Source organism: Parasutterella sp. St.1A3 (assembly GCF_059728705.1).
In genome coordinates this window covers 978,650-1,093,992 of the sequence record NZ_BAAGFK010000001.1, presented here as the reverse complement: position 1 = coordinate 1,093,992, position 115,343 = coordinate 978,650, and the positions used below count along the sequence as shown (strand labels likewise).

The following is a 115,343-nucleotide window of genomic DNA, read 5'->3' as shown; positions in this document are numbered from 1 at the left end:
AGAAATTTGACAACGGTTCAACCCCGCTTGCGCGGGGAACTCTCCCGTCCGATGCCGGTTTACTCTGTACCCGGGCGGTTCAACCCCGCTTGCGCGGGGAACTCTTATTCAGGTCTGAGAACTCAGGCTGATGTTGCGGTTCAACCCCGCTTGCGCGGGGAACTCTGAATCGAGCCCCGTCTCGTTAAAACGGTCTCCGGTTCAACCCCGCTTGCGCGGGGAACTCGTCGGTCCCTGTTTGATTTCTATTGGCCCACGCGGTTCAACCCCGCTTGCGCGGGGAACTCTGACACCTCAGATTTTTTTCGGTGAAGAATCCCGGTTCAACCCCGCTTGCGCGGGGAACTCGGACACTAGAAGCGGTGATTAACCGAATTATTCGGTTCAACCCCGCTTGCGCGGGGAACTCTCACCAGGGTTAGACATAATCATCTGGTTATTCGGTTCAACCCCGCTTGCGCGGGGAACTCTTGTAAACTTCAGAATTGACTAATCGTTTACCCGGTTCAACCCCGCTTGCGCGGGGAACTCATGCGTTCACCTGGGCGGCGCTTTCGGAGGCGCGGTTCAACCCCGCTTGCGCGGGGAACTCATGGATAATGTTTATATGGACTCGTTCTTTTTCGGTTCAACCCCGCTTGCGCGGGGAACTCAACAAGTTAGGGAGCTTAAAGCCGCCAAGCTCCGGTTCAACCCCGCTTGCGCGGGGAACTCTTCATGGATAATGTTTACATGGATAGCTTTTTCGGTTCAACCCCGCTTGCGCGGGGAACTCCGATTCCACATCTCCTCAGTCTAATCTCAGTGCGGTTCAACCCCGCTTGCGCGGGGAACTCCCTGCTTATCAAAGGGCGCATTAAAGCTGAATCGGTTCAACCCCGCTTGCGCGGGGAACTCATCATCCTGGGCGTTGCCCTGCGTGAAAATCTCGGTTCAACCCCGCTTGCGCGGGGAACTCAAAAAGCCGGCGCCGGCACAGAAAGAAAATACCGGTTCAACCCCGCTTGCGCGGGGAACTCTAATTCTGCGAAACAGCAACGGGAAATGATGGCGGTTCAACCCCGCTTGCGCGGGGAACTCTAAATGAGCGGTTCAATAAGTGCCTGATAAGCTCGGTTCAACCCCGCTTGCGCGGGGAACTCCCTCAGCTCAGAAAGCTGGTTACGCCAATCCTCGGTTCAACCCCGCTTGCGCGGGGAACTCAGATCTCAAACATTCCGGAATGATTTTTCCTCCGGTTCAACCCCGCTTGCGCGGGGAACTCGTAAAACGCTCATGCAGTGCGAATGGGCGCGGCGGTTCAACCCCGCTTGCGCGGGGAACTCCCATTGAGAATTTTCCTTATCGTTCATGACAACGGTTCAACCCCGCTTGCGCGGGGAACTCGAAATCGAACTCTCAATCACTCGGCTTGCCGCCGGTTCAACCCCGCTTGCGCGGGGAACTCCGAAGATGTCCAAATAAATCGCATTATTGAAGCGGTTCAACCCCGCTTGCGCGGGGAACTCCTTTTCGATCTGCGGATTGATTTTTCCGTTTTCGGTTCAACCCCGCTTGCGCGGGGAACTCGATCGTAACGATGAGAATCTTATAACTCCGCGCGGTTCAACCCCGCTTGCGCGGGGAACTCACTTAAGTATGGTATCAGATTTTAAGACTAATTTTTAAAGAACTTTTTTAAATTTTGGGTTTAAAACTTACTAGCCGAATCCCATCCATCTCTATGGGCTGCCTGGAATTCTCTCCAAAAGTCTTAAACTCAAAGCCGGATTCATGATTTGTTTGCCATGCCATTACAACATTTCCATCACCGCACAACTGCTGCGACTGCTTCCAAATCATATCTCTAACTTTCTGAGATACACTGCCTACATACACGCCGGCTCTTACTTCCAACAGCCAAATTGCTAATCTCCCCCTTAATCTTGGGGGTACATTTTCTGTAACCACGACAACCATCGTCATTAAAGTTTTCCCCTGTGACCGGGATCACCTAATGATTTAGGAAGTGCAATCGCGGGCTGCCGCATATTGTCGTCTGCAACAGGAAGTGGAACACCGCCCGCTGATAATACCTCCTCAATCAATGGAATTAATCTTTCTGTTAATTTTCTTTGTCTAAATATGTCCCGACACGCTAAGCGGACTACCCTATCCGGTTCAGAGGGATTTTGAGACGCTATCTCAAATGCTTTAGGTACAATCTCATTAAACTTAACAATATCGGCTATATCGTAGACAAAGGAAAGAGGCTTCCCGGTGTGGATAAAACCGATGGCGGGCGCATATCCCGCTGCAAGAACAGCCGCTTCTGTTACTCCATAAAGACATGAAGTGGCCGCACTTAAACATCGGTTTACCAAATCTCCTTTATTCCAATCCTTGGGGTCATAACGTCTGCCATGCCACGCTATATTATATTTTCTAGCAAGACTTCGGTAAATTTCTTTAACCCGAAAACCTTCTATTCCCATTAACTGCGTTATTGATAATTTGTTATCCAATGGTTCCTGAAAACGCATTTCATACATCTTTCTGGCAACCTTCAATCGCAGATCACTATCCAGAGCTAACTTCGCTTGATATAAGAGCTTATCAGCTCGCGCTCCGCCTGGTTGACCGGAAGAATAAAGTCGAACTCCTGCCTCGCCTACCCAAATCAGCAATGTACCCACTAAAGCAGCCAACTTAATCGCTGCGTGAGAAACCCTCGTACCGGGTTCCAGCATAATGCAGGCAATCGAACCCACAGGTATATGGGTTCGTACGCCGTTTTGATCAACCAATACAAATGCCCCGTCAATTACGTCTAATTGTCCGTATCTCAAAAAAATCATAGAAACACGGTCCTTCAACATAATTGGAGAAAGCGGAGGGACTTCCATATCAGCTCCGTCTGATCAGCATTAAACCACATCCAAATGCTTTTTCTCTTCCAAAACCTTTTCTTAGTTTTGCAAGAAATAGACCCGGATCCGTCACAACCAAAGTACCGCTATAGTCTATTGTTGAGAACTGGATTAGCTGCTGCTTTCCAATCACCTTTTTTTGACAGTATCGATCAACACTGACTGCAGACAACTTAAATCCGGAATTCTGTGCCTGCCTTTTAAGCCAGTCTTTAGCAGCCTCTTCACGATCGGCATGATAATTAGACATGCCCTCTTGCCTCATTCTGTGTTTAGTATCCATGAAAACATCGCACCGTTTTCCCTGACGGGAAACCGTTGGATTTGCTCTTAATGAAAAAGACAGTTTTGTACCTGTCTTCATGTTCAGCGAAAATTCCTTTGTCTGAACAATGAAGACATTAGATTCTTTCGGGCATGTCTCGGAAAGAACATACAGAAAAATCTGCCCGTTGCGATCTTCTCTGCGATACAAAAAAGATCTAGCGGGAGCATCTTGGAAGACATCCCACAACGCCTGATGAAAAAAATAATCTCCTCTTTCAACCAGATTCGTAATGATATTTGAATCGGTATCCCGAAGATCCAATGTCATTTTAGAGAAATACATTACATTTTCTCCTCAGGAAAAACTTCTCCGCAATTGATACTCCGCTCCCTAAAAAGCCATTGTTTTCTGCTCACAGGTACGTCTCGTCTTTTCATAACCCTTTTTGAAGTCAGCCCTTCCACATCCCCCTCCCAATAACCGATTCTCTGAAGCGCAGGAATGCGCAGACCTAATTTTTCAAAGTCTTTACGGCACTCGTTTACATACAAACTGAACTGCGACTTAATATCGCCCTCAGCTATCGTCGGTTTGAGATAAAGTCCTGTTGGATTTGCTTTTCGCCCAAGATAAGGGATAAATTTCGGACACTCCATGGCTGTTTTCAAATCCTGCAGCTTATACGGAGCTTCGGAAAGTGCATGCACAGCCACTACATACCATACATCACTATAAAAATCCCTTTGTGACAAAATTGTCTCTAACTGATCATTTTCGAGTTCGGCTTTTCGAGTTAAATGTTGCTTTTTCTTATCAAACCTAGGAACCTGAATGGTATGGTAATCAGATGACCATACAGGGTTTTCACTTCCGCAGACGATAAAGTTATAACTGCTCCAAAATTTTTCGATGTTGTCTGTTTGCTCACGGGGAATTCCTAAACACGACTGTATAAAACCCAAAAGTGCGGATTTTGTCGGTATGTTTAGCGAATGCCGATCTCCTCCCGGAGCCGCTTCTCCCCATGAGACCATCGGTCCAGTCAACTGAAAAAACAAAAATTTTTTCATAGATATCACTCAGTAATGAAGTTAAGAACAGACTCCATACTTCCTGAATTCGTGAGAACGTTGAAACTCTTTGATGGGATCGTTTGACCATAAACGGAATTCATATTGTCGCGGAAAGTTTCAACCCTCTCGATTGCGTCCGACAGCATGTTTTCGCCATAAACAGGGCGGCAAAATGCCGTGGCCAGAGATCGCGGCTGAGCTTCTCCCTTTTCTGCCAGAACCCATGATGCGTAGGCTCGAGTAGCAAAACTATTCTGTTTTCCTGTCGGAGGAACTTCCATCGCCGCTTGAGCAAATGCACGAACTGCCTTTTTGGCGAGTTCTTCGTCTCCGTTCAGATTGTTTAATAACAGATCATAATCAATGCATATATAAGAATAGAAAATTGCAGAGCCAAAAGCTGTTTCGCCCAGATGTCCCGCACCTGCATCATCATTCGATAATTGCTTGAGATCGTCTACAGCTGTGAAAAAATCATCTTCCACAACGCTGGCAGAAACGCCAATAGCATGAGCAACCTGACATGCTGCATCGACATTTTCCCTCGGGCTGCTCGCTAACATTCGACCAAACATTGCAATATCTACAGCCATATTCTCCGAGGTAAATATGGCGGCCAGGTCTTTGTCTGTTACTTCCTGCCCCGAAGCTTTGCGCTTTGCAAGTTCTGCGATATTATCCAACTCCTTAGGGCTGAGATGAACAAGTTGCTCAGTCTCTGTCCTAATGAAGGAAGGTCCCTTTTCTTTAGTTTTATTTTCTTTTTTAGCCTTTCCTAATTGGTTGGCCACCTGTTCACCAAATTTTATTGCCGAATCCTGATCCGCCCCGTTTTGAATCATAACGTTAGCAGCTTCTGTGCCGGCTCGCACGGTCCTGGTTCCAAGAAAATCACCAACTTCTTTCTCGACAATATCCGACGTTCTCCAAGCACGCTTCAAACTCTGAGAAGAGATGCGAAGCCGTGTTGCTCCACCAAACACGACTGTTTTAGGCGCTCCAACGTCATCGCGATTTAAATTTCCCGCAGGAAAAGCTGTTAATAAGTGCAGTTGAATAAATTTTGTCATTTCATTTCTCCTCTGATGCATTTGTTTCATTCGGCGCAATAGCGTCATAATATTCGATGCTCCATCGAACAGGTAAAGTCGATTTCACTCCGGTAGGTGGAACCCGTCCTAATCGTTTGAAATTCTGTTCCTTAAACCACTGCATCACGTCCTTCGCCAAAGAATTAAGATTAATCGATCCATCTGCAAGCTTGATTGCCCGCCTAAGCTCTCTGTAAAGCGCTTCCGGTGTTTCTATCGACATCAATCGGCGAAAACGCAATTCACTCATTATCGGGCGCTGACCTTGTTTTGCCTGTCCCATCTGCGAGGCAAACGACTGGCTTTCATCGTTATTCTTTACATATGAAGCAAGCCCTGCTATCACGGCCAAAGACTGAAACACCGACTCGGAATTCCTCGCATCCATGTATTTAACAGTTTTCAGTAAATCTCTAAATCCTACCGACATATACACATCGACAAGAGAAGAGCTTCGTCTCAGGCTAGCCCTAAGCTCTCTCTGATTGTCTAATTTTTTATGCCAACTTCGCAAATCGTCATAAAACCGGCTGCCTTCCTTATATTCCTTCATTTATTTTCCCTTCTTTTTCGAGTTTGCTTTTTTATAAAGCAAAGACACTAAGAATTTACGACCATCCATCGAACTCTTATATTCCGCAGGATTCATTTGCAGAGTAAAAGCCTTCTGATCAAAATAATTTAAAGTAAATTGCTTAATTGATGCGTTGAATCTTTCGATCGCTTGTTTTTGCTCAGAACTATTCTCAAGCTCCTTGATCAAAGAAACAAATTGATTTTCCGTGCCGCTCCAAAATTCTGAATCCAGGTAATTACACTGGCGATTAATCATTGAAAGAGATTTCTTCAGCGCTGAAAGGGCCAGCATCGCTTGCTCAATAACCAAACGAATTGGAACAACCAATTCTTGCTTCAATAGCATAGGCAAGTGATGTTCATACCAGCCTCGGACCTTCATGTTATCGAAATCATAGCCAAATGCCCAAACTCCAACATGATTAACAACTGAACTTACTACCGATATGCGAATTACTGCAGCGGGTATTTTTGTTCGATCTTTTTCAGAATTTGTTACGCTAAGTCCCAGCCAATCCTTCCATACCAAACCACCGCGCTGCGGCTTGACTGAGTTGCTGACATCTTGAGTTTTAGTGTTGTGTCTATACGGCGTTAAGGGATGTATCCAACCGACATAATTAGTCCCATAGTTTTGGACAATCATTTGATTGAGAAGCTCTGAGCTATCTTGTCCGCAAATATCGCAGCAGCCGCTCTCACAATGATTAAAATCAACTTTAATACGACGAGGCATACCCCAATAACTTTGAAGAGGATTACATTGCTCTGGAGTCGTCACGGCTGATACAGATTTACTTATTCTAGTTTTCGCTAACCAGGGGAAAACTTTTTCGTCAAACTCCTCCGGAATTGAAAGACCTGATGAATCCTGAGGTATGACATTTGCCCATAACTTACGCCAAAGCGGAATTCTTGAACTCCCATTAACTTCATGAAGTTCAATCAAAGTTGTCAACGGCCCGCCTCCGCGAAGCCCCGTTCTATGTCCCTGACCACCGGAAGGCGCATTCAGTTGCAGAGAAAAAAGCGAAAGCGCCGCACAATGAGGGCAAAAATTTTTATAACTTCCGTCCTTAATAAAAAAATCTTTATTAAGCTTTACCGTGTTCTCCCCTGGAGTTTCCGGTAAAAGGGACGCAAGAGGAATAAAGTTTCCTTCCAGATCATCAAAATCCTGCATAAAGGAAGGCGACTGTTCTCTAAAAATAAAATAAGGAGAAACTTTCTCAAATTCTTTAAGCCGGGTTTCGGTTATGCCTTCATCCCACACATCCAGCCATTCGTCATCGTCTTCCGGTGCAATGGTGCTCTGCATCAATCCTATTAAAAACTGCCAAGCCGCACCCTGCAAATCGGCTCGAGTACAGTCGATATTCTCGATTCGTTCGTCGCATAGTTCCAACGGGGAAATCTTTCCCCTGCTGCCATCCATATACACTACCGGCAGCCATTTATCTGTAATCAATGAAAATCCGATCACTGCAATCTCCTCGCTATTTGTTATTCTTCCCGATTAAGCCTTCTTTAGGGCTGTAAAACACGCATGAATCACTAATGAGAAGAATCTGACTGGTCTGTTTTCTCTGTTTATTTTTCTGACACCATTGCTCAAGTAATTCATCCGAAACAAAATCTTCATGATTAATGTTGTTTTTAAGCCATCCTTCTCTGACTGTCAGGCGACTTGCCTCCCAATCCTGAGGGCTAACACCTCCAGCATAAGAAACAATTTCTCCGTCATCTATCCTGGCCAACCACAGATTTATAGATCTTTCCGAGTTGCGTGTGGAAACATGACCTGAAAAATAATTATCATCCGACGCAACTAAATCCGTTGAATCGTCCATTCCGATATTCTGTTTGGCTTTATAACCCGCTCCAAAGCAAATTAAATTCAGAGCGGCAAATGCCCTATCTCCGAAAAATTTGCCAAGCTCCTTTTCTTCAGATGCTCTAAGACCTTCCGGATATTGAACGTCACATCCATACACCGATTCAATTAACTCTCTCGCCTGTTCCGGAAGTTTGACCACGCTATTTTCTCTCAGAATTTTTTGTGACAGCCACAGCTTTCCATGATTAGGATAGACATATGACGCCCCCCTGAACGTAGAAGAGTACCAATCTTCACACGGATTTTCATTCCATCTCGGCGCGAATATATGCAGAATGGGAGAACTTCTTGTATCCGCTCCTGTTGATACGACTCTCCCTTCTCTATCTCTAATATGCCTATGGAGTCGACCTGAGCGCTGAATCAGTAAATCGATGGGAGCCAAGTCGGAAATCATTTCATCTGCATCAATATCCAATGACTGCTCAATGACCTGTGTCGAGATAATAATTTTTCCGCTCCTCTGTTCTGAACAACTCCTCTTCCCCAGTGACTCAAGGGCCTGGTTCTCTATCCGCTGACGATCAACGAAGGCAAAGCGACTATGAAACAGAAGAACGTCTTCGGCGTTGATTTCAGGATCGTGAATTAATTCTCGATATGCATTTAGAGCATCGTCAATAGTATTTCGTATCCATACAATACACTTTCCCGCCCGAACTGTTTCATGAATAAAACGAATACACTGAGACAACTCGTACAGCCAAGAAATTTCGAATCGTAGCGAACGCGCTGAAGCAATAGGAAGCGATTTTTCTGTATTCGAAGAAATGTATGTTAGCCAGGGATAGTGAGGAGTTAATTGGTTAGAGCCGTACTTCGTATCTTTTGGAAAAGCTGATTTAAATGCTTTTATATAGCCAGCCCTCTGCTGAATTGAAAGCGTGGCTGACAACAGAATAATGTGACTGCCAAGAAAAGCTAAAACCTTTATTAATTCCTCCAACACCTTTGCCATGTACGCGTCATACGCATGCAGCTCATCGACAATAACTACTTTATTTCTAAGTCCTAATAATCTGAGATTGTTATGCCTAAATTGCAAAACCGACATTAAAATCTGATCAACCGTTCCAACCCCTATATCCGCCAATAAACTCTTTTTTTTGCTGTCAGTAAACCACGCAGAACACCCTGCATGATTATCGATCTCTCCGTTGCACTCATCTGATTTAGCAAATTGATCTGTAAAAACTGAGGATGTAAACGTGTTCATAAGCTTATTTCGACTATGAGCCAAAATGAGACTCGGAACTTCACCCCTTTCATACAATTTAGGAACAACATCGATCAAACGAGAATACATAGCATTCGCTGTAGCCATAGTTGGCAATCCGTAAAAGATTCCCTGAGCCTCTCCTGCACTTATCAATCGATTTGCTAAGATAAGAGCTGCCTCTGTCTTTCCTGAGCCTGTCAAGTCTTCTAAAATAAATAGTTTTGGGCCTTCGACATCATTAATTTCAATTTTCTCTACAGCCTGCTGTAAAGGAGAAGGGCGACAAATAAACGGGAACAAGAAGTTAACACCTTGGTATTTTTCTGGCTGTGGAGCTGTTGGAATTTTCTGAACTGCTTGTTCCGCTTCCTGTAGAGCTATCTGCCAGTAGTCCTCAAGCGGCATCGGCTCACTACTCCAAGAAAAGTATCGACTGTTTGACCCGATCCAATCGCAAAGTACAACCACCCCGGAAATGATCCAGGAAAAACGTTTAATTTTTTCTTTATTTTCTCTGCTGCCAAATGAAAGCGGTATGAGACAATGTGGAAAAATTTTCAAGCTTTGCTTCAGAAAATCAAGTGCTGCCTGTTTATTGTCCGAAGTAAAATTCGTTAAATAAGGATCAAAATTCGGAGGAACTCCGTGATGTCCTGTCGTTATGGCCATCCAAGGCTCAAGTACCCTTAAAGTCTTGCAAACATCCAAGTCCGAGGGAGGAAGAATTTGCTTTAGATCATCGGGTAGATTGACTAATTGTTTCCATAAACAAAATCCTAATGTGTCGTGCCGGTGAGACTGGAACACAATTTTCTCCCAGTCCTTAGGCTGATCCTCAAAATGAACCAACTGTTGAAAGGAAAATGCAAATTTTCCCAAATCATGACAACTCAAAAGCCAGCCAAAAAAATCTGCCGCGCTCTCCCCTTGAAGACCAAGCTCTCTCAAGTTATCTGCTATGTTGAAAAGATTTCGCTGAACGATCGTGTGACCTACCGCTGCGACATCTAGGGAGTGATAAGCCAATAAATGAACTGAACCGGAATGCCCTTCTTTCTTATATTTAGCCCAGTACTTCAATGCAATTTTCTCCAATATTTTTATAATAATTCTGCTTCTTATAGATTCATTTTGCGAGAGTACTACATTTCATAACTTTCTGAAAGTAATTTATGAACTTCAAACTATGCCGTGCGGGCGCATTAAAAACCCTTTTTTGCTCAGTTCGGACTATGGATAGGTCACAGAGCAATGGAACGGAATGTGGCCTGTGTATATTTGCAAAGAACTTCTTCTTTAAACGCCTATAGCGAAGATCGCAATTCAAAATTCTTTTTTATACAAAGCATCTTTGGCGAAGACCATAAAGTTTTTGCAAGCGATTTAATTGTCGAGGTATATATTCTCAACACCCAAAACTTTCCACTTACCAAAGCCTTGAGTTCGGAGAGGCGGTAATTGATCAATAGAATGTTAAAGTTTTGTAAGTCGGCCTTCGTAGATATTTAGCTCGACAACCCTCGCGAGATACGAATACTCACGCAATCTGTCTACAGAAAGTTAGAGTCGATGACGATCTTTGAACTTAATTGCGGTGCTAAGCTCAAACCTGCGTTTTGAGTATCCTGTGGATTTCGTAGGTTCTTGAGCTCGTCCAATAGTTACTAAAGGCACGATAACCCCTTTCATATGTAATTCGTACTCATCCTCTCTGCCCGCCTAAGGCACTTCATGTATGACAGTCCGAATGTTTGCTATCTACTTCTTTCAGCGTACGCATCGCTGCATAGACATTGCTTCTCGCCTAAATTTTTACCACTGCACGCGGAGTCTGGTTTTAAGAGCCAACCCCAAGCACAAGATATCAACCCCGTCTTGTAATTTTGAGGCGAGTTTTCTTTTTGTTAAAGAAACAGTAGAAAATTTGTTAATCTGAAGTTCTCTCCTCCAGGGTAATTCGTTACAATTAGATCAGATTAAAGCCTCTACACCGTTAGCCCCGATCATCGTTTTACTTTCAGTAAATGGTGAAAGCTAAGCCTTTTTAAATCAGCCTTCACAACATTACCCAGCGCTTCGTTAAACAATTGACTGACAATTCCGAAGCCATGGTACCTCGTTTCCAAATTAAACCCGGGCCCACGGCGCTTGTGAGGAAAACTCTTTTTTCTCGATACGTGCGTCTCAATAGCACACGGTTTAACCCCGCTTGCGCGGGGAACTAGATTAGCTTTCGGTGACCGAAGATCAGCTCACGGTTCAACCCCGCTCGCGCGGGGAACTCCCCTCTTCGATCAGGTTGTAGCCCTTAATCGCCGGTTCAACCCCGCTCGCGCGGGGAACTCGAAATTTTAATTCTCTTCTATTAACTATAAGTTCGGTTCAACCCCGCTCGCGCGGGGAACTCTAAATCCCAAAGCACATATTTTTCTTCGTCAACGGTTCAACCCCGCTCGCGCGGGGAACTCGTAAAATCCCCGACAGTATATCCCAGCGCTATCGGTTCAACCCCGCTCGCGCGGGGAACTCTGTCTCGTAACGCTATGGCTCGTCAAAATGCGCGGTTCAACCCCGCTCGCGCGGGGAACTCTTCAGTATTCCTGTCATAGAATCCGTAGATTACGGTTCAACCCCGCTCGCGCGGGGAACTCTTCTGCGTCTGGTCTGAAGGATTCCATCGAGAAGGTTCAACCCCGCTCGCGCGGGGAACTCCCGTTGAAATTTTATTCTGAAAAAATCGTTAACGGTTCAACCCCGCTCGCGCGGGGAACTCGCCCCGATGCTCGTTTGCAACGTCCTGAGTACCGGTTCAACCCCGCTCGCGCGGGGAACTCAGGCCAATCACGTAGCCATGCTCGACAAAGGACGGTTCAACCCCGCTCGCGCGGGGAACTCAGGATTAAGTCCAGCATTGCGCAAATCTCCAACGGTTCAACCCCGCTCGCGCGGGGAACTCCCCTATTCCTCGTTACTATGACAAATTATTGGCGGTTCAACCCCGCTCGCGCGGGGAACTCAGAAAATTAGCATCAGCGTTTTTCAAAGCAGCCGGTTCAACCCCGCTCGCGCGGGGAACTCTAGCACACTGATCTCTAAACTGCTGCTGAACCCGGTTCAACCCCGCTCGCGCGGGGAACTCAACCGTTTAAAAATTTTTTAAGCGGCTCCGGTCGGTTCAACCCCGCTCGCGCGGGGAACTCTCCTGATTCCGATTTTGAACAACCCTGGTACTCGGTTCAACCCCGCTCGCGCGGGGAACTCAGTGTGGGTGCGTTACCCGCAACGTCAGAATACGGTTCAACCCCGCTCGCGCGGGGAACTCCGAAATAGAACCATTCCCCTGTGCTCTTTTATCGGTTCAACCCCGCTCGCGCGGGGAACTCACGCTGTAACTGAGACTGATACGCCATCAAGCCGGTTCAACCCCGCTCGCGCGGGGAACTCGGATCGGTCGAGCGCAGTTTACCGGTAATGAAACGGTTCAACCCCGCTCGCGCGGGGAACTCGAACAGGTTAAAGAGTTGAAAGCCGCTCAACTCGGTTCAACCCCGCTCGCGCGGGGAACTCGCACGTCAGAACCAAAACCTAACACATCACCGAGGTTCAACCCCGCTCGCGCGGGGAACTCATATCTCTCCTGATAGCCAAATACCTCATCATCGGTTCAACCCCGCTCGCGCGGGGAACTCTGGCGTTAGAACATCCTGAGGAATTTGCAATCCGGTTCAACCCCGCTCGCGCGGGGAACTCGCCTCTCCGGAGCGTCGTCGTCGTTATGAGGTCGGTTCAACCCCGCTCGCGCGGGGAACTCGTTGGTAAAATTTAGCCGAGGTTAATCCTCGGCGGTTCAACCCCGCTCGCGCGGGGAACTCCTTTCCGTTATAGACTGTTTAAATATGCCAACCGGTTCAACCCCGCTCGCGCGGGGAACTCGTCCGGATATGGAATGACAGGAAGTTCAGATCACGGTTCAACCCCGCTCGCGCGGGGAACTCGCAGGGTCTAAACCGCATGTGGTCTCGTCGGTCCGGTTCAACCCCGCTCGCGCGGGGAACTCAGAAAATTAGCGTCAGCATTTTTTAGGGCCGCCGGTTCAACCCCGCTCGCGCGGGGAACTCCTCCTCAGTCCAATCTTAGTGCTTTTGGCGTTCGGTTCAACCCCGCTCGCGCGGGGAACTCGCCATATAGCGGATGCGTTCACCTGGGCGTCTCGGTTCAACCCCGCTCGCGCGGGGAACTCGCAGAAAATTAGCCTCAGCATTTTTTAAAACCGCGGTTCAACCCCGCTCGCGCGGGGAACTCTACGTTTCTGCTGAATTGCGCGATCTCTGGCGCGGTTCAACCCCGCTCGCGCGGGGAACTCGGAACTCTCCAGAACGGGACTATTTTCGATTACGGTTCAACCCCGCTCGCGCGGGGAACTCTATTCACTCACTAAGAGCTCCAAGAAAGGAGCCGGTTCAACCCCGCTCGCGCGGGGAACTCAAAAATAAAAGCCGTCCTTCTGGCATTCCTGACGGTTCAACCCCGCTCGCGCGGGGAACTCGCCATACTGATGACACTCCGAGTGTCTTAGCTACGGTTCAACCCCGCTCGCGCGGGGAACTCAGATAGGGACGATTAGAACGCGAGTCTCGAACCGGTTCAACCCCGCTCGCGCGGGGAACTCTATAAACAAATTTCTAAAGTACAACGCTCCTTCGGTTCAACCCCGCTCGCGCGGGGAACTCTGTCAGCAAACCCCCATAAGATACATTGAGGCCGGTTCAACCCCGCTCGCGCGGGGAACTCACAGACAAAAAGCCGGCACAGAAAGAAAATACCGGTTCAACCCCGCTCGCGCGGGGAACTCAGCCTAGATAACACTACCAAAACGCGAGCAATCGGTTCAACCCCGCTCGCGCGGGGAACTCCTCTCATACGGCGCTCCATATTCAGCTGCCGCCGGTTCAACCCCGCTCGCGCGGGGAACTCGACGCTGCTTCTCCCTGATCTCTGATCTGTGGCGGTTCAACCCCGCTCGCGCGGGGAACTCGGTCTCAAACTGATGGCGATTACTCATCTGATACGGTTCAACCCCGCTCGCGCGGGGAACTCCATACGCAGGGAGAACGTATCACCAGGAAGAACGGTTCAACCCCGCTCGCGCGGGGAACTCATACTCAGCATATCTCTCCTGATAGCCAAAAACGGTTCAACCCCGCTCGCGCGGGGAACTCATGCAAAATTCAAAATTCACACCATTTATTTTCGGTTCAACCCCGCTCGCGCGGGGAACTCAAAACTAAGCCTGCTAAAGTGATTTAACGTTACGGTTCAACCCCGCTCGCGCGGGGAACTCTTTTCATCCATATCTAATCAAAAATAGGCTTGCGGTTCAACCCCGCTCGCGCGGGGAACTCGTTATCAAGGACCGAACAATGAAAACCTTCATCGGTTCAACCCCGCTCGCGCGGGGAACTCACAAGCCTATCCCGTTTTGCGTCAGGTGTCAACGGTTCAACCCCGCTCGCGCGGGGAACTCTCCTTCATACTTTCATAATCCGGTTTACCATCCGGTTCAACCCCGCTCGCGCGGGGAACTCTAAATACAGTACCTCAATACAGTGCTCTTGTTGGGTTCAACCCCGCTCGCGCGGGGAACTCTCCGCCCATTTGAAGATCAGCGTTCCGTTTGGCGGTTCAACCCCGCTCGCGCGGGGAACTCACTAGATTAAAAGGAGAAATTCAATTGACAAACGGTTCAACCCCGCTCGCGCGGGGAACTCATGCTCAGTTAATTTGCCTTTTCAAACTAAGGCGGTTCAACCCCGCTCGCGCGGGGAACTCTTCAGAAATATTTCTGAATTAATTGATGGGCGGCGGTTCAACCCCGCTCGCGCGGGGAACTCTGCCAACAAACGAACAACAAAGCTTTAACAAACGGTTCAACCCCGCTCGCGCGGGGAACTCGACAGGGCTAGATTTTTAAACGAAAAAAAATCTCGGTTCAACCCCGCTCGCGCGGGGAACTCACTTAAGTATGGTATCAGATATCTAGACTAATTTTTAAAGAACTTTTTTAATTTTTGGATCTAAAACTTACCTGTCGAATCCCTTCTTCTCCATAGCTTGTCTGGAATTCTCTCCAAAAGTCTTAAATTCAAATCAGAATTCTTGATTTGTTCGCTATACGTTAGATATATTACCATCCCCCCACAACTGATGTGACTGCTTCCAGGGCCTGTCTCTTACTTTCTATTCCCATACAACCATCGTCATTAAAGTCTGCCTTTTCGCATTAGAAACTACAATCGCGGACTCCTGCAAAATAACAGCTTCCACAGGAATTTAGACCCCGCCCGCAGCTAACATCTCTTCAATCCAAGGAATTAATCTTTATGTTATTTTTCATTGTCTAAAGATATCCCGACTGACTGAGTATCCCATTAGGTCTGGTTTTGAGAAATTGTTAGATGCAATCTCAAATACTTTGGACGGTATCTCATTCTTAAAGATTTTTTTCGAAAATAAGCTCTTTCAGCGCGCGATCTTCCAGAGTAAACGGCTTCTCTTCGATCAGATTAAAACCTCTGCGGCGATAGAGCCCGATCGCAGTTTCACTTTCAGTAAATGTCGAGAGCCACGCTTTTTTGAATCCTGCTTCACGGCAGTACTGCATCGCATCGTTAAACAGTCGTCCGCCAATTCCGCGGCCTCGGTATTTCGGATCAAGGTTGAACCATCTGAGCTGTGCGGTTTCTCCACGGTCAACAACGCCAACTGATCCGACAAAAGAGCCTCCTTCGTCTTCAGCGATCCAAATTCGATTGCGCGGCTGGGGATCTATCAGAAACTCAGCAAATGTCTTAGCGACATATCCCTCAAACGACAGCGGATAACCAAAATCCGCACTGCCGTAGATTCCGGCGTATTCGATTAGGCGTCCGATATCTCCCGGCCGCAGTTCAGTTCTGACGGTAATTTGAGATTCCATATTTATACTGTTACTTCTCAGGCTGTTTAAATTTTACGACCAAAACATGAAGTTACTCTTCTTGGGAGTCTAAAACCTCACCCGGGACTCCTTCTTGTTAAAGCCTTAATGCCAGAGTGCTTTCCGAAACCGCACCATAAGCCGGAAACGCAAAACGCCGCAAATTGCGGCGTCTTGCTCAATCAGACTATTACTTAGCCGGTTTTTCGATCTTGCGGATCGTGAAGTTGTGGCACTGGTTGCACATCAGCACGGGTTTGGCAAGATTCGGTTTGTGACAGTCTTCGCAGTTCACCTGACCCAGATGGGATTTATGCGGATTCGGAGACAGATCCGAAGTCATCTGACCGAGTTTTTCATAGTCGCCGTGACATTTCATGCACTGATATTTAGTGACATAGCCGTCAACGCTTTTCGGCCACATTGCGCCGTGGACCTGTTCAAGAGTCTTGGGCTGCGCCGCAGCGGGAGCTGCCGGAGCGTCAGCCGCGTAAACGGACAGACTGAACGCAGAAGTAATTGCTAAAGAAGCAAGCGCTAAAAGTGTTTTTTTCATGTCAATCTCCTCTTACTTGGCCTGTTGTGCGCGGTCAGCCATTTCTTTACCCGCGATACGTCCGAACACAGTCGCTGCGCCTAACTGAGCGCCACCCGCATAGTTGTGGAAGAAAATACCACCGGCGGAGTTGCCGACTGCGTAGAGACCCGGGATGGTCTTGCCGTCCAGGCTCTGGATTTCAGCCTTGGTGTTGATGAGCGGGCCGCCGAAGGTGGCAGTCATACCGCCCTGAAGCGGAACTGCGTAGAACGGAGCCTTTTCAATCGGATGCGGCTTCTTATAGGTGCACGGAGGATTCATATCGGCAAGCTTGCCGTCTTTGAGCGCCTGATTGTACTGAGCAACCACTTTGGCAATCTTTTCAGCCGGAAGACCGACCTGTTTTGCCGCTTCTTCAATAGTGTTGCCCTTGCCGTACGGGCTGTTCAGACGATCAAACTTCGGAATAACTTTGTCAAGAACCGGGCAGGTAGAGTCAACAATCACATAACCGGTGTTGTCAAGAGTCTGCTGCGCAGTTGTGCGGGCCTTGATCACGTATGTGTTGTTTTCGTCCATGTAGCGGTTGCCGGCGGTGTTCACCTGAACGCCGTAGCCGGAGTTCAGAACGTCGGCCGGGTTAACGTGTGTGGCGCCGATGATCGGACCGGAGTGGAACTGGTCCATGTTGACGCATTTCGCATAAAGCGGAAGCGTCAGAGAAATGTTTTCACCGGTTGTGGACTTAGAGCCGCGAAGCACCATACGGGTTGCCCAGCCGCCGATGTATTTGTCAACCATTTCAGGATTGGCAGAGAAGCCGCCTGTCGCGATCGCGACACCGCCTTTGGAGAAGTATTCTTCCTGGCCGTTCGGTGTCTGGATCTTGACGCCGGTCACTTCCATCTTGTCATTGTGCAGAAGCTCAATACCTTTGTGCTCGAATTTAACTTCAACACCGTTTTTCTCAGCGGCAGCAAGCAGTTTCTTAACGAGCTGAGCACCGCCGGTGAGGCCTTCGCCGTCAACACGGCAAGTACGGCCTAAGCGCGGATAAGGCATCGGACGAATCTTTCCGAACTTAACTCCAATATCCTGTTCGAGCCAGTCAATAGCAGCCGGAATGTTGTCGGTGTATGTGCGGTTCAGAGCCTTGTCGCCCATCTGCTTGGAGACGTCCATCATCATGGCGTAGAAGTCTTCAGCAGTATCCTTAATGCCCTGCTCTTTCTGATGGCGGGAACCCCAGCCGCAGACAGAACCTAAAGCAAAAATAGCGTTGCCGTCAGGACGGTCGCGTTTTTCAAAAACGACAACTTTCTTAGCACCGGCCTGTTTGGCGGCAATTGCTGTGACAAGTCCGGCAGGACCGGCGCCCAGCACGATTACGTCATAAACATTGTTCTTGCCTGCAGGCTGAGCGTCTTTCTTCTCGGCTGCCGAGACAGTTGAAACCGCTGCCAGACCGGCTGCAAATGTACCGGCGAAACTGCCTTTTAAAATACTGCGTCTGTTTAGCATTTCTGAGGTCTCCAAAAAACGGACTATCCTGAGTCCTATAAAGGGGTTTATTCAGATTAGAAAATTCGCATTTATATGAATAGCGCAAGTAAGTGATCCTGTGAGAAACTTACTGCTAATGAATTTTCATGAGATAAATTTTATTGATGATCGTTTAGGATAAATATCCTAATTCGCTTAAGAAATGCCTAAGGTTTTCTTCTTACTGCCGCTCATGGCTATCTGTCTAATCAGTTCAGCATCCGAACTGCCGGTGATTCGCATCGGCTGTCAGATGGTTACGGATACGCCTAGGTATCAAAACTTTATCAGTGACTCTTTGAAGGATATCGAAGAGCAGCTGAAGGGAAAATATCGAGTTGAAATCGAAAATCTGACCAGTAATCAATTGAGAAAAAAAATCGAATCCCACGAGATTGATTACTTTATCTCTGACAGCATGTTCTATCTCGGCGTATCCGCCTCCTCCGGTCCGAATTCCGCTTCGCGCCTGGCTGTGCTTTGGCATCCGAGAGCGGTGAACCCGACCGAATCCGAAGGCGGAACGATCATTTCCCTCAAAAGCGAAGAAAATAAAACGCTTCTGCAGCTCGAAGGTCAGACTCTCGCCGCAAAATCCGAACGGGATTACGTCTCCTACGGAGCTCTCAGGCGGGAAATCTTCGAATTGCATCAGAACCCGAAACATTTCTTTGATTCCGTTTCTTTCCTCGGTTCTTACGACGATGTCATCGATTCGGTTATCTCCGGAAAATCCGCACTCGGCATTATTCCCGCCTGTTACATAGAAGAGCATAATTTTGACCCCAGGATGAAGGAAATTAAACCTCAGGCAGTTAAAAATCAGAAAGCGCTTTCCTGTGTCAGCAGCACGCGGCTTTATTTGGGACCGGTATTTGCGGCTTCCTATGACGCCGATCCTTATTTAAATCGACTAATTCTCGCAGAGCTCCTCGACACTCCCGCCCACGACGGTTTCGTCTGGACCGTCGGCGGAGATATTTCCCAGGGACACGAGCTCTTCAAGGCGCTTAACGAGGAACAATACGAAAAACTCTCACGATCGGCGCTTATGCGTCATCTCGAAGAGAAGTCTCCTTACATATTAGCCGCGCTCGGCGCTTTGATTCTTTTCTTCATCCATTGGTTCAGCGTCAATCGCCTCGTTGAAAAACGCACCCGACAGCTGATCAAAGTCCAAAAAGAATCCGACAAAATTAAAGAACAGTTTGCCGCTATGCAGCGAGTGGGTGTCATCGGTTTAATGTCGAGCACACTTTCTCATGAACTTAAACAGCCGATTTCTGTCATCGGCAATTATCTTCAGGGGATGCGCCTGCTGCGCAAGAGCGGTAGGATGACCGATAAGGCGCTCGACGAGTCGATTGAAAACATCGGCGCACAAATCGAACGAGCGAACAGCATCATTAAAAAGGTTCGTTCTTATGCCGGGAAAAAATCCTCGGAGAGAAAGCCGACGGATTTAAAAGAGATTATTGAGCGTTCAATTTCCGATCTGCTCAAAACCCGAACAAAACGTACGGAAATTTCATTTGAACCCTGTCCTGAAGAAGTGTTCGTTGACGCAGATGAGACTGAGCTCCACCTGGCAGTACACAACATTATTAAAAACGCTGTCGAAGCCTGCGAAGAGCAGCCCTCGCCTCTGGTGCGCATCTGCTTATCGATAGAAAACGGTAAAGCGGTGTTTGCCGCCACGGACAACGGCCCGATCCTTGCGCCTGACGCAATTGAAAACATTAAAAAACCGCTCTGGACCTCTAAGAAAAACGGTATGGGCCTTGGCATTCCGATCGTCAGCCGCATCGCCGAAGCTCATCGCGGATCGTTAACTTTTGATACGGACGATAAAGGTTCTTTAATTGTTACACTGCGTCTGCCTTTAACAAAGGAAAGTAAAAATGCCTGATTCACTCGCTCGTGTTCGAATTGTCGATGACGATCCGGATATGCTGAAGTCATGGGAGTTTCTCCTGAGCAGCGCCGGTTATCTCGTCTCAGCATACGGCTCTGCCAAAGAGTTTCTTGATAATGATGATCCGAGCATCCCCGGCTGTCTTGTGCTGGATATTAGGATGCCGGAAATCAGCGGGCTGGAACTTCAGGAAATACTGAATGAAGAGCGCAATCCTCTGCCGATTATTTTCTGCTCGGCACACGCTTCAATTGATATGTGTGTATCCGCACTCAAGCACGGTGCGATTGATTTCATGGAAAAGCCGGTCGACGCCGACCGACTGATTCTGGCGATTGAGAATGCCTGCGCGCTCAACCGAAAAAAATTCGGACAAGGTGCGGGACAGACGCAAAATACTGGAGAAATTCAACACCCTGACTACACGCGAACAAGAAGTTGCATTCGCGCTCGCTGACGGAATCTCCAATCGGGAGGCCGGGCAAAAACTCGGCATTACAGAAAAAACGGTACAAATTCACCGCGGCTCTCTGTGCCGCAAAATGTCTATCCGCTCCCAGGTGGAGATCGCCAATCTCGTCAAGATTGTTCTTGAGGAACGTTAGAAATAAAGCGAACACCTGCGTCTACTCGGTACTCCTGCTGAAGCTTGCCGCCGAATGAACGCTTCACATGTGCAAATCCGCTCACGTTCTTATCAAATCGGTAAGTCGCGCGGGCTGAGAGCTCGCCCAAGTATCTTTCAAATCAACCTTGCTTTTGTTCCGCGCGTTCTTCACGGAATAACCCGCCTTATAGTCGGCGGTAAATTCACGCAGAGCGTCAGCTCTAATAAACGCACTGCCTTGCTTTGCCTTATAACCGGCGCCGACGCCTGCTCTTCCGATCAGACTGTTCATGCTCTTCACATGAGCGGTCACACCGGTATCGGTTTTAAAAGAGGTATGGCGAATATTGCCGTACAGGTTCTGAACCTGCGGATCCACGAACCAATTTTCTTCCACGCCGAATGTGAAACTCTTTCCTGCCTCTATTCCGGTTTGGACCGCATACGTATTAAAGCATCCTTTTGAGACGTAATGGTTCATATCGGAGACAGCGGTAAATTTATTGTGCATTCGGCTCGCTTTCAGCGTGATGTCTGCATACATTCCATTGTTTCCAATGTGTGTACCGTACAACGTAACGCCGGCAGAATGATTTTTAGAGCTGCCGCCGTTTGCGTAATCTCCGTACCGCCGCAAATAGCTTACCTCGGCTCCGACGAGCATACGGCCTGCATCATAAGAGGCTGCCTCATGATCAAAACCGATCTGTACACCCCCAAAATAGTTTTTGAAATAGTCTCCGCTTTTGAATGCCTAAGGCTTTAATATGGGCTTTAACTATAATTAAAATACCTCGCCCGATTTAATAAACTTATCGACACTAGTAAAAAATGAAAAACCCTCTCATCTTATTGCCTCTGTTCGCTTTCCTTATTGGCTGCACCACTTCTAACCTAACCGCTGACAAGGCAATATTTGTTCAACCATCCGCACAGGCAACCCCAACTAAAGAAAGACCTATTAAAGTCACTCTGATGAGTGACTACGGAGCGTTGACCTCTTCCGGAGCAACATTCTACATTTACGACAACAATAAGAAGGTTGCTCAACTCGAATCAAGAGAAATGACAGTCTATTATGCAGAACCCGGAAATCATTCAATTCTCCTAGGAAACTCACGCGGTCACGGAACGATCAACTCATTCTCCGAATTTAGAGTTGGTGAAAATCCGGAATTTCATTTCGGAGTGGACGCAAGCTATTTTTATGTCAAAAGAGTGAAATAAAAGCGATCGCCGTTCACTCAGCTGCTAAAGAAAACAACTCTGCTTCACTTGCGTGAGTAAAACCTTGGGTGAAACAAATTCGACTTGAGGACCGAGTTGCTGCCGATACCAAACGGCAGCAGCGGTCGGTTCGAAGCTGCCGATCAGCCTGGTGCCCATAAATAAAAATCGTCTTTCAAAACTCCGCACATGAAAAAACCGCCTCAAATCCTGAGGCGGTCGTGCTTAGCTGAGATTCAGTTTTAGTTCATTGCTCTCTGCGGCTGGTAGTCGAATTCTTTCTTCAGAATTTCAAACTTGTATAAGCGCTTGAGAGCGTCGTAATAAGCCTGCTCCTCCGCCATGGACTGCGCGTGCAGAGCCGACTGATGAATCTGGCCTGCCTGGGAGTCGTCATTCTTGGGCATCTTGCTCGATTCAACATAGCTGATTACGTAAGAACCGTCGGGAACCTGAACACCGGTAAATGCAGGAAGCACTTTCGCAGGAACACTCAGCTCGGCCTGCACCAGTGTTTCAGACTGAGACTGAGGATTGACGCGGGAAACGACCTGTGTATGGCCGAAACCTTCGAGATCCTTCTTCGCGCGAAGCTGAGCAAGCTTTTCTTCGCCGGCCTTCTTCGCAAGCTCAGACGCTTTCTGATGCTCAAGCTCGCTCTTGATCTCTTCCTTCACCTCAGCAAAGGTCTTCAGGTGAGCGGGGCTGTGCTGCACAACACGGGCTGAGACCAGAGTGTTGGCAGCGACTTCAACCGCCTGAGTATTGCGTTTTTCCTGAAGCGAATCCGGTGAGAAAAGATCCTCAACCACACGTTTGGTAATGTAGGCCGCATCCTCTGAGGACGGCGGAAGACCGTTTGCGGTCAGATCATTCAGCTTATGGATCTTTAATCCGAATTTCTCAACAACCGGTTCCAGGCTGTCGCTCTGCTCGTAAACCATGTTGGTGAAGTTGTCGGCGTTTTCCGCAAACAGCTGCTGGCGCTGCTGATTCTGCCAAAGAGTTACGAGTTCCGGACGAACTTCAGCAAAACTCTTTATCGCTGCCGGAATCACGTCGGTCACGTGAATGATGTGATAGCCGAATTCCGTTTTAACCGGAGGAAGAATGTCTCCCTTCTTAGCTTCAAAAACGGCTTTTTCAAATTCAGGAACCATCTGATCCTTACCGAAGTAGTCCAGATCGCCGCCGTTCTGAGCGGAACCGACGTCTGAAGAGTTCGTGCGCGCAAGCTCGGCGAACTTAGAGGGATCGGCTTTGGCTTCTTTATAGATTTCTTCTGCTTTAGCCTTGGCATCCGCATCCGCTTTTGCAGCGTCCTTTTCAGCGCTGTCCGAAGAAATCAGAATGTGAGAAGCTCTGCGGCTTTCAGGAACGCCGAAACGAGCTTTGTTCTGTTCGTAGTAGGCCTTGAGTTCATCTTCAGAAGGCTGCGCTGTGACTTTGATTGTCTGCGGCGACATCACAACAAATTCAATGTTCAGCATCTCAAGTGCATGGAACTGATCTTTGTGACTGTCGTAGTACTTCTGCATTTCTTCGTCTGTGATCTTGACCTGGCTCATATAGGAAGCCGGGTCAAATGAAATGGTACGGACTGTGCGTTCTTCTCTCAGAATATCGTTGAGGATAGCTGCGGACTTCTTAGGAACAAACACGGTCTGAGCAACAGAATTGGTCAGCATGTCCATAACCAGATCTCTGCGCAGCTCCTGCACAAACTGCTGGTCACTCTTGCCGCGGGCTGCGAGGTAATTCTCGTACAGTTCAGGAGAGAACTGGCCGTCCTTTTTGAACGCGTCGGCGTTCTTGATCACATTGATCGCGTCAGCGTCGCTTACCTGCATGTAATGATGAGACATCTGAGCAAGCAGAGCTCGTCTGGAAGCAATCTGCTGAAGGATTGCCGAGTTAGCCTCCGCGGTATCAAAGAGGCTGGTATCAATCTGACCGCCCTGACGGTTGCGCTCGCGTTCGATAAACTCTCGTTTCTGACCGTCGAATTCTTCAGGCTGAATTCCTTTTCCGTCAACCTTGGCAATTGCGTTTGCATCTGGGTTCAGACGGCTGTAGCCGTTAATGCCGATAAACACAAATGCCGGAATGATCAGAATCATAGCTAGGAGCATCAGCCATCGTTTCTGGTTTCTAAATGATTGGAACATTGGGATCCTCGAACTCTAAACAGAGCCTTTTAGTGTTTCAAACTCAAACTATGGATTATCCTACATTTCGGTTAATCGTTGCTGAAAAATCGAAATTCTCCGCAGAGAGAATCCTTCATTTGTAGAGCCGAGGGTCATGCCAAAAACATCTGCGCCTAAAAGAGAACGCTGAGGCCCTTTCCTGAAACTCTTTTCCGCTTGGTTTGTGCCCTAGGTTGGGAGCGATTTAAACGTGATACATTGCCCTCCCTCATTTAATGAAAATCATATCAAATCGCGGAACGGAATTTGCGAATAGAAGGGCCGCATCAGCCAATCTCCTAGTGATTTCTTCGATTGTTTAAAACAGAGTAGTCGCTGCCGGTAAAGAATTCTCGCCGGGGATTTCTTTTTTTAACCTGAATTCCCAAAATTCTAGGAGCTATTTTTACAAATAGTCTCATCTTCAATTTAACTAATTGATTTTATACCCCTTTTGAGCAATGCATGGATGGACTTCTTCAACTTCATAGGCGATAATTATAACCTATGAAAGAAACCAATCACCCTACAAATATGGATAGCAAAACTCAGGAACAGTGCTTCTTAGAAACAGGTTTCATACATCCCGTGTTCGTGAAGAACAATCATGGGATTCGTTATGCGATTTTCTACAAGAACCGCTGGAACAACAATAAATGTGAAAAGGTTTTCCAAAAGACTGTTGGAAGACTTTTGGAAGATGATTCAATTGAGTTGGGAAGGAGGTTTCTCGCTGAATATCCGGCTTTAAAAGACTGCAAGGCAAAACTTGTTGGAAGGAAGGTTCGATTGTTTGGGGGCGTCGCATGTCCTTTGCCGCCTTTGGTTCCAAATGCAGAGCAGAGGAAAGCTTTTCTTGATGAACTTGATCAAGATACACGTTTGTCGGCCGGTGCCTCATATGTTTTATGGGAAATTGCTAAGCAAAACCATTTACAAGCTGATTTGGAAGCGGTTTTCGGTAAAGACAGGACTGCTTATCTTCTTTCTTTGGCTATATTTTTTGCAGCAGACCCGGGTGCAGTTGCTTCTGAGTTTGAAATTTACAGCGCCCAAACATGGCTTCCCTGTACGCCGACCGACTCTCAGCATGTTTCTGATCTCTTTGAGCAAGTCTCTAACCCGGAGATAATGTCTTTTCTGAGGAAACGGCTGCTGTACTCGCAGCTGGAGACTAAAGGAGACGTCTATTGGAGCTTTGATACGACATCAATATCGTCTTATTCCGAAACGATCCGCAAAGTCGCTTACGGCTATAGCAAAGAAAACTCGGAATTGCCTCAATTAAATTTAGGGTTGATTGTCTCGGAATATTCCGGAGAACCTCTCTACTACAAAGTGCTGGAGGGTTCTCTGAGTGATCCATTAGCCTTAAGACAAATGCTTGCGGACGCCGCCGATTTAGGAAGCTCTCAGGTGAACTTAGTGATGGATAGAGCTTTCAGTTCTCCTACTTTGCTCGACCGGCTCTACGAACAGAATTTAGGATTTATTTGTGGCTCTAAGACTAATCTGAATTACTGCAAATCTGTTCTGAGCAGCTTCGAACCCCAGCTCCGATTCGGAGGCGTTGATACATTCTTAGAGGAATTTGGCGTCCAGGCTAAAACTTCGTCAACAACGTGGTCTTACAGAGACCCTGCAACCGGATATTTGGAAACGCGGCCTCTTTACATTCATGTCTATTTGGATCCGGCGCGAGCCGCCACTGAAAATGAGTCTCTTCTCAGGCAAATTAAGGAAGTTCAAGACAAACTTGCAGAGAAAATCGCCCTCAAGGACTCAGATAAGGATTTAATTAAACGTTTCTTCATAAAGAGCTCTCAGGGATGGAGTTACAGTCCGAAGAAATGGGAAAACAAGGCGCACAGCCTCGGGCTGTTCGTTCTTGTCTCGAACACCGTAGGCTCAGCAAATGAAGCTCTCAGAATATATCGACAGAGAGATATCATCGAAAAAAACTTCAACAATCTCAAAGAACGGTGCTCAGGCCGTCGAATGCGCTGCCGGGAAAGAGCTCTTGAAGGAAAAGTCTTCGTTTTATTTTTAAGCCTGATCCTTCTAATGAATCTGAAGATGAGATTTACCTTAGCAAAGAGAACCGAAGCGAAGCAGGACCCATCGTCAAAGTACTTGCCGAACGATACACCGGACTTCCTGAGAATGATGGGGGCTGTTGACGTAACCAGCAGGAAATCTGACGAAGAAAACTCTTTTTACTGGGACCTAATCCCCAAGAAACTAAGAGCGACGATAGAAGCTCTGAAGATAGCCGTGCCTCCAAGATTTATCACCTAGAGGGCACGGAATTCAGGTTTTAAAAAAAAGGATGAAAGGCGGTACGGGTGTCCGTTTTGGCCCCGTAAAACGACAACGGCTCAACTGATGCAACAATCGAGCCGTAGTCATACTTAGGAGAGAAAGCGATGCGACGTCGAAAATCCTCGCAATCCTCCGTAGAATATTAACACAAATAAGCCGAGAAGGATTCACCTTCAAGGTTAAAGCGGCAGTGCCTCTTGCACTGCTGGTGTTAATTATTTCGGTGGTCGCTGACAATTGGTTCCGCTAGTTGTCAGCTGCGTCTTAAATGACGTAGGAGGCCCCATAACGGGGCTTCCGGCTGTTTTCTTAGAAGGCAGTGAAAGATATCGATGACTCGGGAAATGTCGGTCTGATCTTTTGGTATAGGTTTTGCCGGATACCTTAAACGGCACGATTTCAGCTGCATGAAGACGATCAAACTCGAAATACTGTCGTCTGTTTCAGCTTTTCTTCAGGGCTTCCGGACTGACCCGCTCTGCTTGGCGATTAGACCGAAAATGGAAAAGCCCGGATAAATCCGGGCTCAGGAATTTTGGCGGAGTGGACGGGACTCGAACCCGCGACCCCCGGCGTGACAGGCCGGTATTCTAACCAACTGAACTACCACTCCATTTGTCTTCTCAACGACTCACGTCATCGAGAAAACGAGATTCTACCTTATCGAAAAATTTTCGCAACTTGAAGACGAAAAGCACTTGTAAAATTTTATTTCTTCAGTTTCAAAATTCCTGTTACCGCCCTATTCGTTATGCATTCGGAAGCCAGGAATCTCTCTGACGCGTATGCCTCGGCGCCATTCTCTGGATCGCTTTAATGCGGCAGAGTTCGTCCGGATGAGAGATATAAAAAATACTATACAGCGGATCGGCCGCAATTGACCCGGCCTTATCGGCAAACGCTTTGACTATCGCGCTGATCATAGAGTTCCAATCCAAAAGCTTGACGGAAAAACGCTCCGCATTCTCTTCCACACTCCGCATGAAGAGATTCTTGATCGGAATCAGCGGAAACATGAAGACAAATACTGCCATGCTGTATAAGACAAACGCTTCTCCATGTCCGATTCCTTCAGACGGATTTACGCCGAGCCCCTGATAGAACCAGGGCTGCTGCACCGCAAGCTCAAGAAAGAGGAAAAAGAAGAAGGAAAGGAACATAAAGATCACTGAAGCTTTGACGGCAGAGCAGTACTTGGTTCGGCCGATCTCAATGGCAATCAGCGCCTCTGTCTCTAAAGGAGTCAGCTGATCAATCAGCCGTGACTCGAAAATAATTTTTCGTGCGCTACCTAAACCCACAATCCGCACGGGCCGCGAAGCGGCAGAGCGGTCCGAAAGAAAAACACTGCCGGAAACAAATCCGGCTTTAGTGAGAAATTCATTAAGACGATCCTTCAGCGGACTCTCCGGCATTGGCCTGCCTCTAAAAGCAAGCACTTCATATAGCCAAACGGAAGCCGGTACTAAAAACGCAGATATCAGCCACGACCAAAGCCACCAGCCCTTCGTTTCTGAGTCCCACAGCGCAAATGTCACTGTTAATAAAATAAGTCCGCTCACTAAACCAATTAGGAGCGCAAGCGGCCGATTACTCAGGGCCGAGAAATACAGCCCTCCGGTTCCGCTTTGCGAAGAAACCGCAAACAGAGCGTCCACAATCAGAAAGAGCGCAGCCACTTCGAGCACAACCGCTGTCTGAGCAAAAACGCCGTCACCGAAAAATTCTGTCGTCACCGAGGCCTGCCATGGCAAAAGACCGCAGAACGAAAGAATAAAGACAAGAAGCAGAAACACGATATGCCTGATTTCATAAAGCTGATCAATCCGCAGACATTTATCCGCAGCCGATTGGTGCGCCTCAATGGAAACCTGACCGGCGAAAACGTGAGGGATCCGTCCTCTCTCCTGATTGATGAGCCGGACTTGTCTTAAATAAAGAAAAAAACTCAAGACGATATTTCCAAGAAGGAAGATCAGGAAAATCGTCTCAAAGGTAAGACCACTGTTCATTTTGACTTCCTTGAATTACTACGATTACTGAAGTCAGAAGATAGTCTTGTAAGGCGGGATCGGGCGACTTATTCACCCATTAGGAGCAATGAAAAAGCCCGGAAACCCGGGCTCTTGAATTCTGGCGGAGTGGACGGGACTCGAACCCGCGACCCCCGGCGTGACAGGCCGGTATTCTAACCAACTGAACTACCACTCCTCGCTCTAACTCTCGTTTCGAGGTGAAGCGAATTCTACAGAGATTCAAAAATCGTGCAAGTCGAAATACCCTTTTTTGAGACCCTCTGAAAGCCAAAAGCTTTTAACTTATTGAGTCATCGCTACTTTAATTCAGGTAAAAAAATGTAAACACCGTGTCAGCAAAACGATTTCTTTGCTGAACAAATGAATTGCCTGAGAATTATTCGGGATTACCCTTTGTAGAGTGTTGAAATACCAAGAGTAGGAATACAATCAGCCTTGTTACGATTTGTTAATAAACCTTAACAAATGTAATAACACTAAATCCTTATAACAACCAACAGGTAGATACAAAATGAGCAAATCCCTAAGAAGCTGGATCATCGTTTTGGCTATCGGCTTTGTGATTTGGTTTATACCGACTCCTCAAGGCCTAACGCCTAACGCATGGCATCTGTTCGCGGTCTTTGCGGCCACTATCGCCGGCTTTATTCTTCAGCCGATTTCAATGGGTGCCGTCGCTTTCATCGCATTAACTTTCTGCGCGATCACCGGCGTCCTCAAAACCGGTCAGGCCCTGATGGGCTTCGGCAACGGCACAATTTGGCTGATCGTCTGCGCCTTCTTCCTCTCCCGAGCCTTTATTAAAACCGGCTTTGGCAGAAGAATCGCGTTCCTGATCATCAAATACATCGGCCGTTCTTCCCTCTCTCTCGGCTACTCGATCGCGCTCTCCGAGCTGATCGTTTCTCCGGCGATGCCTTCGGCAACCGCACGAGGAGGCGGCGTTTTCTATCCGATCGTTCAGTCTCTTGCCAGCGCGTTCGGTTCCGAACCCGGACCCACAGCCGGCAAGATCGGTAAATACCTGATGCAGGTCGGTTATCACACTGACGCGGTCACCTGCATGATGTTCCTGACATCCATGGCCGGAAACCCGCTCTGCGTCGGCTTAGCCGCGTCTGCTGTCGGTGTTGAAATCACCTGGATGGGCTGGGCCATCGCTGCTATCGTCCCGGGTCTGATCTCCCTGTTCCTCGTCCCGCTTCTGATGCTCAAGCTTTCTCCTCCTGAAATCAAGGCAATCCCCGGTGCGCACGACCTCGCTGTCAGCGAACTGCAGAAGATGGGCCCGATGAACCTTCAGGAAAAAGTACTTGCCTTCGTCTTCGTCATGTGTCTCATCCTCTGGGCAACCGGAAGCTGGACAAAACTCGGCGCGACACCGGTCGCCATGCTTGCTGTCGCAATCATGCTGATCTGCAAAGTGCTTGACTGGAAAGACATCCTCTCCGAAAAAGGCGCTTGGGATGCTATGTTCTGGATGGGAGGCCTCGTCGCTCTGGCAACCGCCTTGGCAAAATCTGGCTTTATCGCCTGGCTCGCCAAGATGATCGGCGGCGCAATCGCTGCCGCCAACCTCGGCTGGATCACATCCTTCGTGGTCATCTCGCTGATTTACATCTACTCGCACTACTGCTTCGCTTCCGTTACAGCGCGTATTTCCGCGATGTACGCTGCATTCGTTGCAGTTGCGGCCGCCTGCGGCGTTCCGGCTCTCCTGGTCGCGATCACCTTCGGCTGCTTTGCCAACCTCCCGATCTCTCTGACCCACTACGGTAACGGCTGCGGCCCGGTCTACTTCGGCGCCGGCTACGTTTCTCAGGGTGAATGGTGGAGAAACGGCTTTATCATCACAACGGTTAACGTGGTGATTTGGCTCACCGTCGGTATGGCTTGGTGGAAGATCATCGGTCTGTACTAATCGGCTTGGCAATGCCGTGCATTGCGTAAGTCTCTGATCAAAGGGCGTCCTCGGACGCCCTTTCCTTTATTTGCGAAAGTACTCATTGGAAATTCCAATGATACGTATATACTAGAGCCTCTCATCCACAACGAGTCGACGAGAAATAACTATGAGAAAGCTTGCCGCCGCTGCCGTCTGCTGCCTGATGCTTCAGGGCTGCTCTCTACTCGGACTGGCTTCGACCGGAATCTCTGTCGCCACCCCGAAATACGGCTGGTTTGACGTCAATTCTCAGCTAACCGAACCCGATCAAATCAAAAGGCCGGAAGTTCCGCTTAACCTCTCACTTAAAACCCGTATCATCATTCAGGGACTCGATCTCGATTCCGCGGGGGTTTTAGAAAACTCCGTCGAATGGCTCTATCGGGAAGATTTAAATAAACTGCTGTCAAAACTCTTTGAATCCTCAGGGTTGGCCGTAATCAATGACAGAGGGCTCGACGGCACCGTCTTTGTAGAAATTTCCGATTCCGCGGAAGACCCGGGAACCCGCTACATTCCAATCCTTCCGACACTGCGCTGGACGGAGCGCAAGGTCGGAAAGATGAGAATCACATTTATCAATTCCTCGGATAAAAAAGTGACTTCCGGCATTCAGGAGGAAAGCGTCTTTGTCCAAAGCGGCGTGATTGCCGACGAACCCAACGCCCCCTACAAACAAAAGTCGTTTGAAATCTCACGGGCCGCCTACACCTTCCAGGGTGAATTTGTTGGTCTCGATAAGCTTGATGAACAGCTCTTTTACCGGTGTATTAAAGTTATTCAGGATAAGATTTCGCTTGATAAGTTCTTTGCCGAGCCGGACAATGTACCCAATGAGAGTCAGGCGCCCGATCCGAAGGGCGGGTGGTACAATAATTTGGGTGGAGAGGTAGCTGGAGGCGTCACGCAATAGCGGTTCATCAAAAGCCGCCGTGTCATGGACGCTCAGTCTGCCGCGTTTTTTTATATCTGCTCCGGAAGTTATGAACACCGCTCAAAAAATCGGTACCGGCGTCGTCGCCGCTGCCCTAGTCTGCTCTGCAGCATACGGATTTCTTATCCATACCCAGGCTTCGCACTTTGATCAATTCGCTGAAAATCCTTCTCGCTACCTCGGCGAGAACTTTAAAGATGTCTCAGTTGAGATCTCGAATTCTTCGATCTTCGGCCGCGAATTCATCTTAAATAAGGGTGATGTGCATTTTGGCGGCAGCGTTAGTTTCGGTCTTAAGCCGCACGCGAATATGAAGATGCTTGCGACAAGCTCTCAGCCGCTTTTTAACGAAGCAATCAAGAGCGCCGACCCGACACTCACTGTCGATTTAAATTATCGTTTCATCCCTAAAGTGCTGGAATTTGCGTCCAAACCTTTCTCGGCCAGAGACGAATCTGCAGGCACCGCGCTTGATATCGGTAAAGTCAGTCTAAAAGCTTTGCCGGATATGGCCAGCAGTTCTGATGGAAATCTAAAATTCAATTCTGCCAATGCGGTCTTTGATATTCAAAATTTCGCGCTGCGTCTCTCGCCGACAGAGGTGATTCAGTCCGGCTCAATCACAGGCAGGCTGACTTCTCAAGGTTCCGAATCTTCAAATTTCTCAGCTGCTCTCAACGGGCTCTCTACGGTTAACGGAAAAGACACAATCAAGATTGAATCTGTCTCTTTTGACATTGCACTCACTAAAAAGCCTTCAGAAATTACGCAGATCTCTAAAATTGATCTGCAGAATCTGTCCGCACGCATCAGCGGTTTGAAATCCACAATTGAAAGCGCTAATCCTCAGATTGAGACTCATATTCCCAATGATCCGGAAATGTACGATGCGGTCACGAATCTACTTATAGGAGATGAAGCCGCAGTTTCAAGAGATGCGCTTGAACGTTTAGGTAATTCGTTCCTCAGCGGCGACGTCTGGCTGAAGCTGAATCCAACCGTCATAAAGACTAAGGCATACCAACTGAATATGTCGGGTGATCTGCGCTGGCTTCCGGATAAACCGCAGTTTGCGTCTTTGAATCTGAACCTCTTGGGCAAAGAGCCTCAGATCGGCGCGCTCGTTCAGATGTTTGTGCCGAGAAAGGCTTATACGCGTGTTGATAAGGACAAATTTGAGGCCCAGATCGTCGCCAATAAATCGCCGGATAAGATAACCGTGCTCTCAAACGGCATGCAAATCTACACCGCGCACAATCCTTTCTAAATTCTGAAATCGGCTGCCCAAGGCAGCCGATTCTTTATCTCGCTAGAGACTGTCCTGCCACTCCGCGGCGGGAGATGCCGTGTAAACAGGCAGCAGAGGCGCGGCTCCTCCGTCAATACCGATCAGTGTCAGCGCGGTCAGCAGGCAAAGCTGAGGACCTTCAAAGGAACGAACCGGCTCATACCATTCGGAGAGCGAGTGGTTGAACCCTTCCCGGCCGCCTGCGCCAAGTGTTGTTGAGGGAATTCCGATGGACATCGGCACATTTTGATCGGTTGAAGCGCTCATATAGGCGGTCATTTCGATTCCAAGCTCCTCCTGAGCGGCGCGAGCGGCCTGAAGCACAGGGCTCGTGGGCTTTTGACTGCCGGCAGGACGATAACCGATAGGCGTCACTTTGCACGTAATCTGCAGGAAAGGATCCGTGACTTTCCAGCGCGCGTTTTCCAATTGTGCGCCGAGTTCAAAGAGCGGCAGCGCCTCCTTAACCAAACGATCGAGCACCTGAGCGTCTTCGCTTCTCAAATCCACCTCGCATTCAGCATGCTCGGCGATTGCGTTAACGGAAGATCCGCCTTTCATTGTGGCAAGCGCAAAAGTGGTTCTCGACTCCTGCGGCACCTCCAGATCCGAAAGCATCGTCCCTGCCCGACAAAGCGCCTGTGTCGCGCTCGGATACTGACCGAAATTCAGGAAGCTGTGACCGCCGGGACCGGTGTATTCAATCTTATAGCGTTTAGATCCGGTGGATCCGTAAAGGATTCGTCCGGGATCAGCCCCGTCAATGACCAATACTCCGTCGATATGAATGCCGGAGCTGTAGAAAATACGCTTGACGCCGCGCAGATCGCCTTCCGCTTCCTGCCCGACCGTTCCGATAAAGAGGATGTCTCCTTCCTTTCGTTTGGACACCGGAGTTCACCAGCATACGGATCACCTGCAGCATGCAGGCGAGTCCTCGGGACGCATCCGAAATACCGGGCGCAAAAAGTTTTCCGCTCTGGCGGCGCACCGAGGTGTTCGTGCCCTCAGGGAAGCTGTTGTCCATATGCGCTGTCACGGCGCAAACCGGACCGTCAGGCTCAACGCCTTTGAAACGGGCGATAACATTCCCAACAGGATCAATCTCCGCCTCAAGACCGTAGCGTCGAATTTTCTGCGTGATTAATTCCGCTCTTTTTTGTTCCCGCATCGGAGGCGCGGGAACTTCGCAGATCTCAATCTGCTCCTCAATCGTAAAGATTTCCTTGGAGACGGCCTGCTCCAGCACTTTCTTTACTTTCGGATCATTAAGAACCGCTTGGACGGCTGCCGCAGATTCAGGAAGAAGCGGAATACGGTCGGTTAAGTGAGACATATGATTTCTCCTCTCTTATGAGAATCAGCTTTCCGATTTTCTCTGCATGAGAATTTCGTAAATCCCGTCGTTTTCACAGGAAGAAAGCATTTTATTTCCGGTCTGATCGGCAAACTGACTTAGGTCGCGGACCGCATGCGGATCGGTGGCAAGCACAAGCAGCGTCTGCCCCGGCTCCATCTTCGCCAGCGCCTTTTTAGTTTTCAGCATCGGCTTCGGACATTTCTGTCCTTTAACATCAAGCGTTTGATCAAAAGTGTTCTCAGACACAATCCGCCTCATTAATTAATGTGTATATGGAAAATTTTAGCTTTAAACGTCTTCTAAAAGCGATTTGACGGACGCTATATTACTTTTGGGCGGCAGCGGATGTCGGCAACAAGGTCAAAAAAAACCTGCTCAGCTTGTGAGCAGGGTTTCCAACCAGGATAAACGGTTGTTTTTACACAACCACCTCAAACCACGTGCTCATAGTAAACCATACGCATCCTTAAATCAATAGAAATACTGACATTTTTTGCTGTTTTTATTGCCGAATCATTTTTATTCTTAGAGCATTATCCTGCCAATGATTAGTACAACTACTTATTCCATTTGAGATAAGCGACATATCACTACCTATGTACGTGATCAGAGCCGCAGTTACTGTTTTTCTGCTGTCTCTAATTTTCTAATTGCCCACGATAAAAGTATTTTTTCCTCATTTTGCGGCAATTACAGCAATTAGTAGCGGTTTTAGCGAATTTAATCCGTGTTTTCATCCATAATCGAAGATGTTTTTCACCAAAAGAAGAAATTAGGAGTAGTTAATGTCTGATGCTCGCTCCAATTGGAGCTCCAAAATAGGCTTTGTTTTAGCTGCGACCGGCTCGGCTGTCGGCCTCGGTGCTATTTGGAAATTCCCCTACATGGCAGGTGCCAACGGCGGTTCAGCTTTTATTCTGCCGTTCATCGCCATGGTACTGTTCTTCGGCGTCATTTTGATCATGGCAGAAATGATTATCGGCAGAGCCGGACGCGGCAGCGTGGTCACCAGTTTTAAACGAATCGCGGGCAAAGCCTGGATTCCGCTGGGATTTATCGGTGTGCTGACCGCCTTTGTCATTATGACCTACTACAGTACCGTAGGCGGCTGGTGTCTGACCTACCTCTTTGAAGCGATCCGCGGAAACGCCGCCTCAAGCGACCTTGCACTGCTTGAAAAAACATTCAAACTTACCGTCAGTTCTCCTGTTTCCGCAATTGTTTATCAGACAGGTTTCCTTGCCATCACTGCCGGTGTTCTGATCTTCGGTGTCAATAAGGGAATTGAAAGAATCTCCAAGATTCTTATGCCGCTTCTTTTTGTGCTGATGGTTGTCCTGATTATCCGCGGTCTTACACTGCCCGGCGCCATGGAAGGACTGAAGTTCCTCTTCTCGCCGAGATGGGACGAAGTGACGGCAAACTCTCTGCTGAATGCGATGGGCTTTACTTTCTTCTCCCTATCCGTCGGCATGGGTATTATGATTACTTACGGCTCATACATTCACCACTCGGAAGACATTCCCTCTTCAGCGATTTGGGTTGCCGTTCTGGCGTTCATCTCTTGCATTCTTGCCGGACTGATGGTTATTCCTCCCGTTATCGCCTTCGGTCTTAATCCGTCTGCGGGTCCCGGACTCACCTTTATTACAATGCCCGCAGTGTTCTCTCACATTCCTTTAGGCAATGTGTTTGCAGTCTGTTTTTACGGCTGCCTTCTTGTCGCGGCTCTGACCTCGATGATTTCCCTCTTTGAAGTTCCGCTCGCTTATCTGATGGATGAATGGAAGTTCAGCCGCAAAGGCGCTTCCTTCGCGCTTTTCGTTGCGCTGACTATCTGTTCGATCCCGGCCGCGCTGTCGATGGGACCTTGGTCTGACTATACGATCCTCGGAAAGAACATCTTTGACGCGACCGATTATCTTGCCTGCAACATTCTCATGCCGCTCAGCGCCATCTTTGTTATTGCGCTCACCGGCTGGTTCTTCTTCGACAAAACCAGTTATGAACTGAACGTCAACAAAAAGCGCTCTCCGGGCTACATGAAATTTGTACGGTTCATGCTTGCGTTTGTTGCTCCCTGCTTTATCGCAGTTGTTGCGATTTCCAACTTCCTTTAACGCTTAAATATACAAATAATAAAAATGGCACGTCCCAAAGAAAAAACGTTTACAGGAAAAGCTGGATTTATTCTTGCGAGCGTCGGAGCCGCGATTGGCCTCGGAGCGATTTGGAAATTTCCATACATGGCGGGCGCAGAAGGCGGCGCCGCTTTCCTGATTCCATATATTTTCTTTTCTTTCACGCTGGCTTTCGGCCTGCTGCTTGCCGAAATCACACTCGGCAAAGCGGGAAAAGGAGGAATTGTTACCGCTTACCGAAATCTCGGAGGCCCCTTCTGGTCAGTACTTGGATATCTGGGCATTCTGATCGGCTTTGTTGTCCTCTCGTTTTATTCTGTCGTGGGCGGCTGGTGTCTTATGTACCTGTTTGAGTCAATTGTCGGTTTTTCGGCTTCGACTCCCCAAGCGCTTGGTTCTCTTTTCGGAGAACTCTCCTCTTCGCCTTCGATCTCCGTTTGCGCTCAAGTGGGCTTCCTCGCCCTTGTCGGATTCGTTGTTGCTTTTGGCATTCGCGGCGGCATCGAACTCTGTTCCAAAATCCTGATGCCGCTGTTATTTATTTTTATGTGCATCCTGATCGTCACGGGACTTTGTCAGCCGGGCGCTTGGAAAGGCGTGGAATATCTGTTTATGCCGGACTTTTCGAAATTCAGCTGGAAGGCGCTTCTTGACGCGATGGGGCTTGTATTTTTCTCCTATTCCGTAGGTGCCGGCTGCATGGTGACCTATGGAGCCTATATTGATAAAAAGACCGACCTGATCAGTTCAACCTTCTGGATTGTCACGCTTTCGCTGCTTATTTCGCTGATGGCCGGCTTAATGATTCTTCCCGCGAATTTCGCCTTCGGCATGGATCCTGCAGCCGGTCCCGGTCTGACGTTTATCACGATGCCGGCGATCTTTTCCATGCTTCCTGCCGGACAATTTTTCGCGATCGTCTTTTTCTGCTGTTTGGTTGTTGCAGCGCTCACATCAGCCGTGTCGATGTTGGAGATTGACATTACCTGGATGGTTCAGGAACTGAAACTCAGCCGCCCTGTTGCCGTTGCTGTCTGTCTTATCTTCATGCTGATTCTAAGCGTTCCTTGCGCGCTGTCCTTCGGAGTGCTTGCCGATGTCAAATTCTTTGGCAAGACGGTATTTGATTCGGCGGACTTCTTAGTATCGAATCTCGGACTTCCGATCGGCGGCATTATCGCATGCATGCTTTGCGCCTGGACCGCGTGGGATCGGGTTCACACCGAATGGACGACTATTGCGGCCTGCCCAACTCGCGTTAAGATTATGCGGCTGATTATCGGTGTATTTTGTCCTGCGCTTGTTCTCGCGGTTCTTATTTCCGGCCTGATCAATTAGAATAAGCCAACTACATTGAAGGAAAAATAAATGGCACTACCCATTGAACAGTTATACAAGGCCAGAGATTTTGTAAATCTCAAGAACATCTCAGCAAATCATGTTGAGCTGGCTTTTAAAAATCCGATCATTGCGATGCTGGCTAAAGGCAAAGTTGCCGAAATCGCCTCGGAATGCAGCCCGGACAGCGCCTTTCATTCCTGCGAGATGAACGGCAACGACCTGACGCTTCGTTTTAATCCGGAACTTGTCAGCGAGCGTCTTCTGGCTGAAATCTTTGATGCGACTCCGGAGCGCGCCGAAGAAGCCGCAAAAGAACTTGCCGCCTACGTACTTGAGAAAACAAAGCAGGCATAGCAGTTTAGTTTCCTTTAACAAGGACGGCCTCTTTCTTCATGAGGCCGTCTTTTTTTGCGTGCTCAAAAACGAGGACGCATTTAGTTCAAACATCAGCCGCTTCGACAAATTTTTCCTGTTCGAATGCGTGAGAATGCTGCGCAAATCGCTGAGAGCAAATCTCCACCGGTTTAGTAAATGCTTAAGCGCAGAAACCGCCCGAAGGCGGTTTCTGCAAAGCTAAACAAGAAGCCGGAAATTAGAAGACATAGCGATATTTCGCCTGCAGAGCCTGGTCAATGCGGCCTTTATCGCCTGCACCAAAGCCATAGCTCACACCAAGACTATGATTTCCGCGAGTCGCTTCCAAACCAAATTTCGCGTTAAACAGTGCGGTGTTCGCAATTCGGGTTTCGATGGAATCCGAAGCCGAAGAGCCTTCAAGCGCGAAACGGTTGCTGACTTTCTTGTCACCCATGGTCGGAGAAACCGTGAGATCCAGGAACGGTTTAACCTTCGCCCCGCAGGCGGCATCGTAATTTCCTTTAACCGCGACTCCGACCGGGATCTGGAACAAATTCGCTTTTTCTGCTGAATAACGGAATCCTGCGGTGCCGAAGTTATCCAGCTTAATGTGCGAATAACGAGCTCCGATATGCGGTGTTACTGTAAACGCATCACCAATACTCAGGTCTTTTTCTACACGAACGGCTGCCGTCAGAGCCTTCGTATCGGGCTTAGCTTTAAGGCCGGCAGATCTCATATTGTTTTCAGACCGGATGTAGCCGAGAGATCCGATCACGTTAGCATACTGAGTGTTCCATGCACCGTAGAGATTCAGGCCCCTGTATTCGATCTTGTTCTTTATACCGGAGGCTTCGCCGCGGCTTCGGGCATTGCCTTTACCGAGTGAAACGGCTAAACCGGCAGCCAAACCGTTGCCCATCGCGTAATCCGCACCAAATGTGACTCCGGCAAGATCCGCTCTGTAGCCGTACTTCGAACTTCCGGCTTCGTAGGAGTTTGCGCGAGTGAAAAGACCGTCCACATTAAGCCACAGATCGACTCCGGCCTTGTCATGACTGTAGCTGGAAATCAATGAGCCATGCTGCTCAATCGTGTCGGTAACCATCGAGGATATCGTCACGGTCATTGCCTGAGCGGCACCGGCAGAGGCAAACAGCGCTCTCTGATTCATCCAGCGGGCGGCTCCTGCATAGTCACCCGCATTGATCAGCTCACGAAGAGCAGCTGCGCTTTCCGCGTTTGTAAGAAGCGCTTCGCGCGTAACGTTAGGCGCTGTCAAACCGTTATCAACTAACAGCTGTGTCGGATCGTACTGGGCAGTGATCACACCGTCCTTAAATCCGTATCCATACCACAGACCGCTGCTGCCGTAAATATTGACGTTCTCGCCAACAACGACTGAGTCCGCAAGCTTTACGCTGAGATCGTCACTGACAGTGAGTTTTTCCATTCCTGCAAGCAAAACGGAGCTTCCGTCGGCCAGATTGAGGCTAGCTCCGGTAATCGCTGTTTCACTACCGATCGCAAGCTCGTCTGTCATCTCGACAGCGAGCAGACTGTCAGCCGCAACGGAAACGACACCCGACTGACCTTCAGCAGGACTTGTCAGCGAACCGTCCACGACGATAGAGCCGTTTCCGACATTCAGAGGTTTGGCAAGGTAGAGAGCAGACTTGATACCGTTCTCTGACAGTGACAGACCCGCTTTATTCATTGCGTTCAATGCCAAATCCGCGTCCTGAGAACCGAGGACCAGAGCGGAGTTCTGTCCGACCGTGATATTGCCGCTTTCAGACATTTCGACAATTTCAATTGCGCCAAGCGCCGGTGTACCATTTTCCCAGGCCGGGTCAAGGAAAATTGAACCTGCCAAGCTGACGAATCGGCTCACGAATTTGCCAACACCCGTTAAGCTGTTTTGACCAATGCGAATGATGCCTTTGTAATCAACGACAGCGTTGTCCACTGATAGGATTGCTCCATCCTTCAGGCTGACAGACGCATCTGTCTTCACAATAAAGTCGGAAGCAATCTGGAAGTTCGCCGCAGCGCCTGAATTACCTTCCACGCTGACGGATGAGCCGGCGTTAACGGTCAGAGAACCCTGAATCACACCGCCCTGAGTGCCGCTGCCGCCAATGGTGAGTTTGCCGGAATTGTCGTCGTTGCCTACGATCACGCTAACTGGCCCCTTATTTCCGGAAACCAGGTCGCCGCCGTTAGCGCCGACAATCGTAAATGTATTATCTCCTGCGGCAATCGTAATGCTCTCGCCATCTGTGACCTGAACCGATCCGACGCCGACCAGCGTTGCTGAACCACTAAATTGATCGTCAGTAATCGTGGCGTTTCCGTTAACTTTCAGCTGCGCGGACGAGACAATAGTTCCAGAGAGCAACGGCAGCGTCTCCAGAGTAACAGTTCCTCCTACTAATGTTCCATTCATCTGGATAATCGGCTTATTCGCCAACGTGTTTTTAATGTCAGCAAGGTACTGGACAGTATATTCAGCATCCGTCAGAATCAGCTTGGAATTTTCCTGAAAATCCAGTTTATCTTCATACAGAAGCGCTCCGATTTGCGTTTGGGCTGCGCTGGCGGCGTTTTCGAACACCTGAGCGCTGTTGGTCGTTACGGAGCCTTCGATGTTGAGTTTTCCAACCTGGATAATGGAAAGATCGGGCAGATTAATGTTGCCTTTTACATTGATTGCGCCCTTAGCATAGTCCGAAATACCCAGATCTTCCGAGAAAACCTGGACTGTACCGGATTCAATAGTGACATCACCAAAGAGATTCAATGTACCGTTCATCACGGAAATTGCCGAAGTGAGCATTGGATCATCAGCTGTCGCCTTAATGGTCACAGTCCCGTTAGGGCTGCCGAGATTAACCTCACCTCCCTCGATAGCAATGGATTCTGCTCCGCCTTTACCTTTGGCCACCGCTTCAAGCACAATGGATTTACCGTAAACATTGAGCTGACCTTCAGCGATATAAATATTCCAAGCGACATCCTTATCTACAAGTGCTCCGGAAATAACCGATTTCATTGTTACGGTTTTTCCTTCGCCGCCAATCGTGATTTTTTCTGAGTCGGACTCCGTATATTTACCGGTATCAAGACCAACGTTGTAGATCAGCATATCGGATTGCTCGGGAAGTTTATTCCGAGAGGCTTCAACATACAAACTGACGTTGCCGTTCAGTGTGATTTCACTGCCGTACGTATCATGATCAGAATAAAAAATACCAACGTTGCCGGCCTCGTTGTCTGCGAACGTAGTATCAAGCGAGTGGAGTGTAGATGACAGCGTCACATCTCCGTTCCAAACAACTCGTCCCCCGTCCCTCGTGAACAGTGTTTGTGAATCACGGCCGGAAACCGCGTTAATCGTAAGGACTCCGCTTCCTGTAAGACTTGAATTATCACTAACAAGAATACCGGTCGCCTGCAGTTTTTCGGCGGTTGACTCAATTCTGGTTTCCGCAGCCTTTAAGGTCAGGGATCCGCCGGAACGGGAAGAAATGCCTATGGCTTTTGAGTGATCCCCGTCCTCATCTTTATCCAAACCTGCTTCATAAGATGCGGCATCGCCCTGCATTGTGGTTTTCAGATCCAGGTTTCCGGAGACCGTTAAGGCGGACTCTCCTACATCTACGGTGATGGCTGTTGCCTCTGACCTCTCAAAGGTTCGTGCTGCAGTCAAGTCAGCAGCCAGAGCTCCTTCAATTGAAACCGCGGAGTTATTCAGGCTGATGGCGTTGAGTGACATCAAGGCGGAATTTGAGGTCAGTGTGGCATTTCCCTGCCACTGCAGTTGTGCATCTGAAAGCTTGACAATACTAAGAGTCGATCTCTGACTGGCTGAATCTGTTTTGCTGACGGAGGCATTAAATTCGTTTTTGCCGCTCAGCGTTGAATTCACTACGGATAAACCGTACCAACTGTTTGATGCGTTTTCAAGATTCGCATCTGTCAGCGTAAGTCCGTTGGCTTCATTTGTATCAGCAGTGATTGTCAGAGCATTGACCGGCGCTGATAAGGAAATTGCGCCAAATACGGCCAGAGTCAGTGCTGCAGTTTTAAATCGGCTGACTCTTTGTTTTTTTGAAGAAGAAATACTAGCGATAATTTCTTTAGAGAAATTACGATTGTTTAACTCAGATCCTGATCTCAGGGATACGGGGGGGGGTATGTATTTTAAATACCATTGTTTGTTGAAATAATCGCCTGAATTATATTTTTTCTGCCGTATATCTCAAGCAAAATCAGGGTAAACACTCAATAATCGTAAAATAACTCTCCTACCAAACCTGGCGCTTGACATACCTCTTCCTTCCGCAAGTGAAAAATATGTGAAGATATATTCAGTTTTCCAATAATCGCCCCTACTTAAGGCGGAGCGAAAAAAACGAAGCTCCCTTCATTATCGGCCTCATAACTGCTTTAAAGCGCCAACAATTTTAGGGAGCTTGGCGGATATCAATTTGCCTGCTCAGAAGTCAAATCCTCAGTTCAATGTGTGCTCAATAGGACTTTTCACTTTGCCACGTAAGATCTTTCGCTGAAATAAGCCGGCCGCTCTCTGTCTGCTTAACTTCATTTTTTAGCGATCAGCGCGTAAAAAACCGGTGTAAAAAACAAGCCGATAAAAGTCACACCCAGCATCCCGGCAAACACCGTCGTGCCAACCGCCTGACGCAGCTCCGATCCGTAGCCGCTCGAAAACGCCAGAGGTACCACGCCGAGAATAAACGCAAACGATGTCATCAAAATGGCTCGTAAACGAACGGCACTGGCTCGAACAATCGCGTCATACCGGCTCAATCCTTCCTGCTGAAACTGCTTGGCCATCTCAACAATCAAAATAGAATTCTTACAGGCTAATCCGATAAGCACCACAAATCCGATCTGCGCCATCAGACTGTTGCCCAGACCTCTAAGCTCAAGTCCGATAAGCCCGAACAGCAGAACCTGAGGAACAATCAAAATAATAATCAGGGGCAGCCTCAGACTTTCATACAACGCGGCCAAGGAAAGAAACACACATAAAAGACACAGACCAAAAATATATAAATTTGTGTTGTCCTCCTGCTTCTGCTCTTTAATCATTGAGGTCCACAGCAGACTAATCCCTTCCGGAAGCGTCTCGGCGGCCATCTTTTCAATCACAGAGATCGCTTCAGTACTGCTGACTCCATCAGAAATATTGCCTAGAACAAATACCGAGGGGTACATGTTATAGCGCGCAATGACCTGAGGCGCGGATGTTCGTTCGATCGAAACCACTGAACTCAGGGGAACCATCCTGCCGAGCTCATTTTTAATCCAAACACGATCTAGATCCGTTTCCAGAGAACGAAACTCAGAATCGGACTGAGCAACGACACGGAATACTCGATTTAACAAATTAAAATCGTTCACGTACACACTTCCGAATTCATACTGAATCGTATTGCTAAGTTCCTCCAAATCAATCCTCAGCATGGCGGCCTTTTCTCGGTCGATTTTTAGCTCCAGCTGCGGAGTGTCCGTTCTAAAGGAGGAAAACGCGCTTTCAATTTCCGGCGACGCGGCTAATGCTCGAATAAACTCCTGCGCCGCATCTGTAAGTTCATTCACGCCCAAACCGATTCGATCCTGAAGATAAAACTGGAAATCACCGCCGGCCCCGATACCCATAACCGCGGGCGGCGCTAAAACGTTAACGCTTGCCTCCGGTATCGCCTCGTTTAGGGTCGATCGAATCCGACTCATCATCACGCCGATCGAAAGCCCCTCTTTAATACGCTCAGGCAGTGGTTCAAGCTTTATCACCATCAGTGCGGCATTGGAAGCTTTAGATCGCGTCGCTCCGCTTTGCCCGACAATAACCATAAAATGCTGAACACCTTTGACCTTTGAGAGCGCTTCCTGAGCTTTCTTAAGCGTCTCAGCCGTCTGATTCAGGGCAATGCCCTCCGCAAGCTGAATGCTCGCGGATAAATAATTATTGTCCTGCCTCGGAATGAAACCACTAGGAACATTGGTATACAAAAACACAGTGAAGCAGCTGCAAACTGCATAAACTGCAAGCACCCACCAGCGAAGCTTCACAAGCATCCGAACAAGCTGGCTGTAGTGCTCCGAACATATACCAAAGAAATGATTAAACGCTGACGAAAACCATCCCTCTTTTTTTCGGACCGACAGAAGAGGCACACTGAGGGCGGGAGACAACGTCAGAGACACAAAAGCTGAAATAATTGTCGCAGCCGCAATGGTCAGTGCGAACTGCCGGTAAAAACTTCCGGTAATACCGCTTAAAAACGCCGTTGGAATAAATACGCAGGATAAAACCGCGGCAATACCAACCAGCGCTTTGCTAAGCTCCTTCATTGAAGCAAATCCGGCTTCCAACGGACTCATGCCGTTCCTGATCTTCGCTTCAATCGCCTCAACCACGACAATCGCGTCATCCACCACAATACCGGTCGCAAGAATCAAACCAAACAGCGTTAGATTATTAATCGTGAATCCCGAGGCTTTCATGACGATAAAGGTACCGATAATCGAAACGGGAATGGATAGAATCGGAATGAGTGAGCTTTTCCAGTTGTGCAGAAAAAGCAGAATCACCAGAACCACTAAAGCAGTCGCTTCAAAGAGCGTCTGATAGACAGATCGGATGGAGTTCTCAATAAACTCGGTATTGTCTATCGTCATATAGCAGTCCACACCGCTTGGCAGCTCCTTTTGGATCTCCTCAAGCTCGGCCCGGATCGCTTTCATTGTCGAAATCGCGTTCGCTCCGGGCGTCTGGAAAATTGCCAGACCCATAGCAGGAACTCCGTCTCGATAAAACTCTTCGTCATAGTTATAAGAAGCGAGCTCCGTGCGAGCAATATCCTTCAGATAAAGCGTTCTTCCATCTGCGCTTCTTCTGATCACGATATTGTCATACTCCTGCGGCTCCCTTAACCTTCCCTCGCCTCGGATCAGCAGTTCAAAAGCACCCGGCTGTTCCGTCATCTTCGGTGCATTAACCTTGCCCGCCAGAATATTTCGATTTTGTTCCTGTACCCGCTGCACAACTTCAGTAGGAGAAAGTCCAAGCTGCATCAGGCGATCGCTGTCAAGCCAAATTCGAATACTGTATTCTCGGCTGCCAAAGACGGTAATGTCGGAGACCCCCGAAAGCCTCGCCAATCGGTCTGCCATCTGCGAAATCGCGTAATTAGTTAAAAACAGCGTGTCACGCGTCCGATCGGTCGAATACAAATGAACGGCCGCAAGCTGATCACTAGAGCGCTTACGCACCGTAACACCGCTTCTTCTGACCGCCTCAGGCAAACGCGGCTCAGCAGCCGATACACGGTTCTGCACCAGCACCTGAGCAAGGTCGGGATTTGTTCCGTGCGCAAAATTCACCGTAATCGTCACGGTTCCGTCTGACGCCGCTTGGCTTTGCAGCTCAGTCATCGCGTCCACTCCGTTGATTGACTGCTCCAGAGGAGCAATAACGGAGTCAGACAACGCCTGGGGGGAAGCGCCGGGAAGAGACGCTGTCACAACGACAGACGGGGGAACAATCTCCGGAAACTGTGCGACCGGCAGGGACATGTAGCTAAGCAGACCGAAAAGTACAATAAATAATGAGATAACCGCGGCAAATATCGGGTTTCTAATAAAAAAGTCTGTAAATCTCATTGCGCTTTTTCCTCGATGCTGCGAAGCTTTGTCCCAATTCTCAGTTTCTGCTGAGCGCTAAGTACCACCGTGTCTTCCGGCTTCAATCCCTCCAAAATTTCTCGCTCTGAACCAAAAAGGCGCCCTACACGAACTTTTGCCTTTTGGGCTGTTCCGTCCTGGGAAGAAATCCAGACAAACCGATCTGTCAGTTCCGTCTGAACGGCCTTATCCGGAATCAGCATCAAATCTCTGCTTATCGGAAGTTCGAGTGTTACCCGACCGATTCGATTGGCCGCTAGTTCCGGGCTCGCCTTCAACTGCAGTTTTAAGGTGTATGTGAGCGTTTGCGGATCAAATGCGTTATCTGTGAAAGACAACTCTCCCGGATACCGTCGCTCTCCATCGTCAAACCACGCTTGGATCGGCGCGAATGGGGGACATTTCCAAGCACGCCGGCTCGTACGAGTTTCAGGAAAGCCTTGTCGTTAATTTTGAAATCCGCATATGCGTTCTGATCATCAATTAAAGTGGTGAGTTCAGACTGCCCCGCCTTCACTAAATTACCTTCTTTTAAAAGAATTTCTCCCAACTTGCCACTGATTGGCGCGCGAATTTGAGTGAATTCCAGATTCAAAAGCGCAGTTTCCAGCTGAGCCTTGGCCAGTGCTTCCTCGGCTTCCGCGTTTTGCATTTCAAAGCGACGGGTTTCAAGCTCTTCCTTGGAAATCGCGTTCGCCTTTACCAGTTCGAGCGCTCTTTTATATTTAGCGGCCGCATAGGTTCTTTGCGCGGCGGCCTGCCTTAATTCCGCGCGGCGAACTTCCGCCTGCGCTTCAAACGGCCTCGGATCGATCTCAAAAAGCAAATCTCCCTGCTGTACCGAGCTGCCTTCCTGTACGGAACGTTTTTTCAAATATCCGTCAACCCGGGCATTAAGCCGTACTTCATGGAACGCCCGAATAAATGCCGGAAACTCCATACGTTCAGCAATCGAATCGACTCGAGGCTTCATCATTCGAACCGCGGTAGGCTGAGGTTCTCCCCTCGGACTTGAGTCACTGCTTCGACAGCCTGAAAGCGTACTTAAAGCGGCAGCTGCCAACAGTGTGCACATCAATTTTTTATTCATTGTCATAAAAGATTTTCTCCTGATGCAATGATGGAGAAAAACACTTTTCTCGAGAAGAGACAAAACTTCCAATCTTTATGACATAAAACTACCATATATGATCATTTAATTTCTTTTCATCTAGAATATTCAGTAAGCAAATAACACAAAGATACTTCTATGAGTCTAAATAAGTTATTAGAACTAAGAGATGAAATGCTTCAGAGCGTTCCGAGCGAAGGTAGTTTTTTCGACGTTATTCCCGGACTCAGTCTGCACCGCAGGGAATGTCGGACACGTTGCGAGATCGAGAACTACCGTCCTCGTGTTGTCATCGTTGTTCAGGGGCACAAAACCGCAAAAATCGATGGAATTCATCAAAGTCTTTACTGTGCCGGTGACTGTCTCGCCGCTGGTTTTGAACTGCCCGACGGCGACCATTTCCTTGAAGGTTCCAAAGAGGTCCCTTATCTGTGCATCAGTTACGAACTCAATGAAGATTTAGTTCAGGAAATGCTGATAAAAATGGGTGCGCACATCGAGGACAAACTGGTTTCGGACGTTTCGGAAAAGGCCTCAAACGAGCTTCTGGACGTTTTTAGACGTCTGCTGATTGCCATGCGTTCACCAACGGAACGAAAATTTTTAATCCCGATTCTGGAGGAAGAGATTCATTTCCGAGTGCTCAGCGGCTCTCTCGGCTCATTCTTTCGGCAGGTCTACACGCCTGAACGGCCTTATGCCCGCGTGATGAAAGCGATTGACTTTATCCGCAAAAATTATGACCGACGGCATAACATTGAGACACTAAGCGAACTGGCCTGCATGTCTCCGACATCTTTCCATCGCCACTTCAAAGCCTTCACCGGAATCTCTCCGAAGCAGTTTCAGAAAGTTCTGAGGCTCAAAGAGGCGCAGCGGCTTATTTCCGAAGAAAAATTCAGCTGTCGAAAGGCGGCGCTTCTCGTCGGATATGAGAATCAAAGTCAGTTCAATCGAGAGTTCAAGGCGTTCTTCGGCAGAACGCCGGCCAATCCGATCAGAACCTAACCATGATTGCGTCACTGCAAACTATCCGGCAACCGTGCCGGCTTTGGCGCCTCTTCAAGCGTCAGATTCGAGTCTTCCTCGCTTTGGGAGGCGTGCGCCAATTTGCGGTTCATTTGCCGCGTGCGGACTTCCACTTGTTCAACCGTTTTAACAACCGTCTCCGCCTGAGTTCTGAGCTTATCGAGCGTGCCCTGGAACTTGCCGAATTCGGCCTGAACCGCGATAAGAATGCTCCGGATTTCCGAACTTTTTTTCTCAATCGCCAGGGTCTGGAATCCGGCTCGATACGCGCACAGCGCGCTCGCAAGGGTGGATGGGCCCATAATGTAAACGTGATAATCCCGATAGAGGCTCTCCGTCAGACCGTCGAGCGAGAGCGCTTCCGCGTACAGTCCCTCCGAAGGAATAAACATAATGGCAAAATCCGTCGTATGCGGAGGATTGATATAGGCTGAAACGGACTTCGCTTCGCGAATCAGCCCGCCTCGGATAGCTTCTTTAGCTTTCTTTAACTTTTCAGAATCACCCTCTTCCGCCGCATCCTGAAGCCGCTTGTAGTCTTCAATCGGGAACTTGGAATCAATCGGAAGAAGGCACTCCTTGCCGCCGATTCCGGGAAGCACTACGGCAAACTCAACCACCTTGCTTTTTTGATCCGCAAGCGTATGGGCATTTTTTACATACTGATCGGCCGTGAAATATTCGCTCAAGAGCGCTTCAAGCTGCACTTCTCCGAGCATGCCGCGGCTTTTTACATTGACAAGAACACGCTTGAGACCGCCCACGTCGGCCGCAAGCTCTTTCATTTCACCAAGACCTTTATAAACCTGCGTCAGCTGCTGAGACACCTGAGCAAAACTCTCGCTGACCCGACTTGTTAAAGTGCTCTGAAGCTTTTCTTCCACGGTCTCTCGAATCTTCTCAAGCTTGGTTTCATTTTCTTTGCTGATGTTTTTGAGATCTTCATCAACCCTGTGCTTGAGTTCGGCGATTGACGTGCTCAATGAACTTGTCAGCGCCTCGACTCGGCGATTCTGTTCATTGGCAAAGTTCTGAATTCTCTTATCGTTGTTTGCGAGCGATGTCGCGATCGTATCCTGCATCGCTTTCAATGCCGAAGAGGCTTCTTCACGATCTCCCTTGGCCTGACTCTGCATAGCCCGCTCAAGGTTAAGCTGAATATTCAGAAGCTTTGCGTCCATTTTGGAAAGCGTCACTGTCCTAATCTGTTCAGCTGCCAAGCTGATATCCTCCCGCCAGGCGGCTCGGGATTTCTCCGCGATACGCTCAGAATCTCTCGGAAGGCGCGCGAACGCAAAAATAAGACAAACAACACAGATTAACAGCGCTGCCGCAAGACACAGACAAAGTAAAAACAGCGCACCGGAATCCAATGAGAGTGAAGCTGCCGCAGAAGTGAAGCCGTTCATTTAATTGCAGGAAAAAATCTGATTATAGAGTGACTTCGTTACATCGACTTTTGCCGTCCGGTCTCAGCAAACTCTAATAAGAGGCGCTATTTCAGTATGATTCGCAATAGCGAAAAAAATTCCGGCTGATTATTATTGCTCTGCCAACCGATTCAGCGGCTGAGCAAGAGTGCACAGCCTCTGCGGAACATTAAACTCTGCATCACCGAATTAGGCTCGTGAAGTTCTGATCAGCTTCAGAGCGTGCAAATATTTACATATATAAAAGGACAAATATGCATATTTCCGTTTTTGACATGTACCGCATTGGTATCGGTCCTTCTTCCTCTCATACCGTCGGGCCGATGCGCGCCGGACGCAGCTTTATCCGCATGCTCCGAGAAAACAAACTTTTTGCTTCAGTGGAACACGTCAAAATCCGTCTCATGGGTTCGCTTGCCGCAACCGGCGTCGGTCACGCAACAGATCAGGCGGTTCTTTTAGGTCTCATGGGCAAGTCTCCTTCCACCGTTGACACGGATATGATTCCGACGTGGATGGACAATATTAGAAATACGCATCGGCTGATTCTTGACGACACTCGCCCTATTCAGTTCGATATCAGCACTGATATGTCCTTTGAGCCGAACGAGCTCGACCCGTACCATACCAATACAATGGTCATCAGCGCTTACGGCAGCGACGGCAATGAGCTGCTCTCTCAAAAGTATTATTCCGTCGGCGGCGGATTCATTGAAACTGAAGAAGAAGCCAAACTTAAAGAGAATTCAGGCGCGGTCTTCCCTTCCTCTAAAAATCTGACGTCTGAAAAAATTCCTTATCCGTACCAGACCGCAGACGAACTGATGGAGCTGTGCAGAAAAAACAACCTGCGGCTTGATGAGCTCATTCGAGCCAATGAAGAAGCTTCAAGAAGTTCGGAAGTGATTGACGACACGCTGGACTTGATCTGGAACGTGATGCGCTCGTGCATTGACCGCGGCCTAAACCGCAAGGGCTGTCTTCCGGGTCCGCTTAAAGTCAAACGCCGCGCCAACGCGCTCTATGAGAAACTGATTTCAAGTCCGCTCCGCGTGACAGAGGATCCGCTTCAGATTATTGACTGGATCAATGCCTATGCGCTTGCAGTCAGCGAAGAAAACGCTTCCGGAGGCCGAGTGGTCACCGCTCCGACCAACGGAGCCGCAGGCGTCATCCCGGCAGTTCTCAATTATTACAGCCACTTCATTACCGGCGCGGACAAGGAAGGAAGACACCGCTTTCTCTTAGTCGCAGGCGCGATTGGCTCGCTCTATAAGAAAAACGCCTCGATTTCCGGAGCCGAGGTCGGATGCCAGGGAGAAGTGGGTGTCGCCTGCTCCATGGCGGCTGCCGGTTTAGCTGCCGCATTGGGCGCGACAAACGAACAAATCGAGAATGCGGCTGAGATCGGCATGGAACATCATTTAGGGCTGACCTGTGATCCGGTCAGCGGTCAGGTCCAAATCCCCTGTATTGAGAGAAACGCTGTCGCCGCAGTTAAAGCGGTTAATTCCGTACGCCTTGCCATGATGGGAGACGGCTCGCACTACATCAGTCTCGATCAGGTCATCAAGACCATGATGCAGACCGGTAAAGACATGGCAAACAAATATAAGGAAACCAGCCTCGGCGGACTCGCCGTCTGCGTGGTTGAATGCTAAGGAAATAGATATGAGTCAGAAGATGCCCGCGATTATTGCCTCTCGTCCGTGGTGCGAAAAACTATGGACATTCGGCAGCTTTGTTTTTACGAGAATCGACAAAGCCAGTCTGAAGCAAGTCGCATCTTCTCTGACTCTGACGACGCTTCTGTCAATCGTGCCTGCGCTAGCCGTCATCATGGCGGCTTTTTCCGCGTTTCCTTTGTTTGCGCCCTACCGTGAGGCGTTCGAGAACTTCATGTTCTCCACGCTGCTGCCTGAGCAGTACAGCACACAGATTCTCGGCTATATCAAACAGTTTGCGAGCCAGGCGGCTGGCCTTACCGCCTTCGGTATTATCGGTTTGGCGGTGTCTGCGCTTTTATGTATCTCAACCATTGATGCGGCACTTAACTCTACGTTTGAGGTCAGAAAACTTCGAAGCGTTTGGCAGCGTGTACTGATCTATTGGGCTCTTTTAAGTCTCGGCCCGATCGCGATCGGCGTCAGCCTTGCCACTTCTTCCTATCTGACCGGCATGGCGATGACCGGGCATCTGTCTTCTGTTGCCTCCTGGCTGATTCCCATCTTTCAGCTTCTTTTCCAGGCAGTGATTCTGGCGATGTTCTACAAATACGTCCCTAACTGCAAAGTACAGTGGAAAGACGCCTTAGTGGGCGGCCTCATCATCGCTTTGGTCTTTACCGTATTTCGCTGGGCCTTCGGGATTTATGTCATGAAGGGCTCCTACACGACGATATACGGGGCATTTGCGGCGATACCGGTCCTTCTGACCTGGATGTACATCAACTGGATGTTTGTGCTTGCCGGAGCCGCGATTACCGCGATTCTGCCCATGCTGAGAGCCACCCGCTTTAAGGACTTTGACAAACCCGGCAATCAGCTGCTGTCTGCTGTAGCACTCCTTCGCATCCTTATGAAAGCCAAGCAGGATAACCGTCCTCAGATGAGCAGTATCGAACTTGCGGAAGCGATCGGAAGCTATCCGGACGCGGTCAATGCCACACTGTCCCGACTTATCTCTACGAATTATGTTGTACAGATCGGCACAGACTCCGGCTGCTCATGGGCGCTGCTTGCGGACGCGCACAGCAAAACACTGGAAGAAGCGTTTGAAGAATTTTCTGTGGATTTAAGCAATTCACTGCTGAAAGAAGGCTCTCCGATCGCGCAATGGCTCAATGCGGGTTTAAAGGACCAATGGCTTCAAACACCGATGATCAAAGTACTGAATTAATGCATCTCTTGTGTCACAAGGGCTGTATCTCGACACGGTATTTTTATAGCCATTTTGCGCGTTCTATGCATTAATGGATAACACTGATTATAAATACACAAAAAATTGAAAACTTGCAGTTTAATCCCTGCTATCATCCCACTTGTAGAGTTTTTACCCCTTTATTTTAGGAGGGCATTAATGAATAAAGCTGAACTTATTGAAGCTGTCGCAATCGAATGCGACATCACCAGACCGGCAGCTGCGAGAGCTGTTGATTCTGTTTTAGCAAACATTGAGAGAACTTTGAAAAAAGGAGACGAAGTTCGTTTGTTGGGTTTCGGCACCTTCTCGGTAGTTGAAAGAGCAGCCCGTAAAGGACGCAACCTGAAAACAAATGAAACAATTGATATCCCTGCGCGCACAGGGCGTACGCATGAATTTATTTGTTAATTAGTGAGGTTAACGCCTCCAGAGCTGCTGTCGGAGACTGCAGCTTAGCCATGATTCGCTTCACGCTTTTAGCCTCTTTGCCGGTTTCGGTTTCCTCTTCTTTTTGAAGTTTTCTGATCATCCCGAGCGCCCATTTATTCAAGAGGACTCTGTTTTGCAGATAGTTGGCGTTTTTGCACTGTGTTCTATCTTGGTAGAAGTTAACATCCAGGACGTAGTGGAGGTCATTTTCAATTCCCCAGTGACGTCTAACGGCTCTGGCACATTGTTCTGCGATATGGGCATTCAAGAAGTTCAGGGAGCTAATGTAGTAGCGATCAAGAGAACTGATCTCGCCGGTTGTCTTGTTAACGCTCTCTGTTGTAGCTTTAATGATCGTGCCCTCATCCAGCCCTATCCACTTCTTCAATAAGGCTGCGGGCAGGCAACTTCCGGGAAGGACCGAAATCTTTCTTGTCTCGATTCTTCCATGTCCGAGTTCAACTTTTTCGGTCTCCAGCGTACGGGTTTCGGTGCGGTCCACGAAGCTTAACTGCATGTCATAAAACAACGATTTGTGGTTCTGTTTCACCGCAAGGCAGTAGTCTGCCTTTCTTTGGATTAAAGCTGAAGCAAACTTTTCCTGCGTATTGAGTGCATCGGCCGTAACAATACATCCTGCCAAATCGAGTCCCTCAACCATGGAGGCGGCGTGCGTGATCTCATTTTCCTTGCTCCCGATGAGCTTTTGTCCTAAAGCAATTCCATTTTCAGTGTCATAGAAGGTAAGAATGTATTTACCGGCTCTTTCTCCACTTCTTCTGGAGGCTTTGACCGCTTGACCGTCCACTGCAACAATTCGAGAAGTAAATTTATGAAGCAGAGGTTCTACAAGTCTGCCGTAAAAGCTTTGGAATTGTTCAGGATCTATCAGCATAAGAAGACGCCGAACGGTATCGTGAGAAATATCCTGCTTAGGAAAGTCTTCAAATGCTGTTTCCAGGGCTGCCCGATGGTTGCTCCAATAATCTGCGATTTGCACACAACTTGTCTGCCCGGACAAGGAGCTGAGCAAAGCGACTAAATACACGTACGCCAAAGGATATTGAACTTTCGCAGCCTGACGAGGGTCAACAACTTCATTGGACAGAATTTCAGAGGTTTTATTAACGACTTCTGCAGTCGAAGACTTAACCTCCAGCTTCAAATCCTTGATTTGTTGTTTGAGAAGGTAGCTTTTGGCATAAGTAAATACACCGTTAACGATCGTACCGACCTGAGTACGCTGTTCACGAGATCTTTTGTGTTCCTTACTGTAGTAATAAGTGGACTTGTAAACATAGAAGCGTTGTTGTTTCTCGTTCCAGTTGACCTTGCAGCCTTGCGGGATAAGGTCGAGGATTTCCTTGCTGACAGCCATCATGCCACCTATTAAATTACAGACATATATATTATATGCTATATTTCAAAAAAAGTCAACCGTTTTTGTCGACTTTTTAATGAGTTAAGGATGTTTTGTTAAAAATTTTGTGCGTTCGCCCTGCTGCGCGCAAAATTCCTAAGTTTGCCGCTGGCAAAAACTTAAAAGATAGTGTAGAATAGCCATTCCGTTGTTGAGGAGAACACAGTTCTCCAAACGAGAGCTGGGTGCTTAGCTCAGTTGGTAGAGCGGCGCCCTTACAAGGCGTAGGTCGGGAGTTCGAGACTCTCAGCACCCACCACAGTTTCTCGTTAGCAACTGATTGGAGTGGTAGTTCAGTTGGTTAGAATATCGGCCTGTCACGCCGAGGGTCGCGGGTTCGAGTCCCGTCCACTCCGCCAAGATTCTGAAGCCTGAGATTTGCGTCTCAGGCTTTTTTCATTTCCGCGCGAGAAGAAATTCGGCGGGGCGCCGCCGGAGAAATCTTGGTTTGTTTCGCCCCCTGCTCTCACTGAAATATTGTAGAATCTAGAGCCTCTAGCAGAGGCTCAACTTTTAATCTGAAGGCATCTTCTTTAGAAGTCTGTCTCTTCTTCGTCGTCTTCGTAGACCTGAGCCTTTTCGGGCTCTGCATCAGGAACCGGAACCCCGAGGGCTTCAAATAACATCCGTCTTTTCCCTGCGATTTCACCGAAGTAGTAACCTCCGCAGAATCTGGTCTGCATTACATTGTTCAAAGAGTCCAGAACTCTGCAGTCACTGTCATACACCATCGGCAGACTATTATTCTTTTTGCACTCCTCACTGTATTTTCTCAGCCTGGTTCTGACAATCATCGCAATAGAGGTTGCCAGGAACTGTACAAACGTTTTACCAGTCAATGATTCGTTGTCCGAGACTCGATTTCTTGAGCAGCCCAAGCGGGATTTGAGCGTTTTAAATGTATCTTCGACTATCCAGCGTTCCTGGTAAGCGCACCAAGCTTTTCCAGCATCGGATATTTCGTCGCTTACCAGTACCCGGTAGCCTTTGTAGCGGAGCTTTTGATCCACTTTTTTATTGTCGACGCTGTAGCTGACCGTGCCGTCTTTCTCATGTTTTTCAAACACCTCTTCTAGTAATGTTTGTTCGTTTTCATCGAGAGACTTACCGGCAGCCATCTTTTCGCGTATACGAATGATTCTCTCAAACATCCCTTGTCTGGCATTCTCAGCAATTTGTCGATCGAAATAGATATGCCAGTAAAGCTCCGCAGTTTCCTGCGTCTTTTTTGTGGATCTCTGACCCGTTACAGGATTAGGTTCATAAATCCAGCTGATCTTCTTTGTCACCTGAAAGACCTGGGTAAACCAATCCATTCGATTTAAGTCCTGGAGGTTAACTCTTTCTTCATCAATGAGCTCTTGGGTAAGGCTGCCTGATATCCCGCACTTCATGTTGAACAGAAAGCCAACTTTATTTCTCAGGCAGTCATTGATGTTTTTTGTACCGCTGTAACCTCGGTCAGACACAAGAACAACGTTTTGGATGCCTAGTCTGGAGTTGTCAGCAATGACCCGCCTGACGGTTTGTACGTCCGGAACGTTTCCGTCGTAGGTTCGATAGAAGATAGGCAGTCCGCTTTTGGACTCGACCAACATCAGCAGATTAATTTGAGGAAGGTTGTCCTCGTCTTTATTCCTGCCTCTTTCTACATTTGGCAGTTTATTTGCGTAGCTCGAAATGGAGGTCGAATCTAAAGCCAATGTCAGCCTGTCGTCGTCCCCATTTTTTTTCTTCTGCTCTATTAATCCCTCCTGGATGGCAGAAAAGTAATTTTCTATTTGTTGTTTTTTGATTTTCCTAAAAACTCTGCCTATTGAGGAAGGATGCAAAGCCCCGCCCCATGGAAGACGAGTCGCCTCGGCAAAGGTCGGATATTTAGAAATATTGTTGTCTTGATTGAGGATTATGAAGTAGGCAATCGACAAAACTGTTAGATAGTCTCGGCGCTGTGGGAAGGCCCTTTTAAGAGCTTCTCCGATAGGAGATTGCGCAACGAGCTGATCCAGCGTCCACGTGGCTCCCGCATGCAGTTGTTTGACATCCATTGCTTGAGAAAGAGTAAAACCGCCTTCGCTCACCGCAGTGAAGATATAGTCTTTGCCCTTGCGTTGGCAAATAAAATCCCTTAATTCAGGGCGCTCAGCTAAAAAGTGTTCGTCCCAGCGGATTCGGCCTTCCTTCTGGCCGGAGGTAACAGTACCGACCTTCTTGAAGCTAACTCGATAACTTCTCTTTTTCTCGGAATCCCACTTATTTTTATAGGTGTAAACGTAATAAGCCGAAGGGCTCTTTTTAATAATGAGCGGAGGAAGTTTTGGCGTATTCATAATTACAATCGATTATCTAATTAGATAATCTAGTATAACACGAAAAATCATTTTATTCCACTGAAATAAAATGATTTTTTGTGATTTTTAAATTTTTAGTTCTCTAGTTCTGCAATTTTTCAGGCTCTCAGGCACGGAACTTCATCCGCATTCCAAGAGGGCCCTGTGATGCCGCTGGATTACTGCGCTGTGTCGGTTACAGTCATACCGGCAGAAAAAGCTTTGCTCACGGAAACACCCGCAATCTTTCTGAAACTTTGATTATGTCTTTGGAGCTCCACTGCCTTTGATGCTTCAGTCAGAAACGCTCTGATGCACAGAAGTTTGTCTTTAACGGAAGTTTCAGCGTCGCAGAGTGCCGGAATAAAACGGACCTCTCCTCTTAAACCGTAAAGCGCAACTAAATTTTGAACAGCCTCAACGGACAGCCCGAAAAGCACTTCAATAAAGGGCTCTTCCGAATGCTTTAACTGAGTGAACTTTTCAATTTCATCCGGGTTGTTCTTATAAATTTCCTCGCAAAGAAATGCGAACGAATAAGCAATCATAAGCAGCGACTTTAACGCAGACTTGTCCAGCGTCCCTTCGTCAATTGCGTCAATATATTCGTCGTAAGGACAGAAAAAGAGCAATTCTGCATCCGAAAGTACATCATAGTCTTTGGGATCGATTCTGTTTTCCTGCGTCATGTCCATTTCCAAAATCAAGTTTAAAGCGATGCTCAATACTGCTGAGTTTACTGATAGAATTTCCGACTCCGCAGTAAATTAAAGTCCTTAAAACGTCAAAAAATGACTTCCGAAGACTTCTGCCGCTCATTCTTTTCCGGATGCCGAAAATCCTCAGAAGCAGCGGCCGAATATCATCTTGAAATAAACATATTTTTTCATGAATGATCGCAAAGATCCGCTTTGCGCTTCATTGGCTTCAAATCAAAGAAGCCGTCTTTTTGAAATTATTATGATCGATTCTCAGTGGGCCTGCCTGATCTTCGATACCGTAAAAACCTAAAGAAATGTCCCCAAAGGCTTTCGCCCTCGGGGACATCTTTGATTACTTCAGCTTTAGTTTCTTGCTGCGGCCGGCTGAACAGTCTGCTCCGGAACTTTCAAGTCGTGAGCCGAAAGATCCGTTGAAATTGTCGCCGGAAGCGGCTGAGGCAAATGCTCAAGACCGAAACTCAGAACCTCATCAATCGTCTTAACCGGTCTGATCACCAGACCTTCTTTGACGTTGGCAGGAACTTCCTCAAGATCCTTCACATTCTCCTCCGGAATCAGCACTTCTTTGATGCCGCCGCGAAGTGCAGCCAGAAGCTTCTCTTTCAGGCCGCCGATCGGAAGAACATCGCCGCGCAGCGTGATCTCGCCTGTCATCGCGACATCAGCGCGAACCGGAATGCCGGTCATCGCGGATACCAGACCAAGCGTGATCGCGGAACCGGCGCTCGGACCGTCCTTAGGCACCGCGCCTTCCGGGAAGTGCACGTGAATGTCCGTCTCGGAAACCTGCTTGTAGCTGATGCCAAGCTGAGTCGCTCTCGAACGCAGAACGGTTCTCGCCGCCTCTACGGACTCCTTCATCACGTCGCCAAGCGAACCCGTACGCGTGATATTGCCCTTACCCGGCATGGTCGCGACTTCAATGGTCAGCAGATCGCCGCCCACCTCTGTCCAGGCAAGCCCCGTGACCTGTCCCACAAGGTTCTGCTTGTGCGTCACGCCGAATGTATAGCGGCGTACACCGAGATACTTCTCAAGATTCTCAGAATTCACAACCTGAAGAGACTTCGCTTTTTTCATCAGGAAGTCGCGAACAACCTTGCGGCAAATCTTATTGATTTCACGCTCAAGGCCGCGCACGCCGGCTTCTCTCGTGTAGTAGCGGACGATATCGATGATCGCGGACTCTTCGATGCGAAGCTCGTTTTCCTTCACGCCGTTCAGTTTCATCTGCTTCGGGATCAGGTGACGCTCTGCGATATTGCGTTTCTCGTCTTCCGTGTAGCCGGACAGATTAATCACTTCCATACGGTCAAGCAGCGGAGCCGGAATGTTCATCGAGTTGCTCGTCGCGATGAACATTACGTGAGAAAGGTCGAAATCCACTTCCACGTAATGGTCCTGGAACGTGTTGTTCTGTTCAGGGTCCAAAACCTCAAGCAGCGCAGCCGCAGGATCTCCGCGATAATCCATGCCCATCTTGTCGACTTCGTCGAGCAAAAAGAGCGGATTATTGACTTTACTCTTGGCAAGGCTCTGCAGAATGCGCCCCGGCATCGATCCCACATAAGTCCGTCTGTGACCGCGGATTTCGCTTTCGTCGCGGACGCCGCCTAATGCAAGGCGTACAAACTTTCTGCCTGTGGCTCGGGCAATGGACTGTCCGAGCGAAGTCTTACCGACTCCGGGAGGTCCGACAAGGCAGAGAATCGGAGACTTGACGTTTTTCACACGAGTCTGAACAGCCAAGTATTCAATAATTCTTTCCTTGACCTTCTCAAGCCCGTAGTGATCCTCTTCAAGGACCTCTTCGGCCTTAACCATGTTGCCGTTGATGCGTGTCTTCTTGCTCCACGGCAGTTCAATCAGCGTATCCAAATAGTTGCGGATCACATTGGATTCCGCGCTGTTCTGCCCCATCATGCGAAGCTTTTTGAGTTCGGCCAGAGCTTTTTCCTGGCCTTCATGGCTCATCTTCGCCTCTTTGATCTTGCGTTCGTACTCTTCGAACTCTTCGTCTGTTTCTCCGAGTTCTTTCTGAATCGCCTTAACCTGTTCATTCAGGTAGTAGTCGCGCTGGCTCTTTTCCATAGAGCGCTTTACTCGGCCGCGAATACGCTTTTCTGTCTGCTGAATATCCACTTCCTCTTCCAAAATGGAAAGAAGAAGTTCGAGCCGTTCGCCGACACCGCTCTCGTTGAGCAGCAATTGTTTGCGCTCGGGCGGAATGACCAGGGCCTGGGCGATCGAATCAGCAAACTCCGACGCATTATCAATCGCTGAAATCTTGTCGAGCTGTTCAGAGCTAATACGCTTATTGTTTCTCTGATACGAGGTGAACGTTGAGAGAATCGCACGGCGCAGCGGCTCAAATTTCTGAGCGCTCAGCGTACTTTTCTGCACTTTCTCAACATTTGCATAAATGCAGCTGTCAACGGAATAGTCGATGACCTTGGCTCTGTACAAGCCCTCAACAAGTACTTTCTGTGTGTCGTCCGGCAGTTTTAAGGACTGAATCACACGAGCGACCGTACCCATTTCGTTTAAATCCTCAGGATCCGGATCCTCTGTAGACGCCTGCTTCTGAGAAACAAGAAGAATCTCTTCGTTAATCTTGGAAGAACGAAGTACTTTATTCAGAGCATCCAGCGACTTAGGTCTGCCCACATACAGCGGGATGACCATGCCCGGGAAGAGTACAACATCTCTCAGCGGGAGTACCGGTAAATTCACAATCTTAGTTCTCATTAAAATCCTATACTGCTAAATTTCTTTATAAGTAAATTAATAGTTGGGGCTGAATCTCAAAAATTCAACCTCTGCTCTCCGCATCGCATTACTTGTCCACTCTATCAAATTCGAGAATAAGTTTCAGCCGAATACGTCTATATTTGGTGCCCGAATTGCTACTAATTACAAACTGTAGGTGCTGATCGTGAAAAAGGACAGGTTTTTAGGCCTGTCCTTTGCTTGATGTATCCGCTCAGAGATTTAGCTGCAAATAAATTTTGCTTTGCCGTCTCTCATGGTTTCTGCGGTGACAACAACTTTTTTCACATCAGTTCGGTCGGGAACTTCGTACATTGCTTCAAGCAGTGCGTTTTCCACAATTGAGCGAAGGCCTCTCGCGCCGGTTTTTCTTTCCTTAGCCATGGCCGCCGCTTCTTTTAGAGCTTCCGGTTCGACTTCAAGCACGACATCTTCCATCTCAAAGAGTCTGGCGTACTGCTTAATCACCGCGTTCTTAGGTTCTGTGAGAATACGCACTAAAGCGGCTTCATCCAAATCTTCAAGCGTTGCAATCACGGGAAGACGTCCGACAAGTTCGGGAATCAGGCCGAAGTGGACCAAGTCCTTCGCTTCAATATCGCGAAGCGCCTCTCCTTCACTGACCGCCTCCTTGCTCTTGACTTCCGCTTCAAAGCCGATACCGCTCTTTTCGGTCCTGCGGCGAATAATACGATCGAGTCCTTCAAAAGCGCCGCCGCAGATAAAGAGAATATTTGACGTGTCAATCTGAATATTCTTTCCGTTCGGATGCTTTCTTCCGCCGGAAGCCGGAACAGAAGCGATCGTGCCTTCAACAAGTTTCAAAAGCGCCTGCTGTACGCCTTCGCCGGAAACGTCACGCGTAATGGAAGGATTTTCACTCTTGCGCGCGATCTTATCGATTTCGTCAAGGTAAATGATGCCCTTCTGAGCTTTTTCCACATCCATATCACAGGCCTGAAGAAGCTTCAGGATCACGTTCTCGACATCTTCGCCGACGTAGCCCGCTTCTGTGAGCGTGGTGGCGTCTGCAATCGCGAACGGCACGTCAAGCATCTTGGCCATGCTCTGCGCAAGCAGCGTCTTACCGGAGCCTGTCGGTCCGATCAGAAGAATGTTGCTCTTCTGGATTTCAACGTCGGAATCGTCCTTATTTTCAAGGAAACGGCTGCGAAGGCGTTTGTAATGGTTGTAGACCGCGACGGACAGCACGCGCTTAGCCTTATCCTGGCCGATGACGTACTCGTCAAGATTTCTGCAGATCTGCTTAGGTGTCGGAAGCTCTCCGTACAGAATCGGATCCTTGTTATCCGCGTCCTCTGCCTGCTCTCTCGGAGCCGAATCGGAGCCGCCCGCTTGGACTCCGTTTCTCTTCAGCGCTTCTTCGATCACGCCGGAGTATTTCGCAAGCTCTTCCGTACACTCTCTGCAAATGTACTCGTCGCTAATCTGCGATTTATAGATTTCCGAATATTGTCCCCGGTGTGCTCCGCAGAAGGAGCACACAGGATCGTCTTTGTTGCTTTTCATTCGATTTGCTTTCTACGAATTCGTCAGTTATTTGAACTTCTTCTGCGGCTCTTCCCCGCGTTTGTTAAAGACACCGTCGATAATTCCGTATTCGCAGGCCTGAGCGCTGCTCATGAAATTGTCGCGTTCGGTATCCTCCGAGATACGCTCAATCGACTGACCGGTATGCTCGGAAAGAATTCTGTTAAGGCGTGTACGCAGTTCCAGAATTTCTTTTGCCTGAATTTCGATATCGGCCGCGGTGCCTTGTGTACCTCCGCTCGGCTGATGAATCATAATTCTGGAGTTCGGCAGCGCATAGCGTTTGCCTTTAGCGCCCGCTGCGAGCAGGAAGGCGCCCATGGAAGCAGCCATGCCCAGACAGATCGTAGAGACATCAGGCTTAATAAACTGCATGGTGTCATAAATCGACAAACCCGCGTACACACTTCCTCCCGGAGAATCAATATAGAGCGAAATATCTTTATCCGGATCCTCACTCTCGAGGAAAAGGAGCTGAGCCACAACCAAATTTGCGCTCTGATCTGTGACAGGGCCGACCAAAAAGATGACACGGTCGCGCAGCAGACGTGAGTAGATATCAAAAGATCTTTCTCCCCTTCCGCTCTGTTCGAGCACCATCGGCACCAATCCGGAATTGAAAGAGGCGGCGTGTTTCGTATTTTTATCCATAAAATTCCCCGCTTTATAAAAGCAAACGGCAAGGTTCATCCGCCTTGCCGATCTGCCTATATTTTTACCCCTGATCTAAACAGCGGTAATGTATTGGTTTGATTAAGCTCTGTCAGCCATCAGGTTTTCGAACGGGATCTTCTCATTCTTAACTTTGGCGTTCTTCAGAACCCAGTCAACAACATTGTTTTCTGTTGCGACTGCGGCAAGCTCAGCTTTGTGCTGAGGATTGTTGATATACCAATCAACAACTTCCTTCGGGTCTTCGTAGCTCTTAGCAATGTTTTCAGCCAGAGCCTTGACCTGTTCGTCAGTTCCCTGAAGGTTTTCTTTTTCAACCAGAGTGCTGATTTCAAGGCCGAGACGAACTCTCTGAGTCGCTTCTTGGAGCATTGCAGAAGCAGGAATATCCTGCGGCTGAAGCTTGATACCCTGAAGCTTCATCTTTTCGACGGCGTCGTGAATCAGAGCCTGTCTCTGTTCTTCGACAGCAGCGTGCGGCAGCGGGAAGTCGGAAACAGAGAGAAGAGCGGACATGGCGCTCTGCTTTGTACGAGCCTGAAGACGGGCTTCAACTTCGCGCTGCAGATTATCTTTAACGTCGTTCTTCATCTTTTCGAAAGATTCGATCTGAAGAGACTTAGCGAATTCGTCGTCAAGAGCGGGAAGAACTTCTTCGCCGACAGCCTTCAGAGTGGCTTCGAATTCAACGGTCTTGCCGGCAAGTTCCTTAGAAGGATAGTTTTCCGGGAATGTGACCGGGAAAGTCTTTGTTTCACCGGGTTTCATGCCGCGGATTCCGTTTTCGAATTCAGCAAGCATACGGCCGGCGCCAAGAATGAACTTGTAGTCGGAAGCTGTACCGCCGGCAAAAGCTTCACCGTCGAGTGTGCCCTTGAAGTCGACTGTGACTTCGTCGGTATCGGCAGCGGCTTTTTCAGTCGGATTGTAAGTTGCTCTCTGCTTGCGCATAACGTCGATTGTCTTATTGACGTTTTCGTCGGTCAGTTCGCATTCGTACTTGGTGACTTCAACATCCTTGACATCAGGAACTGTAACTTCCGGGAAAACCTCGAAAGTCGCTGTGAAGGAAATCTTGTCAGCGTCAGCGGGAGCGCCTTCTGTCGGAGCGATGTCAGGCATACCGGAAACGCGATACTTGCCTTCTTCGATCTTCTTGATGTATTCATCAATAGCGAGTTTGTTGATAACGTCGTATTCGACTTCACGGCCGTAAGCGGCGGCAACCATAGCTGCCGGAGCTTTACCCGGACGGAAACCGTGGAAGCGGGCTTTTTTGCCGCGTTCGCGAAGACCCTTGGCAACCTGTTTCTCAACTTCCTTGCGGTCAAGGAGGATCTCGACTTTACGCTCGAGAGGATTCGGTTTTACTTCTTCTTTAACTTCAGCGGCAGCTTCAGCAGCTTCAACTGTCTTGTCTTCAACTTTGGTTTCTTCAGCCATTATTTTTCCTTTCTAGAACCGTGGGATCACGGAAAACTTCTTGATTTAATGAATTTTTCGATTCGGCGATTATAACGATAAACATCACGCAATCAAGGAATTTCTGCAATCTTTAACAATTTCTTATGCTAATGATTCTCATTTGCAACTAAGTACCTGTATCACTCACCCAAAATGGACATTTTGATAGATTTTATTAGGGTTTTACCTTACTTACTTTCCCGTATTCAGATATAATGAGCCTAAAGAAATTTAACGCGTGGAGGTTCTGATGAGTAATAGAAGAAATGCACAGGTCCGCGTTCTTGAGTTAAGAGCTGAACAGGAAAAACAGATGCGTAAATGCTGCGTATTCGGCATGACGCTGACGCTTGCCGCTTTTGTTCTGGCTCAAATAGCTGCGTACCTTATTTGATATTGGGATAGGTGCGGAGCAGCCTAGACCAATTGCTCCAATTGAAGTTGATTCACCTGCACTAAAGGGCCCGTTTAATTCGGGCCTTTTGGTTTGTCGGCACCGCAGATCTACATCGATATAGGCGCCCCCTTTCAGTTTGATCGTTCAAAGAGCCAAGCCCTCCCATCCTGCTTCACTAACCCCTCCTTCGCTTTTCGTATCTGTCATTTCCAAAGGCCGAGTCCTTAAAAAGATTTCTGATGTTTTCCTTCAATCGAAGAAGTCTCAGCCTATTCCATAAAAACCGCATCAAGCATTCAGCACTCATGAGTCGCGGCTCAGGCCTAAGATGAACGGCACTTTTTTGAGCCTCTGGCTTTTTTCTGATTTTTGTGTATAATTTCGCATTCTGACAGCAGGGGAGTCGCCAAGCTGGTTAAGGCACCGGATTCTGATTCCGGCATTCGAGGGTTCGAATCCTTCCTCCCCTGCCAGCTGTCATACATCTTGTTTGTAGGGGAATCGCCAAGCTGGTTAAGGCACCGGATTCTGATTCCGGCATTCGAGGGTTCGAATCCTTCTTCCCCTGCCACTCAATTCAAGATTGTAGGGGAGTCGCCAAGCTGGTTAAGGCACCGGATTCTGATTCCGGCATTCGAGGGTTCGAATCCTTCCTCCCCTGCCACTCATCTTAAATACCCATTACCTATTCAAACTTTCTGTACTTTTGCAGGATTTTTGCGCTGTGCAGAAGACATGCGGCTTCTCTTCTTTTTTAGCGGTCCGTGAATTTCAAAATTTCGCAGCATTCGCCGGGACGGTCTCCCCTTATTGCAAGGCCGCCGCAAAATCGAAAGGCACAGTCAATCTTTCCTGTACCTTCTTAAACTGCCCTTTTGTATCTATATTTGCTTTTAACTCCGATTTCCTGAGCATCCGTCCGGTCTATTGTTCTGCAGGCTGCGGCTGACGGCAGCCGCTGACCCGTTTTCTAACCTTCAGTTCGTTACCCGCAGCTTCTTATTCAATTAATAGAAGAGCGATACAGCCGAATTTTAGTTATCAGACGAGTTCGGCTATCGCCGCGCGCGTCAGCTGAATAGACTTTGCTGCAGCCTCTTTCACAAACGAGTCATAAGACACCGGCGCGTATCCCGACGCGTCATCGGAAATCGCGCGAATAACCACAAACGGAATCTCATTGATGAAGCAAACCTGCGCAATCGCGGCCCCTTCCATCTCAACTGCCGCTGCGTCAAAGAAATCACGTATCCAATGCTTACGCTCAGCATCGCAGACGAACTGGTCTCCGGAGGCAATCGTGCCGATCTGCGCTCTAAACCCGAGCTTTTCTGCCGCTTTGAGAGCCGCCTCCCGATATCTCGGCTCTGTCTCAAAGTAGACCTTATTGATGCCCGAGACCAGGCCCTTCGGATCACCGACACCTGAAGTGTCCATGTCATGCTGACAGAGCTTTGAAGCGATCACAAAATCTCCGAGAGAAATGTCTTTGCCGATACCGCCTGCCACCCCGGTATTAATAATGGCTTCCACACCAAAACGCAGAATCATGGTCTGTGCGCAGACAGCGGCAAAAACCTTACCGACGCCGCTGACCGCTGCCACAACTTTTTGGCCGTCGAGCATGCCGCGGTAATAATCAATACCGGAAATCGTGATGGTTTCCGCTCCTTCCAAACTGTTTTTCAGCGCTTCAATTTCGACGCGCATTGCTCCGATAATGCCGATCACTTCTGAATCCTAAAAAGAGAAAGGCTTTCCCGCCGAGAGCGAAGAAAGCCGGATGATGTCTGTAGTCCGCGCTTAAATCAGAACGGCAGCGGGCTGCCCTTTGCGTCAAAGAGCGGAAGTTTCTGAAGATAGATAATGTCGTCTCTGCCGACCGCGTCGCCTTCGGCAAGAATCGCCATCTTTCCGACGACCTGAGCGCCCGCAAGTGAAGCTAGTTCCTCAAGCGCTTCCAATGAGCGGCCTGTTGAAATCACATCGTCGACAATCAGAACACGTTTGCCTTTCATGCGTGCAATCTGCTCTCCGTCCAGATAAAGCTTCTGATCTTTTGCGGTAGTGATTGATTTCACCGAAACGCTGATGGGATTATCCATGTAGAGTTTGATTCCCTTGCGGGCCACCATGTACTCTTTGTCGCCGTGCTGGCGTGCCATTTCGTGAATCAAAGGAATGCCTTTGGCTTCCGCAGAAAGCAGATAATCATATTCCGGCGCGATTTTCAGAAGTGCCTCAGCGCTTTTTACTGTGAGCTCCTGATCTCCGATAATAATGAAGGCGGCAATATTGATGTCCTGACTAATCGGACAAAGTTTGAGTGAACGTTTTAAACCCGCTACTTCGATCTCGTAATCCATCTATAACTCCGAGTTGAAACTCTTTTTTTAAATCCTACTTCAATTAAGTCTGTTTTTTCTCCTTTGCGCCTAATCTCAGGCACAATGAAGAAAAAATTTGCACTACGGAATAATACCGACATCTCAAGCAGTTGAATTGACTGTGAGCTCCTCTTCCTGATTTTTATTCGCAAAAAAACGGAATTTCTCCCGAACAGTTATACAATAAGGCTCATGGGGACGGAAAGGTTCTCACAAAGAACATCCGCTCCTGATCACAACTTCGATGTCGTAATTCGAGGGCCATAAGCCGTGAATCTCTTCCCGTACAATGCGGGTAACGGTCGTTATGGCCTTTTTAATAATAATCACCTTAATTTCTAATGGAGCAATCACCGTGAAGGTTAAACTTCTTTGTAAAGCCGCTCTCGCGCTGGCCGCCGTCGGCTTGTTTGCCTCTGCCGCCTCTGCCGCGTATAAATCCGAATACAAGCTCAGCGTTGTTCCCGGCGCTTCTTCCGGCTGGGGCCAGACGGCTACTTTCTTCGCCGACTGCGTTCGCAAGAAATCCAACGGCCGCATCAACATTAAGCCCTACTTCGGCGCTCAGCTGATGGCCGGCAAACAGACCTCCGAACTTCTGCTCGTTCGCCGCGGCGCTATTGACTTTGCGCTTGCTTCCACAATTAACTGGTCTCCGCAGATTAAAGAGCTCAACCTGACCGCTCTGCCCTTCTTTATCGCCAACAACCCCGACCGCTACAAAGCGCTCGACGCGATTGAAAAAGGCAAATCCGGCAAGATGCTCGAACAGGCTATCGAAAAAACCGGTGTTAAATTCATCGGCTGGTCTGAAAACGGTTTCCGCGAACTTACGACATCCAAGGGCCCGATCGAAAAACCCGAAGATATGAAAGGCATGAAGCTTCGTGTCTGCGGCACTCCGATCTTTATCGACATCTTCACCAAGCTTGGCGCCAATCCGCAGGCCATTAACTGGTCTGAAGCTGTAACCGGCTTCCAGCAAGGTATTGTTGACGGACAGGAAAACCCGACCAACGGCATTAACGTCCCGACAAAAGTCTGGCAGTGGCACAAGTACTCTACCGACTGGCATTACATGATCGACCCGCTCTTCTTCACCGCCAATAAGAAGGTTTGGGACGAATTTACGCCCGAAGACAAAGAGCTGATCCTCAGCTGCGCCGTCAACGCTGAACTTTACGGCAAAGCGCTGTCCCGCCTCGGCAACGATGACGGCTCCGCTCTGGAATACCTGAAGAAGATCGGCAAAGAACCGGCCGTTACCGATCCGAAGGGCGAACTCAGAAAGAACGGTATGACTGTTACCGAGTACACCCCGGCAATGGTTAAAGAGTTCTACGACGCGACTAAGAGCGTTCGCGACGACTGGACCAAGAAGATCGGTCCGGATCTGGTCAAGGCCGCTGAAGAAGACATGAAGTCTGCTCAGTAAGCCCGAACTCTGATTTAAAGCGTTACGAGGCGGTGCAAACCGCCTCAATTTACAAAAAAACTATGCTTCACTTCCTCAATACCCGATTCGAAGAACTCTTAGGCGCCTTCCTGCTGGCAGTGATGGCGTGCATCGCGTTCATCAACATTATTGTTCGCTACTGCACCAATCTCTCCTTCTCCGCGTCTGAAGAACTCACCGTAAACTTTTTTGTATGGATCGTGCTTTTAGGCACATCTTTAGCCTTTCGCGAAAGCAGCAACTTTACGATGAGCGTGGTTTACAGCTGTACCAAGGGCTGGCTGCGCAAAGCGCTGTATATTTTTTCCGTTATCTGCTGTCTGGCATTTTTCGTGTGGCTGGTTTACCTCGGCGCAATTGAGGTCATTGATGAAATGGACCTGAACGTTTCGTCCGAGTCGCTGGATATTCCGGTTTGGCTCTATACCCTGGCAACACCGCTCTTTTCTCTTCTCATTATTGTCCGAATTCTTCAGCGCACAGTTGAAGATTTCCGACTCAATCGTTTTTAGAGCGCTGTGCACAAAATGAATAAAAACAAAATTCAAAAGGAGAAGAGATGACTGCATTGCTGAGTGATCCGGGGCTTTTGCTCCTGACTCTTTTTATTGTCATGCTTGTACTGCGCGTACCTATCGCGATCAGTCTGGGACTTTCCGCGGCCGTAGTCGCCTGGAAGTTCGACATGGGCATTGACATGCTTCCCTATAACTTCTTTGCCGGCGTTGCCAAAGTGCCGCTGCTGGCGATTCCGTTTTTTATTCTTGCGGGCTTCATCATGGAAAGCGCGGGTATTGCCGCGCGTATTGTCCGGCTCGTAGAGAATCTGGTCGGCGACATGACAGGCGGTTTAGCAATTGCGACGGTCGCGGTCGCCACCTTCTGGGGCGCGGTCAGCGGCTCGGGTCCCGCGACAGTGGCCGCACTCGGCCTGATTCTGATCCCCGCGATGGTCAAGAACGGATATGACAAGGCTTTTGCCGCGGCAAACGTTTCCGTAACTTCCGGTTTGGCCATTGTTATTCCGCCGAGCATCGCATTCATTGTGTACGGCGGCATTGCCGACGCCTCTGTTCCCGCGCTGTTTGCCGCCGGTATTATCCCGGGTCTTATCGTCGCCGGCTTCCTGATGATCACGGTCTACCTGATTTCCAAGAAGCGCGGCTACCGCGGTCTTCCGAGACAGGAATCCACATGGGTTGTCTTTAAAGACGCCTTCTGGGGCGTACTGACTCCGGTCGTGATTTTAGGCGGTATTTACGGCGGTATTTTTACGCCGACCGAAGCGGCTGCTGTTGCGATTTTCTATGGTCTCTTTGTCGGTGTCTTCGTTTACAAGACCTTTAATTCGCTCTCTGTGCTGACGCACGTTCTTGTGGAATCGACAAAAGCGACTTCCGTCATTATGTTTGTCGTAACCTGCGCGGGTCTCTTCGCTTGGGTTGCGAGCACCGTCGGTTTAGTAGAAAGAGGCGCCGCGGTCCTTTTGGCATTGTCTGAGAACCCCTGGGTACTGCTGCTGCTGATCAACATTATTCTGTTTGCGGCAGGCATGATCATGGACGCGATTTCGATCTACTACGTCCTGCTTCCCTTCCTGCTTCCGATTGTGCATCATTTCGGCTGGAATCCGGTCTGGTTCGGCGTCATGATGACGGTAAACCTTGCGGTCGGCCAGGTAACGCCTCCTGTTGCAGTGAACCTTTACGTCGGCGCTCAAATTGCCGATCTGACGATGGAAGACATTACACCGCCCGTGATTCCGCTGCTCATTGCAACGATCTTCGCGCTGGCAGTTATTGTTCTCTTCCCGCCTCTGACGACATTCCTTCCGAATCTCTTCGGGCTCTAAAGGGAGCTTCTGCAGTACAAGGCCGCTTTTTGAGCGGCCTTTCGTTTATTTCCAGCTGCCGCTTTTATCTTTAACCACGAAGTTGGTGACGCGGACAGTAGAAATCAGACGTCCGTCTGCGGCGGTGATATCCACATTCCAAAGATGTGTGCTTCTTCCGAGATGAAGGGCCTTAGCTTCCGCAAATACATAAACGCCCGGTTCCTTACGCACCGAGCTCAAATGATTTCCGCTGACGGAAGAGCCGACCGGAATAAAGCCCTCCGGAAGACTCAGGAAGGAACCATATCCGGCCAAAATTTCCGCAAACGCAAGCGAAGCGCCCCCGCAGAGAACGCCAAACGGCTGAGAAGTACTGTCGTTCACAGGCATTTTTGCCTTTACCAGGCCTTCTTCTTCGGAAATAATCTCAATCCCCAAGCTGCCGATCATAGAATGAGAGACGGCTTCTTCTCGTGTGTAATCTTTATTCATTGCGGTCCGACATTAGTTAAACAACGGTTTCTTTGAGTTTGTTCAGATCAAGGCGATATAGACGGTAAAGAAACACTGATCCGCGGGCGGTCAGCTCCAAAGCCATCGCGATCCAAACACCTGTTAGACCGAATTTTAAACTCAGAACATAAGCGAGCGGGAGTCGAATTCCCCACATACTGCCGAAATTGATTAAGCTCGGACCAAGAGTTCGTCCGAGCGCGACAAAAATGCTGTAGCAGACAATCGCGCTTGCGAAGAAGGGTTCTGCAAAGGCCTGGATGCGCAGGCATTCCGATCCGAGGCTGACAATATTTTCCAAAGGCGTCATGACGCGAATCATTTCGGGCGCGAACGCGTACATAATGCCGCCCATAAGCGCCATCAGGCACATGGCAAGACAAACATTAATCCAAGCAAATTTCTTTGCGAGTTCTCTTCTCTTGGCGCCATAGCTCTGCCCCACCAGCGTGGAAGCGGCATCCGAAATCCCGAAGCCCGGCATATAGCAAAGAGATTCAGCGGTAATCGAAAAAGAATGCGCCGCAAGCGCCACATTGCCGAGCGGCGCAACAATCACAGTGGTCAGAATCTGAGCGGTCGTCATCGCACAGCGCTCGAGCGCCATAGGAAGACCGATCTGAAAACAGCGGCGCATAACCGCTTTGCGCAGCTTAAATGATCCCGGATGACCGACCAGTGCGAGTTTGTTGTTTTTAACCAGCAGAGAGTACATCATGATCAAAGCGCACACGGCCTCTGCAAGCACGGTTCCCAGAGCCGCGCCTGTCACTCCGAAACCGGCGCCCCACATCGTAAAGGAGAAACCGAACACTTCGTAGCGGTCGGTCGGGTAAATCAAAATCCAATTAAAGAGGACGTCCAGGAAGCACATGAAGATGTTGGTCAGACTCGGAATTTTTATCTCTCCGGTGCTTCGCAGCATGCTTGTCGCGATGAAATTAAAGATGAGGCACGGCAGACCGAGCGCAAAGACGAGGAAATAAGCGGAGGCGTCCTGATGCAGGTCCGTATTGCCGCCGATCCAACCCGGCAGATAAGGGCTGATCAAAGCGCCGATTAAGGCAAAAACAGCTGAAAATAAGAATCCTGCCGTAAAGCTCTGCCGCAGCAAATCCCGTGCTTCATCAAAATTTTTAGCACCGATCCGATGAGCGGTCTGAACGGAAAACGGCGTTGTAACGGCAACAACAAGGCCCCATATCAGCCAAATCGACGTAGAGACAAGAGCCACAGCCGCCGCAGGAATTTCTCCCAAATGGCCGACCATAGACGCGTCGATAATCTGCATCGCCACAAAAGAAATCTGCGCAAAAATCGCGGGTATGCTGAGCCGCACCACCAATTCGATTTCCTCACGGGTGGTGAGTTCAAGACCTTCACGAATCTTTGTGAAGAGCCGCTCTGTTTTGCTTTCTTTAGTGCTCATGCCGGACGCTTGCCGCGATAAACCAACCTGACTGCGAGGCTGTCATTTTAGACAGTGATTTGACGGTTTGATGAGAAACGCAGTTGGAACGAAAAAAGGAGCAGGACGCGCCTACTCCTTGTGACGAAAAAAGATGAACCCGATCAGATTAATAGGTCATCACGGGCGCAAGTTCGGCCGCTTCCTGGATCCATTTAGCGACTTCTTTTTCGCTCGGGTCACGCTGAGCCAGATTTTTCTTAGCGTTGACTTCTGCCATCTTAGCGGTAAGGTTAGCCGCGACGCGATGACGAAGTTCTTTTACCGTATCCACACCGGAGGCTTCCAGAAGTTCGGCATACTGAGGGCCGACACCGTTAATACGGAACAGATCAGCATGGTTTGTCCACTTGAGGATCAGCTTTTCGGAGATTCCCGTTGCTTCAGCAATTTTTTTGCGGCCGGCGGGAGCTGCGCACTTCGCAAGCAGATCGTCCGGAGTTTTAATATTTTGTTCCAAAAGTTTCGGAGCGTATGCCTCTCCGATGCCTTCGATATCAATAATTTTGTATGCCATGCCATTCCTCCAAATAGAGAGTTTTATAAGCACAGCATACATAAATTTATACTTCTGACAACCTGCCTGCACTCAAATTAAGAATCAAAGCTGCGGGCCGTAAGCTTCAAGGCGCCTGCACTCCTCATTGGTCTTAGAGAACTTCTTGAAATTCTCAATGAATTGTTTTGCAAGCGCCCGGGCGCGTTTATCCCATTCGGCAGGATCCGCATAAGTATTACGGGGGTCTAGAATTTCGTTGTGGGCGCCTTCGCAGTACTTTGGAATGACCAAATTGAAATACGGGATTGTCACGGTTTCAGAGTTAAGGATGGACCCGGAGAGGATGTCATCGATAATCGCACGCGTATCTTTAATCGAGATACGTTTGCCGGAACCGTTCCAGCCGGTATTTACCAGATAAACATGAGCGTTGTTGGCTCTGGCCTTGCGCGACAGTTCCTTAGCGTATTTGAACGGATGCAGTGAGAGGAAAGCCGCGCCAAAGCAGGCCGAGAAGGTCGGTTTCGGCTCAGTGATTCCTCTTTCGGTTCCGGCAAGTTTGCTGGTGTAGCCGGAAAGGAAGTAATACATTGCCTGATCCGCTGTCAGAATCGACACCGGAGGCAGCACACCGTAGGCGTCAGCGGAAAGGAAAATAATTTCTTTCGCGTGCGGTCCCTTTGAGATCGGCTTAACGATGTTTTCGATATGGCAGATCGGATAAGAGACGCGGGTGTTTTCGGTAAGGCTTGAATCATTGAAATCGATTTTCCCTGCCTCATCCACAATTACGTTTTCGAGCAGTGCGTTAGGACGAATCGCCTTATAGATATCGGGTTCGGAATCCTTATCGAGATGAATGACTTTCGCGTAGCAGCCGCCCTCGTAATTAAAGATGCCCTCATCGTCCCAGCCATGTTCATCATCACCGATGAGAAGGCGTTTCGGGTCTGTCGACAGTGTCGTTTTACCAGTGCCTGAGAGACCGAAGAAGATTGCGGTATTGGTTTTATCCAAATCCGTGTTGGCTGAGCAGTGCATTGACGCGATATGGCGAAGCGGATTGAGGTAGTTCATCACCGAGAACATTCCTTTTTTCATTTCGCCGCCATACCAGGTATTGAGGATGACCTGCATTTTTTCTTTAAGGTTGAAGGCCACAGCGGTTTCGCTGTGCAAACCGAGTTCCTTAAAGTTTTCCACTTTTGCCTTACTGGCGGTCAGAACAAAAAAATCCGGCTCGCCGAAGTTTTCCAATTCTTCCTTGGTCGGGCGGATAAACATGTTGGTGACGAAGTGGGCCTGCCAAGCGACCTCCATAATGAAGCGAACTTTCAAACGCGTACTTTCGTTTGCGCCGCAGAAGGCGTCGACAACATAAAGTTTTTTATGAGAGAGTTCATTAGCGGCTTTGTCTTTCAGTTCTTTCCAAGTCGCTTCGCTGATCGGTTTATTATCATTTTTGTACTCTTCTGATGTCCACCAAACTGTGTCTTTTGAGACATCATCCATCACAATGAATTTGTCCTTGGGGGAGCGGCCGGTATATTCGCCTGTAAGAACGTTCATGGCACCTAGTTCTGTCAGAACGCCCTTTTCATATCCGGTCAAACCCTCAGCGGTTTCTTCGCTGCGCAGGGTATCGTAAGAAGGGTTGTAAATGATTTCCTTGACGTCAGTTATGCCGTACTTTGATAAATCTAATGTCATGGCTGTATCTTCTTTAAAAAATTGTCTTGCGTAAACAGCCGGCCAATTCCGCAAAAAAACAGCGGGCTGGCCAGCTAAGCAGTAAATTTTACCACTACTGTAACTTTTTGTAATATTTTTAAATGATTCGTTACGCTCGTCGACAGCCTGAGCATATCTGTTGATGAATGATTAGCCAGCCACATGAAAATTAAAAGAAAATTTAAGGATTTTTCTTTTGAAATAAGCTTCGGAAATGGAACTCCCTCTTCGGTTTCTCTACCCCAAAGAGGCTGCTGTATTTGAAGCCGGATCCTGAAGGAGGGGTCCGGCCCCGTTGTCGTATGAATTATTAATACAAAAGCGACTGAAAATTTTGTTTGAAAGCAGTTATCCCACTGCCCCACCCTCGAGAAAGATCAAAGCACGGTTGTCAGATGTACAGGTGCATCAGTTCTCATGTTCACCGTTGGAGCCGTTAAAGTAACACCAGGTCCTTGGCTCTCCGGGACATTGTCGAAGATTTGCTTTCGCCTCTTTTCTCTACTCTGCTTTCATTAAAGCAAGTCAATATTCCAATTGGCCTGCTGAATCTTATTATCCAGCTCACGCACTTCTTTAGCTAATTCATCAGCCTTTTTCTGATATTCCTTAACGTTCACTGTCGGAATAATCAAAATTTCCGATCGAGAATAACGATCCACAACCGAGCCGGCTTTGTTTGCGAACTCTCTGTAAACAGAAGCTTTCTTCATGAGCTGGTCTCTCTCTACGACCCAGTCTCCCAAAGGCCTTCCATCCAAGACGCTTTCAGAATTCGTGCGGTTGATTCTGCAGATAAGTTCAATACTTCTTGAAACTGCATTATTCAGTGCCTGCATTATTTCGATCGGATCCTCAGTCGGCTTCGTTCCCTCCTGAATCGTTGCATTCTGCAGCAGCCGCGTCCTCAGCACCTCTATTGTTGAAGTCAGCTCTTTTCTTTCTCTCAAAGCTTCCGCTAATTTCATTTTTTCTTCCGCAAAAATTTAATTATTAAACCGCATATACGCAGTACAGGATACTGAAAGGGGCCTTTTTGAGCGATTAGGCGTTATTCCTTACAAACACGTACTTAAAATTTTTCCGGCTCTCATCCCTGTCCTACATGAGAGAACAAACGCCAGAATAACTAACTGGATCAAATTTTCCGGAGCGGAAACACCATCCTATCCCACTGCCGCCATCAGCTTTTGGATTTTCTCCTCTGTAGCGACCCTTTCACGATGTTCTGGTTTTTTAGGCAGCCGAATGCCAACGGCTGGAGATTTGAGTAAGATGCCTTTTTGGACGGCGTGATTTAAAACTCCAATGATATGGCAGTACTCCCGAATCACAGTAGCCGGACTAATTTGTTCTCCAGTCTTAGATTTTTCCGATCCTCTCGTGTCTATAAAATTCTGGAGCCATATCTCTAACCGTCTCTCTAATTTATCTCTACTGACGTGCAATTATGCGCCGATATGTGCATAAAAGGAAGGTGATTTTCCCTGAAGTGCCTCTATGTGCCGATACGTGCGGGGATTATGGTGCGAGTGGACGGACTCGAACCGTCACGTCTAGGACACTAGAACCTAAATCTAGCGCGTCTACCAATTTCGCCACACTCGCGGAAGCGCCTATTCTACTATGAAAATCAAAATCGGATTCCACTCGGACAAACCACTGCCTACCCCTTTATCCTCATGCCGCTCACCTGATACAGCTATGTTCAATGCTTTTCTGTACTGTCTGCACGCTTGGAGGACGTATCCCCGTCTTCAGCCGCTGTCTTTGACATCGTCTGGAACAGACCGACAATATTAGACACGTAAACAGTAAACATCGGAATGATCAGCAGGCCGAGCACCGCCACAATCACCGAGAGGATCTTGCCTATCGGCGTTACTGCCTCAATGTTGCAGCCCACTGTAATCGCCTCCATCCCGGCCCACCAAAGCGCGTCCCAGTAGGTTTTCACAAGCGGATTGACATTGACCTCGCAGACATAGAACGCCAGACTACCGACATAAATTCCGGAAAGCAGGATCACCATGTACGTCATAAAAAGCGCGGATGACCGGCGAAATGTAAACCAGCCTACAACAATCGCGAGCGCGTAACAGCTTCGAATCAGCGGCATAAAGCGAAGCATGTATAAGACATCGTCCGGAATCCTTAAGTTCGGAATCATCGGAAGTACGGTAATCCAAGGAATACAGGCAATAAATAAAAGAAAATACGCAAGGAGATAGCGGCTCTTATGCTTGGTCACTACAAACTCAAGCACGATGTCCAGCATAAAAAAGATGCAAACCCAGAACTGTACCTTCTGTGTGAACTCGCTTTGCGCAAACGGATTGCTGAATAAAAATGTGTCGTACGAAATACAGCCGATCAAAACGATCGAGCAAAGGAGCACCACAAGCCTTAAAAAGCCTGAAAAGGTAATACTCTTTTCTTTTAATTTTGACCAAAAGCTCATCACTAACCGTCCTTTACCGCAATTATTAATGGACCGTCAGCCGTTAGGGAAAAACAACGCCCGAATCGAGAGCGAAATAAAAAATGTCTTTAAAAATCAGTCCGCCATTTCGTGAGCAAGCCACATGGCTGCAACGATGGTCTTCACATCTCTGATCTCACCGTTAAGGCTTTTACTGACCAGCTCCGTCCATGGCATCTCGACAAGCTCAAGAACCTCTCCCGGATCTAAATGTTGCCCTACTTTCTTCAAATCTCGGGCAAGAAAGACTGTGATTTCTTCGTCAGAGTATCCGATCGCGTTGTTAAAGCGTCCTAAAAGCTTCCACTTAGAAGCCTCATAACCCGTCTCTTCAATCAATTCGCGTTTGGCGCAGTTCAAAGGAGATTCTCTCGGATCAAGTTTTCCGGCCGGAATTTCTAAGAATGTCTTTCTAAGCGGATGACGATACTGCTTTTCAAGAATGACTCGTCCGTCATCAAACATCGGAATAATTGCCGCCGCTCCGGGATGGCGAAGATATTCGCGACAGGAAATCACGCCGTCGGGAGTCCTAACCTCGTCACGGATAACTTGCAGAAAACTGCCTTTGTATTTAACTTCCGAACTTAAAACTTCATCTGCCAGCGGATCTTTGACTGTCATGATTGCCCTCTGCATCAATGTTTGCTGATTACCATTCTAATGCCGCTTTTCAAGACCAATAGCATTTACGGCAGCTTTAATGCTTTTGAACTCATTCCATGTCAGCGTCTTCAGGATCAAAACCTGAGATTTTTGCCGCACTTAAACAAACCGGCAGATTCCAAACCTCTTCAAAAAAGGCCTCTGTTTTCAACGCAGGAAAGCAAAGGACCGATTTTTCCCTATCCTCCGCCTGTGACGGCTTATATTCATAGAGGTATTTTTAAAATTTATTACTCATAGGTAAACCGGCCGGAAAATCACACTCGACGGCAGCCTGCTTCCGGATATTTTTTCTGCACAAAGACCCAAACAAAAGCGCTGTACATTCTCGCACTGAAGGCTTTGCAGCGAACCGGCCGATTGCTTCTAAATAACGGCAGTACCGCAAATACCGCAAATTTCCGATCAAACAGATAATCGTACAAATAAGTAGAAACGACCTAAAATAGGCGGTGGTATTTTTATGTCTCGGCAATCTGGGCTAGAGTTGCTGTTAGCAGAACAGGAGGGCGTATATGATTTATCGCACAACTCAAAAATTCGTTAATTATTTCAGTATTTTCTATTTCCTTTGCGCAATTGCGATGTTTATCTTCCTGTGGTCATATGTCCCTGTGATCGCAGAGCTTTGGACAAGCCTCCTCGATTTCGCTTTTAATATCTGTTATGTAGTTATCGGTGCGCTTTTATGGCCGGGTACACTGCTTGCCATCTTGGTATTCGGGTGGTAACTGCCATTTAAACGCCAATAAATCCTTCCGTTTCGGAGGGATTTTTTTTTGAGCTCAGACTTCGACTTTACTTTGAGAGTCGCTTTTTTGCGCTATCACGTCTATTTGGAGTTTTTGGAGAAAAAAATCAGAAAAGATGAATTTGTCAATAGGAACATGGGAAAAATTTGATCAATATTTGATCGAGCTCAAACTTCCTTTAAATAATTTCAAAAACTCATCCGAATTCATGATGCTTGTCACAAGTTTTGGCGCACAAGGGCCGAATATTGATAATATATTCCTAAAGCAGATTTTTTAATTACTCCCCCAAGGAAACTTTTTCATTTGGAACGGTTATGAACAAGCAACAGCTTATTGAGATCATCGCGGAAGAAAACGCAATCACAAAAGATATGGCGGGACGAGCGGTCAACACCATGATTCGCACCATCATCCAGTCCGTTAAAGACGGAGATCCCGTTGTCTTAGTCGGATTCGGCACTTTCAGACAAGTTGAAAGAAAAGGCAGATCGATCCGTAACCCGCATACGGGCGAAAGCATGGAAGTGAAATCAAAGACCATTCCTAAGTTCATCCCCGGCACACTGTTCAAACAGGTTGTTGACGGCGAAGAGTAATTGAAGCTGAAGACAGAATTGTCGTCTTACTCCCGGCCGGAAGTCTTTATGAAGATCCCGGCCTGACAGAATCATTTTTTAATGATTTTTCATCGCGAATAAAGGATAATTTTTCCCGAATTTACTGACGGACCGAAGTTATCCCGCGTGTTTAGTACTCGACATCATATTCCGAAAGGGCCCGAATTTTATTTCGGGCCTTTTCGTTTTTACTGTTCGAAAACCCGAACAAATATAACGGCCTCCGAACTGTCTGCACGCTAAAAAAGCCTTTATTCCGGCAAACTATGCGGGTCGAAATTTTTTCTGAACTCGGCCTTCTAACGGCCTAAATTCCGAACACAGCCGGCACTGCAAAAACAAAGCTGCTTAATCGACGAAGGGGACGCTAATGCGTCCCCTCCTTTGCGAGTTCCTACCGGATCGGAATTAAATCCGAAGCAGGACTAAACCCGAAATTAAAAATTTCTCGGAGCGACAGGCGCTACAGGAGCTCCATGCGGATGTACACCCTGAGGACCAAAGCCGAGCGGATCCTGGGCCATAGGACGCTTTCCCTGAGGACGCTTGTGAGAGCGAGCCTCGAAACCTTCAAGCGCTTGGACCTGCTCAGCGCTCAGAGCTTTAACGAGATCGGCTCTTGCCTGAGCGACTTTTTCCAAAGCGGCAAGTCTGACTTTCTGATTCTCAATGCGTGCTTTCAGCTGATCCTGACGAGAGGCATTGGGATCGAACTTGAACTGACCTCTAAGGTTGTGGGCTTCGTCAGCGGCCGCAATGTAGGCATCAAAAGCCGGCTTCTGAGCGTCTGTCAGATTCAAAAGACCGCGAAGATAGACTTTGCGCTGCTCATAGCTGCCGAAAGCTTTCTTCGGAGTTTTATGGAACTGCTGGGCGTTTGCGCATCCGCGGCCGGGAATATAATGGTTATGCGGGCCGTTGAAAGTGCAGCCGGCCTGAGGACAGCTGTAGTTCTGAACATTTCCGCGATAACCGCCGCACCATGCGGCTGCCGTGCCGGAAGCAAGAACGAGAATGCCGGTAAGCGCTGCTGCTGTCAGAGTCTTCTTGGAGATTGCCATTTGTCTTTCCTTCTTCTTTATAACGCGGCACCCATATCAGTGCCGTGATTTAATATTAGCCAAAGTTCTTCAGCGCAAAAATTCAAATGTTAATTTTATTTTCCTTGTGCCTCTTCTGGTTACAAATACAAACGCATCGTGTCTGTCTGTGACGATTTCTAACCTTTTTGTGAAGACGGTAGAATAACTGGCACATCCTAAAGACAACGGCTGACGCATTTAATTTCCGGGAGCATTAAGTGAAAAAAGAGTTTGACTTTGATTTACCGCTCAAACGCTACTTTCTAAAACCGGTTGCCGACGATCTGAGCGACAGAGGCATTTCCTGCCTCGATGATCTGCTTGACCGCATGTACGAAAATCCCAACGGCTGGTGGAAAGAACTCGGTCTCTCCAAGAGCCGGGCTAACGGCATAATTTCCTGGATGCATGCGCGCCGAAACGTCGGACTGGAGCTCCCCGATACGGTACGCAAAAAAGCGGAAGACCTCGGCAAACGATTCTATAAAAATGAAGAAATCGAAGAAGTCGGGGGCGCCCTTTGGCACGACCTCATTTTGGATCGAAACGGCAAGCGCATCCTTGGACAGCCGCAAAAGCCGAACAGTGAGGTTCAGCCGCTTGAACATCTGTCGGTTCCGCCTCAGTTTGACGGTTCAAACGGCTCCAATCGCGGCGATAAAAGCGAATGCGCTCTGGATGTGGATTCCGACAAAGAGGCGGTGACGCTCTGGTTAAAAGCCAAGGCGACCAACGCCAATACCCTGAACGCATATCGCCGCGAAGGAGAACGCTTTCTGCTCTGGTGTCTGCTGGAAAAACATATTCCGCTTTCATCGGCCAAAATCAGCGAGTGCTCTGATTATCTAACCTGGCTGCAAATGCTCGGACGCACTGACGAGCAGACGTGGTCGCAGCGATGGCTGCAGCCGCAGACGGTTTGGCTGGGGCCTAAAAATATTCCTCGTGACTCCCGAGATTGGCGCCCATTTAACTGCGCCCTCTCCTTCTCCAGTCGAAAAGCCGCTTCGACAATCGTGCGGCAGCTCTTTACCTTTCTGCATAAGACCGGGTATCTGCGCTTTAATCCTTTTGACCAGATCTCAAGCAAAGTGCAGCTGCTTCCGGGAGAAGGCAAGCCGAAGGAATTCGCAGACCGCTCGCTGACCAAAGAACAGTGGGAAGAAATCGAGGAGTATCTCGATAAACAGCCCGACGATATTCTGAAAGCGCGGCTTAAGGTCATGCTCCTGCTTGGCAAAGGCCTCGGTATGCGCGCCAGCGAAATGCTCAATGCTCGCTGCGGATGGATACAGATCGCCCGTTACGGACAAAACGAGGAACTCGTCATCGATATCGTCGGAAAAGGCGATAAAGAAAGACGTCTTCCGATTTCTGAGGCGCAGGAAAGAATCATCAATGACTATCTTGCTTACCGGCGGCGTCCTCTTCTGCTCGAAGAAGAGGGCCGAGATATTCCGATTCTTGCTTCTTTACGCCCGGGCAGCAAGGGCGCCGCTTCCGAAGGGCTCTCCCGTTCAGGCCTTTACCTGATTCTGCAGAAATTCCTTGAAGAGGTTGCGGCCGCGCTTCACAAAGAGCGGCCGAGAGATTCGGCTAAGCTTAGGGCAAGTTCCCTGCACTGGCTGCGTCATACGTTCGCGGTGACAAGTCTTGAAGTTATGCCTGTAAACGTGGTACAGAACGCGCTCGGACACGCGTCTGTCAATACCACGACAAAATACATCGCACCGGATCAGGAGGAAATCCTCGAAAGCTTTAAGCGACTGGAGAAAAATCAGTAATTTTTCTGAGACGCTTTAAGCGCGGATGCGTAATCCATCAGCAGTGTCTGCGCGACAAGCTTTTTACTCAGAGGATGATCCTTGCTTCGGCTCGCCTGATTGAGCTTAGCGTTAAATTCCTGAAACCTGCGGATATCGATCTGAGCCGAAAGCGATTGAACAGCGGCCGCATAGTCAGGAAAATAGCGGCTTTCCAAACCCATTGACTGCGCGCTGATATCCCAGCACCAGCGCTGCATCACTGCGACCAGAGGCCCGATCGTCAAGTCGTTCTTAACAGCTTCAAGCACATCTCCGGACGTCATCAACGCACCCTTAGCAAGAAGATCAAGAATCATCTTCTCGTCCTTCTTTTCCAAAAGCAGATTGGCGCCGCTCTCATGAATCAGCAGCGGAAGTCCGCCCAAACGCGCAAGTTCGGACTCGGGGTTCCGAACCTTTTGAGATTTCAGATAGGCGATGCCCTGCTCGCGTGTCGGCGGCGCGACTCGAACGAGCTGACAGCGCGAACGAATGGTCGGAAGAATGGAGCTGACATCGTCCGCGACAAGGATAAGCACCGCGCCTTCGGGCGGCTCCTCCAGCGTTTTTAAAAGCGCCGAACTCTGATCCTCGCTCATGGAATCGGCCGGATAAATCAGTACCGCGCGATGATCCGAGCGGAATGCCGTAACCGACAAGTACTCACCGATTTCACGCACCTGTTCAATAAGAATCTGTTTGGAAAAGGACTTGCCTTTAGGAAGCGGCTGAATTTTGCCGTTCCAGGGCTCAGGCCGAAGCGCCGCTTCGGTCTCGCTCAGCACGTACTTCAGATCCGGATGGGTACCTGCCTGCACCAGACGGCAGTCCGCGCAGCTGCCGCAGGCGACGCCGTCCTTGGGAGACGAACACACTACGGAAGCCGCAAACGAAGCCGCTAGTTCATAGGCTCCGCTGCCTCTGGGGCCGTAAATCAGCACGCCGCCCGGAAGCTTATCTCTCATTTTGCGAAGCGCTGCCGCCGGCCTCTCCAGCCAAGGATATAAATCGGTTATTTCCATTGAGCAAACACCTCTCGAAGCTGCGCGGAAATCTGTTCCGGCGTCTGAGTTCCGTCAACCACATAAAAACGCTCGGGTTCGGCTTTAGCCATTCTGAGATAGCCCTCGCGGACCCGGCGATGAAAGTCCTGACTTTCTTTCTCAAAGCGGTCGAGCTTGCGGCTTAATCGGGCCGCGGCCACTTCTGTCGGTACATCAAACAGCACAGTTAAATCCGGCTTTAAGTCCGGATGAACAAAATTTTCGAGCGCTCTGATTTCTTCAATTGAACGGCCTCTTCCGTATCCCTGATAAGCGTATGAAGCGTCGGTAAACCGATCGCAAAGTACCCATTGTCCCTTAGCGAGCGCAGGACGAATAATTTTGTCGAGATTCTCTTCACGTGCCGCGAACATCAGCATAAGTTCGCACTTCGGGCTCATCGGTTCATTTAAAAGCAACTTGCGAATCTTTTCCGCGGTCTCGGGACCGCCGGGCTCACGAGTTCTCACCAAATCAATGCCGCGCTCTCGCAGCGCCTGATCGATCACCGCCATCTGAGTGCTTTTGCCGGCGCCGTCAACGCCCTCAACCGTAATCAATTTTCCTTTTTCCAAAATCAGCTCCCGGGATTACGCAAATATTTCTGAACAGCGGCATTGTGTTCTTTCAGAGTCTTAGAAAAATGCGACTGGCCGCTGTTTCCCTTCGCGACAAAATAGAGATAGTCAGTCTGAGCCGGATGCGCGGCAGCCACAAGCGAAGCTTCTCCCGGATTGCAGATCGGCGTTGGCGGAAGGCCCGCTCTGGTGTACGTATTGTACGGATGATCCGTCTTCAGGTGCGATTTAAGAATACGGCCGTCAAAATTTTCTATCCCGTAGACAACTGTCGGATCCGTCTGCAGGAGCATGCCCTTTTTAAGCCGGTTGTTAAAGACGCTCGAGACCAAAGTACGGTCTTTAGAATCGCCCGTTTCTTTTTCAATCAGGCTCGCGAGAATTAAAAGTTCATAAGGCGTTTTAACCGCAATGTTTTTATCTCGAGATTCCCAAACCGCGTTCAGGCGCTGCTGCTGCTCCCGGTACATACGGCGAAGGATGATCGTGTCGGGAACGCCGGCCGCAAAGACATAAGTATCCGCCGCAAATTGGCCCTCGGGATGCGTCCCTTCGGGCGCTCCAACTTCTTTCATCAGATCCTGAGATGAGAGCTCACCGTGCGGATGCTCAAAATTATCGTCCGCGGCAATTTTCTTCAAAAGCTTAGCCGTTTCCGTTCCTTCAATGAGGGTAAATTTGCTCATGATGACTTCGCCCGAGGAAATGTGCTTTACCAATTCCTTAAGCGTCATGCCGGACTTGATTAAATAGCGGCCGACATGGATCGAACGGTCCGAGCCGAAATATTTAAATACCCACTGGAAGGCGTTCGGATCGACCTTGACACCAGCATTCAGAGGTTCCGATGCGATATTCCTGACAGTGCTTGCCGGCTTTACTTTAAGAATGATCTCGCTTTGTCCGCCCTCCAATTCGATTGGTCGTTTTTCGACATACCAATACGCAAAACCGGCCGCAGCGACCGCTGAAACCAACGCTATCGCCACTGCCCATTTAATAAAACGCAGCATCAGGAACTCCAATTCAACGATATGTGAATCATAATTTAATTTTGCGGCGCCGCTCGCAATTATGAGAACAATCCCGAGGATGAAATCTGCTCAAAATGCATAAAACTCGACGCCGCCATCGTCGGACTCTGCTAATTTATGCGGATATCTTTTTAGGAGTCAAATAGCAATATGAGCATGTTTGAATTAAGCTCCTGGACTTTCAGCCAGGAAGAGCAGTTTAGCTTCGTCACAATTACCGGTGAGGATGCAGAAACATTTCTTCAGGGAATGCTGACTCAGGACGTTAAAAAGCTTCCTGAAAACCGTGCGGCTTGGGCTGCAGCCTGCAACCATCAGGGTCGTGTCGCCGCTTCCTCTTTAATCTTCCGTATTCCCAACGGTTTCGGAATGCTTCTGCCGCTTTCAATCGCGCAGGCTGAAGTGGATCGCCTGAACAAATTCGTACTGAGAAGCAAAGTTGAACTCTCGCTTCGTCCGGACGCCATCACGTACTTCTGCTCTCCGGATGCCAAGGCTGTAGATATTCCCTGCCCGGCTCTTCCGCGCAACCCGATGGACGTCTATGTCGGTCAGTCCGTCATCACAGTTCGTCTGCCGAGCAATGACGCTCAGGGCATGCACGGTAAGTTCATCGCTATCGGACAGATTCCCGACAACATGATGGGCTCTTACAATGCTAAGAACCGCCTTGCCCGCTCTCTCATGGAAGAAGGCATCGCGCTGATTGAAAAACCGGAAAGCCTTGAGTGGCTGCCGCAGGCTCTGAATTTAGACCTGATCGGCGCAATCGCCGCCAATAAGGGCTGCTACACCGGCCAGGAAATCGTCTCTAAGACTCAGAATCTCGGCAAAGTAAAACGCCGTATGTTCCTTGGCATCTGCAAAGAAGTTGAAAATCCGGACGCCGGCAAGGAAATCTTTGTTGAAAACGAGCCGATGGGTAGAATTATCCAGAGCGACGGAGAACACTTCCTCTTTGTTCTTAATTACGAATACATGGACTCAGAACTCTTCCTTGAAAGCAAGCCGGTTAAAATCCTGCCGCTTCCTTATGAAGTCACAGTTCCGAGCAGCGTACTCGCATAATTCACGCCAATACGCGCATAAACGGGCTTATCGCCGCCTGCATTCGTCAGGCGGGCCGAAAGCCCGTTTTTCTGTGCGTAATTAGATAAAACCTCAGAGCAGGCAAAGCCTGAGGCTATACTTGGCAAAACGGAATACAGACAAAATGACGATCAGCAGCGCGACCAAAAGAAACTGGCAGAAACTTGCCCCGAATCTCGGAGACAAGCTTAAGTCGCGTGCCAATAAAAGCCGATCTCAAAAAACTTTTATCCCGCTTGAGCGGATTCAAAACAAGGATTCGGTTCCGTTCATTGAATCTCTTTTTGCGCTGCGGGAGCGCTTTTCTATTGCGCAGATCATGCACGCTCTGTGCTTGAACGCCATTGATAAGTCCCGAGCAAAGGAGCCTCTTGCGCGTCGGTTTCTGGATGAATATCCGCGCGTCAGTGATCTGACCATCGTTTTGCCGGATAACTTTGACAAGGAATCGGACCTTCTCGGGACCATCTATCAGTCGCTTTTAAGTGAAGGAGACAAAAACATCCGCGGTTCTTACTACACAACGCAAAAGACCGCTCGTTTGATGCTTCAGGAACTTGATATCTCAAGCGGAGAGAAATTTCTTGATCCCTGCTGCGGAAGCGGAATTTTTCTTTTGGAAGCCGCTCGGCTCGGCTGCAGCGTTGTCGGAAACGACATTGACCCGATCGCGGTAATGATTGCAAAAGCCAACCTCATTGCGCAGAACCCTGAGGCGCTTCACTATCCCGACGTCCGACTTCTCAATTTTCTCAACCCTGAGGAAAGAAAACAGATTGAAGACATCGGTCCTTTTGACGCTTCCGCCTCTAATCCGCCATGGGGCGGCGAAGCGAGAACCGTTTTTAATGAAACAGCCTCCGAATTTTTCTTTGCGGCTTTTGATCTGCTTAAAAAAGGCGGAAAGCAGAACTTTTTGCTCCCTTCTTCCCTGCTCAACGTCGCCAAACATCGACGTTTCCGCGAATCAGCCCTCAAAGAAGGCCGAATTCTTCAAATTCGAGTCTTTTCTGAGCGCTTTACCAGCGTTCAGACAAATTTTGTCTCCTTTCTTTATCAAAAATCCGCGCCCGCTGAGCCTGTTCGCTTTGTCCGCTCGGACGGTAAAACGACAGATATTCCGCTGCATTCGTTTGAGCTCACCGCTCATAAAACCTTTCTGCCCGTCTCGCGCGAAGCGCTTGAACTTTTAAATCAGGTAAAGAAAAAAGGCACACTCAGTTTAGTGAACAGCCGCTGGGGTTTGGGAATCGTCACAGGGAACAATCAGACGTGTCTGAAGACAGAACAAACCGATGAGCTTGAACCGATTTATACAGGCAAAGAAATTCAGCCCTATCGTCTATCCGCACCAAAGCGGTTTATTCGGTTTACGCCGCAGAACTTTCAGCAGTGCGCTCCTGAAGCGCTTTTCAGAACGTCTCCGAAACTTCTGTACAAATTCATCGGCTCCAAGCTGGTTTTTGCCATTGATAACGAGCGCAGTCTTGCGCTCAACAGTGCCAATATCCTAATTCCGGACGTTGAAGGCCTAAGCATTTACTCCGTCATGGGACTGCTCAACAGTCCGCTCTTTAACGCGCTGCACCGAATGCTTTTTAAAGAGATCAAAATTCTTAAAGGCAACCTCTGTCAGCTTCCGCTGCCCAGACTCTCTCCCGAAGAAGACACCGCTTTGACAGAAGCGGTCAAGGCCGCTATAGAGAACCCCGACAGAGAAGATACTGTAAACCGCCTGATTGAAGACCTGTACGAACTTACACCGCAGCAAAGGCTGCTTATCCAAAGCATTTTCCAAGACAATCTCTGGAACCCCGGCAATCGTCAAGCACTTTAGGGTAGAGTTTTTCTCTAGTCTTGCGAAGCAAGACTCCTCTCCATAGCTTTTCGATTATCTAGGTATCTTGTTCAAGGTTAAATGAGTCTGCTGCAGCATACAGAAGAGGCCAATCTACCAATCTCTTCTGGCTGTTTCAAGAATCTCATTTGATTCTATTTGCCTACCATGAACTTCAAGATCAGTCCGCCCGTGCCCCTTAAAATTAGATGGCTGTAAACTTCCGGGCTGTTGAGCGGGCCTTTCGGCTTTCTCATGCTTAGTTGTAGACGATTGTGCTCGAACTGTAAGTTAAATCTCTAGATCCCTTTGGGCAATGAAGATTTCGCAACCCCTGCTATTTTCGGGTTGTATGGTTTATTACTGATAAGAACAGCTCTAACAATCCGTAAAAGCTTTGCAGCAACGGCGCATACAAGCTTTCCCCACGGCATTTTCTCTTTTTGTTTCTTTAGAATCCACTTCGTTAATTACTTGGACCCCAATGTTCCTTTGGTAGCCATAATGACTACACACCCAGCGCCTTGCACCATTAGGGATCTCATTGTTTTGTCTCCTCGATGGGTAATTTTCCTTTCTTCTCGTTGTGCCCCGTAGCAATGCTTCTCGGTACCAAGCCATAATAGGCAGGAAAATCTTTAGGAGTTTTGAATCTCCTGATATCTCCGATGGTTGCACGCAGTCTGCAGCTGCAGATCGGTCCTAGCCCTGGAATCGTTTGAATTAGTTGGCAGACTTTATCGTTTTTTGCTAACTCCTCCAGAGTTTTAGTGATTTTATTTAAGACCTTTTGAGTTGTTTGAGCGTGTGTGACCATGTCAACAAGTCCCGCTCTCAGCTCTTCTGGAAATGCCGCATAACTCTCGATCAGGTCTATCAGTCGAGCTTTGCCGCTCATCCCTTTCGATATATTCAGTCCCCAGGCTTGACAAATCCCTTTTAAAGACACAATGGTCTGTCTATATTGCTTGATATATTGTTCCCGCAGCGTTGTTAAGCTCGCGTACTTTTGTTGCTCCGGATCTTTGGCTTTGATCGTTCTCAGTTGTGTATCTTTGGCTAGAAAAGCCAGTGCTTGAGCATCATTTAAATCAGTTTTTTGACTTGAAAAATGAGATTCAATGTAATCCCCGCTGATAATCAGGCAACGATGTCCTCAAGCCTCTAACTTTTGGACTAAATAATTCATTTCAGTGCACGGCTCCATGGCGAATATCGTAGGGCTTAGCTCTTGTGCGCTCTTCTCAAGCTCCGGATAGTCAAGGCGATCAATACCGATCACTTCACCATCTGTTGTTAACAGAACGGCACTGACACAATTCTTGGCCAAATCAATACCAATGACTTCATATTCGAGGTCGGAGTCGATCGTTTTTGCGAGTATCTTACTAACTGACATGGAATCACCTTTAATGAGAAAGTTATCACTTCCATTTTGCTCCCTCGATCTCATTGGGAGCAAAGGGGTTCCATGTCATTAAAATTAAGGAAGGCGCGAACTTTAGTCGAAGCCTTCCTTAATCGGAGGATAACTTTTTATTTTTTAAACGTGACCGACTGCGGTCCGAGCCATTCGTAATGGCGCTTGATTCCGTCGGCGCAGGCCGTGCAGCCGCCGCACTTGGTTCCGTCCATGTCAACAATAGCCATTAGGCCCTTCTCGACCCAGCGTCGCGCCATCGGTTCAATCGCGGATTCTTCAATCCGAAAATGAAGCGAGATTTCGCGCTCAGAAACAATGCGTCTGGCCTGAACGTATTCTTTAAGTTCGGTCAAAGTCATAAGTTAATCTCCGCGGCCCTTGATTCTGAGTCCGACGATAAAAGCCAGAATCGCGGCTGCCGACAAAGCAATACAGGTTCCTGAGAACACCGGATGAGCGCTGAAGCGGCCGATCTGATACACGATCGTTGAGACGCCGTAGCCGACCACAAGCGTCCAACCTGCAGCAAACGCGGTCCAGCCGCTTCCCACTTCGCGGTACATCGCACCGATTGAAGCACAGCAAGGGATATAGAGAAGCACCATCAGCAAATAGCTGAAAGCGCCAAGCTCACCGTCAAAGAGTGTCTTCATCGCGCGGAACGTACCGCTGCCGACTTCCTGCAGCGCCGCCTGCTCATCAACGTCCGTCAGATCCTTCTCTACGTTTGTGCCAAGCGGATCGATAAACATGGTGCCAATTTCAGAGAGATTCTCGCCGACCGAATCAACCGCGCGTTTTGCTTCAGCGGCAAGACTGAAGGGCTCGTCCTCGTCGTCATTGGCTTTCTCGTCGGCGCCGGCCATTTTGTCGCCCATGCCCGAGTACAGAGAATCAAGCGTTCCGACAACGGCTTCTTTTGCAAGAATGCCCGTAAAGACACCTACGGCGGCAGGCCAGTTCTCCTGAGAAAGTCCCATCGGTTCAAAAGCCGGAACGATCGTCTTTCCGATCTGAGAGAGGACAGATTTGTCGGTATCTTCGTTGCCGAACGAGCCGTCCGTTCCGAGAGAATTCAAAAACGCGAGTACCGCGACGATAATGACGATCAGCTGACCGGCTTTGAGGATAAAGCTCTTTAAGCGGTCCCAGGTACGCAGCGCAAGGTTCTTGATCGTCGGCATGTGATACGGCGGAATTTCCATCACAAAGGCGCCCGCTTCGTCGCGAAGCGCGGTGCGTTTCAGGATGAATCCCGTGATGATGGCGACCAAAATACCGATGAGATAAAGCGAGAACACCAGATTTTGTCCGCCAAGCGGCCAGAAGGTGGTCGCAAACAGCACATAAACCGGAAGACGAGCGCCGCAGCTCATAAAAGGCGCCATCATGACGGTCGTGATGCGATCGGACTTCTTTTCCATGGTACGCGCGGCCATGATCGCCGGAACACCGCAGCCGAAGCCGACAATGAGCGGCACAAAGGATTTACCGGGCAGTCCCAGAAAGCGCATCATTCGGTCCATCACAAAGGCCGCACGCGCCATATAGCCCGAATCTTCCAAGAATGAAAGCGAAAGAAAGAGGCAGGCGATCACAGGAATGAAGGTCGAAACCGTCTGGATACCGCCGCCGATGCCGTCGGCTAAAATCGTTTTAAGCCATTCGTGCGTTCCCCAGCTTGTGAGCAGATTGCCAAATCCCTGAACAAAGATCGCTCCGAACAAAATATCAAAGAAATCGATAAAAGCGGAACCGATGTTAATCGAGAAGACAAACATCAGGTACATGATCAGCAGAAAAATCGGAATGCCGAGCCAGCGGTTCAGAACAATCTTATCGATTTTGTCGGTTGTGCTCTGCGTGACTTCGCCGTTGCGCGTCAGGCAGGCTTCGGTAACCTTTGATACGAACTGATAACGCACATCAGCCATTTCAATATCGAGGTTTCCCTCATAAGCCTTATCCGTCTCATCGATAATCTGATTGATTTCTGTGAGATCAACGCCCTTGAGGTAGGTATCCATCGCGGCGTCGCCTTCAAGCAGCTGTTCCGCAGTCCAGGCGCCCCGCTCCACGCCCTGCTTTTCCAGAAGCGCTGCGATTTTGTCTCGGGCTTTTTCGATTTTGTCGCTGAATCGGATGGGATTCGGCGGCACTTTAAGATTATTGAGCTCGGAATCAATCATGGCGCACAGCTCTTTTAAGCCGCGCTCTTTAGCTGCCACGATACCGATGACGGGGCAGCCGAGCTGATCACGAAGCTTCTTCGGATCAATACTGAGCTGATGCTTCTCAGCCATGTCAAGCATATTGAGCACCACAATCATCGGTACCTGCATCTCAATGAGCTGAGTCGTCAGATACAGGTTGCGCTCCAAATTGCTCGCATCCACGATATTGACGATAAGTTCGGCTTCGTCCTGAAGGATGTAGTCGCGCGCGACGCGCTCGTCCTCGCTCGAAGCCGAACTCGGCTGAAGGGAGTAGATACCGGGAAGATCAACGATTTTGACCTGACGATCCTTGTAGGTGAACTCTCCGACGATCTGTTCGACCGTTACGCCGGGCCAGTTGCCGACCGTCTGATGTGATCCTGTCAGTCCGTTAAATAGAGTCGTCTTGCCGCAGTTCGGGTTGCCGACCACAGCGATAATATTCTTCTTCATTGCACTAATTAATCGAGCGGTTTAACGTCCAAGATTTCAATCTCTCCCTTTCTCACGCTGATGAAAGAGCCGCGAAGTTTGATTTCCACCGGATCTCCCAAAGGCGCAACCCGCGCGACTTCAAACTTGGTGCCGGGAAGCGCGCCAAGAGCAAGAAGACGCCTGCGATATTCAATTTGTCCGGGCCTGAACTGAACGATAATTCCTTTTTCGCCCGGTTTCATATCTTTTAAAAGCATTGATATTTATTCCTTCAGATAAACCTGCATGTGCTTTGCGGTGTTGGTTCCGATCGCGATATGCGCGTCATTGATTGCGACAACGATCGGTCCGGAAGACGTTACATTCAGGACGATCAGCGGAAGATCTAAAAAAACACCGACATCGGTCAGTTTTTTTACATCCTGCGTCTCTAAACCGCCCCAACCCACCAGAACACACGTCGCGCCCTGAGGTACATCTAAAAGGGTCACAATTTTCTTATCTTTCTGTGCCATACATCGTATCCGTTACATTGCAATAAAAAGAACAGTAATAGGAACCATTCTCATTTTAGAACTGCAATTATCGCACTTATTTTGCGCCCTGCCCGTTTTACGCTTATTGGATTAGTTATGTCACTAATAGCCTAACGGCAAGATTTGCGAGACACTTTCCTAATGTTCAAATCTATCTTACTGCTGCTGTCTTTCTTCTTTTGTCTGACAACCGCGGCGCAGCCCGGCAGCGCTCAGGAAATCAGAATCGGACTGATTGACACTTTTGATCCGGATTTCTATCTCGGAACTTTTGTTCCGACGATGGAGCATCTGCAGCACACGCTCAAAGACAACAAGATCAGTGTGGTGGAGATTGATCCGCATTCTCTTCTCTCTGATATTGAAGAAAAGAAACCGCACTTTCTGCTCTCCTCCGCGGGCAGTTTTGTGACGCTGATCAACAGCAAAGGCGCGCAGCAGATCGCGACCGTTCGAAGATCGCACGCGCTGAGCGCGGACGAAGCGGTTTCCTCGGTTTTTATAACCCGTAAGGACAGAACCGACATCCGCTCGATTGAGGATTTGAAAGACAAGGTTGTGACCGCGACCGACTCCAAGGATTTTGACGGCTATCTGCTTGCGCTCGGGGAAGTCGCCAAACGCGGATTCAATCCGGATTCCTTCTTTAAGCGCACGCTTTTTACGAATTATCAGTATCCGGACGTATCGACCTACATCAAAGTTGGAGAAGCGGATGCGGGCATTCTCGGGCCGTGTCAGCTTGAAGATCTTGTGCGGGACGGCATCGTTAAAGCGGATGAATTTCGGGTGCTCGATCCGAAGCGCGGTCCGGGCCGCTGTCTGCGATCGACAGAAATGTACCCGGACGCGGTGTTCTTTTCCTTAGACGGCGCGCCCTCCGGCGCGGTCAAAGCCGTGACGCTCTCTCTTCTTTCCATGCCTAAGCGCGACGGCGGCTTCGAATGGGTCCCCGCGGGCGGTTTCTTAAAAGTCTTTGATCTCATGAAAGACTTAAAACTCGGTCCGTACGCGCATCTGCGCGAGACCACCGTCAAGGCTTTTGTGATGGAGTACCGCACTGAATTTGCTCTTGCTGCGGCACTGCTGTTTGCGCTGATTATTCATATTATTCGCGTCAATGTGCTGGTGAACCGAAGAACCAACGAGCTTCGATTTGCGCTTGCCGCGCAGCGCGCTACGGAGAGAAGAGCGCAGAGAAACCGAGAAAAACTCGATCGCCTCGAAAAAAGCCGCGTTATCTCTCAGATGAGTTCTATTTTCGCGCATGAAGTCAAACAGCCGATCACCAATATGATTTATTACTCGAGCGGGCTCAAGCTTCTGCTCTCGCAGCTCGGCATTAAGGACAGTCGAGTCAGTCACGCGCTCGAGCAGCTTTGCGTGCAGGCAAGACGAACGAGCGACATTGTCGAACACGTGAGATCGTACGCCAAACACACCGCGAACCGCTCGGGCTCGTTCGAACTCACTGAAATCGTCGAGCGAGCGGTATCGAGCATCCGAAACGACGAACGCCACGAAGCAGACATCCGAGTCGAGATGCCCCGCAGCTGTGAAGCCCGAGGCGACAGCTTTGAGATCGAACTCGTTATTCTGAATCTTCTTAAAAACGCTGTGAAAGCGGCTGAATCGGAGAATCAGCCTCAGGTTGAGGTCTTGTGGAGGATCAGAGGAATCGCTGGCTCGTTACCGTCTCCGACAACGGGCCGGAAATTTCCGATGAGCGCTTCGCTAAGCTTGGCAAACCGACAAAAAGCGATAAACAGGAAGGTTTAGGCATCGGGTTGTCCATCGCGGTCGAGATCATTGAGAATCACGGCGCGCACCTTAATTTCCAAAAACGTACTCCTCACGGACTGATTGTGAGCTTTAACCTCAACAAACCGGAGACCGAATTATGAAACTTCTCACGCCGATCATCCGGATCGTCGATGACGATAAGACGGTGAGCGACTCGCTCAGCTTCTTTCTGAACCTGGCGGGTCTTCAGACAAGATCATTTTCAAGCGCGGAAGATTTTCTGCGCAGCGACGATCCGGAGCGTCTGGGCTGTCTGATTCTCGACGTTCGCATGGAGGGCATGACCGGAATCGAGCTGCAGGCCGAATTAAAGCGCGTGGGCTCAGATCTGCCGATTATCTTTCTCTCCGCGCACGGCGATATTGAAATGGCGGTCAGCTGTGTGGAAAACGGCGCCTTTAATTTTCTGGTCAAACCGCCGGATCCGGACAAACTTTTAGATTTGGTCAGCAAGGCGGTTGCCAAAAACAAACAGGTCCGCAGAGAAAAAGCCTACGCGGAAAGTCTTCGTGAGCAGTTTGAGACTTTAACCGCCGCGGAAAAGAAGGTTTCCTATCAAATCGCTAAAGGACTTCCGAACAGTCGGATCGCTGAGATTCTGGAAATTTCCGAGCGCACGGTGCAGTCTCACCGCGCAAATATTTTTGCCAAACTGGACTTGGAAAACCCGGTTGAGCTCAATGAATTTTTAAGAGAGATGCAAAACTCATGAAGCGCAGATCCTTTATCTCTCTGGCGTCTCTTGCGCTGCCAAGCGCTGTGCTTGCCGCTCAGAAAACCATCAGCTGCCGTGTACTGGTTGTCGGCGCGGGCGGAGCGGGTCTTTGCGCCGCGCTTGAAGCATCAAGCCGCGTCAGGGACGTGATTCTGATCGACAAAGAATCCTTTATCGGCGGAGACACGCTGATCTCGGGCGGATACTTCAACGCGCCGGATCCGGAACTGCAGAAAAAGTACGGAATTGCCGACAGCAAAGAGCTTTTCTATCAGCATATTCTGGAGTCCGCGAACGGAAAAGGCAATCCAAAAGCACAGGCTCGTCTTGCCGAATTTGCCTACCCGACGCTTGAGTGGCTCAAAGAACTCGGTGTGGTTTTTGAAGATCAGATTTATCAAATTTACGGATCCTACTATCGAAGGTGCCATAAGCCGATCCTTGCCGTCGGCAAAGCCTACGTCCAGAAACTTTCAGAAGCCTGCTTAAAAAACGGCGTGCAGATTCTTACCTCCACTCGTTTTGTAGCTTTTGAAAAAGATGCGGACGGCGGCTTTACGGTCCAAGCCGTATCCGGAACCGATGTGATCGAAATTCGATGCCGCGCGCTCGTTCTCGCCGCCGGCGGATTCGGCGCAAACCCTCGCCTTTTAAAGCGCTATGTTCCGGATCTGAATTTTTATTATTCCGACTCGAAAGGAATGGGAGAGGTTCTGGAAAGCGCCATGAAGTCCGGTGTTAAAACCGAAAACATGGACTTTATCGAATGTGTGCCGGAAGGCTCCTACCTCAACAAGTATTCGGCGAGAATCTACGTGCTCGTGCACGGCATGATCTTTATCAACGAAGACGGACATCGTTTTGCCAATGAAGGCGCGACTCGCAAAGAGCTCAGCTCCGCACTCATCGGTCAGGGTAAAAAGAAGTGCTTTACGATCGTGGACAACGCGAATTTAAATCTTCTGGACAAGCTTCAGAAAAAGCATCTTTATCAGGCCTATTTTGCCGGTCAGGTATGGAAAGCGGACAGTATTGAAGCGCTCTGCGAAGAAATCAATGTGCCGTCCGAGGCGGTTAAGCGCTCTCTCGAAGAAGTTCCCGCTCAGAACCGTCCCAAGGTCGGCCCCTTCTGGGCGGTCGGCATGTACCCGTGGGTGCATTACACACTCGGCGGCATTGCAATTGATGAAGAAGCCCGTGCTCTGGACAACGACAGTCGGCCGATTGCAGGACTCTACGCTGCGGGTCAGATTACCGGCAGCGTTCACGGACAAAACCGGCTCGGAGGCAACGGACTAACAGACGCCTTTGTGTTCGGGCGAATCGCCGGCATCAACGCCGCGAAGTATGCGAAATAAATCATTAGCAAAAATTTAACTTAAAGTCAAGCGTTGATTTACGGATGATGTGCGTGTAACATTTTTTAGCATATCGATCATGTTCAGCACGTTTGCTGATCCATCTACCAAGGAGAACAATCAATATGCAGACATCTCGCCGTTCTATTCTCAAAGGCAGCTTACTTGCCACCATGGCCACAGGTTTTGCTTCCGCCTCCCTGACCGCCAATGCGGCCGAAAAGACAGCCGCTCCTCAGAAGACTTATGACCTCGTCATCTGCGGTCTGGGTATCGGCGGTATCGTTACCGCAATCCGCGCCGCTCAGGACGGTCTCAAACCCGTGATTCTTGAAAAAATGGGTTCTGCCGCCGGCAACACGGTTTACTCCGCAGGCTTCATGCTTGGCGTCAACACCAAGATGCAGCAGGCTAAAGGTCTTCAGACCGGCGACACCGTAGAAAAATTCTACGAAGATATGATGAAAGTTTCTCAGGGCAGAGGCGATCCCGCTCTGACACGCCTTGTCGCTGAAAAGGCTGACGAAACACTCAACTGACTGCATGACTACGTCGGCGTCCAGTACAACGTCGGCGCCAAACTCGTTTGGCCGATGCTGCAGCGCGCCCACCTCACCACAGGCGAACAGAAACCGGGCGGAAAACAGCTGATGACTTATCTGCTGAACAAAGCCAAAGAACTGAACATCCCGATCGTTTACAACGCCAAAGTTGTCGCGCTTTTGGACAACCCGAAGAACGGCGATGTGATCGGCGCCCGCGTTAAGACCCGCAAAGGCTTTGAAGAATACCTCGGCAAGCTCGGCGTTGTCATGGCGACCGGCGGCTTCTCTGCCAACAAGATGATGCTCACCATGATGTCCGGCGTTCCCGCAGCCAACATGCCGGTTCGCGGCTCCAACACCGTCACAGGCGAAAGCATTCTTCTTACCGGCCCCTACTTCCCGAAAGTCGTCAATGTTGATCAGTACCACTGCGGCCCGATACACGGACCCACAGGCGCCAACCCGCTTAACATTGTCAACACCGGTATCGCGGTTTCCAAACAGACTCAGCGCTACACCGACGAAGGCAAGACATACGTTCAGATGGCCCGCGACACCGCCGCTCTGACAAAAGACAACTGGGGCTACATGATTGTTGACGAAGACACACACAATCTTCCGATGCTGAAGAACGACTGGTTCTCTTATGAATCCAAGAAAGCTCCGGTCTACAAAGCCGACACTATTGAAGGTCTTGCTAAAGAAGCCGGTCTGGATCCGGTCGAACTGAAGAAAATTGTTGACGAATACAACGCAGCGCTTCAGAACGGGAAACTCGGTGAACTGACTCCGCCGAACACCCACAAGAATCCTCGTCCGATTCTCAAGGCTCCGTTCTACGCCGTTCCGTTCCAGGGCGGTATGACAGCCACATTCGGCGGCCCGCTCATCAACACCAAGGGCCAGGTCCTTGACACCGAAGGTCGTCCGATCAAGGGTCTGTACGCTGTAGGCAACGCTGCCGGCGGTCTCTTCTATGACAACTACGTCGGCGGTGCTCAGCTGACTTCCGCTTCTGTTATCGGTATGGCGATTGCCGATCACATGAAAGCTTTGATGCAGTAAGGAGCTGAGTAATGAAGATCGGATTAGCTGCGGCACTCGCTGCCTCCCTTCTCCTCGTATTCAGTTCCGGCGCCAGCGCTCAGATGACTCTGAAAGGCAAGCATAAGGAAATGAATATGCAGTGCGACACCTGTCACGGACAGACTCGTCCGAGAGAAATGCCTGAAGATGCTGTCTGTCTGCAGTGCCACGGAAGCAGAGACGCGGTCAAACAAAGAACCGCGAAGCTTAACCCGAACCCGCACTACGGACACGATGAATCGATTTCATGCAATGACTGCCATAAGCAGCATGAACCTTCGGTTCTGACATGCGATCAGTGCCACAAGTTCGGATATAAGACGCCGTAACCGGCCCGTTCGAAAAGAGCCTCGTTTCCGCAAAGAAACGAGGCTCTGTTTTTATGCAGCGACTGTATTATTTCTTCTGTGCTGCCTGAGCTTTCTTCTGATCGCCCGCAAGTACGAACGTCATATCTTCGGGCTTAATGTATTTACGAAGCGCCGCGTTGACCTGCTCAGTGGTCAGATTCTTAATCGCCTCGGCGCGCGCCTTGGAGAAACTCCAGTCACGGTTAAGACTCATCTTGTCATTCCAAGAGCTTGCGACGATGGGGTCCTGAGAGCGGGCGACATCCATCGACTGCAGCAGACCCTTCTTCGCTTCGCGCACCTCGTCATCGGTAAAGCCGTCTTTAACCGCTTTAGCAATCACGTCCTTGGCGCTGGCTTCGGCCTTCAGAAGGTTCTGAGGCGCGACAATCGCTCTGAAAATAAAGCTCGCCTGATCGCCCTTGCCGGGGATCTTCACGCCGGAACCGGCACCGTAAGAAAGACCTTCCTTCTGACGCAGACGATCAATTAAGCGGTTGGAAAGACCTGTACCGCCGCCGAGAATCCAATTGGCTACCTGAAGCGCCGGCGCATCCGGGTTGGTGTCATTCATGGAGAAATCCGAACGCGCGATAATCGTCGCGTTTTCTTTTTCCGGAGTATCGATCACGATGCGTTCGGCCTTAACCGGTTTGTATTCCTTGTAAATTTCTGCGTACGGGGCGCTCGAAACGTACTTGGCATAATCTTCGCGAATCAGCTTTTCAACGGCTTTAGCGTCGAAATCTCCGACAATACTGATTTCTCCGCGTGCGGTTCCGTAGAACTGGCTGTGGAAGTTCTTCAGATCCTTGTCTTCCGTTTTATTAAGCTCTTCGAGCGCTTCCGCAATAGAAGGCTCGTAACGGACGTCTCCCTTCGGATATGTGTTGAAGTGCTGATCGATCGCGTTCTTTGCGAGCATGTCGGGCTTGTCGCGCATGCTTTCAAGCATCACAATCATCTGCTTCTTCAGCTGTTTGAATTCATCTTCCGGGAAGGAAGAGTCTTTATAGAGACTAAATACGAGTTCAAGCGCTTTGGGCAGATTTTCTCGCGTGGTCACAAAACCCGAGGGACCGCCCTGGACTTTCAGTTCGGTAAGTTTGTCGTCAATATCCTGACGAGTCAGCTTATCGGTACCGCGAGTCAGCATTGAAGCGGTCATCTGTTTCGCAGCGGACCGGCCGAAGAGGCTCTTGGCGTCGCCGTAGCGGAAATTCATCATAACCGTCACGGTTTCTCCTCTGTTCTTCTTCGGAAGCAGAGCGATCTTCAGATTGCCGACGTCAATACGGGTGGTTCTCGCGTTCAGGTTATCGAAAGAAGAATCAAAGGCTTCCGCACTCTGAGCTTCTGCTTTGGGCTTATAGGTCGCGAGTACTTCTTCTGCACTAGGCGCGGCGGTAATTTCCGCGCGTTTAGGCTCATCATCCGGAATGAACATACCGACGACCCGGTTATCCCGCACAAAATACTTCTTCGCCGCTTCATCAGCTTCTTTGCCGGTAACGTTTTTCATCTGATCGCGGCCGTAGAAGAAGAGTCTCCAGTCGCCAAGCGCGATGTATTCGGAGAGTCCGACACCGAACCCTTCCGGATCGGAGAAAGCTCTTTCGAACTGTGTTTCGGCCTGAGCCTTCACACGGTTGAGTTCTTTTTCCGTAACCGGCGCCTTCGTTAAGGAGGTTTCGATCGTTTCGATCAGTTTGTCCTTAACTTTTTCCAAGCTTTCGCCTTTCTTCACAGTTGCGCCGAAGACGACAAAACCGGGCTGCTTCGCACCGATCGCATAGCCGAAAACACTGGTCGCCAGACCTGTTTTGACCAGTGCTTCATAAAGACGGCCGGAAGGAGTATCGGCGAGCACATCGGTTGCGGTTTCGGTGCCCGGAAAATCCTGATGCAGCGCGCTCGGAATGCGATATCCGACCGCAACGAGCTGAGACTCGCCTCTTCTGCGGATTTCAAAGACTCTCTCGCCGTCCGCTGTCGGCTCTACCGTCCATTCTTCAGGCAGCGCTTCTTTCGGATTTTCGATATTGCCGAAATCTTTAGCGATCATCGCGAGCGTTTTCGTGACGTCAAACTTGCCGCTGACCGTGAGCACGGCGTTATCGGGACGATAGTAGCGATGATAGAAGTTTTGAAGGTTTTCGATCCTGACGTGTTCGATATCGCTTCTGTTGCCGATAGTGCTCTTGCCGTAGTTGTGCCAGTCGTACATCATGGACTGAAGACGTTTAAAGAGCACGCTCGAAGGAGAGTTTTCTCCCATTTCGTATTCATTTCGAACCACGCTCATTTCGCTGTCCAAGTCCTTTTTCGCGATGAAAGAATTGCGCATAGCGTCAGCGCTCCAGGCCAGAGCGAAAGCGAGATTGTCTTCATTAGCAGTAAAGGACACGAAATAATTGGTACGGTCAAGCCAAGTGGATCCGTTCATACGGAAACCGCGGTTTGTGAACTCTTTAGTGGGATCCGGATAATTCTTGCTTCCCTTAAAAATAAGGTGTTCAAGAAGATGCGCCATACCGGTTTCGCCGTAATTTTCCTGTCTGGAGCCGACGAGGTACGTCATATTTACGGTTGCGGTCGCTTTAGAGTCGTCCGGGAAGAGAACGACGCGAAGGCCGTTGGCTAAACGATACTCAGTGATTCCTTCAACGGTGGGGCCCTGAGTTACGCCGGCAGGCAAAGATGCAGACTGCGCGGCCGGCTGAGGCGCCGGGGTCGGTTGTGCTTGTACATTCATCATAGTTAGAGCTCCTGCGACGCAAGCCGCAAGCGCAAGTTTCTTTGTAATTTTCATCTAAATCTAATTGAACGAAAGGTTCTTAACTTAACCGGGAAAGGATATACCGTATGGCTTAACAAAACTTAAAGAAATCCCTGATCGGGATAAAAAAGATTTTTCCGTTTGTAATCAATTCTCGTCATCAATAACGAGAAACCGATAAGCCCTCATCAGGCAGACGCTTATTTATTAAATAAACCTCTGTCGATCGTTCAAAAAAAACATCTGCCGATCGATGAGGCGATCAATCGGCAGACGCTTGTTCTGATCAGAAAATCAGAAAATAAAGCAGCCTGTACTGATTAAATTTATTTTTCGGCCTTTTGGTCTTTCAGCTCCTTTTCAAGATGATCCGCGCAGGTAAAAGCCGAAACCAATGCCCATGTTGTCCGCAGCGGACCTGCACTGTTTTGAGAGGAGTATCCGCCCACGATATTTCCGACCGCGTACAAACCTTGAATCGGCGCGCCTTTCTTATTCAGGACCTGCATTAGCGGATTGACTCTGAGACGGCCGAGCGTAGACGCGAATCGGGGTTTCTGTTCCAGAAGATAAACCTTCCCTTCTTTGACAAAATGCTCAAGCTCTTCTCGGTTGAAAGCCTGATCCCTTTCCTCTCTAACGTCGTAGTTCCAAGCATCAATGGCTTCGGAAAGATTTTCGAGCGGCATGCCGGTCTTGTCGGCAAGTTCCTGAAGATTCTCCGCCTTCACTAAAACCGGTTCTCCGTCGTTCATAATTTCATCCCACTTTTCTGTGTCTTCCGGCTCTTTGATCAGATGATCTCTAAATGCCTTCTGCTTAAATACGTTCCATGAATGTTCATCGAACAGAACATAGAATTTTTTGCCGCGCTTCTGAAGCATCTGAGCGGTCAGTTCTCATTGATAAATCTCTTCCTTTCGTGATTTACAAAGAGCGCGCCGCCTTTGGGTGTTGCGACACCAACCGGAGCGGTGGCGACTAACGGAACGCCTTTGGCAATTTCAACCGCATTCGGGAAAAGCTTGTAATCATGCTCATTGATAAGAGAAGCGCCGTGCTTGAGCGCGATCTGCATCCCTATCCGTCCTCTTCCTTCGTGCCGTAATAAAGCACTTTATCGAGAGATTTCGGATAGTAAGAAGCATCTGCTCCGAAAGCGCCTGTCGCCAAAATAACATCCGAAACGAGGAGTTTTTTTATTCTTTTCCTCCGGACAAGAATATTCAATTCCGCTCACTCGTCCTTTTTCTGTCAGCAGATTGGTCATATTGGTTTCTGTCAAAACCAAACCGCCGAGTTTTTGGAACTGCTGCAAAAAGAACAAAGCGTTTTTATCGATGCATTTGACGAATGAGCCGGTTCGTCTCGGATCTGTTTTACTGAAATCCGGGCACGGGCGTTTTGTGAATTCGACTTTCAAGTCATTAAACAGCCAATCAGCTGCCGGTCCGACGTTCCGGGATATTGTTTCTATCAAGGCAGGATCCGCTTTAGGGCCGTTTTCGGCTTCAAGATCTTCTTTGAGCCGATCCGGGCTGTCTCGATCTTCCTCCGTGATAAAAAAACTGCTTAAGCCGCTCCTCAGGCGGATTAGGCAAACTCTCAGGCTGTCTAAGATGCCTGAGGTAACAATTTTCATTAATGAGGTTTGTATTTAACAAATTAGGCATTTTTCAGTAAAATTTTGCGGTTGCAAAATTTTTGTTTGTGTCCCAGTCCACTTAGCGAGGATTTTTTGAAGTTCTTATACGATTTGCTGCCGGTTATTCTTTTCTTCGGCACATTTAAATTTGCTCAGAACCGAGCGGATGAAGCCGCCTCGCTTTGCAACCAGTGGCTTGGCAGTGGTTTTGATCCGACACAGGCGCCTGTCATCTGCGCAACCGCAGCCGCAATCGTCGTCTCACTCGCACAGATCCTCTTTAAGCTGATCTCCGGCAAAAAAATCGATCCGATGCTTTGGATCTCTGTTGCCGTAATCCTGGTGTTCGGCTCCTTAACAATCTGGCTCCACGATGAGATGTTCATCAAGTGGAAGCCAACCATTCTTTATTGGATTTTCGCCGCAATTCTGACGTTCGGCGCTGTGACCGGTAAAAATTACCTCAAGTCGCTTCTCGGTAAACAGATTGCACTTCCCGAGAATGCCTGGCAAACTTTATTAAAAGGCTGGACTGTCTTTTTTGCAGTTGTCGGCATCCTTAATCTTATAGTTGCCTACACATGCTCCACAGATGTGTGGGTGAATTTCAAACTCTTCGGGCTGATGGGTCTGACGCTTATCTTTACTGTAGGCGTCGGGTTTTATATTTCCCGATTCATCTCCGACTCAGATTCGGAAGGAAAACTAAAATGAGCCATACCCCGTCTTTGGAAAGAATTCAGCAGGCACTAGAGCCAATCTTTCCTATTGAATTGAGATTTACAGATTATTCTCGTCCAGAAGCCGGCTTTAAACCCGCCGCCGGTACGCTCTATCACCTGTTCGTGATCTCTCGCCGCTTCGAAGGACTGCCGAAAATCGAACGGCACCGTATCGTGTACGAATACCTCAAGCCGTTTATCGGCCACGGGATTCACAATATTAATATGACGCTTCTTGCCCCGAGCGAATCCCGACACTAAACATACTTATCAATCAGCCGCTATTGCGCGGCTGATTGATCCTGCTTCCTGTATGTCTTATGCCGGATATATGGGAAATCCGGCTTGATCCCTGCTTCGCAGCGCTGAATGCGCTGTTTTCTTTTTATGCCTCTGTAAGCGGCACGCGCTTCACCATATCCCTGTCCGACGGATTTACCGTCTCATCTGTTCCGCTGCCTCGGAACAGAACAATTCGCCGCTCAATTCAATATTCAAGCACATTCACTTAAATTAACCCCTCTTATACTTTCTGAAGACAAATAAGTTTTATCGATGAATGCTAAGTTCGTCTTCAGCAGACTTCTCCTCTTTTCTGTGAACTCGTTCGCCACTGGTCAGTAAAAGTTCGTAAAAACATAAAAATAAACTAGTCTTCATAGTCCTCACGAAACAATAAATCTCTGCCGCTTTGTTATTGCAGAAACACTTTCGCTCCATAATCATTTATATAGATTCGTCTCGAATAACGCCATAAAAACAAGGTTCTTACCTCCCTTCAAGTGCTTTTAAACACCTATCCGATAAGATGCGTTATTTTAATGAATTTGTGTATATTGCAAATCCAAAATCAGTGGGTATTCTTTAATGATATTTAGGGTTTTTACCGCACAGAATAAGTGATTATTATCGCTATAATTTAATCTCCCGTTGTTTATGGAAAAAATAATGAAAAAAGTTCTTGTCGCTATTGCACTTGCCGCCGCAATTCCCGCTTCTGCTCAGACGGCTTTCACTGTCAACGGCCAGCTGGTTTCGGCAGCCGAACAAAAGGAACTCATGAACCTTCTCGCTGAGCAGGGCATCAAAGATGAGGGAAAACAGGCTGAGGCCGCACGTAATATTCTTGTTCGCGAAAAAGTAATCGGTCAGGAAGCACGTAAGCTGAAACTTCAGCAGACTCCTGAAATTAAGACACTGCTCGCAGAACGCGAAACTCAGATTCTCGCTAACGAACTCGTACGCCGCAACGCCGCTGCTCATCCGGTCACCGATAAGCAGATTCAGGACGCTTACGCGGATATGAAAAAACAGTACAGCCCGAACGAAATCAAAGTTCGCCATATTCTGGTCAAGTCCGAAGATGAAGCCAAGAGCCTCATCTCTCAGATCAAAAACGGCGCGGATATGGGCAAACTCGCCACAGAAAAATCCCTGGATAAGGGCAGCGCGGCCAACGGCGGAGAAATCCCCTTCACCAACATCCGCAGCATCATCATCCCCGGTTTCGCTGAAACCGCTATGGGCATGAATAAGGGCGATGTTCTTCCGATCCCGTTCCACAGCTCACTCGGCTACCATGTGATCAAGCTCGAAGATAAGAGAGAAGTTCCCTTCCCCGAACTCGACAAGATCAAAGATCAGGTTGAAGGCGTCGTCGCTCGCCAGAACGCTGCAAACTACCTCAGCAACCTCGTTAAGAACGCTAAGGTCGCTGACGTTCAGTCCGCACAGAAACCTGCTCCTAAAAAAACTAAATAATTCAGTTTTGAATTAGGACTGCAAGGCCGCTTCAAGCGGCCTTCGCTTTTTTCAGAGGACTCGCTTTATTTTTTGAGGCCGGCTTTGTGCAACAATGACAAAAACAGTTAACCTCAAATGAAAAAAATGAACACATCGTGCAAGATCCTCGCTCTGCTCACTTCAGCTGCACTCTTTATCAGCTCGGCCGCTGCGCGCATCGTCACCGATGAAACCGGCCATACCGCCGAAGTACCCGACTCCCTCAACCGGATCCTAATCACCAATATCTATCCGCTGCCTTCCGTACTTACGCTCTATCTCAACAGCGCTGACAAAATCATCGGCATTCATCCGAGCTCAATGGCGGCAGCCCAAAACGGTCTGCTCTCAGAAATTTATCCGGATATCACAAAAGCAAATACCGGCTTTATGAAGGGAAATGTCCTCAATATCGAGTCCGTGCTTAAGCTCAAACCCGATGTTGTCCTCGTCAATGCCGCAGATAAACAGTCCCTCTCTAAGCTTGAAGCCGCTGGAATTCCAACCGTCGCTTTCTCAACGTCCGCTCAAAAGTACGATGCGGTCAGAACCTATAAAAGCTGGATTAAAACACTCGACGAACTTTTTCCGGATCACGCAAAAGCCGATAAAGCCTCTAAATACGCCGAAAATGTAAAAGCGCTGATCGAAGAAAGAACAAAATCCATCGCGCCTCAGAATAGAAAAAAAGTCCTCTGGATTTATCAGAATCAGAACAATAAGGTCACTACCAGCGGTAAAAATTTCTTTGGTCAGTATTGGGCAGAAGCGGTCGGCGCAAAAAATGTCTCGGAATCCATACCCGCTAAAACCGCAAACGCGCAGGTCAATATGGAGCAAATCTACAGCTGGAACCCGGATGTCATTCTGATCACGAACTTCACGCCGGATACGGCGGAAAATCTCATAAAGAATCCGCTGTGGGCGCCGATCAGCGCGGTTAAAAATAAAGAGGTCTACAAGCTGCCGCTCGGCTTTTACCGAACCTATACGCCGTCTGCGGATTCTCCCGTCCTTCTTTATTGGCTCGCTAAAAAGATCTACCCGGAACAATTCAAAGATATCGACCTCAATAATGAAGCACGGAAATACTATCGGGAGGTCTTCGGTATCGAACTCACGAATGAGCAGTTAAAGAAACTCTTTGAGCCTAAACCGATGAAAATCTCAACTCCGACGCCGGGCGCCGCATAGGAGCTGTTAACTTGAACGCTAAAACCAAACTCCTCTTAGCTTTCGCGCTGGCAGCTCTGGCCGTCCTCATGATCGCTTCGCTTGGCATCGGCCGCTTTGCTGTTGATTTCAGCTCACTCGCCTCAGCGCTTTTTACAGGCGGCGCAGACTCTACAGAATCAATGGTCATCGGCAGCGTGCGCCTGCCGAGAATTCTGCTCGCCGTGATCGCAGGAGCCGGACTTTCTGTCGCCGGAGCCGCCTTTCAGGCAATCTTTAATAATCCGCTCGCAACCCCCGATACCTTGGGCGTAACCTCCGGCGCGGCCTTCGGCGCGGTACTTGCTATTCTTTTCGGATTCGAAGGACCGCTCCTGCAGATCGTCTCCTTTTTCTTCGGACTCATCTCCGTCTTCCTCGCCTATTCGGTCAGTTCAGTCCGCGGTCAAAGAACACTCTTAATGCTCATCCTCTCGGGCCTTGTCATCGGAGCTCTCTTTACCGCTCTGATCAATCTCGTCAAATTTGTCGCCGACCCTCAGGATGTCCTCCCGTCCATTACGTACTGGATGCTCGGAAGCCTCAGCGGCGCAAAAATGGATAATCTCTATAGCGCGGCTCCCGTGATCGGCTTCTCTTCACTGATCCTTTATATCCTGCGCTGGAAAATGAACGCGCTCTGCATGCCTGAAGACGAAGCCCGCAGCCTCGGTATTCCGGTCGCGCGCCTCAGAGCCGTCTGCATCCTCTGCGCGACGCTCATCTCGGCCTGTGTGGTCAGCCTCTTCGGCATCATCAGCTGGGTCGGTCTGCTGATCCCGCATTTCTGCCGGCTGCTCGTCGGAAGCAACAATAATGCGGTGGTGCCCGCCTCCTTGGTTTTCGGCGGACTTTTCCTGCTGGCCGCGGATACCGTCGCGCGCAGCGCCACTGAGGTCGAAATCCCGGTGTCCGTTCTCACCGCGGTGATCGGCGCGCCCGTCTTCCTGATCATCCTTCGGCACGGCCGCGCACGGCTTTAGGAGCGCACAATCATGCAGATCGAAGTCAGAAACGGCTCATTTACCTATCCGCACGGAAAAGAAGTTCTTCATAACCTGAACTTCAGTTTTAATTCGTCCGATATCGTCGCGATCCTCGGCCGCAACGGAGCCGGTAAAACAACGCTTTTAAAGTGCCTTCTCGGCCTTCAGCACTGGTCGGACGGAGAAGAACTGATCGACGGAAAAGCTCTAAAACCCAATGACTGCAAGTCGCTTTGGAAGAACATCGCTTATGTGCCTCAGGCTAAATCCAATGTCTTGGCCCTCACGGTCCGCGAAATGGTTGTTCTCGGCAGAACTTCCCGCTGGGGCTCTTTTCAGTCTCCTTCTAAAAAAGACTGGATTGCGGCAGATAAAGCGATTGAAATCACCGGAATCGAGCCTTTTGCGAATTACCTCTGCAACGAAATTTCAGGCGGCCAATATCAGGTCGCGCTGCTTGCGCGTGCGCTCTGCTGCGAACCTAAACTTTTGGTCCTCGACGAACCGGAAAGCAACTTGGATTTTAAAAATCAGCTGATGATCCTGCAGCTGCTCAGCCGACTCTCCCAGGAACTCAAAATCGGATCTGTCATCAATACACACTACCCGACTCACGCACTGGAAATCGCAAATAAAGCGCTTGTGCTGATGCGGGACGGTTCCACCGCTTTCGGTGCGGTCAAAGAAGTTGTGACGGCGCAAAATCTGGAAAAAAGCTTCGGTCTGCCCGTCCGAATCGAGCCGCTCAATATACCGGAACGCCCGGGATACGCTGCAGTGGTCGCTCTTGGAGCGCAAGACAAGACAAAATAACGAAGTACAATTCTCTAATTATTTTCTACGGAAAGAACAAAATGGCATTGCTTGCTGGAAAAAAATTCCTGATTACCGGTATTTCTTCAAACCGCTCTATTGCCTATGGTATCGCTCAGGCCTGCGCTCGCGAAGGAGCTCAGCTCGCGCTTTCCTACAATAACGAACGCTTTAAAGACAGAGTCCAGGGCTTTGCCGACGAGCTCGGAGCCGGTCAGGTCATCAAACTTGACGTCTCTTCCGACGAATCCGTTGATCTGGCGGCGCTGGAACTTGCCAACCGCTGGTCCGACGGCTTCGACGGTTTTGTGCACTCCATCGGCTGGGCGCCCCGCGAAGCCATCAGCGGAAGTTTCCTGGAAGGCATCACGCGCGAGGGCTTTCTCTCGGCCATGAATATCTCCGTATATTCCTACGCCGCGCTCGCTAAGAAGCTTCTTCCTCAGATGGAAGGACACAAAGCGTCCCTTCTCACGCTCTCCTACCTCGGCGGAGAAAAAATCGTCCCCAACTACAACACTATGGGACTGTGCAAGGCGGCGCTTGAAGCTGCGACCCGATATATCTCCGCCGACATCGGCCCCAAAGGCATGCGCGCCAACACCATCTCCTGCGGACCGATTAAAACGCTTGCCGCAAGCGGTATTAAAAACTTCGGCACAATGCTTGCGCAAAGCCGCTCGGTCAGCCCGCTGAGATCGCTCGTTTCTATCGAAGACGTCGGAAACGCTGCCGCGTTCCTTCTCTCCGATTCCTCGTTCGGCATTACCGCGGAAACCCTTTATGTCGACGCGGGATTTAACGCGCTCGCCTGCGTCATCCCGCCCGAAGAAGCATAATTTCTTCTAAACGCCTGCAGAGGACCGCCGCTTTTTATAGGTAGGCGGTCCTTTTCCTTTCTCTTCAAGTTCCGCAATACGGGCGGCTTCCTCCTGAGCCCATTCGCTAAATAGCGATCGCATCCAAATAATCGCCGGATCTTTATGCCGCACATCCGACCAAATCAGAACATTCCAAAGCTCATCCTCTTCCGCATCGATCGGAAGCGGAAGCGCAACCAAATCATGCGAGCGCATCGCGATTTCCGCTGCTCTCCATCCGCAGACACAGATCAGGTCGGTTTTTGACATAGCCTCCCAAGCCGTGTGAAACCGTGATGTCGAATAACGCGTGTGCTCCATATAGCGCTCATACGGAAAAATATTCTGCTCGGGACTCGTCCAGGAAGCACTTCGTCCGGTGAGAATCGATACCCGATCATACGGAATCAGAATCTTTTTGGTGAGCTGACGCCGCTCAAATGTGAGAGGATGATTTCTGCGCACCAGGATGACGCGCGTTACGGGATAAAGACGCATCACATGCACATCCGCGGGAAGTCCGACTGCGGTCACAATCGCAAAATCCGCCAGTCCGTTAACCACCGCGGCAAGCTCGTTTTCATGCTTGCTCAAGTCCAGTCTCGAGCGCGGCGAACGCTCCATGAGCTTCGGCAGAATACCGCCGACGACATGCTCCACCTCGGTCATCATGCACGAAATCACATACGTCCGCTCCGAAGTCTTCGCGTCAAAACTCTGCGCCATCAGCGTCTGCGCGTTTTTAATCATCTCAATGAGATTCGGACGAATCAGCTTAAAGTAATCCGTCGCTCTCCAGGAGCCGCCTTCAAATTTAAAAATCGGTGTGGGAAAGTAGCCGCTAATCCTCGTCAGATTTCTGCTCGCGGTCGAAGGAGACATATTGAACACAGAACCGGCCTTCAGCACAACGCCGCTCTTTTCCAACTCCATCAAAAAGGAAATATCTTCCAGAGAAAGCTTGAGTACATCCGACATTTCACTTATCTCATTTGCATTTAACTCAATTAGTCTAATGCAATAATTGCATATCTAACGAAACCGTCAGCTTGCTAATCTTTTGCCTGCAGCACAAATAAATATTTTCTTCAAGGAGAATTCACTATGCTTCGCAGACAGTTAATGGCGCTTGCCATCACATCCGCACTGACAGCCGCTTTCTCAGCCCCGGCTTTTGCAACACAAGTTTATGAAACCGACCTCGTCATCGTCGGCGGCGGCCTCTCCGGCCTTGCAGCCGCTCAGAGCGCGGTTGACCAGGGCGTTAAACCGATCGTTCTCGAAAAAGAAGCCGCGCTTGGCGGCGGCGGAAACTTCCCCGAAGGCTCCCTCGGTGTCGGCACTCGCTATCAGAAAGCCAACGGCATCAACACAACCGTTGACCAGGTTCTGACCGCCGCACTCCAGTTCCATCACTACAGAGCCGATCCGCATGTCCTGCGCGTTCTGATCGAAGAATCCGGAAAGACTATCGACTGGGTTATGGATAAAGGCGCTGAAATGCGCGGCATCCGTACCATGTACCCCAAAGATGAATCTCTCATGACTTGGCACCTCTTCAAGGGCGGCGCCGCCGGAATCATCCAGCGCTTTGCCAAAGAAGTCAACGCTAAGGGCGGCAAGATCCTGACCGAAACTCCGGCTAAGAAACTTCTCGTCGAAAACGGCAAAATCACCGGCGTGGAAGCGGTTGACGGTGAAGGCGAAAAAGTTATCATCAAAGCAAAGAAAGTAATCCTCGCAACGGGCGGCTTTGAGTCCAACAAAGAAATGCTCGCTAAGTACGTGAACGACTCCTCCGCGCTCGGCATGTTTGAACCGGTTTGGTACCGCGGTCCGGTTACCGACGGCAAGAACGGAGACGGTAGAACCGGTGACGGTATCCAAATGGCTCAGCTCGTTGGCGCAGGCGTTAAAGGCATGCACGCGCTCGCAGGCAACGCGCCTTACCTTGCCGATATGCCCCCAATCAACCAGTTCATGGGCGCTGACGAACTCAAACAGGGCCGCTGCGCACTGGCTCAGCCCTGGCTGTGGGTAGATCAGCACGGCAAACGCTTCTTTAACGAATCCCGCGGATCGGTATTCGTAGACGTTTACAATGCAATGACAAGCGCGGGCGGCGTGATGTACAACATCATCGACCAGCAGAAATACGATCAGCTCGTCAACAAAGGCGCTCTGCTTCCGTTCAACGCGATCGTTCACGCAGGCGTTCCTCTGAAAGCACTGCCGAAGACATTCGAAATCGGTCAGCAGAGAGGCTGGGCGTTTAAGGCCGATACGATCGACGATCTGGCCGCTCAGATCGGTGTTCCCGCTAAGAACCTCCGCGAAACCATGCAGAAGGTCAACGAGTACGCCAAGGCCGGAAAAGATCCGGAATTCGGCCGTCTGCCCGAACATCTGGCTACTTTCAACATGGAAAAAGGCCCCTACTACGCGCTTAAAGGCATCCGCGCTTTCTTCCTGACACTCGGCGGCGTTACCGTCAATCCCAAGTTTGAAGCACTTAATCCTCAGGGCGACGTGATCAACAACCTCTACGTCGTCGGTCAGGACATCGGCGGTCTTTACGACTCTTCTTATGACCTGCGCTGCGAAGGCTCTGCCTCTTCGTTCGCGATGACCAGCGGCAGAGTCGCTGCGGACAACGCGATCAAAGCCATCAAAGAAGGTAACTAAACCTGAGAAAACGGGGCCGTAAGGCCCCGTCCGAAAATATGAAAAAATTAAAATTCGCGCTTGCATCCCTGCTCTTTATCGGATTATGTTCCGCGGTTTCAGCCCAGCCGACCATGATGAAGCATCAGACCAAAGGCGTCAGCTGCGAGCAGTGCCACAAGAGCGCCGCTCCGGTTGCAGCCGCCAAATCCAAGACCTGTATGCAATGCCACAACTATCCGGACTTAGCAAAAGCGTCCGCGGAAAAGAAAGTCGCTTTAAATCCTCATGACAGTCACGCGGGTCAGCTGCGCTGCACACTTTGCCATAAGGAACACCAGCAGAGCGTTGTGTACTGCCGTCAGTGCCATAAGAACGCGGATGATAAACGTTTTGATATGACGGTACCCTGATAAAAACCTCTCAAACCACGTAAATTCGGCCGCTTAAAGCGGCCGAATTTATTACATGCTCTTCTCTAGAACATAATATCCGGAGCTGGGTCCTCAGCAGCCTGCAGACGCTCAAGAAGATGCTTCTGCGATTTTAAAAGTCGGGCATACTGTATGCGCGTCCGATACAGCTCAATCACATTCTCAATTCTGCGCTGCACGATAAAGGGAGAAATCGGCCGCTGAATATAATCCATCACGCCCAAATCGTAAGCTCGATGCACAACATCGTGCTCAAGCGAAGCTGTAATCAAAAATACCGGAATATCGTCAATAAGCCCCCGACCGCGAACAGTCTTCAAAAATGTCAGACCGTCCATCCCGGGCATCAAATAGTCAAGCAGAATCGCGCAGATGCTATTGGACTGCTTCTGTATGATTTCAATCGCCTCAGGTCCGCTCTCCGCAAAAAGCACTTCGTGATTTTGAGAGAACATGATTGAAAGCACGTCGCGATTTAATTCGACATCGTCAACAATAAGTATCGTATTTCTCGGAGTCTCTGCTGTCGGCTGATTTCCGTCGCTCTCCTGCATGGCAGCTCCCTTTATGTTTTATTCGTTTAAGTAGATTAACAGATTCTTCCCGAAACTAGAGATAAAGACGAAAAAAATCCGGATTCGTGAGAATCCGGATTCATCGAAAGAGGTCTAACTCAAATTACTGAGCTTTAGCAAGGGCGTTCTTAACAGCCTGCTGAATACCTTTAGAAGAGTTTGTTGCACCGGCAACAGTTTCAACACCGTCAACACCGTTCTTCTTAACGATTTCAGGAATCATGTTGTCGATCGGGGCCTGAATGATCATGTCGGTTTCTGTGTGCTTCAGAACCTTAACGTTAGCGATCTTGCCGCCCTTAACGTCTACGGAAACTGTGATCTTGCCGTGGTTGCCATCACCTTCGCCTTCGTATGTACCGTCTTTGTAGGCGGCCTGAGCGGCTGTCATTAAACCGATGCTGGCAAGCAAGAGAACAATCTTCTTCATTGGTAATACTCCTAAACGAATTAAAGTAAATGGTATGTTCCTTTCCTAGAACACGGTTGTATTTTATTGAATCAATTCGGCCTTTAACGAATTTTCAATTTATTTTTCCAGTCAAGTCCTGGTTTTTTCTTATGCGTTCGTAACAGTACTCTTAATTCGCAACATTCCGTTTCATGATCGTTACCAGGTCGCCATCCAGGTAATCATCAGCGCATTGATCAAGTCAATCAGGAACGCGCCGACTAAGCTCACAATCAGCCACGCTTTGGGGCTCGAGCCGTATTTCTCAGCGATTGCCTGCATATTGGCTAAGCCGTTGGCGGTCGCGCCCATTGAAAATCCGATACCGCCTGCGCACAGCATCACGGCGTCGTAAGTCTTTCCAAACAGCATGAAGAAAACGCCCCAGGCAAAGACAAGCATCAAAACGGTCTGGGCCGCCAAAATAATCATGAGCGGCACCGCCAGATGAACCAGCTCGTGCAGCTTTAATCCGTTAATCGCCATTGTCACAAAGAGCACAAGACTCATTTCCGCGATGGTGTTCAGTCCCTTCCCTTCAACAGTATATTTGCCGCTGAAATCTCCGATATTGCGGACAATCGCGGCGACGATCATCGAACCGATGTATGCAGGCAGCGTGATAAACTGACCCATAAACATGGACAGAATCGTACCGAACGCCATACACACGGCCACAATGGTTCCCGCTTTAAGAAGCTCGGGCGTATAAGTGGGGGACGTGTCGTCCACAACGGCGGTGTCAATGTCTTCCGGAATCTTTAATTCGGGCTCCGGTCTTCCGACCGCTTTCGGCGTTTGAACCTTATAGCGGCGAATCAGCCACTGGCTGAAAGGCGCGCCGATGATGAGCGCGATCACCATGCCGAACGTCGCCGCGGTAATCGCGGCCGCTGTTCCGCCCACAATGTGATAAGTCTGCTCAAAATACGGTCCGAACGCAGCCGCGGTTCCAAGCCCGCCCATCATAGAAACGGAACCCGCCAGCAGACCATAGTGGAAGTCCAGTCCCAACCAATCGGCTAAGCCCATGCCTATAAGATTTTGAAGCACGCACAAAATGGTGACGGCGATTAAAAAACCAACCAAAAGTTTCCCGCCTTCAAAAACCACCCTAAGACTTGCGACCAGACCAATCGTGGTAAAGAACGCCAGCATCAGAAGCGTCTGCAGCGATGTATCAAATTTAAAGGCGCAGATTCCAAATCCTTCCAGCGCGGAAAGCACAAAAGCGACCAGCATACCGCCGACAACCGGAGTCGGGATGGAAAATCTTTCCAGAATATTCACGCGGCGTCTGACCCAAACGCCAAAGTAGTAAGTCACTGACGCTAACGCGACCGCCTGAATCGCGGAAATATTGACAACTGTCATGTCGGTCATATGGTTGTGCTCCTTTTTTTAAAAACAAATCGTAACAAGGAACCATCAGCCGACCGAAGAACCGCAGGCAAATTGAGCGCCTGAGAAATAAATAAAAGCCGCTGATTAGGCGGCCTTTATTTTTGTTTATATCCTGCGCTAAGACGCAATGAAGAAGCGATACACCAAAGAAACCATCAGAACCGCAAGTACCACATAAAGAATATTTCTCACAAACTTGCCGCCGATCTTAATGGCGTAGTAAGCGCCGACACGATTACCGATCATGCTCGCGATAGCGCACGGAATAGCGACCTGATAAGAAACACAGTCATCCGTCGCAAATGTGCAGAAAGCGGCAAAGTTGGCGGCAATGTTGAAAGCCTTCGCAGTACCGGAAGCCTGAACCATGCCCATGCGAAGAAACACATGAAGCGCGATTAAAAAGAAGGTTCCCGCGCCGGGCCCGAAAAATCCTTCGTAAAAGCCAATCAAAAGCCCGATCAACGTGACCTTGGTCCAGAAGAATTTTTTGGGAAGCTCGCCTTCATCAAGCTTAAAGCCGCCCGTAAGGATCGTAAAAAGAATACCGAGCGGCAGCATGACCACAATCACTTTGCCCATTGTCGCGCTCGCGATCTGAAGCGCGCAGTAAGCGCCGAGCGAGGCTCCGATCATGGATGAGAGTATTCCGATCGGAACAATCTTCATCAGAATGAGTCCGCCTCTCCAGAAAGTCCAGAGCGCAACGAGAGAACCGATACTTGTAGCAAGTTTTCCGGTACCGAGTGCCATATGAGGAGGCATACCGACCAGCAGTAACGAAGGCGCGGTCACAAAACCGGCGCCGCCTGCGATAGAGTCGATAAATCCCGCCACAAAGAAAGCAGCGATACAAAAAAGCAGGATTCCGAAGGTTAATTCCATTTTGTTAGTTCTTTTTGAGAGAGAGTTATAGACAAAAATTTTACCCGTAAAATGAGCCCGGAAATTCTTTTGTCTCATAACCTACTTTGGATGCGACCGATTCCGAAAACGAACAAATCGAAGGATAATGAATCATTAACTGAAAAGAGGGAGGCATCGCGCAAAAGCGCTGTACCTCTCATGAATAAAATATGACTGAGCAGATTAAAAATTCAGAGAACCCTGTCCTGAAAGGCGTTATCACCGAAATTCTCGATGACGGAAATTACGGAACGATCAGCTGCGGAGGCGGAAGAACCTTCACTTTTGACGCCAATCAGCTCGATCCCGGCTATGAACCGCTTCTAAAGGATATTGTCGAATTCAGCGTCATTGAGGATGCTCCGTTTGCGATTCGTCTGTATCACCGGGATAAGAGGCTTGCAGCAACCTCTGGAGCCGCCGTCGATCTGCGAGTGAAGTGTCCGCACTGCGGAAGTCCTATCATCCCAAAGGCTGTTGTTGAAGACGGACACGTGACTGCGACTCGCTGTCCCAAATGTCTGACAACGCTTGAAGTGATGGAAAAGCCACCTAAAACTTCAATTTGGATTTGGCTTGTCTCCATTCTTTGCGCCCTTTTGGTCGGTACGCTCATTTACGGAATTTTCACAGCTTAAACTGAAAGCCGCGCGAAGCGGCTTTCTTCAAATTAGTCTGGCTGATCCGGCTCCTTCGGAAGTTTTGTGACCAGAATTTGGTCGATTCGGTTCATATCCACGTCAATAACTTCAAAGCGATAACCGCCGAAATCCACTTTATCCGTCAGTTTCGGAATCTTTCTCAGCATGTACATCATGAAGCCCGCCATAGTTTCGTAGGTTTCTTCTTCCGGCATCTTTTCGATTTCAAACGTTCTCTCCACCTCTTCGATCGGGGTCGAACCGTCCATCAGCCAGGTTCCGTCGTCTCGCTGAACGATATAGCCGTTTTCTTCCGTTTGAACGAGGCTGCCCATGACCGTACTCATCACGTCGCTCAAAGTGATGACGCCTACAGTCAGCGCATATTCGTTAACCACTGCGGCAAAGTCCCT

The 115,343-nt window shown here is 49.1% G+C and carries 96 protein-coding genes, 8 tRNA genes, 2 pseudogenes and 2 CRISPR repeat arrays (2 of these 108 running past the window's edge); of the genes and pseudogenes, 45 read left to right on the top strand and 61 right to left on the bottom strand.

Annotated features, from left to right (window positions below):
• Nucleotides 1-1,630: direct repeats of the CRISPR family, unit length 29 nt; unit sequence CGGTTCAACCCCGCTTGCGCGGGGAACTC; it reaches 1,577 nt to the left of the window's first position.
• A 47-nt stretch (nt 1,631-1,677) separates the two neighbouring features.
• The 11 genes from cas2e to AC6I1F_RS05100 form a co-directional block, all read right to left on the bottom strand.
• On the bottom strand, nt 1,678-1,965 hold the full coding sequence (gene cas2e / locus AC6I1F_RS05150; RefSeq protein WP_251451850.1) for a type I-E CRISPR-associated endoribonuclease Cas2e: 288 nt from the start codon (nt 1,963-1,965) through the stop codon (nt 1,678-1,680).
• Nucleotides 1,965-2,885, bottom strand: a complete 921-nt coding sequence (gene cas1e, locus AC6I1F_RS05145; RefSeq protein WP_289187708.1) for a type I-E CRISPR-associated endonuclease Cas1e — start codon at nt 2,883-2,885, stop codon at nt 1,965-1,967. Before cas1e ends, cas2e begins: the two co-directional genes overlap by 1 nt.
• A 1-nt stretch (nt 2,886) precedes the next feature.
• On the bottom strand, nt 2,887-3,519 hold the full coding sequence (gene cas6e / locus AC6I1F_RS05140) for a type I-E CRISPR-associated protein Cas6/Cse3/CasE (RefSeq protein ID WP_497801621.1): 633 nt from the start codon (nt 3,517-3,519) through the stop codon (nt 2,887-2,889).
• Nucleotides 3,519-4,247, bottom strand: a complete 729-nt coding sequence (cas5e, locus tag AC6I1F_RS05135; protein WP_497801620.1) for a type I-E CRISPR-associated protein Cas5/CasD — start codon at nt 4,245-4,247, stop codon at nt 3,519-3,521. Before cas5e ends, cas6e begins: the two co-directional genes overlap by 1 nt.
• A 5-nt stretch (nt 4,248-4,252) precedes the next feature.
• Nucleotides 4,253-5,320, bottom strand: a complete 1,068-nt coding sequence (gene cas7e / locus AC6I1F_RS05130; RefSeq protein WP_497801619.1) for a type I-E CRISPR-associated protein Cas7/Cse4/CasC — start codon at nt 5,318-5,320, stop codon at nt 4,253-4,255.
• Nucleotide 5,321: 1 nt separating this feature from the next.
• Nucleotides 5,322-5,894: a type I-E CRISPR-associated protein Cse2/CasB gene (gene casB / locus AC6I1F_RS05125; RefSeq protein ID WP_497801618.1), complete on the bottom strand. Its 573-nt coding sequence runs from the start codon at nt 5,892-5,894 to the stop codon at nt 5,322-5,324.
• The gene (casA, locus tag AC6I1F_RS05120) at nt 5,895-7,400 is read right to left on the bottom strand and encodes a type I-E CRISPR-associated protein Cse1/CasA (RefSeq protein ID WP_497801617.1); all 1,506 of its coding nucleotides are present in this window, start codon (nt 7,398-7,400) and stop codon (nt 5,895-5,897) included.
• A 13-nt stretch (nt 7,401-7,413) separates the two neighbouring features.
• Nucleotides 7,414-10,113: a CRISPR-associated helicase Cas3' gene (gene cas3 / locus AC6I1F_RS05115; protein WP_497801616.1), complete on the bottom strand. Its 2,700-nt coding sequence runs from the start codon at nt 10,111-10,113 to the stop codon at nt 7,414-7,416.
• Nucleotides 10,114-11,228: 1,115 nt separating this feature from the next.
• Nucleotides 11,229-15,047: direct repeats of the CRISPR family, unit length 29 nt; unit sequence CGGTTCAACCCCGCTCGCGCGGGGAACTC.
• A 476-nt stretch (nt 15,048-15,523) separates the two neighbouring features.
• On the bottom strand, nt 15,524-16,009 hold the full coding sequence (locus tag AC6I1F_RS05110) for a GNAT family N-acetyltransferase (protein ID WP_251453033.1): 486 nt from the start codon (nt 16,007-16,009) through the stop codon (nt 15,524-15,526).
• A 190-nt stretch (nt 16,010-16,199) separates the two neighbouring features.
• A complete protein-coding gene (locus AC6I1F_RS05105) occupies nt 16,200-16,565 on the bottom strand; it encodes a cytochrome c3 family protein (protein WP_160335942.1) in 366 nt (121 codons plus the stop codon).
• A gap of 12 nt (nt 16,566-16,577) precedes the next feature.
• A complete protein-coding gene (locus tag AC6I1F_RS05100; RefSeq protein ID WP_160335941.1) occupies nt 16,578-18,068 on the bottom strand; it encodes an FAD-dependent oxidoreductase in 1,491 nt (496 codons plus the stop codon).
• A 184-nt stretch (nt 18,069-18,252) separates the two neighbouring features.
• Here AC6I1F_RS05100 and AC6I1F_RS05095 point away from each other — a divergent pair, with 184 nt between their 5' ends.
• From AC6I1F_RS05095 to AC6I1F_RS05085, 3 genes are read left to right on the top strand one after another with little or no spacing between them, the layout of a single operon-like run.
• The gene (locus AC6I1F_RS05095; protein ID WP_289164066.1) at nt 18,253-19,998 is read left to right on the top strand and encodes an ATP-binding protein; all 1,746 of its coding nucleotides are present in this window, start codon (nt 18,253-18,255) and stop codon (nt 19,996-19,998) included.
• Nucleotides 19,991-20,461: a response regulator transcription factor gene (locus AC6I1F_RS05090; RefSeq protein ID WP_289164064.1), complete on the top strand. Its 471-nt coding sequence runs from the start codon at nt 19,991-19,993 to the stop codon at nt 20,459-20,461. The genes AC6I1F_RS05095 and AC6I1F_RS05090 overlap by 8 nt, the downstream gene beginning before the upstream one ends.
• Nucleotides 20,346-20,609, top strand: coding sequence for a LuxR C-terminal-related transcriptional regulator (locus tag AC6I1F_RS05085; protein ID WP_289164062.1), 264 nt, complete (start codon nt 20,346-20,348; stop codon nt 20,607-20,609). The genes AC6I1F_RS05090 and AC6I1F_RS05085 overlap by 116 nt, the downstream gene beginning before the upstream one ends.
• A gap of 81 nt (nt 20,610-20,690) precedes the next feature.
• Here AC6I1F_RS05085 and AC6I1F_RS05080 read toward each other — a convergent pair.
• Nucleotides 20,691-21,338, bottom strand: a pseudogene (locus AC6I1F_RS05080) (autotransporter outer membrane beta-barrel domain-containing protein); the annotation flags it as partial.
• A gap of 104 nt (nt 21,339-21,442) precedes the next feature.
• Between AC6I1F_RS05080 and AC6I1F_RS05075 the strand changes: the two are divergent.
• A complete protein-coding gene (locus AC6I1F_RS05075; protein ID WP_251570583.1) occupies nt 21,443-21,838 on the top strand; it encodes a hypothetical protein in 396 nt (131 codons plus the stop codon).
• Nucleotides 21,839-22,080: 242 nt separating this feature from the next.
• Here the strand turns inward: AC6I1F_RS05075 and AC6I1F_RS05070 are convergent, their stop codons facing one another.
• On the bottom strand, nt 22,081-24,006 hold the full coding sequence (locus AC6I1F_RS05070; protein WP_251453025.1) for a SurA N-terminal domain-containing protein: 1,926 nt from the start codon (nt 24,004-24,006) through the stop codon (nt 22,081-22,083).
• Nucleotides 24,007-24,534: 528 nt separating this feature from the next.
• Between AC6I1F_RS05070 and AC6I1F_RS05065 the strand changes: the two genes are divergently transcribed.
• Nucleotides 24,535-26,325 (top strand): IS1634 family transposase, encoded by a 1,791-nt coding sequence (locus tag AC6I1F_RS05065; RefSeq protein WP_497801615.1) that lies wholly within the window; start codon nt 24,535-24,537, stop codon nt 26,323-26,325.
• A 560-nt stretch (nt 26,326-26,885) separates the two neighbouring features.
• Here the strand turns inward: AC6I1F_RS05065 and AC6I1F_RS05060 are convergent.
• The 3 genes from AC6I1F_RS05060 to AC6I1F_RS05050 form a co-directional block, all read right to left on the bottom strand.
• Nucleotides 26,886-26,962, bottom strand: a tRNA-Asp gene (locus AC6I1F_RS05060).
• A gap of 136 nt (nt 26,963-27,098) precedes the next feature.
• Entirely contained in the window at nt 27,099-28,361 is a 1,263-nt protein-coding gene (locus AC6I1F_RS05055) for a M48 family metalloprotease (RefSeq protein ID WP_290432884.1), read from the bottom strand.
• A gap of 122 nt (nt 28,362-28,483) precedes the next feature.
• Nucleotides 28,484-28,560, bottom strand: a tRNA-Asp gene (locus tag AC6I1F_RS05050).
• Nucleotides 28,561-28,896: 336 nt separating this feature from the next.
• Between AC6I1F_RS05050 and AC6I1F_RS05045 the strand changes: the two genes are divergently transcribed.
• From AC6I1F_RS05045 to AC6I1F_RS05035, 3 genes are all read left to right on the top strand, one after another.
• Nucleotides 28,897-30,306, top strand: coding sequence for a DASS family sodium-coupled anion symporter (locus AC6I1F_RS05045; protein ID WP_160335958.1), 1,410 nt, complete (start codon nt 28,897-28,899; stop codon nt 30,304-30,306).
• Nucleotides 30,307-30,457: 151 nt separating this feature from the next.
• The gene (locus AC6I1F_RS05040) at nt 30,458-31,243 is read left to right on the top strand and encodes a hypothetical protein (RefSeq protein WP_290432883.1); all 786 of its coding nucleotides are present in this window, start codon (nt 30,458-30,460) and stop codon (nt 31,241-31,243) included.
• A gap of 70 nt (nt 31,244-31,313) precedes the next feature.
• Nucleotides 31,314-32,531 (top strand): hypothetical protein, encoded by a 1,218-nt coding sequence (locus AC6I1F_RS05035; protein ID WP_289169018.1) that lies wholly within the window; start codon nt 31,314-31,316, stop codon nt 32,529-32,531.
• A gap of 42 nt (nt 32,532-32,573) precedes the next feature.
• Here the strand turns inward: AC6I1F_RS05035 and AC6I1F_RS05030 are convergent, their stop codons facing one another.
• Genes AC6I1F_RS05030 through AC6I1F_RS05020 form a run of 3 tightly spaced genes read right to left on the bottom strand, consistent with a single transcriptional unit; the run spans nt 32,574 to nt 34,158 of the window.
• Nucleotides 32,574-33,323, bottom strand: a complete 750-nt coding sequence (locus AC6I1F_RS05030; RefSeq protein WP_237178800.1) for a peptidase dimerization domain-containing protein — start codon at nt 33,321-33,323, stop codon at nt 32,574-32,576.
• A complete protein-coding gene (locus AC6I1F_RS05025) occupies nt 33,313-33,888 on the bottom strand; it encodes a M28 family peptidase (protein WP_237178799.1) in 576 nt (191 codons plus the stop codon). Before AC6I1F_RS05025 ends, AC6I1F_RS05030 begins: the two co-directional genes overlap by 11 nt.
• A gap of 24 nt (nt 33,889-33,912) precedes the next feature.
• Nucleotides 33,913-34,158 (bottom strand): sulfurtransferase TusA family protein, encoded by a 246-nt coding sequence (locus tag AC6I1F_RS05020; protein WP_288320023.1) that lies wholly within the window; start codon nt 34,156-34,158, stop codon nt 33,913-33,915.
• Nucleotides 34,159-34,697: 539 nt separating this feature from the next.
• Here AC6I1F_RS05020 and AC6I1F_RS05015 point away from each other — a divergent pair.
• Genes AC6I1F_RS05015 through AC6I1F_RS05005 form a run of 3 tightly spaced genes read left to right on the top strand, consistent with a single transcriptional unit; the run spans nt 34,698 to nt 37,748 of the window.
• Nucleotides 34,698-36,032: a sodium-dependent transporter gene (locus AC6I1F_RS05015; protein ID WP_160335962.1), complete on the top strand. Its 1,335-nt coding sequence runs from the start codon at nt 34,698-34,700 to the stop codon at nt 36,030-36,032.
• Between the two features lie 24 nt (nt 36,033-36,056).
• Nucleotides 36,057-37,391 (top strand): sodium-dependent transporter, encoded by a 1,335-nt coding sequence (locus AC6I1F_RS05010; RefSeq protein WP_202074617.1) that lies wholly within the window; start codon nt 36,057-36,059, stop codon nt 37,389-37,391.
• A 30-nt stretch (nt 37,392-37,421) separates the two neighbouring features.
• Nucleotides 37,422-37,748, top strand: a complete 327-nt coding sequence (locus AC6I1F_RS05005) for a hypothetical protein (protein WP_160335963.1) — start codon at nt 37,422-37,424, stop codon at nt 37,746-37,748.
• 238 nt (nt 37,749-37,986) lie between these two features.
• Here AC6I1F_RS05005 and AC6I1F_RS05000 read toward each other — a convergent pair whose 3' ends face one another.
• The 4 genes from AC6I1F_RS05000 to AC6I1F_RS04985 all read right to left on the bottom strand — a co-directional run bounded on the left by AC6I1F_RS05000 (nt 37,987) and on the right by AC6I1F_RS04985 (nt 46,563).
• On the bottom strand, nt 37,987-41,682 hold the full coding sequence (locus tag AC6I1F_RS05000) for an autotransporter family protein (protein ID WP_290432882.1): 3,696 nt from the start codon (nt 41,680-41,682) through the stop codon (nt 37,987-37,989).
• 674 nt (nt 41,683-42,356) lie between these two features.
• Nucleotides 42,357-45,446 (bottom strand): efflux RND transporter permease subunit, encoded by a 3,090-nt coding sequence (locus AC6I1F_RS04995; protein WP_288319995.1) that lies wholly within the window; start codon nt 45,444-45,446, stop codon nt 42,357-42,359.
• On the bottom strand, nt 45,443-45,805 hold the full coding sequence (locus tag AC6I1F_RS04990) for an efflux RND transporter periplasmic adaptor subunit (protein WP_160335966.1): 363 nt from the start codon (nt 45,803-45,805) through the stop codon (nt 45,443-45,445). The genes AC6I1F_RS04995 and AC6I1F_RS04990 overlap by 4 nt, the downstream gene beginning before the upstream one ends.
• A complete protein-coding gene (locus AC6I1F_RS04985; RefSeq protein ID WP_288319997.1) occupies nt 45,754-46,563 on the bottom strand; it encodes an efflux RND transporter periplasmic adaptor subunit in 810 nt (269 codons plus the stop codon). Before AC6I1F_RS04985 ends, AC6I1F_RS04990 begins: the two co-directional genes overlap by 52 nt.
• A 189-nt stretch (nt 46,564-46,752) precedes the next feature.
• On the opposite strand from AC6I1F_RS04985, the gene AC6I1F_RS04980 reads away from it, so the two are divergent.
• Nucleotides 46,753-47,586: an AraC family transcriptional regulator gene (locus AC6I1F_RS04980; protein WP_160335968.1), complete on the top strand. Its 834-nt coding sequence runs from the start codon at nt 46,753-46,755 to the stop codon at nt 47,584-47,586.
• 11 nt (nt 47,587-47,597) lie between these two features.
• Here AC6I1F_RS04980 and AC6I1F_RS04975 read toward each other — a convergent pair whose 3' ends face one another.
• The gene (locus AC6I1F_RS04975; RefSeq protein ID WP_160335969.1) at nt 47,598-49,016 is read right to left on the bottom strand and encodes a DNA recombination protein RmuC; all 1,419 of its coding nucleotides are present in this window, start codon (nt 49,014-49,016) and stop codon (nt 47,598-47,600) included.
• 275 nt (nt 49,017-49,291) lie between these two features.
• Here AC6I1F_RS04975 and AC6I1F_RS04970 point away from each other — a divergent pair, with 275 nt between their 5' ends.
• From AC6I1F_RS04970 to AC6I1F_RS04960, 3 genes are all read left to right on the top strand, one after another.
• Nucleotides 49,292-50,698, top strand: a complete 1,407-nt coding sequence (locus tag AC6I1F_RS04970) for an L-serine ammonia-lyase (RefSeq protein WP_160335970.1) — start codon at nt 49,292-49,294, stop codon at nt 50,696-50,698.
• A gap of 10 nt (nt 50,699-50,708) precedes the next feature.
• Nucleotides 50,709-51,935, top strand: a complete 1,227-nt coding sequence (locus AC6I1F_RS04965) for a YihY family inner membrane protein (protein WP_160335971.1) — start codon at nt 50,709-50,711, stop codon at nt 51,933-51,935.
• A gap of 180 nt (nt 51,936-52,115) precedes the next feature.
• Nucleotides 52,116-52,367, top strand: a complete 252-nt coding sequence (locus tag AC6I1F_RS04960; protein WP_290432881.1) for an HU family DNA-binding protein — start codon at nt 52,116-52,118, stop codon at nt 52,365-52,367.
• On the opposite strand, the gene AC6I1F_RS04955 is transcribed toward AC6I1F_RS04960, so the two are convergent.
• A complete protein-coding gene (locus tag AC6I1F_RS04955) occupies nt 52,357-53,769 on the bottom strand; it encodes an ISAs1 family transposase (RefSeq protein ID WP_497801597.1) in 1,413 nt (470 codons plus the stop codon). The two genes, AC6I1F_RS04960 and AC6I1F_RS04955, sit on opposite strands and share 11 nt — an antisense overlap.
• A 222-nt stretch (nt 53,770-53,991) precedes the next feature.
• Here AC6I1F_RS04955 and AC6I1F_RS04950 point away from each other — a divergent pair.
• Together AC6I1F_RS04950 and AC6I1F_RS04945 are read left to right on the top strand one after the other, a co-directional pair.
• A tRNA-Val gene (locus AC6I1F_RS04950) sits at nt 53,992-54,067 on the top strand.
• A 23-nt stretch (nt 54,068-54,090) separates the two neighbouring features.
• Nucleotides 54,091-54,167, top strand: a tRNA-Asp gene (locus tag AC6I1F_RS04945).
• A 174-nt stretch (nt 54,168-54,341) separates the two neighbouring features.
• Here AC6I1F_RS04945 and AC6I1F_RS04940 read toward each other — a convergent pair.
• The 6 genes from AC6I1F_RS04940 to tig all read right to left on the bottom strand — a co-directional run bounded on the left by AC6I1F_RS04940 (nt 54,342) and on the right by tig (nt 63,295).
• Nucleotides 54,342-56,138 carry an IS1634 family transposase gene (locus AC6I1F_RS04940; protein ID WP_497801614.1) on the bottom strand — a complete coding sequence of 599 codons (1,797 nt, stop codon included), beginning with the start codon at nt 56,136-56,138 and terminating at the stop codon, nt 54,342-54,344.
• A 179-nt stretch (nt 56,139-56,317) separates the two neighbouring features.
• Nucleotides 56,318-56,827 carry a hypothetical protein gene (locus AC6I1F_RS04935; protein WP_160336137.1) on the bottom strand — a complete coding sequence of 170 codons (510 nt, stop codon included), beginning with the start codon at nt 56,825-56,827 and terminating at the stop codon, nt 56,318-56,320.
• Between the two features lie 375 nt (nt 56,828-57,202).
• Entirely contained in the window at nt 57,203-59,608 is a 2,406-nt protein-coding gene (gene lon, locus AC6I1F_RS04930) for an endopeptidase La (protein ID WP_160336138.1), read from the bottom strand.
• Nucleotides 59,609-59,851: 243 nt separating this feature from the next.
• Nucleotides 59,852-61,159, bottom strand: coding sequence for an ATP-dependent Clp protease ATP-binding subunit ClpX (clpX, locus tag AC6I1F_RS04925; RefSeq protein WP_160336139.1), 1,308 nt, complete (start codon nt 61,157-61,159; stop codon nt 59,852-59,854).
• A 27-nt stretch (nt 61,160-61,186) separates the two neighbouring features.
• A complete protein-coding gene (gene clpP / locus AC6I1F_RS04920) occupies nt 61,187-61,831 on the bottom strand; it encodes an ATP-dependent Clp endopeptidase proteolytic subunit ClpP (RefSeq protein WP_160336140.1) in 645 nt (214 codons plus the stop codon).
• A 102-nt stretch (nt 61,832-61,933) separates the two neighbouring features.
• Nucleotides 61,934-63,295 carry a trigger factor gene (tig, locus tag AC6I1F_RS04915; RefSeq protein ID WP_160336141.1) on the bottom strand — a complete coding sequence of 454 codons (1,362 nt, stop codon included), beginning with the start codon at nt 63,293-63,295 and terminating at the stop codon, nt 61,934-61,936.
• 271 nt (nt 63,296-63,566) lie between these two features.
• Between tig and AC6I1F_RS04910 the strand changes: the two genes are divergently transcribed.
• The 4 genes from AC6I1F_RS04910 to AC6I1F_RS04895 all read left to right on the top strand — a co-directional run bounded on the left by AC6I1F_RS04910 (nt 63,567) and on the right by AC6I1F_RS04895 (nt 64,377).
• Nucleotides 63,567-63,710, top strand: a complete 144-nt coding sequence (locus AC6I1F_RS04910; RefSeq protein WP_160336142.1) for a hypothetical protein — start codon at nt 63,567-63,569, stop codon at nt 63,708-63,710.
• Between the two features lie 399 nt (nt 63,711-64,109).
• A tRNA-Gln gene (locus AC6I1F_RS04905) sits at nt 64,110-64,186 on the top strand.
• A 21-nt stretch (nt 64,187-64,207) separates the two neighbouring features.
• Nucleotides 64,208-64,284 (top strand) — tRNA-Gln (locus tag AC6I1F_RS04900).
• Between the two features lie 16 nt (nt 64,285-64,300).
• Nucleotides 64,301-64,377, top strand: a tRNA-Gln gene (locus AC6I1F_RS04895).
• 377 nt (nt 64,378-64,754) lie between these two features.
• Here AC6I1F_RS04895 and AC6I1F_RS04890 read toward each other — a convergent pair.
• The gene (locus AC6I1F_RS04890) at nt 64,755-65,444 is read right to left on the bottom strand and encodes a 5'-methylthioadenosine/adenosylhomocysteine nucleosidase (RefSeq protein ID WP_160336143.1); all 690 of its coding nucleotides are present in this window, start codon (nt 65,442-65,444) and stop codon (nt 64,755-64,757) included.
• A 77-nt stretch (nt 65,445-65,521) separates the two neighbouring features.
• Nucleotides 65,522-66,079, bottom strand: a complete 558-nt coding sequence (locus AC6I1F_RS04885) for a phosphoribosyltransferase family protein (RefSeq protein ID WP_160336144.1) — start codon at nt 66,077-66,079, stop codon at nt 65,522-65,524.
• 376 nt (nt 66,080-66,455) lie between these two features.
• Here AC6I1F_RS04885 and AC6I1F_RS04880 point away from each other — a divergent pair, with 376 nt between their 5' ends.
• The 3 genes from AC6I1F_RS04880 to AC6I1F_RS04870 all read left to right on the top strand — a co-directional run bounded on the left by AC6I1F_RS04880 (nt 66,456) and on the right by AC6I1F_RS04870 (nt 69,408).
• The gene (locus AC6I1F_RS04880; RefSeq protein WP_160336145.1) at nt 66,456-67,535 is read left to right on the top strand and encodes a DctP family TRAP transporter solute-binding subunit; all 1,080 of its coding nucleotides are present in this window, start codon (nt 66,456-66,458) and stop codon (nt 67,533-67,535) included.
• A 62-nt stretch (nt 67,536-67,597) separates the two neighbouring features.
• Nucleotides 67,598-68,068, top strand: coding sequence for a TRAP transporter small permease (locus tag AC6I1F_RS04875; RefSeq protein ID WP_160336146.1), 471 nt, complete (start codon nt 67,598-67,600; stop codon nt 68,066-68,068).
• 47 nt (nt 68,069-68,115) lie between these two features.
• Nucleotides 68,116-69,408 (top strand): TRAP transporter large permease, encoded by a 1,293-nt coding sequence (locus AC6I1F_RS04870; protein WP_160336147.1) that lies wholly within the window; start codon nt 68,116-68,118, stop codon nt 69,406-69,408.
• Between the two features lie 45 nt (nt 69,409-69,453).
• On the opposite strand, the gene AC6I1F_RS04865 is transcribed toward AC6I1F_RS04870, so the two are convergent.
• The 8 genes from AC6I1F_RS04865 to AC6I1F_RS04830 all read right to left on the bottom strand — a co-directional run bounded on the left by AC6I1F_RS04865 (nt 69,454) and on the right by AC6I1F_RS04830 (nt 76,707).
• Nucleotides 69,454-69,882, bottom strand: coding sequence for a PaaI family thioesterase (locus tag AC6I1F_RS04865; RefSeq protein WP_160336148.1), 429 nt, complete (start codon nt 69,880-69,882; stop codon nt 69,454-69,456).
• A 16-nt stretch (nt 69,883-69,898) separates the two neighbouring features.
• Nucleotides 69,899-71,332 carry an MATE family efflux transporter gene (locus AC6I1F_RS04860; protein WP_160336149.1) on the bottom strand — a complete coding sequence of 478 codons (1,434 nt, stop codon included), beginning with the start codon at nt 71,330-71,332 and terminating at the stop codon, nt 69,899-69,901.
• A 148-nt stretch (nt 71,333-71,480) separates the two neighbouring features.
• A complete protein-coding gene (locus AC6I1F_RS04855) occupies nt 71,481-71,888 on the bottom strand; it encodes a DUF4332 domain-containing protein (RefSeq protein ID WP_160336150.1) in 408 nt (135 codons plus the stop codon).
• 84 nt (nt 71,889-71,972) lie between these two features.
• The gene (pckA, locus tag AC6I1F_RS04850) at nt 71,973-73,580 is read right to left on the bottom strand and encodes a phosphoenolpyruvate carboxykinase (ATP) (protein ID WP_160336151.1); all 1,608 of its coding nucleotides are present in this window, start codon (nt 73,578-73,580) and stop codon (nt 71,973-71,975) included.
• A gap of 536 nt (nt 73,581-74,116) precedes the next feature.
• Nucleotides 74,117-74,569 (bottom strand): DIP1984 family protein, encoded by a 453-nt coding sequence (locus AC6I1F_RS04845; protein WP_160336152.1) that lies wholly within the window; start codon nt 74,567-74,569, stop codon nt 74,117-74,119.
• A 556-nt stretch (nt 74,570-75,125) separates the two neighbouring features.
• A tRNA-Leu gene (locus AC6I1F_RS04840) sits at nt 75,126-75,209 on the bottom strand.
• A 100-nt stretch (nt 75,210-75,309) separates the two neighbouring features.
• Nucleotides 75,310-76,062 (bottom strand): ion channel, encoded by a 753-nt coding sequence (locus tag AC6I1F_RS04835; protein WP_160336153.1) that lies wholly within the window; start codon nt 76,060-76,062, stop codon nt 75,310-75,312.
• A gap of 96 nt (nt 76,063-76,158) precedes the next feature.
• On the bottom strand, nt 76,159-76,707 hold the full coding sequence (locus AC6I1F_RS04830; RefSeq protein ID WP_202074627.1) for an NUDIX domain-containing protein: 549 nt from the start codon (nt 76,705-76,707) through the stop codon (nt 76,159-76,161).
• A gap of 557 nt (nt 76,708-77,264) precedes the next feature.
• Here AC6I1F_RS04830 and AC6I1F_RS04825 point away from each other — a divergent pair.
• The gene (locus AC6I1F_RS04825; protein ID WP_160336155.1) at nt 77,265-77,480 is read left to right on the top strand and encodes a hypothetical protein; all 216 of its coding nucleotides are present in this window, start codon (nt 77,265-77,267) and stop codon (nt 77,478-77,480) included.
• A gap of 338 nt (nt 77,481-77,818) precedes the next feature.
• Nucleotides 77,819-78,100 (top strand): HU family DNA-binding protein, encoded by a 282-nt coding sequence (locus AC6I1F_RS04820; protein WP_160335340.1) that lies wholly within the window; start codon nt 77,819-77,821, stop codon nt 78,098-78,100.
• A 458-nt stretch (nt 78,101-78,558) separates the two neighbouring features.
• Here AC6I1F_RS04820 and AC6I1F_RS04815 read toward each other — a convergent pair whose 3' ends face one another.
• Nucleotides 78,559-79,182: a hypothetical protein gene (locus AC6I1F_RS04815; protein WP_290432668.1), complete on the bottom strand. Its 624-nt coding sequence runs from the start codon at nt 79,180-79,182 to the stop codon at nt 78,559-78,561.
• Between the two features lie 239 nt (nt 79,183-79,421).
• Here AC6I1F_RS04815 and AC6I1F_RS04810 point away from each other — a divergent pair, with 239 nt between their 5' ends.
• Complete coding sequence (locus tag AC6I1F_RS04810; protein WP_160335338.1) at nt 79,422-80,987, top strand: tyrosine-type recombinase/integrase; 1,566 nt, start codon at nt 79,422-79,424, stop codon at nt 80,985-80,987.
• Here AC6I1F_RS04810 and AC6I1F_RS04805 read toward each other — a convergent pair.
• The 3 genes from AC6I1F_RS04805 to mltG are packed head-to-tail and all read right to left on the bottom strand — an operon-like array spanning nt 80,981 to nt 83,642.
• Nucleotides 80,981-82,030, bottom strand: a complete 1,050-nt coding sequence (locus AC6I1F_RS04805) for a DNA polymerase III delta subunit-related protein (protein ID WP_160335337.1) — start codon at nt 82,028-82,030, stop codon at nt 80,981-80,983. The two genes, AC6I1F_RS04810 and AC6I1F_RS04805, sit on opposite strands and share 7 nt — an antisense overlap.
• Complete coding sequence (gene tmk / locus AC6I1F_RS04800; RefSeq protein ID WP_202074568.1) at nt 82,021-82,626, bottom strand: dTMP kinase; 606 nt, start codon at nt 82,624-82,626, stop codon at nt 82,021-82,023. The genes AC6I1F_RS04805 and tmk overlap by 10 nt, the downstream gene beginning before the upstream one ends.
• 2 nt (nt 82,627-82,628) lie before the next feature.
• Nucleotides 82,629-83,642 carry an endolytic transglycosylase MltG gene (gene mltG / locus AC6I1F_RS04795; protein ID WP_290432667.1) on the bottom strand — a complete coding sequence of 338 codons (1,014 nt, stop codon included), beginning with the start codon at nt 83,640-83,642 and terminating at the stop codon, nt 82,629-82,631.
• A 171-nt stretch (nt 83,643-83,813) separates the two neighbouring features.
• Here mltG and ygfZ point away from each other — a divergent pair, with 171 nt between their 5' ends.
• Together ygfZ and AC6I1F_RS04785 are read left to right on the top strand one after the other, a co-directional pair.
• Nucleotides 83,814-84,731 carry a CAF17-like 4Fe-4S cluster assembly/insertion protein YgfZ gene (gene ygfZ / locus AC6I1F_RS04790; protein WP_160335335.1) on the top strand — a complete coding sequence of 306 codons (918 nt, stop codon included), beginning with the start codon at nt 83,814-83,816 and terminating at the stop codon, nt 84,729-84,731.
• Between the two features lie 145 nt (nt 84,732-84,876).
• Nucleotides 84,877-86,589, top strand: coding sequence for a TaqI-like C-terminal specificity domain-containing protein (locus AC6I1F_RS04785; RefSeq protein ID WP_160335334.1), 1,713 nt, complete (start codon nt 84,877-84,879; stop codon nt 86,587-86,589).
• Nucleotides 86,590-87,130: 541 nt separating this feature from the next.
• Here the strand turns inward: AC6I1F_RS04785 and AC6I1F_RS04780 are convergent.
• From AC6I1F_RS04780 to AC6I1F_RS04755, 6 genes are all read right to left on the bottom strand, one after another.
• Nucleotides 87,131-87,487: a transposase gene (locus tag AC6I1F_RS04780; protein ID WP_160335333.1), complete on the bottom strand. Its 357-nt coding sequence runs from the start codon at nt 87,485-87,487 to the stop codon at nt 87,131-87,133.
• Nucleotides 87,488-87,745: 258 nt separating this feature from the next.
• Nucleotides 87,746-87,988 (bottom strand): hypothetical protein, encoded by a 243-nt coding sequence (locus tag AC6I1F_RS04775; RefSeq protein ID WP_290432666.1) that lies wholly within the window; start codon nt 87,986-87,988, stop codon nt 87,746-87,748.
• Between the two features lie 137 nt (nt 87,989-88,125).
• Nucleotides 88,126-88,371, bottom strand: coding sequence for a FeoC-like transcriptional regulator (locus AC6I1F_RS04770; RefSeq protein ID WP_160335331.1), 246 nt, complete (start codon nt 88,369-88,371; stop codon nt 88,126-88,128).
• Nucleotides 88,372-88,374: 3 nt separating this feature from the next.
• The gene (gene feoB, locus AC6I1F_RS04765; protein WP_160335330.1) at nt 88,375-90,681 is read right to left on the bottom strand and encodes a Fe(2+) transporter permease subunit FeoB; all 2,307 of its coding nucleotides are present in this window, start codon (nt 90,679-90,681) and stop codon (nt 88,375-88,377) included.
• 8 nt (nt 90,682-90,689) lie between these two features.
• Nucleotides 90,690-90,920: a FeoA family protein gene (locus AC6I1F_RS04760; RefSeq protein WP_160335329.1), complete on the bottom strand. Its 231-nt coding sequence runs from the start codon at nt 90,918-90,920 to the stop codon at nt 90,690-90,692.
• A 6-nt stretch (nt 90,921-90,926) separates the two neighbouring features.
• On the bottom strand, nt 90,927-91,178 hold the full coding sequence (locus AC6I1F_RS04755; RefSeq protein ID WP_160335328.1) for a FeoA family protein: 252 nt from the start codon (nt 91,176-91,178) through the stop codon (nt 90,927-90,929).
• Between the two features lie 162 nt (nt 91,179-91,340).
• On the opposite strand from AC6I1F_RS04755, the gene AC6I1F_RS04750 reads away from it, so the two are divergent.
• The 6 genes and pseudogenes from AC6I1F_RS04750 (at nt 91,341) to AC6I1F_RS04725 (ending at nt 97,035) form a co-directional block, all read left to right on the top strand.
• The gene (locus AC6I1F_RS04750; RefSeq protein ID WP_290432665.1) at nt 91,341-92,978 is read left to right on the top strand and encodes a sensor histidine kinase; all 1,638 of its coding nucleotides are present in this window, start codon (nt 91,341-91,343) and stop codon (nt 92,976-92,978) included.
• Complete coding sequence (locus AC6I1F_RS04745; protein WP_290432664.1) at nt 92,861-93,103, top strand: ATP-binding protein; 243 nt, start codon at nt 92,861-92,863, stop codon at nt 93,101-93,103. Before AC6I1F_RS04750 ends, AC6I1F_RS04745 begins: the two co-directional genes overlap by 118 nt.
• Entirely contained in the window at nt 93,100-93,714 is a 615-nt protein-coding gene (locus tag AC6I1F_RS04740; protein WP_160335326.1) for a response regulator transcription factor, read from the top strand. Before AC6I1F_RS04745 ends, AC6I1F_RS04740 begins: the two co-directional genes overlap by 4 nt.
• The gene (locus AC6I1F_RS04735; RefSeq protein WP_160335325.1) at nt 93,711-95,075 is read left to right on the top strand and encodes an FAD-dependent oxidoreductase; all 1,365 of its coding nucleotides are present in this window, start codon (nt 93,711-93,713) and stop codon (nt 95,073-95,075) included. Before AC6I1F_RS04740 ends, AC6I1F_RS04735 begins: the two co-directional genes overlap by 4 nt.
• Before the next feature lie 125 nt (nt 95,076-95,200).
• A pseudogene (locus AC6I1F_RS04730) lies at nt 95,201-96,685 on the top strand (FAD-dependent oxidoreductase).
• An 11-nt stretch (nt 96,686-96,696) separates the two neighbouring features.
• Nucleotides 96,697-97,035, top strand: a complete 339-nt coding sequence (locus AC6I1F_RS04725) for a cytochrome c3 family protein (RefSeq protein ID WP_160335323.1) — start codon at nt 96,697-96,699, stop codon at nt 97,033-97,035.
• 67 nt (nt 97,036-97,102) lie between these two features.
• On the opposite strand, the gene AC6I1F_RS04720 is transcribed toward AC6I1F_RS04725, so the two are convergent.
• From AC6I1F_RS04720 to AC6I1F_RS04705, 4 genes are all read right to left on the bottom strand, one after another.
• Nucleotides 97,103-99,814, bottom strand: coding sequence for a M16 family metallopeptidase (locus tag AC6I1F_RS04720; RefSeq protein WP_237178754.1), 2,712 nt, complete (start codon nt 99,812-99,814; stop codon nt 97,103-97,105).
• Between the two features lie 347 nt (nt 99,815-100,161).
• On the bottom strand, nt 100,162-100,719 hold the full coding sequence (locus AC6I1F_RS04715; RefSeq protein WP_290432663.1) for an FAD-binding protein: 558 nt from the start codon (nt 100,717-100,719) through the stop codon (nt 100,162-100,164).
• A gap of 8 nt (nt 100,720-100,727) precedes the next feature.
• On the bottom strand, nt 100,728-100,913 hold the full coding sequence (locus AC6I1F_RS04710; protein WP_160335320.1) for a hypothetical protein: 186 nt from the start codon (nt 100,911-100,913) through the stop codon (nt 100,728-100,730).
• A 39-nt stretch (nt 100,914-100,952) separates the two neighbouring features.
• Complete coding sequence (locus AC6I1F_RS04705; RefSeq protein WP_160335319.1) at nt 100,953-101,477, bottom strand: FAD-binding protein; 525 nt, start codon at nt 101,475-101,477, stop codon at nt 100,953-100,955.
• A gap of 96 nt (nt 101,478-101,573) precedes the next feature.
• Between AC6I1F_RS04705 and AC6I1F_RS04700 the strand changes: the two genes are divergently transcribed.
• From AC6I1F_RS04700 to AC6I1F_RS04670, 7 genes are all read left to right on the top strand, one after another.
• On the top strand, nt 101,574-102,194 hold the full coding sequence (locus AC6I1F_RS04700) for a septation protein A (protein ID WP_160335318.1): 621 nt from the start codon (nt 101,574-101,576) through the stop codon (nt 102,192-102,194).
• Nucleotides 102,191-102,463, top strand: a complete 273-nt coding sequence (locus AC6I1F_RS04695) for a BolA family protein (RefSeq protein ID WP_160335317.1) — start codon at nt 102,191-102,193, stop codon at nt 102,461-102,463. The genes AC6I1F_RS04700 and AC6I1F_RS04695 overlap by 4 nt, the downstream gene beginning before the upstream one ends.
• Before the next feature lie 687 nt (nt 102,464-103,150).
• Nucleotides 103,151-103,963, top strand: coding sequence for a peptidylprolyl isomerase (locus AC6I1F_RS04690; RefSeq protein ID WP_160335316.1), 813 nt, complete (start codon nt 103,151-103,153; stop codon nt 103,961-103,963).
• A gap of 126 nt (nt 103,964-104,089) precedes the next feature.
• On the top strand, nt 104,090-105,178 hold the full coding sequence (locus AC6I1F_RS04685; protein ID WP_160335315.1) for an ABC transporter substrate-binding protein: 1,089 nt from the start codon (nt 104,090-104,092) through the stop codon (nt 105,176-105,178).
• An 11-nt stretch (nt 105,179-105,189) separates the two neighbouring features.
• Nucleotides 105,190-106,179 (top strand): FecCD family ABC transporter permease, encoded by a 990-nt coding sequence (locus AC6I1F_RS04680; RefSeq protein WP_237178753.1) that lies wholly within the window; start codon nt 105,190-105,192, stop codon nt 106,177-106,179.
• A gap of 12 nt (nt 106,180-106,191) precedes the next feature.
• Nucleotides 106,192-106,995, top strand: a complete 804-nt coding sequence (locus tag AC6I1F_RS04675; protein WP_160335314.1) for an ABC transporter ATP-binding protein — start codon at nt 106,192-106,194, stop codon at nt 106,993-106,995.
• A 41-nt stretch (nt 106,996-107,036) separates the two neighbouring features.
• Complete coding sequence (locus tag AC6I1F_RS04670) at nt 107,037-107,834, top strand: enoyl-ACP reductase FabI (RefSeq protein ID WP_160335313.1); 798 nt, start codon at nt 107,037-107,039, stop codon at nt 107,832-107,834.
• A gap of 6 nt (nt 107,835-107,840) precedes the next feature.
• Here AC6I1F_RS04670 and AC6I1F_RS04665 read toward each other — a convergent pair whose 3' ends face one another.
• Complete coding sequence (locus tag AC6I1F_RS04665) at nt 107,841-108,833, bottom strand: LysR substrate-binding domain-containing protein (protein ID WP_160335312.1); 993 nt, start codon at nt 108,831-108,833, stop codon at nt 107,841-107,843.
• A 126-nt stretch (nt 108,834-108,959) separates the two neighbouring features.
• On the opposite strand from AC6I1F_RS04665, the gene AC6I1F_RS04660 reads away from it, so the two are divergent.
• Together AC6I1F_RS04660 and AC6I1F_RS04655 are read left to right on the top strand one after the other, a co-directional pair.
• Complete coding sequence (locus AC6I1F_RS04660; protein WP_160335311.1) at nt 108,960-110,540, top strand: FAD-dependent oxidoreductase; 1,581 nt, start codon at nt 108,960-108,962, stop codon at nt 110,538-110,540.
• Between the two features lie 38 nt (nt 110,541-110,578).
• A complete protein-coding gene (locus AC6I1F_RS04655; RefSeq protein WP_160335310.1) occupies nt 110,579-110,932 on the top strand; it encodes a cytochrome c3 family protein in 354 nt (117 codons plus the stop codon).
• A gap of 65 nt (nt 110,933-110,997) precedes the next feature.
• Here the strand turns inward: AC6I1F_RS04655 and AC6I1F_RS04650 are convergent, their stop codons facing one another.
• The 4 genes from AC6I1F_RS04650 to AC6I1F_RS04635 all read right to left on the bottom strand — a co-directional run bounded on the left by AC6I1F_RS04650 (nt 110,998) and on the right by AC6I1F_RS04635 (nt 114,268).
• The gene (locus AC6I1F_RS04650; RefSeq protein ID WP_160335309.1) at nt 110,998-111,507 is read right to left on the bottom strand and encodes a response regulator; all 510 of its coding nucleotides are present in this window, start codon (nt 111,505-111,507) and stop codon (nt 110,998-111,000) included.
• A 124-nt stretch (nt 111,508-111,631) separates the two neighbouring features.
• Nucleotides 111,632-111,958 carry an FMN-binding protein gene (locus tag AC6I1F_RS04645; protein WP_160335308.1) on the bottom strand — a complete coding sequence of 109 codons (327 nt, stop codon included), beginning with the start codon at nt 111,956-111,958 and terminating at the stop codon, nt 111,632-111,634.
• Between the two features lie 180 nt (nt 111,959-112,138).
• Entirely contained in the window at nt 112,139-113,362 is a 1,224-nt protein-coding gene (gene gltS / locus AC6I1F_RS04640; protein ID WP_289169070.1) for a sodium/glutamate symporter, read from the bottom strand.
• 138 nt (nt 113,363-113,500) lie between these two features.
• Nucleotides 113,501-114,268: a sulfite exporter TauE/SafE family protein gene (locus tag AC6I1F_RS04635; RefSeq protein ID WP_289184370.1), complete on the bottom strand. Its 768-nt coding sequence runs from the start codon at nt 114,266-114,268 to the stop codon at nt 113,501-113,503.
• Nucleotides 114,269-114,459: 191 nt separating this feature from the next.
• On the opposite strand from AC6I1F_RS04635, the gene AC6I1F_RS04630 reads away from it, so the two are divergent.
• Entirely contained in the window at nt 114,460-114,927 is a 468-nt protein-coding gene (locus AC6I1F_RS04630) for a zinc ribbon domain-containing protein (protein WP_160335305.1), read from the top strand.
• Nucleotides 114,928-114,959: 32 nt separating this feature from the next.
• On the opposite strand, the gene paeA is transcribed toward AC6I1F_RS04630, so the two are convergent.
• A protein-coding gene (gene paeA, locus AC6I1F_RS04625) for a polyamine export protein PaeA (RefSeq protein ID WP_251570233.1) crosses the window boundary here: on the bottom strand, nt 114,960-115,343 show its 3' end. Its footprint extends 930 nt past the window's final position; only the last 384 of its 1,314 coding nucleotides appear in the window; its start codon lies off the right edge, out of view — the gene reads right to left on this strand; its stop codon occupies nt 114,960-114,962.

Bases quoted from the DNA above. Each gene is read 5' to 3' on its own strand.
- cas2e (WP_251451850.1), bottom strand. From the start codon at position 1,965: ATGACGATGGTTGTCGTGGTTACAGAAAATGTACCCCCAAGATTAAGG.
- cas1e (WP_289187708.1), bottom strand. From the start codon at position 2,885: ATGGAAGTCCCTCCGCTTTCTCCAATTATGTTGAAGGACCGTGTTTCT.
- cas6e (WP_497801621.1), bottom strand. From the start codon at position 3,519: ATGTATTTCTCTAAAATGACATTGGATCTTCGGGATACCGATTCAAAT.
- cas5e (WP_497801620.1), bottom strand. From the start codon at position 4,247: ATGAAAAAATTTTTGTTTTTTCAGTTGACTGGACCGATGGTCTCATGG.
- cas7e (WP_497801619.1), bottom strand. From the start codon at position 5,320: ATGACAAAATTTATTCAACTGCACTTATTAACAGCTTTTCCTGCGGGA.
- casB (WP_497801618.1), bottom strand. From the start codon at position 5,894: ATGAAGGAATATAAGGAAGGCAGCCGGTTTTATGACGATTTGCGAAGT.
- AC6I1F_RS05110 (WP_251453033.1), bottom strand. From the start codon at position 16,009: ATGGAATCTCAAATTACCGTCAGAACTGAACTGCGGCCGGGAGATATC.
- AC6I1F_RS05105 (WP_160335942.1), bottom strand. From the start codon at position 16,565: ATGAAAAAAACACTTTTAGCGCTTGCTTCTTTAGCAATTACTTCTGCG.
- AC6I1F_RS05100 (WP_160335941.1), bottom strand. From the start codon at position 18,068: ATGCTAAACAGACGCAGTATTTTAAAAGGCAGTTTCGCCGGTACATTT.
- AC6I1F_RS05095 (WP_289164066.1), top strand. From the start codon at position 18,253: ATGCCTAAGGTTTTCTTCTTACTGCCGCTCATGGCTATCTGTCTAATC.
- AC6I1F_RS05090 (WP_289164064.1), top strand. From the start codon at position 19,991: ATGCCTGATTCACTCGCTCGTGTTCGAATTGTCGATGACGATCCGGAT.
- AC6I1F_RS05085 (WP_289164062.1), top strand. From the start codon at position 20,346: ATGCCTGCGCGCTCAACCGAAAAAAATTCGGACAAGGTGCGGGACAGA.
- AC6I1F_RS05075 (WP_251570583.1), top strand. From the start codon at position 21,443: ATGAAAAACCCTCTCATCTTATTGCCTCTGTTCGCTTTCCTTATTGGC.
- AC6I1F_RS05070 (WP_251453025.1), bottom strand. From the start codon at position 24,006: ATGTTCCAATCATTTAGAAACCAGAAACGATGGCTGATGCTCCTAGCT.
- AC6I1F_RS05065 (WP_497801615.1), top strand. From the start codon at position 24,535: ATGAAAGAAACCAATCACCCTACAAATATGGATAGCAAAACTCAGGAA.
- AC6I1F_RS05055 (WP_290432884.1), bottom strand. From the start codon at position 28,361: ATGAACAGTGGTCTTACCTTTGAGACGATTTTCCTGATCTTCCTTCTT.
- AC6I1F_RS05045 (WP_160335958.1), top strand. From the start codon at position 28,897: ATGAGCAAATCCCTAAGAAGCTGGATCATCGTTTTGGCTATCGGCTTT.
- AC6I1F_RS05040 (WP_290432883.1), top strand. From the start codon at position 30,458: ATGAGAAAGCTTGCCGCCGCTGCCGTCTGCTGCCTGATGCTTCAGGGC.
- AC6I1F_RS05035 (WP_289169018.1), top strand. From the start codon at position 31,314: ATGAACACCGCTCAAAAAATCGGTACCGGCGTCGTCGCCGCTGCCCTA.
- AC6I1F_RS05025 (WP_237178799.1), bottom strand. From the start codon at position 33,888: ATGTCTCACTTAACCGACCGTATTCCGCTTCTTCCTGAATCTGCGGCA.
- AC6I1F_RS05015 (WP_160335962.1), top strand. From the start codon at position 34,698: ATGTCTGATGCTCGCTCCAATTGGAGCTCCAAAATAGGCTTTGTTTTA.
- AC6I1F_RS05010 (WP_202074617.1), top strand. From the start codon at position 36,057: ATGGCACGTCCCAAAGAAAAAACGTTTACAGGAAAAGCTGGATTTATT.
- AC6I1F_RS05005 (WP_160335963.1), top strand. From the start codon at position 37,422: ATGGCACTACCCATTGAACAGTTATACAAGGCCAGAGATTTTGTAAAT.
- AC6I1F_RS04995 (WP_288319995.1), bottom strand. From the start codon at position 45,446: ATGAGATTTACAGACTTTTTTATTAGAAACCCGATATTTGCCGCGGTT.
- AC6I1F_RS04985 (WP_288319997.1), bottom strand. From the start codon at position 46,563: ATGACAATGAATAAAAAATTGATGTGCACACTGTTGGCAGCTGCCGCT.
- AC6I1F_RS04980 (WP_160335968.1), top strand. From the start codon at position 46,753: ATGCTTCAGAGCGTTCCGAGCGAAGGTAGTTTTTTCGACGTTATTCCC.
- AC6I1F_RS04975 (WP_160335969.1), bottom strand. From the start codon at position 49,016: ATGAACGGCTTCACTTCTGCGGCAGCTTCACTCTCATTGGATTCCGGT.
- AC6I1F_RS04970 (WP_160335970.1), top strand. From the start codon at position 49,292: ATGCATATTTCCGTTTTTGACATGTACCGCATTGGTATCGGTCCTTCT.
- AC6I1F_RS04965 (WP_160335971.1), top strand. From the start codon at position 50,709: ATGAGTCAGAAGATGCCCGCGATTATTGCCTCTCGTCCGTGGTGCGAA.
- AC6I1F_RS04960 (WP_290432881.1), top strand. From the start codon at position 52,116: ATGAATAAAGCTGAACTTATTGAAGCTGTCGCAATCGAATGCGACATC.
- AC6I1F_RS04955 (WP_497801597.1), bottom strand. From the start codon at position 53,769: ATGATGGCTGTCAGCAAGGAAATCCTCGACCTTATCCCGCAAGGCTGC.
- AC6I1F_RS04940 (WP_497801614.1), bottom strand. From the start codon at position 56,138: ATGAATACGCCAAAACTTCCTCCGCTCATTATTAAAAAGAGCCCTTCG.
- AC6I1F_RS04935 (WP_160336137.1), bottom strand. From the start codon at position 56,827: ATGACGCAGGAAAACAGAATCGATCCCAAAGACTATGATGTACTTTCG.
- lon (WP_160336138.1), bottom strand. From the start codon at position 59,608: ATGAGAACTAAGATTGTGAATTTACCGGTACTCCCGCTGAGAGATGTT.
- clpX (WP_160336139.1), bottom strand. From the start codon at position 61,159: ATGAAAAGCAACAAAGACGATCCTGTGTGCTCCTTCTGCGGAGCACAC.
- clpP (WP_160336140.1), bottom strand. From the start codon at position 61,831: ATGGATAAAAATACGAAACACGCCGCCTCTTTCAATTCCGGATTGGTG.
- tig (WP_160336141.1), bottom strand. From the start codon at position 63,295: ATGGCTGAAGAAACCAAAGTTGAAGACAAGACAGTTGAAGCTGCTGAA.
- AC6I1F_RS04910 (WP_160336142.1), top strand. From the start codon at position 63,567: ATGAGTAATAGAAGAAATGCACAGGTCCGCGTTCTTGAGTTAAGAGCT.
- AC6I1F_RS04885 (WP_160336144.1), bottom strand. From the start codon at position 66,079: ATGGATTACGAGATCGAAGTAGCGGGTTTAAAACGTTCACTCAAACTT.
- AC6I1F_RS04875 (WP_160336146.1), top strand. From the start codon at position 67,598: ATGCTTCACTTCCTCAATACCCGATTCGAAGAACTCTTAGGCGCCTTC.
- AC6I1F_RS04870 (WP_160336147.1), top strand. From the start codon at position 68,116: ATGACTGCATTGCTGAGTGATCCGGGGCTTTTGCTCCTGACTCTTTTT.
- AC6I1F_RS04865 (WP_160336148.1), bottom strand. From the start codon at position 69,882: ATGAATAAAGATTACACACGAGAAGAAGCCGTCTCTCATTCTATGATC.
- AC6I1F_RS04860 (WP_160336149.1), bottom strand. From the start codon at position 71,332: ATGAGCACTAAAGAAAGCAAAACAGAGCGGCTCTTCACAAAGATTCGT.
- AC6I1F_RS04855 (WP_160336150.1), bottom strand. From the start codon at position 71,888: ATGGCATACAAAATTATTGATATCGAAGGCATCGGAGAGGCATACGCT.
- pckA (WP_160336151.1), bottom strand. From the start codon at position 73,580: ATGACATTAGATTTATCAAAGTACGGCATAACTGACGTCAAGGAAATC.
- AC6I1F_RS04845 (WP_160336152.1), bottom strand. From the start codon at position 74,569: ATGAAATTAGCGGAAGCTTTGAGAGAAAGAAAAGAGCTGACTTCAACA.
- AC6I1F_RS04835 (WP_160336153.1), bottom strand. From the start codon at position 76,062: ATGAGCTTTTGGTCAAAATTAAAAGAAAAGAGTATTACCTTTTCAGGC.
- AC6I1F_RS04830 (WP_202074627.1), bottom strand. From the start codon at position 76,707: ATGACAGTCAAAGATCCGCTGGCAGATGAAGTTTTAAGTTCGGAAGTT.
- AC6I1F_RS04825 (WP_160336155.1), top strand. From the start codon at position 77,265: ATGATTTATCGCACAACTCAAAAATTCGTTAATTATTTCAGTATTTTC.
- AC6I1F_RS04820 (WP_160335340.1), top strand. From the start codon at position 77,819: ATGAACAAGCAACAGCTTATTGAGATCATCGCGGAAGAAAACGCAATC.
- AC6I1F_RS04815 (WP_290432668.1), bottom strand. From the start codon at position 79,182: ATGGCAATCTCCAAGAAGACTCTGACAGCAGCAGCGCTTACCGGCATT.
- AC6I1F_RS04805 (WP_160335337.1), bottom strand. From the start codon at position 82,030: ATGGAAATAACCGATTTATATCCTTGGCTGGAGAGGCCGGCGGCAGCG.
- mltG (WP_290432667.1), bottom strand. From the start codon at position 83,642: ATGCTGCGTTTTATTAAATGGGCAGTGGCGATAGCGTTGGTTTCAGCG.
- ygfZ (WP_160335335.1), top strand. From the start codon at position 83,814: ATGAGCATGTTTGAATTAAGCTCCTGGACTTTCAGCCAGGAAGAGCAG.
- AC6I1F_RS04785 (WP_160335334.1), top strand. From the start codon at position 84,877: ATGACGATCAGCAGCGCGACCAAAAGAAACTGGCAGAAACTTGCCCCG.
- AC6I1F_RS04780 (WP_160335333.1), bottom strand. From the start codon at position 87,487: ATGAGCGGCAAAGCTCGACTGATAGACCTGATCGAGAGTTATGCGGCA.
- AC6I1F_RS04775 (WP_290432666.1), bottom strand. From the start codon at position 87,988: ATGTCAGTTAGTAAGATACTCGCAAAAACGATCGACTCCGACCTCGAA.
- AC6I1F_RS04770 (WP_160335331.1), bottom strand. From the start codon at position 88,371: ATGACTTTGACCGAACTTAAAGAATACGTTCAGGCCAGACGCATTGTT.
- feoB (WP_160335330.1), bottom strand. From the start codon at position 90,681: ATGAAGAAGAATATTATCGCTGTGGTCGGCAACCCGAACTGCGGCAAG.
- AC6I1F_RS04760 (WP_160335329.1), bottom strand. From the start codon at position 90,920: ATGCTTTTAAAAGATATGAAACCGGGCGAAAAAGGAATTATCGTTCAG.
- AC6I1F_RS04755 (WP_160335328.1), bottom strand. From the start codon at position 91,178: ATGGCACAGAAAGATAAGAAAATTGTGACCCTTTTAGATGTACCTCAG.
- AC6I1F_RS04750 (WP_290432665.1), top strand. From the start codon at position 91,341: ATGTTCAAATCTATCTTACTGCTGCTGTCTTTCTTCTTTTGTCTGACA.
- AC6I1F_RS04740 (WP_160335326.1), top strand. From the start codon at position 93,100: ATGAAACTTCTCACGCCGATCATCCGGATCGTCGATGACGATAAGACG.
- AC6I1F_RS04735 (WP_160335325.1), top strand. From the start codon at position 93,711: ATGAAGCGCAGATCCTTTATCTCTCTGGCGTCTCTTGCGCTGCCAAGC.
- AC6I1F_RS04725 (WP_160335323.1), top strand. From the start codon at position 96,697: ATGAAGATCGGATTAGCTGCGGCACTCGCTGCCTCCCTTCTCCTCGTA.
- AC6I1F_RS04720 (WP_237178754.1), bottom strand. From the start codon at position 99,814: ATGATGAATGTACAAGCACAACCGACCCCGGCGCCTCAGCCGGCCGCG.
- AC6I1F_RS04715 (WP_290432663.1), bottom strand. From the start codon at position 100,719: ATGCTTCAGAAGCGCGGCAAAAAATTCTATGTTCTGTTCGATGAACAT.
- AC6I1F_RS04710 (WP_160335320.1), bottom strand. From the start codon at position 100,913: ATGCAGATCGCGCTCAAGCACGGCGCTTCTCTTATCAATGAGCATGAT.
- AC6I1F_RS04705 (WP_160335319.1), bottom strand. From the start codon at position 101,477: ATGAAAATTGTTACCTCAGGCATCTTAGACAGCCTGAGAGTTTGCCTA.
- AC6I1F_RS04695 (WP_160335317.1), top strand. From the start codon at position 102,191: ATGAGCCATACCCCGTCTTTGGAAAGAATTCAGCAGGCACTAGAGCCA.
- AC6I1F_RS04690 (WP_160335316.1), top strand. From the start codon at position 103,151: ATGAAAAAAGTTCTTGTCGCTATTGCACTTGCCGCCGCAATTCCCGCT.
- AC6I1F_RS04685 (WP_160335315.1), top strand. From the start codon at position 104,090: ATGAACACATCGTGCAAGATCCTCGCTCTGCTCACTTCAGCTGCACTC.
- AC6I1F_RS04675 (WP_160335314.1), top strand. From the start codon at position 106,192: ATGCAGATCGAAGTCAGAAACGGCTCATTTACCTATCCGCACGGAAAA.
- AC6I1F_RS04670 (WP_160335313.1), top strand. From the start codon at position 107,037: ATGGCATTGCTTGCTGGAAAAAAATTCCTGATTACCGGTATTTCTTCA.
- AC6I1F_RS04665 (WP_160335312.1), bottom strand. From the start codon at position 108,833: ATGTCGGATGTACTCAAGCTTTCTCTGGAAGATATTTCCTTTTTGATG.
- AC6I1F_RS04660 (WP_160335311.1), top strand. From the start codon at position 108,960: ATGCTTCGCAGACAGTTAATGGCGCTTGCCATCACATCCGCACTGACA.
- AC6I1F_RS04655 (WP_160335310.1), top strand. From the start codon at position 110,579: ATGAAAAAATTAAAATTCGCGCTTGCATCCCTGCTCTTTATCGGATTA.
- AC6I1F_RS04650 (WP_160335309.1), bottom strand. From the start codon at position 111,507: ATGCAGGAGAGCGACGGAAATCAGCCGACAGCAGAGACTCCGAGAAAT.
- AC6I1F_RS04645 (WP_160335308.1), bottom strand. From the start codon at position 111,958: ATGAAGAAGATTGTTCTCTTGCTTGCCAGCATCGGTTTAATGACAGCC.
- gltS (WP_289169070.1), bottom strand. From the start codon at position 113,362: ATGACCGACATGACAGTTGTCAATATTTCCGCGATTCAGGCGGTCGCG.
- AC6I1F_RS04635 (WP_289184370.1), bottom strand. From the start codon at position 114,268: ATGGAATTAACCTTCGGAATCCTGCTTTTTTGTATCGCTGCTTTCTTT.
- AC6I1F_RS04630 (WP_160335305.1), top strand. From the start codon at position 114,460: ATGACTGAGCAGATTAAAAATTCAGAGAACCCTGTCCTGAAAGGCGTT.